Origin of the sequence: Cyclobacterium xiamenense (assembly GCF_900109255.1) — a bacterium.
Lineage (GTDB): Bacteria > Bacteroidota > Bacteroidia > Cytophagales > Cyclobacteriaceae > Cyclobacterium > Cyclobacterium xiamenense.
This window is the reverse complement of sequence record NZ_FNZH01000001.1, coordinates 1,152,445-1,267,787: the sequence shown is the minus strand read 5'-3', so window position 1 is coordinate 1,267,787 and position 115,343 is coordinate 1,152,445. Positions and strand designations below refer to the sequence as shown.

At 49.4% G+C, this 115,343-nt stretch carries 75 protein-coding genes (2 of these 75 only partly in view); 41 read left to right on the top strand and 34 right to left on the bottom strand.

Annotated elements, in window-relative coordinates; all coding sequences use genetic code 11:
• Positions 1-1,054, top strand: partial view of an IS4 family transposase gene (locus BMW71_RS04695; RefSeq protein ID WP_092170042.1) — the 3' portion only. It extends 233 nt beyond the left edge of the window; only the last 1,054 of its 1,287 coding nucleotides appear in the window; the start codon falls outside the window, past its left edge; it ends in the stop codon at positions 1,052-1,054.
• Between the two features lie 273 nt (positions 1,055-1,327).
• Here BMW71_RS04695 and BMW71_RS04690 read toward each other — a convergent pair whose 3' ends face one another.
• Together BMW71_RS04690 and BMW71_RS04685 are read right to left on the bottom strand one after the other, a co-directional pair.
• Positions 1,328-1,546, bottom strand: a complete 219-nt coding sequence (locus BMW71_RS04690; protein ID WP_092170039.1) for a hypothetical protein — start codon at positions 1,544-1,546, stop codon at positions 1,328-1,330.
• A 52-nt stretch (positions 1,547-1,598) separates the two neighbouring features.
• Positions 1,599-2,435 (bottom strand): sugar phosphate isomerase/epimerase family protein, encoded by an 837-nt coding sequence (locus BMW71_RS04685; protein ID WP_092170036.1) that lies wholly within the window; start codon positions 2,433-2,435, stop codon positions 1,599-1,601.
• A gap of 361 nt (positions 2,436-2,796) precedes the next feature.
• Here BMW71_RS04685 and BMW71_RS04680 point away from each other — a divergent pair, with 361 nt between their 5' ends.
• Positions 2,797-3,588, top strand: a complete 792-nt coding sequence (locus tag BMW71_RS04680; RefSeq protein WP_092170034.1) for a glycerophosphodiester phosphodiesterase — start codon at positions 2,797-2,799, stop codon at positions 3,586-3,588.
• Positions 3,589-3,863: 275 nt separating this feature from the next.
• Positions 3,864-6,146, top strand: coding sequence for an FAD-dependent oxidoreductase (locus BMW71_RS04675; RefSeq protein WP_092170031.1), 2,283 nt, complete (start codon positions 3,864-3,866; stop codon positions 6,144-6,146).
• A gap of 153 nt (positions 6,147-6,299) precedes the next feature.
• On the opposite strand, the gene BMW71_RS04670 is transcribed toward BMW71_RS04675, so the two are convergent.
• Positions 6,300-7,313 (bottom strand): LacI family DNA-binding transcriptional regulator, encoded by a 1,014-nt coding sequence (locus tag BMW71_RS04670; RefSeq protein ID WP_092170029.1) that lies wholly within the window; start codon positions 7,311-7,313, stop codon positions 6,300-6,302.
• A 285-nt stretch (positions 7,314-7,598) separates the two neighbouring features.
• Here BMW71_RS04670 and BMW71_RS04665 point away from each other — a divergent pair, with 285 nt between their 5' ends.
• The 9 genes from BMW71_RS04665 to BMW71_RS04625 all read left to right on the top strand — a co-directional run bounded on the left by BMW71_RS04665 (position 7,599) and on the right by BMW71_RS04625 (position 25,667).
• A complete protein-coding gene (locus tag BMW71_RS04665) occupies positions 7,599-10,649 on the top strand; it encodes a SusC/RagA family TonB-linked outer membrane protein (protein WP_092170026.1) in 3,051 nt (1,016 codons plus the stop codon).
• A gap of 13 nt (positions 10,650-10,662) precedes the next feature.
• Positions 10,663-12,351, top strand: coding sequence for a RagB/SusD family nutrient uptake outer membrane protein (locus tag BMW71_RS04660; protein WP_092170024.1), 1,689 nt, complete (start codon positions 10,663-10,665; stop codon positions 12,349-12,351).
• Positions 12,352-12,484: 133 nt separating this feature from the next.
• Positions 12,485-13,873: a sulfatase-like hydrolase/transferase gene (locus tag BMW71_RS04655; RefSeq protein ID WP_092170021.1), complete on the top strand. Its 1,389-nt coding sequence runs from the start codon at positions 12,485-12,487 to the stop codon at positions 13,871-13,873.
• A 41-nt stretch (positions 13,874-13,914) separates the two neighbouring features.
• Complete coding sequence (locus BMW71_RS04650; protein ID WP_177179571.1) at positions 13,915-16,392, top strand: hypothetical protein; 2,478 nt, start codon at positions 13,915-13,917, stop codon at positions 16,390-16,392.
• Between the two features lie 26 nt (positions 16,393-16,418).
• Positions 16,419-17,537 carry a hypothetical protein gene (locus BMW71_RS04645; RefSeq protein ID WP_092170016.1) on the top strand — a complete coding sequence of 373 codons (1,119 nt, stop codon included), beginning with the start codon at positions 16,419-16,421 and terminating at the stop codon, positions 17,535-17,537.
• 11 nt (positions 17,538-17,548) lie between these two features.
• On the top strand, positions 17,549-19,372 hold the full coding sequence (locus BMW71_RS04640) for an FAD-dependent oxidoreductase (protein WP_092170013.1): 1,824 nt from the start codon (positions 17,549-17,551) through the stop codon (positions 19,370-19,372).
• A 4-nt stretch (positions 19,373-19,376) separates the two neighbouring features.
• Positions 19,377-21,068 (top strand): sodium:solute symporter family protein, encoded by a 1,692-nt coding sequence (locus BMW71_RS04635; RefSeq protein ID WP_092170010.1) that lies wholly within the window; start codon positions 19,377-19,379, stop codon positions 21,066-21,068.
• A 4-nt stretch (positions 21,069-21,072) separates the two neighbouring features.
• Entirely contained in the window at positions 21,073-23,352 is a 2,280-nt protein-coding gene (locus BMW71_RS04630; RefSeq protein ID WP_092170008.1) for an FAD-dependent oxidoreductase, read from the top strand.
• Between the two features lie 11 nt (positions 23,353-23,363).
• On the top strand, positions 23,364-25,667 hold the full coding sequence (locus BMW71_RS04625) for a discoidin domain-containing protein (RefSeq protein ID WP_092170005.1): 2,304 nt from the start codon (positions 23,364-23,366) through the stop codon (positions 25,665-25,667).
• Between the two features lie 74 nt (positions 25,668-25,741).
• Here the strand turns inward: BMW71_RS04625 and BMW71_RS23660 are convergent, their stop codons facing one another.
• A complete protein-coding gene (locus BMW71_RS23660) occupies positions 25,742-25,915 on the bottom strand; it encodes a hypothetical protein (protein ID WP_177179570.1) in 174 nt (57 codons plus the stop codon).
• Between the two features lie 221 nt (positions 25,916-26,136).
• Here BMW71_RS23660 and BMW71_RS04620 point away from each other — a divergent pair, with 221 nt between their 5' ends.
• Entirely contained in the window at positions 26,137-27,369 is a 1,233-nt protein-coding gene (locus BMW71_RS04620) for an alginate lyase family protein (RefSeq protein WP_092170002.1), read from the top strand.
• A gap of 29 nt (positions 27,370-27,398) precedes the next feature.
• Here BMW71_RS04620 and BMW71_RS04615 read toward each other — a convergent pair whose 3' ends face one another.
• On the bottom strand, positions 27,399-30,101 hold the full coding sequence (locus BMW71_RS04615; protein ID WP_244891078.1) for a phosphoenolpyruvate carboxylase: 2,703 nt from the start codon (positions 30,099-30,101) through the stop codon (positions 27,399-27,401).
• A gap of 156 nt (positions 30,102-30,257) precedes the next feature.
• Between BMW71_RS04615 and BMW71_RS04610 the strand changes: the two genes are divergently transcribed.
• From BMW71_RS04610 to BMW71_RS04600, 3 genes are read left to right on the top strand one after another with little or no spacing between them, the layout of a single operon-like run.
• The gene (locus BMW71_RS04610; RefSeq protein WP_092170000.1) at positions 30,258-31,535 is read left to right on the top strand and encodes a Tm-1-like ATP-binding domain-containing protein; all 1,278 of its coding nucleotides are present in this window, start codon (positions 30,258-30,260) and stop codon (positions 31,533-31,535) included.
• A gap of 51 nt (positions 31,536-31,586) precedes the next feature.
• A complete protein-coding gene (locus tag BMW71_RS04605; protein ID WP_092169997.1) occupies positions 31,587-32,450 on the top strand; it encodes a phosphoenolpyruvate hydrolase family protein in 864 nt (287 codons plus the stop codon).
• 19 nt (positions 32,451-32,469) lie between these two features.
• Positions 32,470-33,225 (top strand): AAC(3) family N-acetyltransferase, encoded by a 756-nt coding sequence (locus tag BMW71_RS04600; protein WP_092169995.1) that lies wholly within the window; start codon positions 32,470-32,472, stop codon positions 33,223-33,225.
• Here BMW71_RS04600 and BMW71_RS04595 read toward each other — a convergent pair.
• Entirely contained in the window at positions 33,222-36,506 is a 3,285-nt protein-coding gene (locus BMW71_RS04595) for an amidohydrolase family protein (RefSeq protein ID WP_092169992.1), read from the bottom strand. The genes BMW71_RS04600 and BMW71_RS04595 overlap by 4 nt on opposite strands.
• Here BMW71_RS04595 and BMW71_RS23655 point away from each other — a divergent pair.
• From BMW71_RS23655 to BMW71_RS04570, 5 genes are all read left to right on the top strand, one after another.
• Positions 36,505-36,642 carry a hypothetical protein gene (locus BMW71_RS23655; protein WP_177179569.1) on the top strand — a complete coding sequence of 46 codons (138 nt, stop codon included), beginning with the start codon at positions 36,505-36,507 and terminating at the stop codon, positions 36,640-36,642. The genes BMW71_RS04595 and BMW71_RS23655 overlap by 2 nt on opposite strands.
• Before the next feature lie 13 nt (positions 36,643-36,655).
• Complete coding sequence (locus BMW71_RS04590; RefSeq protein WP_244891077.1) at positions 36,656-36,853, top strand: addiction module component; 198 nt, start codon at positions 36,656-36,658, stop codon at positions 36,851-36,853.
• A gap of 12 nt (positions 36,854-36,865) precedes the next feature.
• The gene (locus BMW71_RS23995; protein ID WP_092170312.1) at positions 36,866-36,967 is read left to right on the top strand and encodes an MIT C-terminal domain-containing protein; all 102 of its coding nucleotides are present in this window, start codon (positions 36,866-36,868) and stop codon (positions 36,965-36,967) included.
• A gap of 53 nt (positions 36,968-37,020) precedes the next feature.
• Positions 37,021-37,935 carry a TIR domain-containing protein gene (locus BMW71_RS23890; RefSeq protein ID WP_244891076.1) on the top strand — a complete coding sequence of 305 codons (915 nt, stop codon included), beginning with the start codon at positions 37,021-37,023 and terminating at the stop codon, positions 37,933-37,935.
• A gap of 514 nt (positions 37,936-38,449) precedes the next feature.
• A complete protein-coding gene (locus tag BMW71_RS04570) occupies positions 38,450-39,859 on the top strand; it encodes an NAD-dependent epimerase/dehydratase family protein (protein ID WP_092169987.1) in 1,410 nt (469 codons plus the stop codon).
• Between the two features lie 225 nt (positions 39,860-40,084).
• Here BMW71_RS04570 and BMW71_RS04565 read toward each other — a convergent pair whose 3' ends face one another.
• From BMW71_RS04565 to BMW71_RS04540, 6 genes are all read right to left on the bottom strand, one after another.
• Positions 40,085-41,443: a Gfo/Idh/MocA family protein gene (locus tag BMW71_RS04565; RefSeq protein ID WP_092169985.1), complete on the bottom strand. Its 1,359-nt coding sequence runs from the start codon at positions 41,441-41,443 to the stop codon at positions 40,085-40,087.
• 604 nt (positions 41,444-42,047) lie between these two features.
• Positions 42,048-42,881 (bottom strand): polysaccharide pyruvyl transferase family protein, encoded by an 834-nt coding sequence (locus BMW71_RS04560; protein WP_092169982.1) that lies wholly within the window; start codon positions 42,879-42,881, stop codon positions 42,048-42,050.
• Positions 42,882-42,961: 80 nt separating this feature from the next.
• Positions 42,962-43,789, bottom strand: coding sequence for a hypothetical protein (locus tag BMW71_RS04555; RefSeq protein WP_143057553.1), 828 nt, complete (start codon positions 43,787-43,789; stop codon positions 42,962-42,964).
• 318 nt (positions 43,790-44,107) lie between these two features.
• Entirely contained in the window at positions 44,108-45,274 is a 1,167-nt protein-coding gene (uxuA, locus tag BMW71_RS04550) for a mannonate dehydratase (RefSeq protein WP_092170307.1), read from the bottom strand.
• Positions 45,275-45,297: 23 nt separating this feature from the next.
• Entirely contained in the window at positions 45,298-46,113 is an 816-nt protein-coding gene (locus BMW71_RS04545; protein WP_092169977.1) for an SDR family oxidoreductase, read from the bottom strand.
• A gap of 27 nt (positions 46,114-46,140) precedes the next feature.
• Complete coding sequence (locus BMW71_RS04540; RefSeq protein ID WP_092169974.1) at positions 46,141-47,787, bottom strand: UxaA family hydrolase; 1,647 nt, start codon at positions 47,785-47,787, stop codon at positions 46,141-46,143.
• A gap of 133 nt (positions 47,788-47,920) precedes the next feature.
• Between BMW71_RS04540 and BMW71_RS04535 the strand changes: the two genes are divergently transcribed.
• The 4 genes from BMW71_RS04535 (at position 47,921) to BMW71_RS04520 (ending at position 51,775) form a co-directional block, all read left to right on the top strand.
• Positions 47,921-48,916: a sugar kinase gene (locus BMW71_RS04535; RefSeq protein WP_092169971.1), complete on the top strand. Its 996-nt coding sequence runs from the start codon at positions 47,921-47,923 to the stop codon at positions 48,914-48,916.
• 68 nt (positions 48,917-48,984) lie between these two features.
• On the top strand, positions 48,985-49,980 hold the full coding sequence (locus tag BMW71_RS04530; RefSeq protein WP_092170305.1) for a TRAP transporter substrate-binding protein: 996 nt from the start codon (positions 48,985-48,987) through the stop codon (positions 49,978-49,980).
• Positions 49,981-49,984: 4 nt separating this feature from the next.
• Complete coding sequence (locus BMW71_RS04525; protein WP_092169968.1) at positions 49,985-50,470, top strand: TRAP transporter small permease; 486 nt, start codon at positions 49,985-49,987, stop codon at positions 50,468-50,470.
• A 6-nt stretch (positions 50,471-50,476) separates the two neighbouring features.
• Complete coding sequence (locus BMW71_RS04520) at positions 50,477-51,775, top strand: TRAP transporter large permease (RefSeq protein WP_092169965.1); 1,299 nt, start codon at positions 50,477-50,479, stop codon at positions 51,773-51,775.
• Between the two features lie 299 nt (positions 51,776-52,074).
• On the opposite strand, the gene BMW71_RS04515 is transcribed toward BMW71_RS04520, so the two are convergent.
• From BMW71_RS04515 to BMW71_RS04505, 3 genes are read right to left on the bottom strand one after another with little or no spacing between them, the layout of a single operon-like run.
• A complete protein-coding gene (locus tag BMW71_RS04515) occupies positions 52,075-53,187 on the bottom strand; it encodes an NHL repeat-containing protein (protein WP_092169963.1) in 1,113 nt (370 codons plus the stop codon).
• 3 nt (positions 53,188-53,190) lie between these two features.
• The gene (locus BMW71_RS04510) at positions 53,191-54,672 is read right to left on the bottom strand and encodes a DUF1501 domain-containing protein (protein ID WP_092169961.1); all 1,482 of its coding nucleotides are present in this window, start codon (positions 54,670-54,672) and stop codon (positions 53,191-53,193) included.
• Positions 54,673-54,676: 4 nt separating this feature from the next.
• On the bottom strand, positions 54,677-57,946 hold the full coding sequence (locus tag BMW71_RS04505) for a DUF1553 domain-containing protein (RefSeq protein ID WP_143057552.1): 3,270 nt from the start codon (positions 57,944-57,946) through the stop codon (positions 54,677-54,679).
• A gap of 406 nt (positions 57,947-58,352) precedes the next feature.
• Between BMW71_RS04505 and BMW71_RS04500 the strand changes: the two genes are divergently transcribed.
• Positions 58,353-59,675: a hypothetical protein gene (locus BMW71_RS04500; protein WP_143057551.1), complete on the top strand. Its 1,323-nt coding sequence runs from the start codon at positions 58,353-58,355 to the stop codon at positions 59,673-59,675.
• 401 nt (positions 59,676-60,076) lie between these two features.
• Here BMW71_RS04500 and BMW71_RS04490 read toward each other — a convergent pair whose 3' ends face one another.
• Together BMW71_RS04490 and BMW71_RS04485 are read right to left on the bottom strand one after the other, a co-directional pair.
• The gene (locus BMW71_RS04490; protein ID WP_092169951.1) at positions 60,077-61,930 is read right to left on the bottom strand and encodes a RagB/SusD family nutrient uptake outer membrane protein; all 1,854 of its coding nucleotides are present in this window, start codon (positions 61,928-61,930) and stop codon (positions 60,077-60,079) included.
• A gap of 25 nt (positions 61,931-61,955) precedes the next feature.
• Positions 61,956-65,120, bottom strand: coding sequence for a SusC/RagA family TonB-linked outer membrane protein (locus tag BMW71_RS04485; RefSeq protein ID WP_092169948.1), 3,165 nt, complete (start codon positions 65,118-65,120; stop codon positions 61,956-61,958).
• A gap of 582 nt (positions 65,121-65,702) precedes the next feature.
• Here BMW71_RS04485 and BMW71_RS04480 point away from each other — a divergent pair.
• Together BMW71_RS04480 and BMW71_RS04475 are read left to right on the top strand one after the other, a co-directional pair.
• Positions 65,703-68,729 carry a PSD1 and planctomycete cytochrome C domain-containing protein gene (locus BMW71_RS04480; RefSeq protein ID WP_244891075.1) on the top strand — a complete coding sequence of 1,009 codons (3,027 nt, stop codon included), beginning with the start codon at positions 65,703-65,705 and terminating at the stop codon, positions 68,727-68,729.
• Positions 68,730-68,754: 25 nt separating this feature from the next.
• Positions 68,755-70,173: a DUF1501 domain-containing protein gene (locus BMW71_RS04475; protein ID WP_244891074.1), complete on the top strand. Its 1,419-nt coding sequence runs from the start codon at positions 68,755-68,757 to the stop codon at positions 70,171-70,173.
• A 12-nt stretch (positions 70,174-70,185) separates the two neighbouring features.
• Here BMW71_RS04475 and BMW71_RS04470 read toward each other — a convergent pair whose 3' ends face one another.
• From BMW71_RS04470 to BMW71_RS04455, 4 genes are all read right to left on the bottom strand, one after another.
• Positions 70,186-71,067, bottom strand: a complete 882-nt coding sequence (locus BMW71_RS04470) for a bile acid:sodium symporter family protein (RefSeq protein WP_092169940.1) — start codon at positions 71,065-71,067, stop codon at positions 70,186-70,188.
• A gap of 149 nt (positions 71,068-71,216) precedes the next feature.
• Positions 71,217-72,302, bottom strand: coding sequence for a fatty acid desaturase family protein (locus BMW71_RS04465; protein WP_092169938.1), 1,086 nt, complete (start codon positions 72,300-72,302; stop codon positions 71,217-71,219).
• Positions 72,303-72,680: 378 nt separating this feature from the next.
• Positions 72,681-73,961 (bottom strand): ADP-ribosylglycohydrolase family protein, encoded by a 1,281-nt coding sequence (locus tag BMW71_RS04460; protein WP_177179568.1) that lies wholly within the window; start codon positions 73,959-73,961, stop codon positions 72,681-72,683.
• Positions 73,948-74,919 (bottom strand): phosphotransferase, encoded by a 972-nt coding sequence (locus BMW71_RS04455; protein ID WP_092169933.1) that lies wholly within the window; start codon positions 74,917-74,919, stop codon positions 73,948-73,950. Before BMW71_RS04455 ends, BMW71_RS04460 begins: the two co-directional genes overlap by 14 nt.
• A 136-nt stretch (positions 74,920-75,055) precedes the next feature.
• On the opposite strand from BMW71_RS04455, the gene BMW71_RS04450 reads away from it, so the two are divergent.
• On the top strand, positions 75,056-78,004 hold the full coding sequence (locus BMW71_RS04450) for an FAD-binding and (Fe-S)-binding domain-containing protein (protein ID WP_092169931.1): 2,949 nt from the start codon (positions 75,056-75,058) through the stop codon (positions 78,002-78,004).
• 88 nt (positions 78,005-78,092) lie between these two features.
• Here BMW71_RS04450 and BMW71_RS04445 read toward each other — a convergent pair whose 3' ends face one another.
• Genes BMW71_RS04445 through BMW71_RS04435 form a run of 3 tightly spaced genes read right to left on the bottom strand, consistent with a single transcriptional unit; the run spans position 78,093 to position 83,630 of the window.
• On the bottom strand, positions 78,093-79,208 hold the full coding sequence (locus BMW71_RS04445; RefSeq protein WP_092169928.1) for a Gfo/Idh/MocA family protein: 1,116 nt from the start codon (positions 79,206-79,208) through the stop codon (positions 78,093-78,095).
• Positions 79,209-79,244: 36 nt separating this feature from the next.
• Positions 79,245-80,105 (bottom strand): sugar phosphate isomerase/epimerase family protein, encoded by an 861-nt coding sequence (locus BMW71_RS04440; RefSeq protein ID WP_092169925.1) that lies wholly within the window; start codon positions 80,103-80,105, stop codon positions 79,245-79,247.
• A 24-nt stretch (positions 80,106-80,129) separates the two neighbouring features.
• On the bottom strand, positions 80,130-83,630 hold the full coding sequence (locus BMW71_RS04435) for a PVC-type heme-binding CxxCH protein (protein WP_092169923.1): 3,501 nt from the start codon (positions 83,628-83,630) through the stop codon (positions 80,130-80,132).
• A 155-nt stretch (positions 83,631-83,785) separates the two neighbouring features.
• Between BMW71_RS04435 and BMW71_RS04430 the strand changes: the two genes are divergently transcribed.
• Together BMW71_RS04430 and BMW71_RS04425 are read left to right on the top strand one after the other, a co-directional pair.
• Positions 83,786-84,661, top strand: coding sequence for an AraC family transcriptional regulator (locus BMW71_RS04430; RefSeq protein ID WP_092169920.1), 876 nt, complete (start codon positions 83,786-83,788; stop codon positions 84,659-84,661).
• A gap of 29 nt (positions 84,662-84,690) precedes the next feature.
• A complete protein-coding gene (locus BMW71_RS04425; RefSeq protein WP_092169917.1) occupies positions 84,691-85,743 on the top strand; it encodes an alginate lyase family protein in 1,053 nt (350 codons plus the stop codon).
• Positions 85,744-85,751: 8 nt separating this feature from the next.
• Here the strand turns inward: BMW71_RS04425 and BMW71_RS04420 are convergent, their stop codons facing one another.
• The 4 genes from BMW71_RS04420 to BMW71_RS04400 form a co-directional block, all read right to left on the bottom strand.
• Positions 85,752-86,777 carry a DUF3667 domain-containing protein gene (locus BMW71_RS04420; protein ID WP_092169914.1) on the bottom strand — a complete coding sequence of 342 codons (1,026 nt, stop codon included), beginning with the start codon at positions 86,775-86,777 and terminating at the stop codon, positions 85,752-85,754.
• Positions 86,778-86,857: 80 nt separating this feature from the next.
• The gene (locus BMW71_RS04415; protein ID WP_092169912.1) at positions 86,858-88,087 is read right to left on the bottom strand and encodes an alginate lyase family protein; all 1,230 of its coding nucleotides are present in this window, start codon (positions 88,085-88,087) and stop codon (positions 86,858-86,860) included.
• A gap of 29 nt (positions 88,088-88,116) precedes the next feature.
• On the bottom strand, positions 88,117-89,220 hold the full coding sequence (locus tag BMW71_RS04410; protein WP_092169909.1) for an acyltransferase family protein: 1,104 nt from the start codon (positions 89,218-89,220) through the stop codon (positions 88,117-88,119).
• Positions 89,221-89,427: 207 nt separating this feature from the next.
• Positions 89,428-92,313, bottom strand: coding sequence for an FAD-binding and (Fe-S)-binding domain-containing protein (locus BMW71_RS04400; protein WP_092169903.1), 2,886 nt, complete (start codon positions 92,311-92,313; stop codon positions 89,428-89,430).
• A 188-nt stretch (positions 92,314-92,501) separates the two neighbouring features.
• Here BMW71_RS04400 and BMW71_RS04395 point away from each other — a divergent pair, with 188 nt between their 5' ends.
• From BMW71_RS04395 to BMW71_RS04365, 7 genes are all read left to right on the top strand, one after another.
• Positions 92,502-93,800: a Gfo/Idh/MocA family protein gene (locus BMW71_RS04395; RefSeq protein WP_092169901.1), complete on the top strand. Its 1,299-nt coding sequence runs from the start codon at positions 92,502-92,504 to the stop codon at positions 93,798-93,800.
• Between the two features lie 27 nt (positions 93,801-93,827).
• A complete protein-coding gene (locus BMW71_RS04390; RefSeq protein ID WP_092169898.1) occupies positions 93,828-94,589 on the top strand; it encodes a 3-keto-disaccharide hydrolase in 762 nt (253 codons plus the stop codon).
• A 14-nt stretch (positions 94,590-94,603) separates the two neighbouring features.
• Positions 94,604-95,497, top strand: coding sequence for a phytanoyl-CoA dioxygenase family protein (locus BMW71_RS04385; protein WP_092169896.1), 894 nt, complete (start codon positions 94,604-94,606; stop codon positions 95,495-95,497).
• A gap of 8 nt (positions 95,498-95,505) precedes the next feature.
• Positions 95,506-98,622: a DUF7133 domain-containing protein gene (locus tag BMW71_RS04380; RefSeq protein WP_092169893.1), complete on the top strand. Its 3,117-nt coding sequence runs from the start codon at positions 95,506-95,508 to the stop codon at positions 98,620-98,622.
• A gap of 8 nt (positions 98,623-98,630) precedes the next feature.
• Positions 98,631-99,455, top strand: a complete 825-nt coding sequence (locus BMW71_RS04375; RefSeq protein ID WP_092169890.1) for a 3-keto-disaccharide hydrolase — start codon at positions 98,631-98,633, stop codon at positions 99,453-99,455.
• 100 nt (positions 99,456-99,555) lie between these two features.
• On the top strand, positions 99,556-100,632 hold the full coding sequence (locus BMW71_RS04370) for a Gfo/Idh/MocA family protein (RefSeq protein WP_092169888.1): 1,077 nt from the start codon (positions 99,556-99,558) through the stop codon (positions 100,630-100,632).
• Between the two features lie 53 nt (positions 100,633-100,685).
• Entirely contained in the window at positions 100,686-101,708 is a 1,023-nt protein-coding gene (locus BMW71_RS04365) for a 3-hydroxyacyl-CoA dehydrogenase family protein (protein WP_092169885.1), read from the top strand.
• Positions 101,709-101,716: 8 nt separating this feature from the next.
• Here BMW71_RS04365 and miaE read toward each other — a convergent pair whose 3' ends face one another.
• On the bottom strand, positions 101,717-102,304 hold the full coding sequence (miaE, locus tag BMW71_RS04360) for a MiaE family protein (protein ID WP_092169882.1): 588 nt from the start codon (positions 102,302-102,304) through the stop codon (positions 101,717-101,719).
• Positions 102,305-102,434: 130 nt separating this feature from the next.
• Here miaE and BMW71_RS04355 point away from each other — a divergent pair, with 130 nt between their 5' ends.
• Positions 102,435-103,679, top strand: coding sequence for a glycosyltransferase family 2 protein (locus BMW71_RS04355; RefSeq protein ID WP_143057550.1), 1,245 nt, complete (start codon positions 102,435-102,437; stop codon positions 103,677-103,679).
• On the opposite strand, the gene BMW71_RS04350 is transcribed toward BMW71_RS04355, so the two are convergent.
• The 5 genes from BMW71_RS04350 to BMW71_RS04330 form a co-directional block, all read right to left on the bottom strand.
• Positions 103,676-105,358, bottom strand: a complete 1,683-nt coding sequence (locus tag BMW71_RS04350) for a hypothetical protein (RefSeq protein ID WP_244891073.1) — start codon at positions 105,356-105,358, stop codon at positions 103,676-103,678. The genes BMW71_RS04355 and BMW71_RS04350 overlap by 4 nt on opposite strands.
• A gap of 6 nt (positions 105,359-105,364) precedes the next feature.
• The gene (locus BMW71_RS04345; protein WP_143057549.1) at positions 105,365-107,344 is read right to left on the bottom strand and encodes a hypothetical protein; all 1,980 of its coding nucleotides are present in this window, start codon (positions 107,342-107,344) and stop codon (positions 105,365-105,367) included.
• A 329-nt stretch (positions 107,345-107,673) separates the two neighbouring features.
• Positions 107,674-109,881, bottom strand: a complete 2,208-nt coding sequence (locus tag BMW71_RS04340; protein WP_092169875.1) for a DUF4954 family protein — start codon at positions 109,879-109,881, stop codon at positions 107,674-107,676.
• Positions 109,882-109,896: 15 nt separating this feature from the next.
• Entirely contained in the window at positions 109,897-111,732 is a 1,836-nt protein-coding gene (gene glmS, locus BMW71_RS04335) for a glutamine--fructose-6-phosphate transaminase (isomerizing) (protein WP_092169873.1), read from the bottom strand.
• A gap of 296 nt (positions 111,733-112,028) precedes the next feature.
• Positions 112,029-113,408, bottom strand: coding sequence for a sulfatase-like hydrolase/transferase (locus tag BMW71_RS04330; RefSeq protein ID WP_092170300.1), 1,380 nt, complete (start codon positions 113,406-113,408; stop codon positions 112,029-112,031).
• Between the two features lie 333 nt (positions 113,409-113,741).
• Here BMW71_RS04330 and BMW71_RS04325 point away from each other — a divergent pair, with 333 nt between their 5' ends.
• Both BMW71_RS04325 and BMW71_RS04320 read left to right on the top strand, forming a co-directional pair.
• Positions 113,742-114,311, top strand: coding sequence for an O-fucosyltransferase family protein (locus tag BMW71_RS04325; protein WP_143057548.1), 570 nt, complete (start codon positions 113,742-113,744; stop codon positions 114,309-114,311).
• 73 nt (positions 114,312-114,384) lie between these two features.
• On the top strand, positions 114,385-115,343 hold the 5' portion of the coding sequence (locus tag BMW71_RS04320; RefSeq protein ID WP_092169868.1) for an SGNH/GDSL hydrolase family protein. It continues 148 nt past the right edge of the window; 959 of the gene's 1,107 nt are visible here — the first part of the coding sequence; its start codon is at positions 114,385-114,387; its stop codon lies beyond the right edge, outside the window.

The window sequence follows — 115,343 nt, the reverse complement described above, 5'->3', positions numbered from 1 at the left end:
AAGTGCTTTCTCACAGGCGCGCTATAAAATTGAATGGCAATTTTTCTCTGATCTCTGTGCTATCAGCTCAGAAGATTATGACAGGTTCACTACTGCCAGATGGAAGGGGTACAGGGTTTTTGGTGGTGATGGAAGTACCCTAAATCTACCAGCATCCAAACAGATAAGGGGATATTTTGGAGTTCAATCCAGTAGTTCAAAGACCTCACTAGCCAGGATACTTCTTGTCTATGACGTACTTACCGGCCTTACGCTACAAGCAAGACTCGGAAGAATGAGTACCGGCGAATCCGGCTTACTCGGTGACTGCCTGTTTGAAATTCCACCCAGGCCGGATGACCTTCTGGTGCTGGACAGGAATTTTGGAAACTTCCACATGGCACACAGAATGACCTGTGAAGGAAGACCCTTCTGCATCCGGATGTCTACCGGAATATCCAACTTTGCAAAAGCCGTAATGGCCGATAGCAGGATGGATTTTATCACCGAATGGGTCCCTAGCAGATCGGAGAGGGAAACAGCCAAAACATCGGAAACGATACGGGTAAGGTTAACCAAAGCCGTTCTTGACTCAGGTGAAACCGAACTTCTGGTAAGCAGTCTACAGGATATGGAATCATTTAAAACTGAAGATCTTGTAGAACTTTATGGCATGAGATGGGGAGTTGAGGAAGGGATAAAAAATTTGAAGCCTAAGATTAAAGTAGAGCAGTTCGGATGTAGAAAGCCGCAGGGAATCTATCAGGAATTTTATGCCCATATCCTTGCCATGAACATGGTAGCACTTGCCGGTATAGCTGCTACTGAGCAGATTGAAAAGAAAAGTAGGTCCAGGAAAAAGAAACGGAAATTGACGTACAAATACAACTGGAAAAATGCTTTTCTACAACTCAGAAAAAGGATTGTGGAGTTGTTCAGCCGGGAAAGTGTGGAAAAAATACTGGAAACCCTGGTCAACAAGATAGTCCAAAAGCTGGTAGCGGTAAAGAAGGGAAGGAAATTTTCTAGAAAGGGTCTGGGAAAATCGGCAAGGACTAACCAATACTATAAATAGCAAAAAGCGGAAGGAAAGAGAAGAAAATACAACATATCGCACCAAAAATTGACACCTGCTTCAGGAGTAAGGAAGCCTATGCCCGAAACCTGATAAAAAGCCCGAAACCGGCAGGGAAAAATCAAAATTATTCCATTTTGAAACCAAAATAACAAACCAAAAAGCTTAACTTAATAGCTGAACTTCGGTATACAAATTCCAGAAAGTGAGGGATTTACTAAAAACCAGAGATAATGCTAAATCGGCACCCTTTAATACGCCGTGATTAAGGCTTCATAGCTCATCGAGGAAATCCCGGGCGGAATGTAGTTTGACTTTACCTTCCTGGTGAAGCTTTACTTCTTTCATACCCTGCCGGATATTTTCCAGAACTTCCTGCTTGTTAGGTTCCTCAAAATCCTCCGGGTCTTGGATACGAATGAAATCCAGGCTTTTCACGAAATTGAGAAAAGCGGCGGCTTTGCTGTCTTTGATGTCTAAAGTTACTTTCATAGTTGACTATTATATTTATATCAAATAGCTTTTCACCTTTTCTCTTTCCACCCTAAAACTGTCCGGCTACCCGCTTGAAGTAATCCATGCTTTCCTTTACTTCCGGCAGGTTGTTTTCCCAGTTGTGTTCGTATTCGGCGGAAAAGACGCCTTCAAACCCTTGCCGATTTAATTCGTGCAGGACCCCGGCCACATCGCAAGTGCCCGTACCCCAGGGGATATCGTGCGCATCCCGGACACCGGCTTTGTTCAGGTCTTTCATATGAAGGCTGATGATTCTTCCTTCCAGCTTGCGCAGGCTTGCTACCGGATCCAGGCCAGAGCGTACCCAGTGGCCAATATCCGCACAGACCCCCATCAGTTCGGACCGGCCTTCCAGAAAACGCAAGGGTACTTCCGGATGCCAATATAGGGAAGGCAGGGGGTGGTTGTGCAGCGCAATTTTTATCTGGTGTTCTATGGCCAACTTTTCGATCAGGTCGAATTGATTGGGCCTGGGTTCCGTGGTCAGGATGCCAATGCCCATTTCTTTGGCGAAAGCGAACAAGTCCGGCCATTCCTCATCACTGGGACTGGCTACCCCGTAGGCTACGGCTTCCATATCGTACTGTTGCATTAAGGACTTGATTTTATCCTTATCTGCCTGGGAAGCGGAAAAATGCGTGGTGGCATCACCCGCTTTGGTGATTTTTTGCCCCGGGTACAGCTCCACATACTGTACACCGATACTGTTGAGTTTTTCCAGGGTTTCTTCCATGGAAAACAGGCGAAAGGTATAGGCCTGACTGCCCAGTTTCCATCCGGAGGGTATTTCCTGCTGCGCCTGGGCAGCAAGGGTAAGGAAGGCAGTCAATGCAAGGATAAGGGAGCGAAAGAAAAAGGTTTTCATAGAGATCGGGTTTTTTGGGAAATAACGTTTTGTTAAAACTACTTATTTTTACCGAGTTCTAAAATTGGCTTACTAGCATTTAGCTGACTACGGATGGCTAATTACCCAAATGCCCGTGTAGCATTGACAACCGGTTTGGCTTCTTTTACCGGAAAATAGCAGGGGTATTTCTTACCTATCAACAATTGTTTAATTTATGCTAATTTTACATATCTCCTAAAACCCGCAAACCGTCAGGTTTATCGTGATATTCAAACAACAACCAATTTTGAGGATGAAACCTGACAGGTTTTTATCCTCTATGGTCTGTTGATTGATGGGTTAGGTGCAGATTTAAGGTGTTTCCTACAAAACAAAACGTATGGACCGAATAACATGGCTACTCTTATTCCTCCTCCTTGGATTTTCCATTTCCCCTCTTTTGGCCCAGGAAACCGGTTTTGCTCCCTACCAACTTATTGCCCACCGGGGAGGGGTGGTCAACGATACCCTGCCTGAAAACAGCCTGGCCGCCCTGGAGGAAGCCATAAAAAGAGGCTACGATCGGGTGGAAGTGGATGTCAGGCTGACGAAAGACAGCGTGCTCATCAGCCATCACGACAAGGATTTTCAGCGCTATTATGGGGTGAATCGGGAGGTTTCTGATATGACCTGGGAGGAAATCCAATCCCTGACCGGAAAGCAGGGACAAGGGGTGTTGCGCTTGTCCACCCTATTGGCGCATTGTCAGGGCCGCATTCAGGTAATGATTGATAATAAAATCTCCGGGTTTAATGAGGACCTGTTTGATTCGCTGATAGCCCTGTTGGATCGGTACGATCTTCGGTCAGAAGCCTTGCTGATCGGTACGGAAGCATCCACGGAGTATTTCACCGGAAAAATCAAGCTTAGCTGCAGCATGGATCAACTGAAGGAAAACCGGAATCGTGCCGATTTCAACCCGGACCATTACTACCTGTTTTCCACGGCTATTTCCCCGCAGGAGTTCGAATGGGCCACTGAACAGGGTTTTCTGGTGGTAGCCGCCGTGAATGCCTGGGTGTTTGAAAGCGGCAGGATCCGGGAGCCGGCAGAAACGGTCGTCGAAAACCTAAAACGGGCCGGGGTTCGTACCTTTCAAATCGATTCCGTTTACGAGCCGTTTTTCAGGTAGGGTTGCCAATTCTGTTTTGTCCCATTCATCCAGCCGCTAGTTACTTTTTCCCTTTACTTCGGAACATTACGGTACTACAAATTATTGAAAAAGGGTAAAACCTGTTAGGTTTTATCTATGCAAAGATTGTATTGGGTTGAAGGTCTACAAAAACCTGACAGGTTTGCGGATTTTCGGAATCATACGAATCAAACTTTTTTCCCAAATAGGAAATTCGAATTGCATCGGGTTATGTACCTTGCGAGAAAGTATTATTATCCATAAAATCTTTCTCTATGCTTATTGAAGCTCCTTTTTCCGGGAATAGATCCCTAACCTCCCAAACCCTTTCTGCCGACCTGGTGGTCGTTGGTGGCGGAATGGCGGGCATTTGTGCCGCCATCACAGCTGCCCGGCAGGGTATGGAAGTGGTCCTGGTACAGGACCGCCCGGTGCTGGGGGGAAACGCCTCTTCCGAGATTCGGCTTTGGATTTTGGGTGCCACTTCCAGCATGGGCAATAACAACCGCTGGGCCAGGGAGGGGGGTGTCATCGATGAGATTCTTCTGGAAAACCAATACCGCAATCCCGAGGGAAATGCCCTGATTTTGGATACGGTGCTACTGGAAAAAGTAACCCAGGAGCCAAACATTACCCTATTGCTGAACACCGCCGTCCAGTCCTGTGAAAAAGCGGGCGGCAGCCGAATCGCCAAAGTGCTGGCTTTTTGCAGCCAAAATAGCACCCAGTACCGGCTGGAGGCCCCCTTGTTTGTGGACGCTTCGGGAGATGGCATCCTCGGATTTTTGTCCGGGGCCGCCTTTCGCATCGGAGCGGAATCCCGGGAAGAATTTGACGAAGCCTTTGCTCCGGAAAAGGCCTATGGGGAGCTGCTGGGCCATTCCCTGTATTTCCACAGCAAGGACACGGGTAAGCCGGTGCAGTTCATTCCTCCGGCATTTGCCAACACCGACCTGGCCAGCCTGCCCCGTTTCCATACCTTTAACCTGTACGACAGGGGTTGCCGCTTGTGGTGGGTGGAATACGGGGGCCGATTGGACACCATACACGCCACCGAAACTATCAAATGGGAGCTTTGGCGCATCATCTATGGAATCTGGCACCATATCAAAAATTCCGGAGACTACCCCGAGATGGAAACGCATACCCTGGAATGGGTGGGCATGATTCCTGGCAAACGGGAAAGCCGGCGTTTTGAGGGGGATTACATGCTTTCCCAGCGGGATGTGGTGGAGCAGCTTAGGCATACAGATATGGTTTCCTACGGAGGCTGGGCCCTGGACCTGCATCCGGCGGATGGCATCTACGGGGAGTTGCCCGGCTGTACCCAATGGCATGCCAAAGGAGTATACGGCATTCCCTACCGTTGTCTTTATAGCAGAAATATCGACAACCTGTTTTTGGCAGGCAGGATCATCAGTGCCAGCCATGTGGCCTTTGGTTCCTCAAGGGTGATGGCCACTTGCGCCCACAATGCCCAGGCCGTGGGAATGGCTGCCGCCCTTTGCAGAGAACAGCACCTTTTACCCCGGGAGCTGATGGAAGACGCGCTGATGGATAATTTGCAGCAGCGCCTGATGGGCATGGGCCAATACCTGCCGGGTATGCATTTGCGGGATACCGACAATCGGGTCAAAACGGCTTCTTTATCTGTTTCTTCTACTTTTAGTTTGCAGCAGTTACCTGCAGATGCCGGATGGAAAGACCTGGACAGCAGCACCGCGCAAATGCTTCCACTGGAAGCAGGCCGGATTCCGGTTTTAACCTTTGAGGTGAAGGCAAAAAAAGCTACCCATCTGGTCCTTCGCTTATGGGGCAGTAGTCTGCCGGGCAACTTTACCCCGGACAGGCAATTGGTGGAAAAGGAGTTTGCGGTTTCCAAAGGGGTACAAGAACTGACAGTGGATTTTGGTTTGCTACTGGATGCATCTGCGTACTACTTTGTAGCTTTTGCCGCAAATCCCTTTGTTCAGGTCGCCATCAGTGAGCTTAGGCTCACCGGCTTGCTGACGGTTTTTAACCGGGTCAATCTGGACGTAGCCAAAGGCAGCCGGCAGGAACCTCCGGAAGGTCTGGGTGTGGATGCCTTTGATTTTTGGTTGCCGGAACGGCGGCCGGGAGGGCATAACCTGGCTATTGGCTGCACGCCGGCAGTAAACCTGTACCGCTCGGAATTTCTGTTGAACGGGATGTTTCGGCCAACCGCCCAAACCAATGCCTGGGTAGCGGATCCAACGGATCCCGAACCGACCCTTACTTTTTCCTGGCCCGTGCAGCAGGAAATCAGGAAAATTTTGCTTTGGTTTGATACCGATTTTGACCATCCTTTGGAATCCACGCTAAGGGGCCATGACGAGCGGGTGATGCCTTTTTGTGTGCGGGAGTTTCGGCTGCTCGATGAGCGGGGCAACCTGCTTTATCAGGAAAAAAACAATCACCAAAGCCGGTATGAGATTGTATTTGAGTCGCCTGTAAAGACAAAAAAGCTGGTCCTTCGGCTCGAACATCCGGGAAGGGAGGTACCCGCCGGATTGTTTGGCGTAGGGATTTATTCCTGAAGGAAGTACAGTAGCCTGGGTTGATTTAAAATGTTACCGCAGTAAAATCCCTCTTTTTCCCTCCGCCGTGGCGGAGAGCATTGGAGATTTTAACGGTAACACCAACCAAAAATGAAATAAATACGCGACGGGTTTAATCAAGCAGTAAAAAAATCAAGTACTTTCCCGGACGATCAGCCTGGACTTGATGACCTCATGTCTTTTCTTATGAGCTTCCCCGGAGCAGGCGATCTCCTCCAGCAGTACCCGGGCGGCCATTTCCCCCATTTCGAAAGAGGGTTGGGCCATGGTGGTAATGGCCGGACTGATGAATCGACTGGTTTCATCGTTTCCAAATCCGGCAATGGACAATTGCTGCGGAACCTGAATGCCCAATTGGTGGGACGCATGCATGGCCCCAATAGCCAGAATATCCGCAAAACAAACGAGTCCATCCGGTTTGTCGGCATTGGCCCATAACTGTTGCAAGGCATCACCGGCAAGGTCAAAGGTAAAATCTTCCAGGGTAATGATCAGATGTTGTGTTACCTGTAATCCAGCTGCAATTAAAGCCTTTTGGTAGCCTTTCAGCCTGTCCTGGCAGACGCCCAGGGCAAGCGGGCCTCCGATATAGGCAATGTTTTTTCTTCCCCTTTCTATCAAATGGTTGGTTAGGGTAAAGGCTCCGTTTTCATCGTCGGTTTTGATTTTTGAGGTTCCCAGATTGGCACAGGCTCGTTCATAAAGCACCACCGGCACCTCTCTATCGATTACATGTTGCACATGATCAAAAGTCCAAGTTTCCTTTGAAAAAGAGATGATAATGCCATCTACCTTACTATTGGCCAGTGTTTCCACAATTTCCACTTCTTTTTTATAGGATTCGCCGGATTGGAAAATCATCACTTTATAGCCTTCCTGATAGGCCATGTTTTCGATACCTGAAATGGAATTGGACCAGAAATAGCGGTTGATGGTCGGAACGACCACGCCGATGATTTTGGTTTTCTTGCTGCTCAAGCTACTGGCCAGCAGGTTGGGGTGGTAATCCATGGATTTGGCCATGGCCAGTACGGCCTCTTTGGTTTCCTTTTTTATTTCCGAGGAATTCCGCAGTGCCCGGGATACCGTAGCAATCGAAATGTGAAGCTTTTCGGCAATGTCTTTGATGGTGGTGGGTTTTTTCATAAGGGTCAAAGATTACTGAAATCAGCACAAACATAAGGCCATGTTCCAAAGGTACTACTGAATAATGAGTATCAGACGCAAGAGAAATACAATTTGTTAACAAAAGACCCGATTTTTTATATTTTTAATAAATGTAAACGTTTTCGATAACGTTTACAATATAATAATTCTATTAATATTGATTTTTAACTTTTTTATAGCGTAAATTCCTATTATTATTGGAATAATATTCTGTTAAACTATTATTTTAATTAATAATATTATGAAACCTAAAATCAACCAAAAATGAAAACAAAATTACTATTATGTTTGGGGCTACTCTTTATGGGAGGAGTGGGCCTGGCATTTGGACAATCGGTCCAGGTAAGTGGTACTGTTTTGGATGAATCCGATCAGCCACTTCCGGGAGCCAGTATACTGGTCAAAGGTACCAGTACAGGAACGGTCACGGATATTGATGGTGAATATCAAATTAATGTGCCCAATCAGGATGCTACCCTGGTATTTTCATTTCTGGGGTATATTACTCAGGAGGTGTCATTAAATAACAGGCAGGTAATAGATGTGAGCCTGCAGTCGGATATGTCCGAATTGGGCGAAGTAGTGGTCGTAGGGTACGGTACCCAAAAGAAAAGTGACCTTACGGGAGCGGTGTCCACCATTGGAGGAAGAGATTTAGCAGATCGGCGTACCCCTAATGTTTCCCAGGCCTTGCAAGGTCAGGTATCAGGTGTCATGGTGACCCGAAACAACAATGCGCCTGGTTCCTCTGCCAATATCCGGATTAGGGGCGTTACCACCATCGGGGATAGCAATCCGTTGATTATCATGGATGGCGTGCCGGTTAATAGCATTGACCATATCAACCCAAATGACATCGAAAGTATTTCTGTGCTGAAGGACGCGGCATCAGCCTCCATATACGGTTCCCGGGCAGCAGCTGGAGTGATTCTGGTTACCACCAAACGGGCAAAAAAGGGAGAGTTGAGTCTGAATTATAACTTTGAATATGGAACGGAAGTACCCACCAGAATTCCGGAATATGTGGATGTGGTGAGGTATATGGAAATTGTCAATGAATTGCGATGGAATGACAATGGAAATGATGGCAACGAATACCCCCTGTATCCTCAGGATATGGTGGAAAACTACATGGAACTGAATGCTTCCAATCCTGATTTGTACCCCAATACCGATTGGGTGGGCTTGATTTTGAAAAGTAATGCCCCCAGGCAACGGCATGCGTTGGACATTTCAGGTGGGAGTGAAGCCATCCGGACCAAAGCTTCCATCGTTTATGATAAATTTGATGCTTTATACGAAGGAAGGACATTTGAAAGGGTTACGGCCAGAGTCAATACCGATGGAAATATTACCGATAGGTTAGGGTTTACTGCTGATATATTTTTAAGGAGGGAGATACTCAACCAGCCCAGCATCGACCCCATTTATTACATGAATATTTCTGCCCCTGTATATGCTGCCGAATGGCAGGACGGAAGAGTGGCTGAAGGCAAAACCGGAGCCAATATTTACGGGCAATTGAAGTATGGCGGATTCAGGCAAAACTGGGAAAACCAGGTCGGAGGTCGCCTGGGCCTCAATTATGAGGTAATGGAGGGATTGAAGATTTCCGCCATTGCTTCTCCCAATTTTGGCTTTAATAAAGGTAAGAATTTTCAAAAAAGGGTCACCTATACTGCCTGGGATGATCCAGCGGCAACCCTAGGTACCCTGCAATGGGCCAATTCAACTAACTTGAGTGAGTCACGAAACGATAATTATAATTTGACAACCCAGTTGTTGGTAAATTATGACAAGGCGTTTGGCAAACACAACTTGAGTTTGATGGGAGGAAACGAAAGTTTCCAGGCATTTTCTGAAAATCTGGGAGCATCCCGGGACCAGTTTCTATTGGACAACTACCCTTACCTGAATTTGGGGCCGTTGGAATTCCGCGGGAACAGCGGAAGTGCATTCGAAAATGCTTACAATTCTTGGTTTGGAAGAGTTAATTACAATTACGATGGAAAATACTTTATTCAAGGTAACCTGAGGTACGACGCGTCGTCCCGTTTTGGCAGGGACTATCGTTGGGGATCGTTTCCCTCCTTTTCTGCTGGATGGGTCCTTTCCGAGGAATCTTTTTTGCAGAATGTGGGAGGTCTTTCCTTCTTGAAAATCCGGGGCTCCTACGGTACGCTGGGCAATGAGCGGATTGGAAATTACCCCTATCAATCTACCATTGGCTTCAGTAATGTCCTCTTTCACCAGGGTACCAATGTGGTATCCTCCCAGTCAGCGGCCCAATGGCAATACGCGATTCCAGATATTTCCTGGGAAAAAACTTCTTCCTATAATATTGGAGTGGATGCCAATTTCCTGAATTACCGACTGAGTGTTTCCGGTGAGTATTTTAAAAAGACCACCCGTGATATGTTACTGCCCCTGGAAATTCCAGACTATATAGGCTTTGATAACCCGGAGCAGAATACCGGTGAAATGTATACCGAGGGCTGGGAACTCGATATGGGCTGGGCTGACGATATCAACGAGCTGAGTTATTCCGTAAATTTCAATCTGTCAGATTTCCGTTCCGTGATGGGTGATCTTGGAGGCATACAGTTCCTGGGAAATCAGGTTAGGATGGAAGGCTCCGAGTTTGACGAATGGTATGGATATGTCTCTGATGGACTGTACCAGAGTCAGGAAGAAGTGAATAATTCTGCCGTAATGAATGCAAATGTACGTCCCGGGGATGTGAAATATGTGGACATCAGCGGTCCCAATGGTGAACCGGATGGGAGGATCTCCCCGGAGTACGACCGGGTATTACTCGGCGGTAGCATGCCAAGATTCCTGTATGGTGGCAATATCCGCCTGGACTATAAAAACGTTGATTTTGGTGTGGTTATTCAAGGGGTAGGCAAACAAAATTCGCGACTTTCCGGACTGATGGTACAACCCATCATGGAAAATTGGGGCCATGTTCCGAAAATTCTGGACGGCGAATTCTGGAGTACTTACAACACGGATCAGGAAAACAGGGAAGTGAGTTATCCGAGACTTTCCAGGAACAGCGATGGCAATAATTTTGCCATGTCCGATTTCTGGTTGATCAACGGTGCCTACTTCAGACTTAAGAACATCTCCCTGGGATATACCCTGCCCAGACCTGTGGTAGAACGATTGGGTATGCAAAACATCAGGGTTTACACCAATGCTTCGGATGTTTGGACGGTCAACAGCTACCCTCCAGGTTGGGATCCGGAAGTTTCGGCAAGTGGATATCCGATTACCACTTCCTTTTTAATGGGTGTTTCTGTACAATTCTAAATTAAAGTCAGTCATGAAATTAAAATCAATCATATATACTGGATTATTATTGGGCGGGGTATCCTGTGCTGAATTGGATTTGAATCCGCTTTCAGAAGGATCGAGTGAGGCCTGGTATTCCAATGAGACAGAGGTAGAAATGTCTGTTAATGACCTGTTCAGAATGGTTTTTTGGCCCGGATACAGCGATTCCTGGACGGATGATTACACCAACAGGGAAGCGCTTACTCCGGTTACCAATGCCACTATCAATGGGGAATGGGGAACGGTAAACTCTATCTGGAGCAATACCTACAAGGTTATTGCCAGGTCCAATACCATTCTTTTAAACCTGGATAAGATTGAAGGCACTGTCCCGGAACAAACCCTTGATAAATTTGCGGGCAATGCCCATTTTGTGCGAGCAGCCAAATATGGAGAGTTGGTTTTCCTATACGGGGATGTGGTCCATTCCACTACTATCCTGGATCTGGATGAAGCCTTTACCATGTCCAGAACCGATAAAAACACGGTAATAGAAGCTGTGTACGAAGATTTCGACCGGGCTGCTGAATTATTGCCGGAAACCTATGGGTCTTCAGAAAATAAACTGGCCACCAAAGGGGCTGCTTATGCGCTCAAAGCCCGCTTTGCCCTGCAAATGGGAGATTACGGTATTGCCAGAGATGCCGCAAAGGCTTGTATGGACCTGGAGATATACGAACTCTATCCGGATTATTCGGAGTTATTCCTGACCAGTACAAGAAATCCCCAGGAAGTAATCTTTGCCATGCCCAGATCCCGGGCCTTGAATGTTACCTGGGGAGTAAGAAATTACCTTCCGAGAAACAGAGGCGGCTGGGGTGGTGCCGTAGCTCCCTCGTGGGACCTGTTCCATGCCTATTTGTGCACAGATGGTTTACCCATAGACGAATCACCCCTTTATGATCCTCAAAACCCATTTGCCAACAGGGATCCTCGCTGTGCAGCCACCATTGTTCCCTTTGGATCCCGACACCTTGGTTTTTCCTATCAGCCTCATCCGGATTCTACCATGGTGATGAACTTCAATACAGGGAGCATGCAGACGAATAATGATACCCGTTCGGTTGCTCAGTTTGCCTCATTCAATGGACTACTCATGAAAAAAGGAGTAGATGAAGAATGGCTCCCCAATTTCCAGGCGGAGAACGATGAGATTTTAATGCGCTATGCAGACGTGTTGCTGATGTATGCCGAGGCTAAAATAGAACTGGGCGAAATAGATCCCAGCGTACACGAGGCCATGAACGCGGTCCGCGCCCGCGCTTACGGTGTGGACCCTGCTCAAACCGATGCGTATCCTGCCATAACTACAACAGATCAGGTAGCTTTACGAACTCTTTTGAGAACCGAAAGAAGGATGGAGTTTGGTTTTGAAGGGATCCGTTACAGCGATATAATCCGATGGGAGATTGCAGAAAAAGTCTTAAATAGGGATATATATGGCATGCTGGATGTAGAAGAACTGAAGCAGAAAGTAGTGGACCAGGATCTTTGGTTTTTCCCCATGACTCCGGAAATTGATGAAGATGGGGTCGCAGACCTTTCCCCCATGTATGAAGCAGGATTGGTAAAAAGACTGGCTATCAGAAGGTTTGAAGCACCTAAGCAGTACCTCTGGCCTATTCCTTCCAAGGAGATATTGATCAACGCCAATCTGGACCAAAACCCGGGATACTAATTTTCGAGTCTTCCTGTTAACAATTCTCTCATTTGGGCCGCTTTTAGGTCCGGATGAGAGAATTTGTACCCTTTCCGGATATTGGTGTTTTCCCTTTACTTTCCAGGACGGTGATCCGTTTTTGCGATAGATTATGAAAAATGTATTTTCCTTACCCATATTATATCTTTGCTTCACCTCCTTGGCTTTGGGTTATCAGCATCGCGGTGCTGGCGGAGAGAAGCCTAATTTTATATTTATTTATTCGGACGATCAGCGCTACGATGCATTGGGTGCCAATGAAAATCCCGTTATAAACACCCCAGAGTTGGATCTGTTGGCCCGTCAGGGTATTCAATTTACGAATGCCAATGTTGTATTTGCATTATGCAGTCCCAGCCGGGCGGCATTTCTTACAGGTAGGTATGGAAGCTCCAATGGTGTATTGGAATTGGGAAGTGATTTAAAGCCGGGAGAAAAAACGATAGCACAATACCTGAAGGAGGAGGGCTACCTTACCGGAATGTCAGGAAAATGGCATATTGGCAAAAAGCCCTCGGAAACAGGATTTGATTTTTCGGTATTCTTTACAGGAAACGGTGATTACTTCAACAGGTTGATTTATGATGAAGGAAAAGCCATTACACCTGAAATTCACTGTGATCAGTACTGTGCAAGCCGCTCGGTGGACTTTTTAAAAGCTGCCGCAGCGAGCGATAAACCCTTTTTCCTATTCCATAACACCCAATTGCCTCACATGAATGGTGATTTGATTTGGGATGCCAAAGAAAAAACAAAGGCTCAATACAGGCTTGAAAATATGCCAGTGGCTAACAGTCGCCTGGATGATCTTGCCGATAAGCCTGAATACCTTCAAACGGTTAGAAATTTAACCCAGGCCAGAAGTTATGGTTATCCAAATGCGGACTCGATTAAGTGTCATACCAGGGATTACTATGCGGTGATTACGGAAATGGATCATTTTTTATCCGAACTTTTTGAGTCCATAGAAACGCTATGCCTTCGAGACAATACCTATATTTTTTTTATGAGTGATAACGGATGGATGCTGGGAGAACATGGTTTTACGAGTAAAGTTTTACCTTACCGGCCTTCCACCCACGTACCTTTTTTTGTGCTAGGGCCAGAACTAGCTCCAGGTGTTAACCAGGAATTGGTCCTCAATATTGACATGGCCCCAACGATTCTGGAGCTTGCTGGAATTGACATTCCTCCGTCCATTCATGGTCGCAGTCTGGTGCCCATTTTAAGAGGAGAGCGTAATGATTGGCGGGACGGATTTGTATACGAAGGATTGGGCACCTACGGAGGTGCAAAACCCAATTTAGCATTCATCACAAACCGATATAGATACATAGAAACTTATAATGATAGTTTGTTGAATACGATAAATCACATTGAGTTGTATGACCAGCAGAAAGATCCGGATGAAATTGATAATTTGGCGAAAAATCACAAGTTTAAGCCAGTGATTCAAAATGCCCAACAAAAAATACGGGCACATAAGTTATTAAATAATTAGTTAAATAAGAAATGATTCATTAACTTAATAAAGAGATGACAATGAAAAAATGGATGGTATTCATGGCTTTGGTAAGCCTACTTCTCTCTGGATGTAATAGGGCAGACGATACGCCTGAATCGGAGGTACCTCGTTCCATCAGCGGCATCTATCCCCACCTGGCCTATTACAACGAGGAAGGTGAATGTGGCACCGGTGCCGTAGTCCCCTGGGCGGATAAGCTTTGGGTGGTGACCTATGGTCCCCATTTCCCCTTCGGCTCATCGGATAAACTCTATGCGATCAATCCGGATCTGAGTTTTACCACCCGGGAAGAAAGCATTGGCGGAACCCCGGCGAATCGGATGATCCACAGGGAAAGCGAGCAATTGTTTATTGGTCCCTATGCCATTGATAAGTCAGGAGAGGTTCGGACCATTTCCTATGAAACCATGCCTGGAAGACATACCGGGAATGCCCGGCATCTGACAGATCCGGCCAATATGATTTATTACGGTACCATGGAGGAGGGTTTTTACGAAGTGGATGTGCACAGCCTGGAGACCAAGACCTTATACGTCGACGGGAATGTAACCCGCAAAGAAGGAGAGATGGCGCAGGAAGCGGAATTGCTGCTGGGAGCCCATGGGAAAGGTCTGTATTCCGGACAGGGGGTAATGGTCTACTCAAATAACGGAGAGACCGGTCAGGAAGCCCTTAAGGATTTTTCTATAGAAGCTGGAGCCCTGTACGAATGGGATGGCGCCGATTGGCACCTGATCAGACGAAATCAATTTGTGGAAGTGACGGGACCGGGGGGAATTTATGGTAACCCAAATCCGGATACCGACCCGATTTGGGCCACCGGATGGGATCACAAATCGGTAATCCTTGGGGTACGGGACGCAGATGAAGGTTGGGAGTTTTTTCGACTTCCCAAAGCCAGCCACAGTTACGACGGTGCCCATGGCTGGAATACCGAATGGCCCCGCATCCGGGATGTGGGTACGGAGGAAGCACCGGATTACCTGATGACCATGCATGGCATGTTTTGGAAATTTCCGGAGACCTTCCAGAAGGGCCAGACTGCCGGTATCCGGCCCCGATCGGCCTACTTGAAGGTCATCGGCGATTTTACACGCTGGCAGGACGGATTGGTTTTCGGCTGCGATGATTCCGCTCAGCGCGAGTTCCTCAACAAGCGCAGTGCAAAAGGAAACATCGAAGGCCCCGGTCAATCCAACTCCAACCTTTGGTTTACAGCTATGGATATGCCGGATAAGTTGGGTCCCACCACCGCCAATGGCGCCATTTGGCTCGATGAAGAAGTAGCGGCGAATGTCCCTTCCGAACCCATGTTGTTTTCGGGCTGGCAGGAGAAAAATGTATGGCTGCAAAACCAGGGTGACAAGGCAGTAACTTTCACCCTTGAAATTGATAGGTCAGGTAAGGGAGAATGGGAAGAACTGGAACAAGTTTCCTTGGACAGAGCTGAAAGTAGTTGGCTTTCCTTCGATCAGGATGCGAAAGGGGAATGGATCCGGGTCCAAAGCGATGTAGCAACCCGGGCCACCGTGCATGTTTCTTTTTCCAATCCGGAAAACCGATCGGCCTATCAAGAGAATATTTTTCAAGGGATTCGTTCCATTGAGGAAGATGAATTTATGGGCGGACTGTTGTACGGATTAGGCGATAACCGACGGAAACTGGGCATTGCTGCGAGGCGTTATCAGGGAGAAAGCACCGAAAATGCCGGTTATTATGAAATGGACGAGAAGCTTCAATTGGTCCGGGTAGACAATCCCGAAACCGAGGCCTTTATCAACAAGGGCTTTGCCATTCCCAAAAATGTATTCGAGGTGGATGCAGCATCCGTGCTGATAACCGACGACCGGGGCAGAAGGTGGCGGCTACCGAAAGGAGACGAAGCGTTTACGGAGCCCTCGCTGGAAGGCAAGCTGCGCATTGCCCGCGAAGTAGCTACCGAACGGGACCTGTTCAATTGCCACGGGACATTCTATGAGTTGCCGGCCGAAAATGCCGACGGATTTGCGAAGATCCGCCCCGTCGCTTCCCATACATTGCGCATCAACGATTACGCTTCCTATAGGGGCATGCTGCTGCTTACCGGTGCGAACCCGGAGGCAGCCGAAACCAACGAACACATCATTGTATCGGAGGACGGTGAACTTGCCGTTTGGGCCGGAGTGATCGATGACCTGTGGAAATTGGGCAAACCAGTAGGAAAAGGAGGCCCCTGGGCCCAAAGCCCCGTTAAATCGGGGGTTCCATCCGACCCGTATTTGTTTGCTTTCTATGACCGGCGAGAATTGGCGCTTAACCACAATGCCCCCGAACCGGTCACCTTTACCATACAATTTGAACCCATTGGCCACGGCCCCTGGATGGATTGGAAGCAGGTGCAGGTTTCGCCCGGAGAGACCTATCGGGAAACCTTCCCGGACGAACTGGAAGCCCGCTGGATCCGGCTGGTGGCGGACAAAAACTGCGAGGCGACTGCCCAGCTTAGCTACGAATAAATGACAGGAAACCGATAAACAAACCCATGATTGACCCCTATTCGAAAATAATACCCCTTGGTATCGTACTGCTGATTTGCCTGGGAGCGGTATTGCCTCTCCCTGCAGATTTGGGTGACGGCACGCGTCGCCTGATCGGGCAGGTAGAGACCGATTCGATCCGGTACGAGCTGTTTGTGATCGAAAACACCGATGGGTTGGCTCAGGAGTACATGGCCGAGCTTTTCACACCGGTATGCCATACCAATAAGTGTTATCCGGTGTACATCAATCTTTTTTGGGACCTGTTGGGGAATTTTGATCGTTTTGAGATGCCGGAGGGAGAAATACTGACCAAGCTGGACCATGTTCCCTTCGAAGAGAAGGATTATGAAAAATTGCAGGCAATTCTGGCCAACGAACGCTCCATTCTGGGGGATTATTCCATCACGGATTTGGTAGTGAGTACGGAGACGGTCGGCAGCAATAATGGGGTGGATGCCGTCACAGGGGCTACCTCCAAAACCATCCAGAGCGAAGTTATCTCAGGGGCGGTATATTCCTGTTACACGCTCTGGCACCTGGCGCATGGACCCCTGACCGAAGAAACAAAAGCGCATACGGTAGCCAACCACACCGATGAAACCCTGCTGCGGTTTTTACAGAGCGAGCATTATCCCTACCAATACTGGGCGTTGGAACGCATACAAGCGCAGGGGAAAGAAAACGAGCAGCCCTTCGCAGCAGCCCTGCTGGAACAGCTTCGGGGTAAAAATATTTTCCTCGCCCGGCACATGCTGGAGGTCCTGCCAGAAAGCCTGTTTGCCAGTGAGGCCAGGCAACAATGGCTCTGGGAGACCTACCAACAAAGCCCTTACCGCATGCAAATGGACATTCTGGATCGGCTTCGGACACTGTCCCTGCGTTCCGCGTTGGTGACGCAGTTGCTGCAGGAGCTGGAGGCAAGTAACCCCGCACAGCAGCGAGCGATTCTTTCCGTACTGGAAAAGCAAGCCGCATTAAGCAAGGAACAGCAGGATTTGGCCTTATCTTACCTGCAGCAAGGGAAATGGGAGGAGCCGCTGCTCCGCTTACTAGCTAGCCAATCCAATCCCGCTGCAGCGACAAAGAAAGCATTGAAGAAGTATACCGAAACAAACCAGTAAATAACCAAACCATGAAACGAATATATTTAACCCTCGCGCTGCTAGTCGGGCTGGCGCTTTTCACACAGGCACAAAACCGGGTACTGGTAGAGGCCGAATCATTTGACAACATCGGAGGCTGGGTGATCGACCAACAGTCCTTTGATGTGCTGTATTCCTCCTACCTGATGGCCCACGGAATGGGGAGGCCGGTGGAGAATGCCACCACCACGGTTGATTTCAGCAGTGCAGGCGAATACCATGTCTGGGTACGGACCAAGGATTGGGCACCGTTTCCTACGGGACCGGGAGCATTTACTCTCGCCATCAATGGAGCGCCTTTACAGACCACCTTTGGGGTGAGTGGCATGGCCGAATGGGACTGGTATTACGGGGGAACCGTTCAGATGGATGCCGGAGAAAACAGCCTGGAAGTGGAGGATCTTACCGGGTTCAACGGACGCTTTGATGCAATTTATTTTTCCACCGACAAAGACGACGCCCCGACCAACGACAACGAAGCCCTGCTTGCTTTTCGCAAGGAATTGCTGAACCTGACCGACGGTCCGGAAGACGTGGGGAAGTTTGACCTGGTGGTGGTAGGTGGGGGCATGGCCGGCACCTGCGCGGCCATATCCGGTGCCCGCATGGGGTTAAAAGTGGCACTAATTCAAAACCGTCCCGTATTGGGAGGGAACAACAGCTCGGAAATTCGTGTGCACCTAATGGGCCGCGTAGATCAAAATCACTATCCCAAGCTCGGAAGGATTGTTCGGGAACTGGACAACGGCGATCCGGGAAACGGAAATCCGGATGCTGCCCGGTATGGGGACGAGCGCAAGTTGCAGATCGTGCGATCCGAACCCAATATTTCCCTTCACCTGAATACACACGTGTACGAGGTGGAAATGGAGGACAATACGATCAAAGCAGTAATTGGCCGGGATATCGCCACCAATCAGGAATACCGGTTTGAAGGAGTCTACTTTTCGGACTGCACCGGAGATGGCACTTTGGGTTTTCTGGCGGGAGCCGAATACCGCATGGGCCGGGAAAGTCGTGAACAAACCGGCGAGTCCCTGGCCCCGGAAAATCCGGATGACTTCACTTTGGGTACCTCCAACCTCTGGGCTTCCCTGGAGCGGGAAGCGCCTTCTGACTTCCCCGAGACGCCCTGGGCCATCCAGTTTTCCGACGAGTACCACATAGACGACCACAAGGCCGATTGGCAGTGGGAGACCGGTTTTGGAAATTTCCATACCATCTACGAAGCCGAACAGATCCGTGATCATAATTTGCGGGCGATTTACGGCAACTGGTCCTACCTGAAAAACGAGAAAGCCGACAAATACAGCCATCATGAATTGGCTTGGGTGGCTTATATTGGAGGGAAGCGGGAGTCCCGGCGATTGATGGGCGACCATGTACTGACCCAAATGGATATTCAGGACGGTATCATGTATCCCGATGGCAGCGTGACCGCTACCTGGACGATCGACCTGCACTTTCCCGATGCTAAAAACTCCCAGTATTTCAAGGGGGAGGAATTCTTTGCTGCGACCAAACACATCAAAGTGCAGCCCTACACCATTCCCTACCGCTGCCTGTACTCACGAAACATCGACAACTTATACATGGCCGGCAGGAATATCAGCACCACCCATGTGGCTTTTGGTAGTACCCGGGTGATGCGTACCTGTGGGATGATGGGAGAGGCCGTGGGCTATGCGGCATTTGTGGCCAGGAAAAACAATGCCAGCCCCAGGGAAGTATACACCATGCACCTGAACGAATTTATGGACATCATCGAATCGCCAGTCACCATTTACAACCTACCAACCTTGCCCCAAAACTAATTGAATGGAACTACTTGATTTTTTGACAATAGGTGTATTTACGGGGATTATTTTGATTGCCGGTTTGTCCTTTGGAAATCAAGGCGCCGACATGAAATCGTTTTTTGCAGCAGGAGGGGCAGTGCCCTGGTCCATCAGTGGGCTGTCCCTCTTTATGAGCTTTTTCTCGGCGGGCACTTTTGTAGTTTGGGGCTCCATCGCCTACGAATGGGGCTGGGTGGCCATCACCATACAGATGGCCATGTGCATCAGCGGATTTTTGATCGGCATGTTTCTGGCAGCTCGTTGGAAACGTACCAATGCGCTAACGGTGGCAGCCTACCTGACCCAACGGTTTGGTAAAAATACGCAGCGCTACTACACCTTTCTATTTCTGGTGCTATCCCTGGGGTATACCGGGGCTTTTTTGTATCCGGTAGCAAAGATTCTGAACGTGGTCACCGGGTTCAATATCTACTATTCCATCTTGCTGCTTGGGGGCTTAATCATGGTATATACCGCGGTCGGGGGATTGTGGGCGGTGGTGGTCACTGACGTGTTGCAATTTGTTGTGTTGACGGCGGCGGTGCTAATCGTTTTGCCGCTGTCCCTGGAGACCGTAGGGGGCTGGGGCAGGTTCGTTCAGGAGGCACCGGAAAAATTCTTTCACCTGTTCAACGATACCTACACGCCCGGGTTTATTCTCGCATTTATCGGTTACAATACCATTTTTATCGGTGGAAACTGGGCCTATGTGCAGCGGTACACGGCAGTCAAAGACGAGGCTGCCGCCAGGAAGGTAGGGTTTCTTTTTGGAGGCCTTTACCTGATCAGTCCGCTGATTTGGATGCTGCCGCCCATGATTTACCGGGTCATCAATCCCGGACTGACGGGTTTGGAGACGGAAGGAGCCTACCTGATGATGTGCATGAACGTTTTGCCTGCAGGGATGTTGGGTTTGATGCTGGGCGGGATGATTTTTGCCACGGCCAGTTCGGTCAACACCTCGCTAAACCTGGCTGCTGCCGTCCTGACGAACGATGTATACCGGCCCTTGTTCCCGGCAGCCGGCAATCGTCGTTTGATGCAAGTAGCGCGGGTAGCTACCCTGCTGTTTGGCCTGGGTACGATTGGGGTGGCTTTTATGGTCCCCATGGCTGGAGGTATTGTGGAGGTGGTGCTGAGCATAGGCGCCATTACGGGCGGCGCCTTGTATGCCCCGGCGATATGGGGCCTGTTTTCCAAAAAATTAGCGGGCAGGCATATTTTGTTCGTTACCGGGATCAGCCTGCTGATCAATGTGTATTTCAAATTTATTTCCCCGGGGTTGTTTTCATTTTCCCTGGACCGCAGCAGTGAAATGTTAGTAGGTGTTTTTCTACCCCTTCTGTTGCTTGGCCTCGTGGAAACGTACGTACGGCAGCGTCGGAGCAGCTTGCTTCCGGTAGCAGAGGTGGTGCAAGAATCGATGCTTACAGCCGAACAAGCGGCCCTTTCGGCTGCCTCGGGTGAACGGCAGAATACCTATGGGATACAGGTATTGGGCTGGGCATTTATGAGTATGGGACTATTGTTTGTTTCCCTGGGAATGCTGGCCGGATCGGCTCGTTTCTACCTGTTTTTTCTGGGGGTTCTGATTGTCCTGTTAGGAGTTGGCCTGGTTCGGTTGTCCAAAAAAAGAAGAGAAGCAAAAAATCAATTAGTTGTCAAGAAGTGAGTCAATGAAAAAGGAAGCGTTTAGTAGTAGAAAGAGAAGTTTCAAACGGGAGGAATGCCAGGCCGACCTGGTGATCATCGGAGGCGGTATGGCCGGTACCTGCTGTGCCATTACGGCAGCCAGGCAGGGCTTGCAGGTCGTGTTGGTTCAGGACCGACCGGTTCTGGGCGGGAACGGATCGTCTGAGATCCGACTCTGGATCCTGGGTGCAACCTCTCATATGGGTAATAACAACCGTTGGGCCAGGGAAGGAGGCGTTATCGACGAGATTCTCCTGGAGAATTTATACCGCAATCCGGAAGGCAATCCGCTGATTTTGGATACCATTTTAATTGAAATGGTAAGCAACGAACCCGGCATCCGACTGCTATTGAATACGGCCATGTACGACCTGGTAAAAAGTAGTCCGGACACCATCGAATCGGCATTGGCTTTTTGCAGCCAGAACGCTACGGAATACCTGTTGAAAGCTCCCTTGTTTGTGGATGCATCCGGCGACGGCTCCATGGCTTTTTTGGCCGGAGCGGCCTTTCGGATTGGGGCCGAATCGGCGGATGAATTTGACGAGCCATTTGCACCGGATGATACCTACGGGGAACTGCTGGGACACAGCCTGTATTTTTACAGTAAGGATACCGGTAAGCCCGTACGCTTTGTTCCTCCTTCGTATGCCAATCGGGAAATCGCAAAACTACCCCGCTTTAAATCCTTTAACCTCAAGGACCATGGCTGCCGGCTATGGTGGGTGGAGTACGGAGGAAGGAAGGATACCGTTCATGAGTCCGAAACGATCAAATGGGAACTTTGGCGCGTAATCTACGGTATTTGGGATCACCTCAAAAATTCCGGGGAGTTTCCCGAGATGGCTACCCATACGCTCGAATGGGTGGGTACCATCCCGGGAAAACGGGAAAGCCGCCGCTTTGAGGGCGACTACATGTTGTCGCAAAAAGACCTGGTCCAGCAGCGCCAATTTGAGGATGCGGTTTCTTTTGGGGGCTGGGCCCTGGACTTACATCCGGCAGATGGCGTATACGGCGATCTTCCCGGCTGTACCCAATGGCATACCAAGGGAGTGTACCAGATTCCTTACCGGATCATGTACAGCCGAAACCTGAAGAACCTGTTCCTTGCAGGAAGAATCGTCAGCAGTAGCCACGTGGCTTTTGGTTCTACCCGTGTGATGGCTACCGGTGCACACAACGCACAGGCTGTTGCCATGGCTGCGGTTTTGTGCCAGGAAAGCAAGCTGCTTCCTGCCGATCTTCTTGTGCCTTCACGGATGAAAATTTTGCAAAACCGCCTGATTCGGTCAGGGCAATACATCCCTGGATTGCGCTTGTCGGATGAAGCGGAACTGGCCCGACAGGCGACGTTGCTGCCGTCTTCTACCTATCGGTTGCAGGGGCTTCCCATGGACGGGCCCTGGAAGTCGTTGGAGTTTGCCATGGCACAGTTGCTTCCCCTTACAGAGGGGGAGGTGCCGGGCATTCGTGTACGGCTGAAGAGCTCGAAAGCCACCCAACTCCGAGTTTCGTTAATGGGAAGCAAACGGAAGGGAAACTTTACGCCAGAGCTTATTTTAGCGGAAAAAGAATTCGAAATTGCTTCTGGTGAATCAACATTACTAATTGATTTTGAGTGTACTATAAAAAATTCAGAATATTATTTTGTTGCCTTTTCTGCGAATGATTTAGTACAGATCAAGACTTCAAATACGCGATTGACGGGTCTTTTGAGTGTTTTTCAGAAATTTAATAAAGCCGTGGCTACCAGCAGCCGGCAGGAGCCTCCGGAGGGTATTGGGATGGATTCCTTTGACTTTTGGCTGCCCGAACGTCGGCCCGATGGACACAATCTGGGATTTGAACTCGACCGTTCCGTACAGATGTTTAGCGCGGAAAATTTATGCAATGGTATTTTTCGACCAACTAGCCAGACCAATGCCTGGGCTGCCGCCCTCGATGATACTGAACCTTCTATTGAATTAAGATGGGATAGTGAACAGAAAATCAAAGAAATAAAGTTGTTCTTTGATTCGGATTACGACCATGCGCTGGAGTCTACCCTAATGGGCCATCCCGAACACGTGGTTCCTTTTTGTGTGCAGCGTTTTTCCATTTCGGACCACCAAGGGAATCGGCTGGCCCAGGTTCGCGACAACCATCAGTCCTGTTTTACTCTTCGCTTCGACGAAGCGGTTACCACCCAATCCCTAAAAATCACGCTGGAACATCCCTCTGCTACCACGCCGGCTGCGTTGTTTGGCATCGTGTGTTATTAACTACCTAAAAAATGAAAACATCCCATTTATTCCTTTTTGTCTTTGGGCCGCTACTTTGTTTGGCGGCATGTTTACATCCCGTACAGGCGCAGCGAAATCTATCCCTCAGCGGGCGGGTTTCCAGCAGTTCGGAAACACCAAACCACGCCGCTACGCTGGCACTGGACAACGATGTGCAGACGTATTGGGAAAGTGGCGCAGGTGAACGTCCCTGGATCGCGATTCGGCTGCCGGGCGCGACGGAGATCACGGGTTTTAAACTCAGCTTTTATCCAGATGGGCCGCCTGCCGAAGGCTTCGATTTTCAGTACTTGCTAAATGGAGAATGGCGGACCTTTCACCAAACCACCGGTAATGAGGCGGAAGAGGTCTCGATTGCTTTTGAGAAAGAATTGCTGACCGACCGGGTGCGCCTCATTGCGACGGAAAGCCGGTCTCTCCGCATTGCCGAACTGGCGCTGTGGGGGCAGCAATACGTGGACGAGGGTGCAGGAGAAGTTATGCCCCTGCTGGTAAATCAAAGTGGGTACAACCTTCACCGGCCAAAGCGCTTTACCGCTGCGGGTATGGCAGATGGTACCTCTTTTGTGATTTTGGAAAAAGGGACTGGCCGGGAAGTTTTTTCTGGCAGGATCGCCGGAGAAAAAGGTGATTTTTCCGACTTTAACCCGGAGTCAAATCAGGAATTTTTGGTCGCCTCTGGGGATAAGAGATCTTTCCCATTTCGGATCGGGCCCTACTGGCTGGAGCGGGTGAGTTACCGGGGCATGTTGGATTTCATGATGGGGGCGAGGCATTACGTGGGAAACGTATCCGAAAAAAGGATCCTGTCTTTTGCCTGGCGGGACGGAGATTTTTTCAACTGGTCCATGCAAAGCTTGGTCGCCTTGTACGCGGCCAATCCAGCCGCCTTTGAGCGCATGGAGGTAACCGGCACCTACCGGGCCAATGACTCGTTTCCGGAAGATTACCGGGGACTGTGGGGAGTATTGGAGCCCTTTTCGGAACGCACACCGGATATCGTGCAATTGATTCATTGGGATGCCGATGTGAAGGTATCCCAGCAGTTGGACCACGAGATGCAAAAAGCCGAACTTGCCCATTTCCTTTATGCCTGGCCATTTCTGTCGCGCTGGCTTCCCCGCCAAAACTTCGACCGGGTGTATGCCTATGCCCGTTCGGTATGGACGAAGGCAAGCGTATCTCCTCACGCCACTTCCCGATACGACCTAAGTCCCGAACACGATTTGCTCGCACGCAAAACCCAGTTGGGCAGTACCAAAGGGGAAATGCCTCCGGGCTTTTCCGTGATACCAAATTTGATGATGTACGAAGTTGGAAAGAGGGAGGGAGATCCTCAGGCAGAAACCTATTTTGATGCTGCTTACCGTCAATTGGAGTGGATGATCGCCCATTTGGATTGGGAGGACCCGATGACGACCAAGGGGCAGCGGATGTCTGAGCACCTCACCATGCGGGCCTTTGCCTTTTTTGCGCAGCAATACCCGGACCGGCATCCACCGGGTTTGAAAGCGAAGGTGGAAGAATGGGCAGCATGGATGGTGCAACGATCCGACAACCTATGGGATTTTCGGAAATATGCAGAAGACGAATGGACCCCGCCGGGGTGGAACGAAACGGGCAATATTCTGGGCTTCCCTGCGGCTATCTTTGCGGCCAATACCATTTTAGGAAAGGACCACAATCTGGCTCCCCGGCTCGAAGAAATTGCCTGGGCGCATGTTGAGAATGCCTTTGGCAGAAATCCTACAGGCAGGCATTTCTCCTTCAAGGGACCCGAGGAAGTAGAGGGCGTGGACCTGGGCTGGTACAGTCGGCACAAAGGAGGGATCGGGCTGTTGGACGAACTTCCCTTTGTCTTTGACGGTTCCCCGAAGAATTTCCATTACCCCAATCAGCCCGAAGCGGGTGACCTGGGCTGGACAGAAGGCTGGGTTCAGTTCAATACGGCTTTCAACACGAGTATGGCCTATCTGGCCAATTACTATACCCACCTAACCTATAGCGAAAACGAATCAGGTGATCTACTGATTCATTTGGAGGCCCCGCTCAATTTCTATCCCGATCAAAAGGAACCGGTTGCGGTACAGCTGGCCCTACCGTCTGGAGAGAGCATGGCGGTTACCTTGCAGGAAACCTCCCCCTTTTCCCTGGTACTGGAAGGGATCGTGGAAAAAAACCAATCCGAGCTTAGGTCTGGAGGGCAGGTGCTTCCCATAGGGGACCATTCGCAGGTAAAAGTTAGTTATGGGCACGGGTTTTTCGAAAAAAGTGTTTGGATCCCGGTAAAATAATCTAGTGGGAGGGGTACTCACGTGTTTTCCTTCAAAAAGGTTTTTCGAAAATCTAATCGATAAAAAGGTGCAGGTCAAAAACCGAATAAACGAGTCGTTTCCCGAGTACGGTCGCTACCGTTATGCCGGGTGGCAGCGATCGTATCTCCGGGCAGCATCAAAAAACTGCGGAAAAACACGTCTGCGGTCTGTGAGGAAAGTACCGTGGGGGAATAGGGGATCATGCCTCCGGATGCGTTGATGTTCATGATCGTTACTTCCGTACCGAAAAAATACGTACCCACCAGACTTTGCACGTTCGGGGATGTCGTCGCCTGGAAGCGTATTCGCGAAGGTAGCCTTGACCTGAAATAGGTGTTTACCGATTTAAATTCGCGTTTTGCTGGTTTCCGTTTTTGGTGACGTTCCGGTAAAATTGTATTTTTCTGACTAGAACCGGATCCATGATCCCAGGAAAACCCAAGGTCACATGAAAAAATTTATTTATAGCAGTATTTTCTTTTTGGGAAGTATTCCATTTTTGGTCTTTCCGCAGGTCGATAAAACAGCCGGTAGGGAGTTTATTCTATTAGATGGGGAACTCATGGAGAAGGCCAAAGCGCGCATTGCCTTCGGGGCTCAGCAACCCCTTCTTCCAGCCATGCAGGCACTACTAAGGGAGGCCGATGAGAAGCTTGAGGAAGGTCCTTTTTCAGTAACACACAAAAAGCAGTTGCCTCCCAGCGGGGACATCCACGATTATACCAGCATGGGTCCCTACTGGTGGCCGGACCCGGAAAAGGAGGATGGACTACCCTATATTCGCCGGGATGGGGAAATCAATCCCGAGTACTACGATTACCGGGACAAGGAAGAGTTGGGTATGTTAATGGCTGCCTTGCGGGTCCTCAGCCAGGCCCATTTTTTTTCGGAAAACGAACGGTACGCCGCCCATGCGATCGACCTGATCCGGGCCTGGTTCATACATCCGGAAACGAAAATGAATCCCAATCTCAACTACGCCCAGCGAATCCCGGGCAGGACAGAGGGAAGGGGTATCGGCATCATCGATACCCGCTCCTTTGCGGAATTGCCGGATATCTTGTACATTCTTTCCCGTTCCGAGCATTGGGATGCTGCGGTAGAACAAGGCATGCACGAATGGATCAGTCACTACCTGGATTGGCTGGTCAACAGCGCGCATGGAAAAGACGAGGCCATACATGGAAACAACCATACCACCTGGTATTTTGCACAGACCATCCCCCTGGCATTGTATGTTGATCAGCAGGAACGCGCCGACAGCCTGGCTCAGGTGGGGCTTCCTTTGATTCTGGATGAGATGATTGAGGCGGATGGGTCGCAACCGAAAGAACTGGACCGAACCCGGTCCTGGGATTACAGTGCCATGAATCTCTTGGGAATTATGAGCTATGTCCAAGCAGCTGCTCAGTCCGGCCGGGATCTTTGGACCTATGAAAATCCGAAGGGCGGAAGCATCCGGAAAGCGATCGACTTTATGCTTCCGTACCTGAGTGAAAAAAACACATGGCCTCACAATCAGATTCAGGAAAAACGGAACGAGCGCCTGGCAGAACCCCTGGCTATCGCTGCCCGCGTATACCAACACAAACCGTACAAGCATTTGTCCGAGCAAATTGGCGTAGCGGGTAATGGATTTCGCTACTGGGATCTGCTGGATTACCGGGACTTACGGGAGTAGTTTGGATCGTTGGATGCTTTCGCTGTACCTCAACCCGTATTCTTTAACCCGCTGGCAAGCGCCGTGGTGATCTTCAGCAGTCGCGTTACCAGTGGCGAATCCGGTTCTTTGGATGCGCGCCAAAGTTTCAGGTTTTTTAGCTGAAGCTGGTGCAGTCCATGAAGGGCATTTTTTCTTCGGTTGATGCTGTCGAGCAAACCCATTCTTCGGGTATCTCGTTCTTTTCCCAGCAGTTCGCCGATCTCTTCCAGGCTACGTCTGTGTTCGTCCATGATCCATTTTGTAAAGATGATGCCGGTATCCCGGTTGGAGACCAGTCCGGCGTACTGATTCATGATTTCCTGGTCGGCATTCAGCAGGTTGGTTTCTACCTGTATCAGGATATAGCGGAGGAGCGGCCAGGATTGAGCATGGTCCTGCAAGGCCCGGTAATGGTCGGGTTGGGTATCCCGAATCCTTTTGAAGGCCGTTCCGATGCCGTACCAGCCGGTCAGGTTGAACCGGGACTGGCTCCAGCTGAATACCCATGGGATCGCTCGAAGGTCTTCCAGGGATCGTTTCCCCGTTCTTCGTGCCGGTCTTGAGCCGATTTTGCTGAGTTCCAGCACGTCGATCGGGGTGGCCTCTCCATAAAACTCCAGAAAATCCGGGTGCCGGATCAATTCCTGGTAGTGATCCTGCGCAAATTCGGAAAGGTGCTGCAATGCCTCTGTAGGAAACCGGGGTTTCTCTCCGGGGAATAGGGATTGAGCCGTCTGAAGTGCGGTTCCAGAGAAAAGCATTTCCAGGTTGTATCCTGCCGTCAATAAGTTGGCAAACTGCTGGGAAATGGTTTCACCCTGTATGGTGATTTTAATGGATCCTTGCAGGCTGCCATTCGGCATGCTTTCCAGGAAGCGGTGGTACTTTCCGCCACCCCGGCTAATGGTTCCACCTATGCCATGAAAAAAGCGCAGGCGCTTGCCGAGGGGACTAGCCAGGTTGGTGAGTTTTTGCTCTGCCTGATAAATATTCCAGCGGCTAGCGGTGATTCCCCCGTCCTTATTGCTGTCGCTATAGCCCAGCATTACTTCCTGAAAGGAGAAACGATCCGGGTAGGCTTCGTGCGCTAGGAAAGCCTGAAGTATATGGTCGGCGCGCTGCAGGTCATCGATGGTTTCAAACAGTGGTACCACTTGGTAGCGGTTTCGATCCAATCCCGCTTCCCGCAAAAAGAGATATACCACCAGCAGGTCGCTTAGACTTCGTGTCATGCTGATAATAAAGGATCCAATGCCTTCGTCCCCATAACGGTCGATGTGCGTTTTGACGCATTGAAAACAGCCCAGTACTTTATCCGCTTCCGGGCCAAAGGATTTCCCGGAAAAGGCAAAGGGACGGTTGCTTCTAAGTTCTTCGGTAATAAAGCGTACACGTTCTTTTTCGGACCAGGAGGAGTAGGGGGTTGACTCGCGGAACGTTTCGGCCAGAATTTGGTCCATGGCCTTCTCGTGAAAAGCACTGTTTTGCCGGATGTCTAGCCGAGCCAGGTGAAAGCCAAAACAGGCGATATGCCTTTCAACAGGCAGCAAGAACTGCCGCACCATGCTCCAGGCATCGATTTCATGCAGACTTTGACGGATTACTTTCAAGTCCTCCATCAATTCAGCGGAGCGAGAGTAGACGGGTTGCTTGCGTTCCTCCAGGGTGTTGTCCACCTGTACCAGCATCAGGTTGATGAATTGCCGCCAGGGTTCCCGGGGATTTCGTTGCAAAGCGAGTTCGCTGTCTGCGCCGATATACTCGGCTTTTTCCCGGATTTTTTCCCGAAAACCAGTGGGAACAGGATTACGGATTTCGGAAAAACTCATCTGGGCCCCCAGGATTTGAAGCTTTTCTTTGATCAGTATCAGGGCCATGCGCCGGTGCTCCAGCAAGGTGTCTCGGGTAAAGTCGGCCGTTACATAGGGATGGCCGTCCCGGTCACCACCTACCCAGCTGCCCAATTGAAAATCGGGGAAGTCGCTCGTGTTGCTGAATTTATTGGCGTCAAAGCCCATGGCAATCCAACTTTCGATCAGTTGCTGGTCCGCATGCTGCAGGGCTTTGGGAAATACCCTGGAAAAATAGTGCAGCACGTTGTTGCGTTCCATTTCCAGCGTGGGCTTTTCCAGGTACACTTCGCCCGAGCGCCACCACCGTTCGAGCAGTCCAATTATTTCCCTTTCCAGAGCCTGCCTCTCCAAGTGAGAATACGCGTTGTTTTCCAGCTTGACCAGGTTTAGATAAATCTCCCGGTGTAGGTCTAGAATGGATTTTCGTTTGGCCTCCGTTGGGTGGGCCGTTAAAACGGGATAGACCTGGGTATGCTTGATGCAGTCCACCATCTCAGCCTCGGTCAATCCCTGGGCCTTCCATCGACTGAAGGTTTCGCCCCAGGAACCGCGAATGGCTGCCAATCCCTTTTCATTAAGCAGCTTTCTTCTTCCCTGTACCGCCGCATTTTCTTCCACCAGGTTCATTAGTTGCAGGTAGATACTCAGCACCTGAATGTGCTTTTCCTCCAATTCGCCCGCTTCCCAATCGATGTCCAGCGGATTGGATTTTTGGGCGAGGATTTTTTCCAGTTCGTGCTCTCCCAGCTGGTGCAGTACTTTTTGAAAACAACTCGTCAGAAACTCCAGGTCTTTTCTGGTTTTTTTAAAAAGAAGGTCGCTTGTGGTCATGCCTTTTTCAATTTGTAGGGTTTTCAATGATGGTTAAATATACGAGATAAGGCAATGGAATGAAAGTTTCCGGGAGGGGGGCTATCGTAAAAAAAGAAGGGCTGGATGCTTCCGGTTTCCCGAAATGTTTTTCAGAAGCTTGGTTTTATCCGTACATTCACGCCTGACACAAGCAATCAACCAATGGAACTACCGTCTCCTACCATCGCGATGTTAGGTTGTTTCGATACCAAGGCAGAAGTCTTTGCGCGATTACGCGAGCAGCTATTGGTCAGTGGAGCCCAGGTGATCGGCATCAATGCCGGAATTTTTGGCAGCACCGACCGATTCTCCGTAGACGTGGAAGCGGACTACCTGGCTTCCCTGGCTGGAACCTCCATCGAAGCGCTGCGAAAAAAAAATAATCGGGCTCACGCCCTGGAGCGGATGGCAGCGGGTGCTGCAAAATTGCTTCGGGTCCTCTATGAGGAAGGAAAAATCAGCGGAGTCATAGGTATGGGAGGGGGCGGAGGCACGTATCTCCTGCTAAAAGCCATGCAGGTGCTGCCGCTGGGGTTTCCCAAGGTCTGTCTATCTACCCTGGCTACCCGGGATGTCTCGCATCTAGTAGGCGTCAAGGACATCGTTTTGATTCCTTCGGTCGTGGATATGGCGGGACTCAATGCCATCATCCGGCCACTCATCGATCAGGCAGCCGCGGCTATTGTTGCCATGGCGAAGGTTCCGGAACAGAAATCCGACGGCGTAAAGGGGGTGGTGGCTATTAGCATGTTTGGCAACACCACTGATTGCGTAAACGCCTGCACCCGCTTGCTAGAGCAAAAGGGGTACGAAGTAATGGCCTTCCACGCCAATGGCGTTGGAGGGAAGGCCATGGAAGCATTGATACGCGAGGGCGTATTCGATGCCGTAATGGATTTGACGACCACCGAACTGGCGGATGAGCTATGCGGCGGAATCCTGAGCGCCGGCCCGGATCGATTGACGGCCGCGATCGAAGGAGGGATTCCCTGCTTGCTGGCTCCCGGTTGCCTGGATATGGTCAACTTCGGTATGCCGGACGCTGTACCGGAAGCCTACGTCAATCGGCTTTTCTACCAATGGGCGCCCGATGTGACCCTGATGCGTACCAATGAGCAGGAAAATTTTGAGCTGGGACGGCAGATCGCAGAAAAGCTGAACCAAAGCCAGGCAAAAGAAAGTATCCGGGTATTGTTACCCCTGCGGGGCTTTTCGCAGCTGGATGCGCCTGGGAATCATTTTTATGATCAAAAGTGCACCGCAGCACTGAAGCGTGCATGGGAGACCTATCTGGACCCTGGAATCGAACAAATGTCGCTGGAAGCGCATATCAACGATATGGGATTTGCAGGCGTCGCGGTGGACCTGCTGCTGGATCTGTTGGAAAAAAAGCAAAGCGGTGGGTCAGGCAGCGCCGGGCGGTTTTCTACGGAAAGTTGATTAGCTGCCGGTTTTAAAATATCTTGCAGGCTTAACACGAAATAATACGCTATGCCCAATCCGTGGACAGGAAAAGGAAACCCGTACACCCGGCAGGAAGTCAGGGAACGGTTAAAGAAAACAATCGCTGATAACAAGGCTATAATCGCTGCCGGTGCAGGGACAGGTATTAGTGCCAAATTCATAGAAAAAGGCGGGGCAGACCTGATTATCATTTACAACTCGGGGAGATTTCGCATGTCCGGTCATGGTTCCACAGCTGGCCTGATGGCCTATGGAGATGCCAATGCGGTAGCCATGGAAATCGGTGAGTTTGAGGTCTTGCCGGTAGTGGAAGAAGTGCCCGTGATTTGTGGCGTTCACGGATCGGATCCCCGGCGAAGGATCTGGCACCACTTGCTCAAAGTGAAGGACATGGGCTTTTCGGGAATCAATAATTTCCCCACCCACTGCATCGTAGATGGAAATTTCCGTCAGATATTGGAGGAGACCGGAATGAGTTTTGACAAAGAAGTCGAAATGGTGCGTATAGCAGACAAAATGGACCTGTTTTCCATCGTGTATGTTGCCAAGCCGGAAGAGGCAATCAAAATGGCGGAAGCCGGGGCAGATGCCATCATTGCGCATGTAGGGACCACCGTCGGGGGTTCCGTGGGGGTTACCGGTGCTTCCTGTACCATGGAGGAGGCGATTGACAAAACCCGTGAAATAATGGATGCCTGCCAATCCATTAATCCCGACCTTTTTTTCCTAGCCCATGGCGGCCCGATCAATACCCCGGAGGACGTGCGGCAGGTGCTGGAAGCCACCGATGTACACGGTTTTGTGGGTGCCTCTTCCCTGGAACGAATGGGAGTAGAGCAGTCCCTGCTGGACCTTACGCGTTCCTTCAAAAAGTTGACACTAAAAAAATAGGCTTTCTCAATTTTTTACGATGAGGGATTGGAAAAAGTTGATTCTGAAAGACCTGGACCAGCTCGGAATAAGAGCACGAGACCACTTACTGGTTCATGCCTCCCTAAATGCGCTTGGAAAATTTCCTGACAGGGCTAAAATTGTGGTATCTGCATTACTGGAACAGCTTGGACCAAAAGGTACCTTATTGATGCCCGCGCTATCTTTTAAGACCGTCACCCCGGAAAATCCCGTTTTCGATGTTTTGGAAACTCCCTCGTGTGTCGGTGCCTTGCCGGAATTTTTCCGCACCTTTCCAGGCGTGCAACGAAGCATGCATCCCACGCATTCGGTCTGTGCGATTGGAGAATTAAGCGATTATTTTCTCGCCGAACATTTGCGGGATGACACTCCCTGCGGCCCGCATTCTCCTTTTGCCAAGCTTCCTGAAGTGCATGGAAAGATTTTGTTCCTGGGTTGTGGGACCCGGCCCAATACCTCCATGCATGCCGTGGAAGAAGGGATCAAGCCACCTTATCTATTGGGTGCCAGGGTTAATTATACATTAGTAGATCAGGCAGGGAGGGAAATGTCGAAATCGTATTTTAGGCATGATTTTGCTGGATTTGAACAGCGGTACGAGCGGGTGGACGGGCTGTTGGGATCGGATTCCTGCCAAAAAGGAAAGGTGTTGCAGGCAGCATCGGTGCGGATGGATGCCCGGAGCCTTTGGGAAAAAGGGACCCTCCAATTAACGAAGGATCCCTATTTTTTTGTAGATCGAAAGGAGTCCTAGTGCCTGCCTACGCCGCAGCCGCAGCCGCTGTGCATGTACGTTTGGATGCTTTCGTGCCAGGGAAAGGCTTCCTGAAACAATCGGTTTTCCCAGTAAAAGGGCGGCCGCTCCCGGTTACGGTGGCCGATTTCGTTCATGTTTTCCGTTTCATACAAGCGTCCGTTGATCATGGTATGGGTAATGCTTTCCGAGTGGCGGATATCCGCTAGCGGATTTTTTTCCAGAACGATCAAATCGGCCAGTTTACCGGGCTTGAGTGATCCCAAATCCGCATCCATACCGATATACCGGGCGCCGTTGATGGTGGCCGCTTTCAACGTCTCGTGGTTGGACATGCCTCCCTGGGCCAGGCTCCACAATTCCCAGTGGGCACCCAGGCCTTGAAGTTGTCCGTGACCACCCAGATTTACGGTGACGCCTTTATTCGCCAGATCGGTGACCTGCCGGGAAGTGAGGATATGGCTGTTTTCGTAGGTTTCCTCCGGGACCATCGTGCGGTGACGAGACCGTGAATCGATCATTCCCCGGGGACTGAAGCGCAGTAATTTTTCGTTTTCCCAAACGTTTGTTTTCTGGTACCAGTAGTACTCTGCGTTGATGCCGCCGTAGTTGACAATCAGCGTGGGGGTGTAGCCCACCTCCGTTTGACCCCAGAGCTCCAACACGTCTTTGTACACCGGTGCAATGGGGATGTTGTGTTCGATGCCAGTGTGCCCGTCCTGAATCATGGAAAGGTTGTGGAAAAAGGTGGATCCACCCTCGGGCACCACATTTACCCCCAATTCCCGGGCAGCCTGCAATACCTGTTGCCGCTGATCCCGGCGGGGCTGGTTATAGGATTTTACGGCCGTGGCACCGAAAGCCTTTGTACGGCGTACCGAAAACCGGGCATCTTCCAGCTTGTTGATGACCGCTTTGAAATCGCCATCCGCGCCATAGAGAATAAAGCCCGTGCTGAAAATCCGGGGCCCTACAAGTGCTCCACTTTGCACCATTTCGGAAAGGGTAAAGACCGTTTCAGTATTGGCCGATGGGTCGTGGGCGGTGGTCACGCCATAGGCCAGGTTGGCGTACAATTGCCAGTTTTGCTGCACCGTGAGCCCATCCCGAAAAGCGCCGATATGGGCGTGGGCATCCACGATGCCCGGCATAATGGTTTTTCCGGCCATATCGTACACAACTGCTCCATCGGGGATGGAAACGGCAGTGGAGGCACCTACTGCTTTGATAGTGGAACCTTCGACGATGACCGTGCCGTTTTCGATTACTTCATCTCCTTCCATGGTGATCAGGGTGGCACCGGTAAAGGCAATGATCCCTTCCGGCCGATCGACCGCAGCCTCCAAACCGATTTTTATCGGTTCGTTTTCGGTTTTTTCCTCTTTCCTATCTGATTGGCCCAGAAAATCAAAGTTTTCGTCCAGTCGCGTGCTGTGATAGGCATCCCCCAGCGTCCAAAGAATGGTCTCACTGTCTGGAGACCAGTGCAGGTTCAGGCCCGCATCTTCGGATAGTTGGGCCACCGGCAGGGATTTGGTTTTATCATCCAGGTTGACCGTTTGTCCATTGAGTACAAGGGGTGCCAGGTAGGCTTTGTGCAAGTGGATAAAGGCTACCCATTGGTTGTCCGGGCTGGGAACAAGGCGGTTGGCGTATTTGGATTCAATGTGTGTGCGCTCGTCCTGTCCGTTAAGGTCTACGGATTTCAGGCTTTTGATCAGGTTTCCGAAGAACTTTCCGCCGGTCTGAAAAAATACTCGTTTGCCTTCTTTGGTAAATACCGGGAAATCGCCCTCTTCCACCAGCTTTTTGGTCTCCCGGGATTGCCGATCCATCAGGTAGATGCCGGGATTTTTGGTAAAAGTGCGGCCCTGATCCAGGTTGCCCGATTCTTTTCGGTAGAGGATCCGTGATCCATCCGGAGAATAGGAGGGGTTTCGGTAGATTCCTTTTTCCTGGCTAAGGATGGTTATCCGATTATTGCTCAAATTCACTTCTTTAATGGCTCCTTTGTTCAGGTCATTCCAGGTTACAAAAAGGAGCCTGTCCCCTCTCGGAGAAAAGGCAGGTTCCGCCTCAAAGTCCGTACCCTGTGTAATTCTTCTCGGTTTTCCATTTGGCAAGTCTTTGATCCAGAGATAGCCCAATGCCCGGAATACGAGTTGCCGACCATCCGGCGAAGTGACTGCATCCCGGATCATGCGGGAGGTGAAGGTCTCTCTTGCGATGGGATGGCTGAAATGAACCCGTTCGGCTACTGGAATAGTCGCGTCTACCGTAAAAGGAATGTTGCTTTGTTCCAGGTTTTCGGTATCGATTTTCTGGATTTTCCCTTTGGCCCAAATCAGAATCTGCCGGTTGTCCGGCATCCAGGCGAATCCGGGGTAAACCCCAAAAATAGCCCAGGCAGTCTGTTGATCTTTGTTTAGTTCATCATAGACCGGCCATTCTTCGCCCGTTTCCAGGTCGTGGATGTAGAGCACCGATTTGGTTCTGACTCGTTTTACAAAGGCCAGTTTTTTTCCATCCGGAGAAACCTGGGGCCGGGCTGCACCTCCGGGTCCTCCGGTGAGCGTTTCCGTTTCACCTGTTTCAAAATCGTAGCGTTTGATCACATAAATTTGCCCATTGGGATCCCGGTTGTATTCAAAGCTGCCACCTGGAGCCATGTCTTCGCTGAAATACAGGTACCTGCCATCGGGCGATACACTGGGTTCATTGACATCCTGCTGGTCGTTTTTCCGTTGGGTAAGTTGCAATCCTTCTCCGCCGGAAATATGGTACTGCCACATTTCTCCTGCACCCAGGGACCGGCCGGAGGTAAAGTGTTTTCGGGCCACCAGGTAGTTGCCATCCGGTATCCACACCGCATTATTGAGCAGGCGGAAGGACTCTTTGGTAACCTGACGAGCCTCGCTGCCATCGGGCTTCATCACCCAAATATTGTCACCCCCTCCGGCATCAGAGGTAAAGGAAATCCATTTCCCGTCCGGGCTGAAGCGAGGTTGTACCTCAAAAGGCAGGCCTGATCTCAGGACAGTTGCGGTTCCTCCTGAGATCGGCATGGAGTAGATATCTCCCAACAGATCGAAAACAATGGTATTCCCGTCAGGACTGACATCCAGGTTCATCCAGGTGCCTTCATCGGTAGTAAAGGTTACGTTTTTAAATTCCCAATCTCCTTCGGGAGCAGCTACCTGCCAGTCGGTTTCTTCCTGGGACAGGACAGGGGAGGCAATGAATAGGAGTATAAAAGTTGTTTTGATAAGAATACTACGCATGAAATTCCGGATTTGTGATTTGCAGGGTAAAGATAAGGAGAAAATGCTGGTCTGCGATTTTTTTGGTGAACTTGGAGGAACGGAAAAGGGCGGTGCAGCACCATTGCCCGCCGGGGTGAATCAAATCCATAAATAAATCGTTAACTTTAATGGGTAAAATGATGATAGGTATGGACGTAAAATCTATTAAAATCGATCTTATCCACTGGCTTACCGAGCTTCAGGACATATCTGTTCTTGAAAAACTTCAAGGATTAAAGGAAGCGCAGGAAAGTTCTTTTGAATTAAGTGCAGGACAAAATAAGGAGCTGGATAGCAGGCTTGGAAAGTATGAAGATGATTTATAACATGACAGAAATATAGAACTTGACAGCGGATGGAAAATCATCTTGGGAAGAGGACTGGATATTTGGAAAATGACATCAGGAAGATACAGCATCGCTGAGTACTATCAAGAGTAAAGGTTTTTAAGGAGATTAAAGTGATGGTTTTGGAGCAAAATTGACTAAAAAATATGAGAGAGATTTTACCAAGATATAAGATCGTCTACGATGACTTGAATGAATTGGGTATAGGTGAATTTCTTACATCTAGAGAATTTAGAATGTTACTGGCTAAGAGAGACCTACACGAACATTGGGACAATTTTGTTAAGCATGCAGCTGAAAAAAGGACATTTTATGCAGTTGGATTTGATCACGAATGGTCAGATTCTTTGACTGCATTAGCAGATCTTTTTAATCATATTCCATCCAATCAGGTTTGGGAACAAATAACATCTTTCATTATTGGCGAATTCATTAAATCACTAAAGCACAAAGAGAATCTTGACCATTTAAATGATAGTCTTTCGTTAATTGGTTTTTCGGAAGAATCCTTAAACCCAATTTTAAAGGTAATAGAATTTAATTCAGAAAAAGATGAAAAATATACTTTAAATGAAAAGGGAATTTCCAAAAAGGAAAGCGGTTCTTTAACCCAACTGTCAAAGTTGAAAATATTCATCGTTCATGGTCACGAAGAAGGACTGAAGCAATCGGTGGCAAGGTTTCTTGAAAAACAAGATCTCAAAACAATAATAATCAATGAACAGGCTTCAGGAAGTAACACTATTATTGAACAGATTGAAAAATATAGTGACGTTGACTTTGCTGTTGTTTTAATGACGGGAGATGATGAAGGAAGAAAAAGAGGAAATAGAAAATATAATAAAAGAGCCAGACAAAATGTAATACTTGAATTAGGATACTTTTTGGGAAAACTTGGTCGAAAGCATGTGGCGGTAATTTATGAAAATGATGTTGAAATTCCTTCTGATTTTTCCGGTATTCTTTATATTCCGTATGATTCATCTGAGGCCTGGAAGTTAAAATTAGCTAAGGAATTAAAAATGAATGGATTTAATATTGATATTAATAAATTTTTATAAATTTTTTTTGTCACAATTAAAGTATACAGAACGAGCGATTTCAGTTGACAATAAGTAAAGAAAAATATTGGTGTCTAAAATAATCCTATTCCCACTCATTTCTCATTTTTTTCTGAATATCTAAAGAATTTTATTGATTAACCTTTTTTATATGCGCGATCAAATGAAGTAAATCGGCAGGTATCCGGACGGACAGCCGTTTGGTGGAATGTTGGATGGTTTCTTCCTTAAGTTGAAAACCAGCTGCCCCGATCAAAAATGCCAGCGTACTTCCCCAGGAAAAGTAATGGGGATTTTTAGTATGGGTCTGAATTTGGTTTTGGGCAGGGAGGGAGCCGCATGTCAAACATAGTAGGGCAATCAAGTAGAACCGGCTCATTTTAGTAGGGAATCAGTTATAAGATAGATGAAATCGAATTTTTAAGATAAATAAATCCCGGTAGCAATTAAATACATTTATCGCATTACCTTATTTCTTCATCAACAATTTGGATGAACGGCAGTTAGGTAGGCAATGGAAAAAGGAAATAAAAAGGTGCTGGCCATCGCCGGTGCAACGGGGTATATTGGTCGCTGGTTTATGGATCGCTTTAAGGACAAGTACCATATTATTGGTTTGAGCAGGAGGGAGGTACAGGACAATCCCCATCCCGAAATCGAATGGCGGCAGGTGGAATTGTATTCGATCAGTTCTACCCAAAAAGCCCTGCAGGGAGTGGATTATGCGCTGTACCTGGTGCATTCCATGAATGCGTCCACCCGTTTGAATCAGGGGAGCTTTGAGGATACGGATCTTTTGCTGTCCGACAATTTTGCCCGGGCAGCCTCGGCCAATGGGGTCGAGCAAGTTGTTTATTTGGGAGGCATTCTGCCAAAAAAGGAATCGGAGAACACCTGGTCCCGGCACCTTAGGAGCCGCTTGGAAGTGGAAAAAACCCTGGCTTCCGGCACCGCTGCCCTCACGGCACTTCGGGCAAGTATCATTGTAGGTCCCGGCGGATCTTCCTTTCAAATGATCAAAAACCTCGTCGAAAAATTACCGGTAATGATCTGCCCGAAATGGACAGAATCCAAAACCCAACCCATCTCCCTACAGGATACACTGACCATCATTGACGGCTGCCTGGGAAATCCGAATGTCTTTGGAAAAGCCATCGAAATTGGCTCCCCGGAAATCATGTCCTACCAGGAGATGATGCTGAAAACCGCCGCAGTGATGGGCAAAAAGCGGTATATTTTTTCCGTGCCGTTTTTTTCCCCGGGCCTCTCCAAGCTCTGGGTAGGCTATTTTGGCGAGAGTCCGGCGCAGTTGGTGTCCCCACTGGTGGAAAGCCTCAAACATACCATGACCGTTTCGGATGAATTGGCCTTTCAGGAATTCCCAATCGACTATCAGACCTATGATGAGGCGGTTGAAATCGCATTGCGTTCCGGAAAGGAACCGCTTTTACCAACATTTATTCCCCTGGGTCGTCGGGAAAATACCGTAAGAAGCATACAGCGGCTTTCCAATACCTTTGGTAAAAGTGCCTATTGGGCTGCCAATCGGTACAAAGTTTGGCTACCAACGTTTTTCAAATCGATTATCAATGCCCGGGAAAATCGGGAAGGCGTGGTCAGTTTTTACCTGTTTTCTATCACCGTTCCCATGTTGCAACTAAGCTGGATCAAAGACCGAAGCGATAAGAAAAGACAATTGTTTTACATCAGTGGGGGCTGGCTGGTCGGTCGTCCGGATTACGGATGGTTGGAATTCCGGGAAGTGCTGGGAGGTAAGTACATCATTACGGCCATTCACGAATTTGTTCCCAAAATACCCTGGTACTTGTATGTCTCTACCCAGGCGCGCCTACATCTCTGGGTGATGAATCGCTACGGTCGGTACCTGCAAAAACTTGGATCGCGTGCTGCTCCTTTGCGTTGATAGGGTTGCTATTTCCTTGCTGGTAACTTCTGCTGATGCCTTTTTCGCGGGTACGCCTGGCTGATCTTGTGTGGCGTCCAATAAAAGGAGAGAGTCGTCGAATCATTCCCGGCGTTTTGAACGTCCGCTCGTCGCTCGTCCGTTGCGCCAAAATATGTAACTATAAAAAATCCCCGGCTGTACCGGGGATAATTGGTGGTTTGTGGGTGGTAAAGAAGGAGGGGCCTATACCTTGAGTTTAGGTTCCCATCCTTTTTCGTACTCTCGTTTCCACAGCTTGCTGGCTTGTTTGCTATTTTTGATGTGCCCATTGGAGGAATCGCATTCCAATACTTCGCCTGTTCGGGAGGCGATGTTTGCCAGGTGGCAAAGCAACACGGATTTTGCACCTTCGTCGATGGGACTGTTTTGCGTTTGTTTTCCCCGAATGGCCTCGAAGAAATTGACCACGTGTAGGGTGGACATGTCGCCACCACCGCCAAGGGCTGTGCCCGCTTCGCTACCACCGGACTCATTGGTTTTTACCACTTTTCCATTCCGGTCAAAGTGTTTGTACCCGCCGCGATCCACGTAAACCGAGCCATCGGTACCGTAGATGATGGTTCCCCGGCCCGGCCCGTAGGTATTGTGTCCGTTTCGGCTTTTTCCGTCCCACTGAATGGTGCGGTTGCCGGAAAATTTAAATACGGCATCCATGGTATCGTACATTTCCCAACCGTCGTTAGGCCAGTGGTATTTACCTGAATCGACCATTACCTTTTCCGGGAAGTCAACTTGCAGGGCCCATCGGGCTACATCCAGTTCGTGGGTGGCGTTGTTGCCGGTTTCGGCAGTACCATAATCCCAGCCATACCAGTGCCAGTTGTAGTTCCAGGTATCGTCGGTATACCCTCTTCTGGGGGCAGGTCCTTGAAACAGTTCCCAATCCAATCCTTGCGGAGGGGCTGCCTGTTTCTGATTCGGCACTTCCCCACGGGCGGAGTTATAAAAGGCGGTCGCCTTGTACACATCACCAATAGCACCCTCATGTATGGCCTTGATGATTTCGATGCTTTCGGGTGCAGAACGTTGCTGGTTGCCCATCTGTACCACTTTTCCGTATTGTTTTTGGTAGGCTACCAGTAGTTCTCCTTCATAGGGATTGTGGCTACAGGGTTTTTCTACGTACACGTGCTTACCCGCTTCAAGGGCCAGCCAGGTGCCCGGTGCATGCCAATGGTCCGGGGTGGCATTGATCAAGGCATCTACTTCCGAATCTTCCAGCACCTTCAAAATGCTGTTTTCGAGTTTGGGTTGGTAATCGATGTGTTTTTGAAAATTTCTGGCTGCTTTTTCCCGTTGGGATTGCATCACATCGCAAAGGTACATCAGGTTGACATTGCTGGACTTTAATCCGATAGGGTTGTAAAACGCACCCAATCTTCTGCCCAATCCGGCAATGGCGATGTTCAATCGATCGTTTGCTCCCAAGATTTTTCCATAACTCTTGGCAGAGAACCCTATCGCTCCCAATGTGGAAATACCCATGGTGGTCAGCGCGGATTTTTTTATAAATTCCCTTCTGCCTGCTTGTTCGTTACTCATAATTCTTTTTGGGTTAATACAATTTTACTTTTTTACATTTATTGTTTTGACTAACAGAGGTCTATAGCGTATTTCGGTTTTGTGTGGCAGTTATTTACTTACCAAAGCAACTGGTTTTCAGTCACTACTTTGTCAAACGTAACGAACAGAAAATTCAGGAGATCTTTTGGTTAGCGAATGGGTATTCCATCTTGGTTTAGACGCTTTTCGCACGTGAAGCACCAAACCCATCACTGTATGGGCATTCCTGTTCGAATTGCTAATTCAATCATACCAAGCGTGATTTTTCGTATCAGAGGTATTGTTTATCCATTGTATGTTGTCTAATTCACCGGTCACGTTTCCTTCAATCTGTGGCTATACATTATCGAGAGTAGAATCGGCTTGGTTCCTGAAAAAATTGGCTTGGCAAAAAAACAAGCAGATACGCGATATCCTCCCTCGATCAGTGTTTTCCCATGATTTTTCTCTAATGAATTTGTGTTGACTCCATGCTCATTATGCGCGTTCTTTCGGATAGGAAGGTACGATTATTCCATGATTTTAACAAAATAAACACACATTACGTACGGGGATGGAGTACCTTCAATCGCTCAATCTAGCGTTAAAAAGGAAAGGCGTCATGGACCTCTTTCTGTTTCTTTTCCATTATGTCCGGGATAACTTTATAATCATCGATAATTTGATTGATGGTCGGAGAATCTCCGTTACTAATGTCAATGGGTTCGTTGGTTACCCCATACGCAGAATAGTAATCGTGATACTTAAAACCGTCACCTTTCATCAAATTTGTTAGTTTTATCCATTTATTTGGAATTTTAAAACTGTCAGCAACGACCAATCCATGCAGGCTGGTTGAAATAATGTAGTCACATTGTGCGATCTGTTTAATCACCAACATGGGGTCTACTGTTAAATCGATAATAATGGCGTTAGGGTATTTTTGCTTTACCTCTTGAAATATCGGATTATCCAGCTCGTTCATGTGTGGCACAATACCCATGCTGTATTCTTTGGGAATAGTCTTTTCAAATAGAAGTGGGGCCAAAATACCGCCATCTCCGGTTGGGATGTCTAATTTTTGGCCGATAATTTTCTCAACACGCGCTTTGGTTAATTCTCCTCTAACCGAACTAAACTCCATTTGTCGTATGAATTTGGAATCTTCGGTTTCACTATACAGGAAACCAGTGCACCATACAATATTCGGATAATTAACAAATTTACTTTGCAATTGAAGAGCCGTTGAATACCATCTGGGATACATTCTATTTTTTTTCATAAAACTATCCATACCACTTCCAATGCAACTTAATTCACTGGTTGATGGCTTATGACGAACCAGATCCTGCCCAAAAACATTGCGGATCAATAGTTCATTCAGTAAGTCCCCCATGTTTTGCACATTTGCGTAATATGTTTTGATAATCTTTTTCATTGGTTTTGAATTTTTTTGATTGGTGGCCTGTATAATAGATGTGAAATATATTCCTAATCGTACGTTTGTATATTTTATTGTTATGAATACCAGATATCGACTTGATGTTGCCGGTTACTATGGCTGTCCTTTCGTCGCTTTAAGAAGCCTCCTTCAGCCAATTTTTTGTAGAACTTGACGAACAGTGCATTCTCTGGGTCCCAAGACGAGAGAATTGGTGTTTCGTATCGATTTAAAGGTATGGTTTTGAGCATGAAACACCTAGAAATCATGATTACCGCAAGTAGGTGATGTCTCCGGCGGAATCTAGGCGTCTGGAACGGATTTATTCCCGGGATTCGGTTTTGTTCTTCGGAATTGGCCCTTACTACGGACAGCTGCGCCTGCGTATCGGCCAGGATCTGTTCGGCATGCGGCCTCAAAAAGGGATTGGTTAAAGAGTAGTTGATTCTCTCCCGTTTCTTGCTTTTTCGTTCGGACACCTCTAGTTGCTCATTTTCCCTTGAATTCGTATTTGTATTCGAAATGGACAAGGTTCTTAAATGGAACAGCGCTTTCGATACGTTGTTAACTAAACACTTGAATACCATAGATTGCCAATTGGCAGGTGCCAACGAGCCAATACCGTTACCTACCCTGGTGTAAACCCTGCTTTCCTTTGGCCTCAGAGGCGAAGGGAGTTTGGCCGTTTTGCTCCCATTGGCTGAAAATGGGTAACCAGATCCAAGTCCATAATCGTCCTTTTTGGCCCATCCGTTTTCATTGACCAGCAATCCTTCGAGCGTTCGCCCTGGCAACAATTGGGAGAAACATGTTGCCACTCGGTCCATCACCGCATGGGCATTCCACTTGGAATCGCTGATAAAACAGTGCATCGAATGAGATTCCGTATCAAGGATCTCGCTCATCCGTTCTATGTTGTTTGATTCACTGATCACTTTTCCTTAGATGTATTGATACGCCGCATCGAAATTTGACTTGGCTTTCTTCTCGAAAAAATTATTCTGGGGTTAAAAATAGGCAGATAGGCGATTTTTTACTTCAATCAGCGTTATATCATGGCTTTGATTTTTCTGTATGCTACTTCAAAGGCGCTACTATCGTTTTTTTTTGCATCCAAGATACTATTATTCAATTGATTTTAACAAGATAAACGCACATTAAAATTAAAAATTCTTCATCCGTCAACGGTAGAAAGGGTGTACTACGTTATTTTTTCAGTTTTTCTATGTAGTAAAAATACTTCGTGCAATTCCGATTTCCAAACCCCGCAGTTCGGCCAGCCCCTTTAAACGGCCGATTGCAGAATAGCCGGGGTTGGTGACTTTCCCCAAATCGTCCAACATTTGGTGTCCGTGGTCGGGGCGCATGGGCAAGGATTTGCCACGTTGCTGCTGCACCCGTATCAGTGCCTCCACCACGTCGGCCATGGGGACGTCGCCTTCCAGGTGGTTGGCTTCGTAGAAATTCCCATCCGCGTCCCGTTGGGTACTTCGCAGGTGGATAAAATGAATGTGCTTCCCATAGGTAGCAGCCATGGCAGGCAAATCGTTGTCCGCTCGCACTCCCAGCGAACCGGTGCAAAAGGTAAATCCATTGAATGGGCTGCTGTTTCCCTGAAGAATGCGGTCGTAATCACTTGCTGTACTAACCACCCGCGGTAGACCAAAAATTGGAAAGGGTGGGTCGTCGGGATGGATACACAGGTACACCCTGTTTTCTTCGGCTACCGGCACGATAGCATCTAAAAATAAATTCAGGTTTTCGCCCAGCTTACCGGCATCGATGCCTTTATAGGTATCGAGGGCCTGCTGAAAATCTACGACGGTATACCCTTCTTCCGCGCCCGGTAGGCCGGCGATGATGGTATTCACCAATTGTTCCCTTCCCTCTTCAGAAAGGCTGCCCAGGTGGGCTTTGGCTTTCTGCAATAGTTCTTCCGGGTAGTCCTTTTCCGCTCCGGGCCGTTTCAGCAGGTACACGTCGAAGGCGGCGATGGCCTTCATTTCAAAGCGAAGCGCTTTGGCGCCATTAGGCAGGGTGTAGCCCAAATTGGTGCGGGTCCAATCCAGAATGGGCATGAAATTGTAGCAGACCGTGTGAATGTTTTCCGCCGCCAGGTTGCGAATACTTTCCTGGTAATTTCGGATATAGGCCTGAAAATCTCCCGAGCGAGTCTTGATGCTTTCGTGTACGGGGACACTTTCCACCACGGACCAGGTTAATCCAGCCTGCTCGATGATGTCTTTCCGTTCGCGGATTGCTTCCCGGGACCATACCTGCCCGTTGGGAACTTGATGCAGGGCCGTTACGATGCCGGTGGCCCCGGATTGCCGGATATCGGCAAGACTGACTGGGTCATTTGGACCATACCAACGCATGGTCTGTTCCATAAGAAAGGGTTTATTATTTGTACTCATACGCCTGAAAATGCACTGAAGCCTCCATCTACTTCAATAATGGTTCCTGTAACAAATTTTGATGCATCGCTGCAGAGCCATTGGACGGCCCCAAAAAGCTCTTCGGGTGTTCCAAACCTACCCATGGGCGTGTGGTCCACGATCAAGTTGCCTCTTTCCGTCAGGCTGCCGTCTGTGTTGGTGAGCAGGCGTTCGTTTTGGGCGGTCAGGAAAAAGCCCGGAGCGACCGCATTGACACGGATGCCCTCTCCGTATTTTCTGGCAAATTCCACCGAAAACCATTTGGTCATGTTGTCAATAGCCGCTTTGGCAGATGCGTAGCCCATGACCCGGGTCATGGGGCGGCTGGCGGCCATGGACGAGATATTGATGATGGACGCCTTCTTGTGTTTTGTCAGGAGCGGCAGAAAAACCTTTGTTGGCAAAAAGGTGCCCATGTAGTTTAAATCCATAATGGTTTTGACGGCTTCGGAGGACAGATCGGAGACCATTTGGTCCGGCATTACCGTCGCACCCGGCATATTGCCGCCCGCCGCATTGATCAGCCCGTCAATTTGCTCAAATGATTTTTCCAACTCCTCCTTTACGGCGATGATTTCCTCCTCCTTGGTTACATCTGCGACGGCGGGAAAGGCAAATCCTCCCTCGTCCTTGATCTCCTGTACCAGCTCGTCTACCTTTTGGGGATTCCGTCCGAGTATGATCATCTGAGCGCCTTCTTTCGCCAAATGTTTGGCCATGGCTTTCCCCAATACCCCCGTTCCTCCGCTAATGATGATAATCTTGTTTTTGACTGAAAATAATTGAGACATAAATAAAAACCGATTTAATGGTGTTGATTAAAGAGAGACTCCCCGTTTCCAGGGGATAAAATCGTCTTGATTGAGTAGGTCCGCCTTGGCCTTGATTTTTCCACTTGCCACCTGTAGAATGTATTCCAGCAATTCATCCCCCATTTCTTCGATGGTTTTTTCCCCGGATATGATGCCTCCGGTATCCACGTCAATGATATCAGGCATTCGTTCCGCCAGGCGGTGGTTGGAGGCCACCTTGATTACTGGCGTTACGGGATTGCCCGTAGGGGTACCCAGGCCGGTGGTAAATAAGATGATGTTGGCTCCGGACCCGGCCATGGCGGTGGTGCTTTCCACGTCGTTGCCGGGGGAACACAGTAGGCTCAAGCCGGGTTTGGTAGCGATTTCGGTATAGTCCAGGATGTCCACAATGGGAGAGGTGCCTCCTTTTTTGGCAGCGCCTGCAGATTTGATGGCATCGGTGATCAGCCCGTCCTTGATATTTCCGGGACTGGGGTTCATGTCAAACCCAGATCCTACCGCTTCTGCGGAGGCTGCGTAGGCCCGCATCAGCCGCACAAATTTATCGGCATTGGCGTCGGTGGTACAGCGGTTGATCAGTTCCTGCTCTACTCCGCATAGCTCTGGGAATTCGGAAAGTATGGTTTTGCCCCCCAACGCAGCAATGATATCGGACACCTGACCCAGGCTGGGGTTGGCAGAAATACCGGAAAATCCGTCCGAACCGCCACACTCCAGTCCGATGGTAAGTTTGCTAAGGGGAGCCGGCCTGCGCTGCAATTGGTCTGCTTCGGTCAGGGCCAGAAAGGTTTCCTGAATGGCTCGGGTTAGCAGCTGGTTTTCGGTACCTTCTACTTGTTGTTCGAGAATGATCACCTTCTTTTTGTAGTCCGGATCCAGGCGTGCCAGCTTTTCCCGCAAAATGGCCGGCTGCGCATTTTGGCAGCCCAGGCTCAGGATGGTGGCTCCGGCTACATTGGGGTTGTTGATGTACCCGGCAATAAGGGCACACAGGGCTTCGGAATCCTGTCGGGTGCCGCCGCAACCACCGTTGTGGGTAAGGAATTTTATTCCATCGATATTTTTGAATACTTTTTCTTCTGCGGATTGTTCCAGTACTTCTACACCTACCTGTTGCAGGGACTTGCTGTCTCCCTCCAGAAAGCGTATTTTCATCTCCCGGACCAGGGATTTATAGGGGTTCGGCCTGGCAAAGCCCAATTCTTCCACGAAGGCCTGTTTCATGATGTCTACGTTGCGGTTTTCACAAAAGACCAGCGGTACTACCAGCCAATAGTTGGCCGTTCCTACCTGCCCATCCGGTCGGTGATATCCGTCAAAGGTGCGCTCTTTCCAGCGATCCACTACAGGCGGGTTCCAGGTAAATGGCTTTCGTTTACCGGTATAGGGAGCGGTTTGGTGGACGATATTTTCCGTGGTGATCGCAGCACCTTTTTCCAGGTTGGTCAGGGTTTTCCCGACGATTATGCCGTACATGTAAATGGTGTCCCCCGCTTCCAGGGCTTCCATGGTGAATTTATGCTTGGCGGGGACTGCGTTGGCCAGGGTGATTTCCTCTCCGTCGAAATCCAACTTTTCACCGGCTTTCAGGTCGCTCAAGGCCACCAGGACATTATCAGCGGGATGAATTCGTAAAACTTTATGGAACATGTAAACTTTTTGATTATCTTGAGCAATCGATTGCACAATTTAGAAATAAATTGAAAGAAAAGAGCCCGCAGGCTTCTTTTTTTTTAAAACCCCCTTAATTTTGGCAAGTTACTTACGGAAATAGGAATTTTGCATGCACAAACGGATACTCACGTTAGGCGAGGTAATGATGCGCCTGTCCACCCCAGGGCACGAACGGTTTATACAAGCCGGAAACTACGATGCGGATTTCGGGGGATCGGAGGCAAACGTGGGGGTATCGCTGGCTTATTGGCAACAGGAAGTAGCCCTACTGACCGCCTTGCCAGCCAATGACCTGGGAAGGGCAGCCTTGAGATACCTGAAAACCGGTGGCATCGACACTTCTTTTACCGCCACTACCGAAGGAAGAATGGGGCTGTATTTTTTGGAAAACGGAGCCATGCAGCGGCCCTCAAAAATCATTTACGATCGATTCGATTCCGCATTTGCCGCCTACGAGGGTAGGGATCTGGATTGGTCAGCGGTGTTCCATCAGGTGGATTGGTTTCACTGGTCGGGCATCACCCCGGCAATTTCTGCCCCGGCAGCCTCACTCTGCCTTCGGGTATTGAAGGAGGCAAAAAAACACGGGGTACGGGTCAGCGGGGATATCAATTACCGGCGCAACTTGTGGCGCTACGGAAAGAATCCTCTGGATATTCTTCCCGAATTGATATCCTACAGCCAGGTAATCATCGCCGGCTTAACGGACTTTGCCAATTGCATGGACATCCACGAAACCGATTATGTGACGGCCTGCGAAAAGGCGAACTATCAGTGTCCTTCCATTCAGTTGGTAGCTACCACCGAGCGGGATTCCGTGTCGGCTTCCCATAACCGACTCGGTGGTATCTTGTGGAACGGCGAAGACTTGCTCCGCTCCCACATATACGATATGCCGGCAATCGTGGATCGCATTGGCGGAGGAGATGCGTTCATGGCAGGCTTGATCTATGGATTGTTGCACAAATCCGATCGGGAGGCCCTGGAATTCGCGGTAGCTGCTTCGGTGCTCAAGCATTCCGTCCCGGGAGATGCCAATTATGTATCGGTGGAAGAGGTAAATCAGTTGGTTTCCGGAGAAAATATTGGCAGATTGCTGCGTTAAAATCGGAGCTTTTTAATTCAATCATGAAAAAATCACTTATACTTAACCAAAATAATACCTACGAGCGTATGTGGAAAGCGAAATGGAATAAACCCTTACATTACCTGGGGCTGCTGTTTGTGGCGGCCTTCTTGATCAGCTGTTCGAAACCCGGCGGAGTACGTGTGCTGAAATTGGGACACGGGCTGGATACCAGCCATCCGGTCCACGAGGCCATGTTGTACCTGGCGGAGAAAGCCAAAGAAAAATCGGAAGGTAAAATGATCGTACAAGTGTATCCCAATCAGCAATTGGGTACAGAGCGGGAATTGGTGGAATTGCTGCAGATTGGAAGCTTGTCCATGACCAAGGTGTCCACGGCTGCCATGGAAGGATTTGCACCAGAAATCAAAATACTGGGCCAACCCTACCTGTTTCGGGACGATGCCCATCAGGCACGGGTTCTGGAAGGACCGATCGGCGAACAGCTGCTGGCGGCAGGCGAGAAGTACTGGCTGAAGGGGCTTTGTTTTTACGATGCCGGCAAACGGAGTTTTTATACCAAAAATACGCCGGTGGAGAAACCCGAAGACATTCAAGGTCTGAAAATACGGGTGATGGAAAGTCCTACCGCGGTCAATATGGTGCAGAGTTTTGGGGGGTCGCCTACACCGGTGTCCTTTGGTGAACTCTATACCGCCTTGCAGCAAGGAATTGTGGACGGGGCCGAGAACAATCCGCCCAGTTTGGTTACTTCCAGGCATTATGAGGTGTGCAAGTATTATTCCCTAAACGAGCATACGGCCATCCCAGACATGATGATCGTGAGTACCAAGGTATGGGACATTCTTTCTGAGCAGGAACGGGCCTGGCTGCAGGATGCCGCGGATGAGTCTGCGGTGTACCAATACAAACTCTGGGAGGAATCCGTGGCGGAATCCATGCGCATCCTGGACGAGGCAGGGGTGCAGGTAAGCTATCCTGACAAGGAACCGTTTCGGAAAGAAGCAGAAAAAGTATACGAATTAATGAAAACGGCGGATCCGGAAATGTATGCGCTCGTTCAGGAAATCAGAAACTATTAAGGCAATGCAGGCATTCAAACTTAAATTGGACAAAGCTATCGGCATCATGCTGATGCTCATCATGGCCATCATGGTACTAAACGTAAGCTGGCAGGTTTTCTCCCGCTACGTGGTTCAATCGCCCAGTTCGTTTACCGACGAACTCTCCCGCTACCTATTGGTTTGGTTGGGTATGTTGGGAGCGGCCTATGTAGCCGGGCAGGACAAGCACCTGGCCATTGACATTCTTCCCGCCAAGCTCCGGGGAGAAGCAAAACGCAAATTATTGATTGTCATCAGTATTGTCATTGTGTTGTTTGTCATACCGGTGATGATTATGGGTGGGATCAACCTGGTGTACATTACGTATACCCTGGAGCAAAAATCTGCCACCCTTCAACTTCCCCTCGCTTACGTGTACCTGATGATCCCCTTTAGTGGCTTGCTGGTACTTTTTTATCAATTTGTCAACCTACAATCATTGTTGACCAAACAAGACTCCCAAAATTAACTCGATATGGAAGAATACCTAAGCATACTTATACTGGTAAGCAGTTTTATCGTACTCATGGGCATCGGGGTTCCGGTGGCATGGGCATTGGGCTTTTCCAGTTTTTTGACACTAACGGTAACTATCGCCACCGTACCATCCGCCACCACCATTGCCCAACGCATGGGGGTGGGGCTGGATAGTTTTGCCCTTTTGGCCATACCGTTTTTTATACTGGCCGGTGAAATCATGAACAAGGGCGGCATTGCTAACCGGCTGATAAACCTGGCCAAAGCCATGACCGGGCGATTACCTGGCGGCTTGCTATACGTTAACGTAATTGCTGCCATGCTGTTTGGCGCCATTGCTGGATCAGCTGCTGCCGCAGCCTCGGCGATCGGAGGGATTCTGGGACCCCGCATGGAGAAAGAAGGATACCCAAGAGAACTGGGTGCAGCTGTAAACATTACCTCCTCTACCACGGGACTGATTATTCCCCCGTCAAACGTACTTATCGTATATTCTCTGGCAAGTGGTGGGGTATCCATCGCAGCGCTCTTCGTGGCTGGATACATTCCCGGTCTGCTCGTGGGCATGTTTTTGATGATTACCGCGGCAATATTTATAAAGAAGCACAACCTAAAAGGCGGGGAAGTGACCAGTTTGAAAGAACTGACCGGGAAGTTTCTTGCCGCATTCCCCAGCCTGATGTTGCTGGTAGTGGTTATCGGAGGAATCGTTATTGGCGTGTTTACCGCCACCGAGGCTTCTGCCATTGCGGTCATTTATACACTGGTCCTGTCTTTTATCTATGGAGAAATCAAAATCAAAGACTTACCAGGAGTACTGCTGAAATCCTCCGAAACCACAGCCATTGTTATGCTGTTGATCGCGACCTCTATGAGCATGTCCTGGGCCATGTCCAGCGAAAACATTCCCCAATCCATCAGTGCAGCCTTGCTTGCACTGAGTGACAACAAATTTGTTATCCTCATCATGATCAACCTGATCTTGTTGTTTGTGGGAACCTTTATGGACATGACGCCGGCGGTGTTGATTTTCACGCCGATATTCCTTCCTGCGGTTGTGACCCTGGGGATAGATCCGGTGCATTTTGGCATCATGATGGTTTTGAATTTGTGTATCGGTGTCTGTACGCCACCGGTGGGGTCGGTGCTCTTTATCGGAGTGGGCGTGGCCAAAACCTCCATTGCAAAAGTATTTTTGCCCTTGCTCCCCTTTTTCTTTGCCATGATTTTGGGGCTGCTAGTCATTACCTTATTTCCAGAGCTATCGCTCTGGCTGCCCCGTTTGTTTGGCTTATAACCTGACAAAACCCTACAAAACAACCGCTGGAAGAATTGATTTCAGCGGTTGTTTTTTGCCGTCAGGTATCGAACCGTTTAAAGATGCAAAAAAGAGATATCGGGTCCAACCGGAAGGGCTGGGAGCAAAAAGAAATACGGTATGATGCCATTATTGGCCCGGAGTTCGATGAAAGCTGACCACAATGGTACCAACGCTCCTGCTGGTGTCCGGCGAAAAGGCCAGCCGAAACCTGTAGTACCCGCGTGTCGGAATAGACGCATGGTTGCTTTGGCAGGATGACGCTTCGCTAGCCCGGTTTATATTCGTTCCAGTTTCATGGGATAGGTCCTTCCGCCGTTCCATTGACAGACGTAGATATTTTCGTCTTGGTCCACACAGACATCATGGCCATGTCGAAGGAAGGGTACTTCCTGAATCTGATGGCTTAGCTCGCCATTTTTGTACCGAGGTGCCTGTCCGCCAGGATTGGACACTACCCGATCGTTCTCATCCAGGATGGTGATGTATCCCGTACCCGCTTTTGCTTTGCCATCTATTTGCGACCAACATACACCCGCGTACAGGTTTTTTCCGTGAATTACTGCCCGATTTACCATAGCTCCGGGAATGGTGACCGTTTTTTTGTAGCGTCCTTCGAGCGTATAAAATTTAAACGAGCACTCCTCGCGGGAAGTGACAATCAATTGTAATTCGTCCGGATTTCTGGTATCCAGCGTAACGCCATGTGCGGTTTTCAATTGGTAGTTGGGATCAGAATTATTCCTCCCGCCAAAATGCCGGATGTATCGGCCATACTGATCGTACTGGATGATGTAGCAGGAGCCGTATCCGTCGGCGACGTAAATATCACCATTAGGCGCTATTGCGGTTTCTGAGGGCTTAAAGGGCATTCCCTTCTCATACACTCCAATCGTTTGGGGATGTCCCAAATTGAAAACCAACTCTCCTTTCATGGTGATCTTGGAAACAAAGCCATTGCCGCTGAAATACTTCCAATCATTGGGGTGCTTGTGGTCGTGAAACCAACCGCTGTCCGTAACGTAAAGGAACTCTTCTCCACCCTCGTCATTCAGGGTGAGTCCGTGTCCACCAGGAAACCGGTTACAAAACGCATCCAGCAAATTTCCCGACTGATCGTAAAAAATGAGGTTGTTCCGGGGTTCGTCGGTAAGTAGGATGATCCGCCCTTTGGAATCGATTACCATCTCGTGACAGTTATCGATCGGAACCTTTTGGGGATCAAGTTGACCCCAATGTGTATCTACCCGATACCTAAAATCTCCGTGACCCACGATTTCTCCGTTGACCTTCGAATCTGGCGGGTATAGAGGGGCGCTCCCGACCGCATGCAGGGCGGGAAAAGCCGCTCCCATCGCGGATACTTTGGCTATGAAATTTCTTCGTCTCATGGCTTAGGCTAAAATATCTTTCACCACATGGCCGTGCACGTCGGTAAGGCGATACCTTCGTCCCTGGTGCTTGAATGTGAGCCTTTCGTGGTCCACCCCTAGTAGGTGTAGAAGGGTCGCTTGAAAATCGTGCACATGCACCGGGTTTTCAACGATGTTATAGCCAAAAGGATCGGTTTTTCCGTAGACCAGACCGGGCTTGATCCCGCCCCCGGCCATCCAGGCGCTGAAGGTCCTGGGGTGGTGGTCCCTTCCGTAGTTGGATTTCGTTATTTTCCCCTGGGAAAAACTGGTTCTGCCAAATTCCCCTCCCCAAATGACAAGCGTATCTTCCAGTAGTCCCCGCTGTTTGAGGTCTTTTACCAAGGCCGCCGAGGCCCGGTCCGATGACATGGCCATTTTGGTAATATCGAGGGGAAGATTTCCATGTTGATCCCAACCCATGTGGTACAATTGAATGAAGTTCACGTCTCGCTCGGCCAGTCTCCGTGCCATCAGGCAATTAAACGCGTAGGTTCCGGGAATTCGGGCCTCCTCTCCGTAGAGATCGAAAATATAGTCAGGTTCATCCGAAAGATCGGCGATTTCTGGAACGCTGCTTTGCATGCGGTACGCCATTTCGTACTGGCTGATCTTGGAATCGATTTCGGGATCGCCCCATACCTTTTTTTGTTCCGCTTCCAGTTCCGTCAGGTAATCCAATTCCGAGCGACGGCGGTCCCTGTTGATGCCTTTGGGATTACTGAGGTAAAGGACCGGGTCATGCCCCGAACGAAAGCGAACGCCTTGATGATGGGAAGGCAAAAAGCCACTGTTCCAGGCTTGCATGTTTAAGTTTTGGGCCCCATTTTTTCCGCGGGATAGCATAACGATGAACGAGGGAAGGTTGTCATTCGAACTTCCCAGGCCGTAACTCATCCAGGAGCCGATGCTTGGCCTGCCGACCTGCTGGGAACCGGTTTGCATAAAAATTACCGCAGGTTCGTGGTTAATGGCGTCCGTATGCATGGAGTTAATCATGCAAATATCTTCTGCAATACCGGCTGTGTAAGGCATTAGTTTACTAAAGTACCCGCCGGTAGTTGGGTGTTGCGTGAAAGCAAATTGAGAGCCAACCAGCGGGAAGCTGGATTGTGCTGCCAGCATTCCGGAGACTCGTTGTCCGCCCCGTACAGAGTCTGGAATTTCTTCTCCCTGGCGTTTGTTCAATTCGGGTTTGTAATCGAACAGTTCGAACTGGCTGGGCCCGCCACTTTGAAAAAGATAGATAACCCGTTTTGCCTTGGGTGCATAATGGGGTCCTCCCAAAATACCACCGTTTTTGACCAGTTGACGATCCATTTCCTTTGAATCAGTGGCCTTTAAGGCGTCCGGAAACAGGAGACCACCCAAGGCCAATCCGCCCAGGCCTCTGGAGGTTTTTTTCAAAAACTCCCTGCGGGTTTTCAAGTATTCATTCGCCTGAATTTCTTTCAAATAGTTCATGTCCTTAATTTTTGTAGTAGGCCTCGGTTGAATTCAGGATGGTGTTTGCTACCCGAGCCAGTGCGGCGGTATGGGTGAAGGGAATATCCGGAGAGGGCGCCTGGTAACCTATACTCAAAAACTCCCTGGCCGCCAAGGGTTCCCTGGTAAAGTACGCTTCTTCTTCGCTGAATTGCCTTTCCAGAATAGCATGCTCCCGGCTCGTTGGTTTTCTGCCGGCCAAGGCCAGGAAAAGCGTTTCGATGGATTTGGAGATGTCCAAATCTGAATCAAGGAGCACATTTTCGGCAAGAACCCGGCAGGCTTCGAGTACCTGGGGGCTATTCAGCAATACCAAAGCCTGTAAGGGCGTATTGCTTCGCTGTCGCTGAACCTGGCATTCGGATCGGTTCGAGGCGTCAAAAACGAGCATTCCCGGAGCGGGAGCATTGCGCTTCCAAAAGGTATAGAGGCTCCGTCGGTATAGGCCGTTTTTATAGTCGATCTGATAATCCGGGAAAAAAGCATGGGTGATCGTTTCCCTCCATAATCCTTCCGGTTGATAGGGAAACGCTGACTCCCCTCCAACGGTTGGCTGCAATAGCCCGCTTACGGCAAGGACATTGTCACGAACCATCTCGGCCGAACGCCGGTACCTGGGACTTCTCGCTAGCAGCAGGTTGTCGGGATCGATTTCCCGAAGGTCTTCCCGAATGACAGAGGATTGTTTATAGGTAGACGAAGTTACCATCTTTTTGATCAAACGCTTCACATCCCAGCCGCTTTCCTGAAAGTCAACGGCCAGCCAATCCAGCAGCTCCGGATGGCTGGGCAATGCACCCTGGTTGCCAAAATCTTCGTTGGTCCGTACCAGTCCACGGCCAAACATCAAATACCACATTTGGTTTACCGCTACACGGGTCGTGAGCGGATTGTCTTCGTGGGTCAGCCATTTGCCCAGCCCGTATCGGTTTTTGGGGAGATGCTCAGGCCAGGGCAGAATAGCCGAGGGAACGCCCTTTTCTACCTGCTCTCCCGGGGAATCGTAGGCCCCTCGCTCCAAGAGATAGGTCGGCCTTTCGTTTTCGTAATCACCCATCACCATGATCTCCTGGACGGTATCGATGGCCATCACTTCTTTCAATTGGAGTTCCCGCAGTGCCTTCCGCTGCCGTTCCAAGTCCTGATCCACATGGAGGGCATAAAACTCCAATGCTTCCTTGGATTGGGAATCGACCGCTTCGCGAAACCGTTCATTCCCCATTTCTTCCTTAAAAAGGAACGTGGCCACCAGATCACCGGCTTCCTTGTCGAGTACCCGTACTTCATCAATCATCCCTCCGTCAAAATCCGCATCGTAATGACTGGCCCCCATCACAAAACCTTCGTATCCCAGGTACACAAAGCCTTTTGGTTCTTTGTAGGGAACGGCAGACCGGTAGATACGATCTCGTTGGATCGCAAGATCCGCCTTTTGCCCATTTTGCCAAACGGTCATGCCCCTGGCCGAACTGGACCCGTCATAGGTCCAAACGAAATGCTGCCATTCATTCAAGGGTAGTTTTTCTTTCATCCGAACGTCCAGGGATTGGAACGGATGGGCATGGTTTAATCGAAAGGAAAGCCGCGTGCTGTCCATCCAAACATCCCATCCTCTGTAACCCTGGATTCGGCCGTTTCCGTTGTAAAGGACTCGGGCTTCATCGAATTCCTTAGGTGTTTTGATCCAAAAACTCACCGTAAAAGGTTCCATACGCTCAAAGCTGACCCGACTGCCGTCAGCAATCACTTTGCCCTCATTGTATTCGATTGCTTTTCCTATTTTTCCTTCTACCTGATTGTGCCCGAAAATTCGGGCAGGTTTGGAACCCTTTGCGTGGTCTTTTACGGTTTCATCGGCCACGCTATCGAATCGTAAGTCTACCATGGTGGCCTCCTTCACCACATTTTTTAGGGTGGTATGGCTCGGCCTGGATGCGGCCCAAGCTAGTGCCTCCGCCTGATTCATTTGCCTTTGCAATTCGATTTCGGAAGCTTTGGCATCGATTTCCTCCAGCAAATAGGCTCGAATTTCAGCGACTTCCTCGGATGGAAGCGGCATGACCGGTCCCGCGTTCATCGAATACTTGTTTGGGATTCGGTTACCATTTTCTATAGAATTCCCGGAAAAGATCGCATCTCCTCGCTCAATGGTACTATTGAAGAATGCATACAATTGGTAGTAATCTTTTTGGGAAATGGGATCGTATTTGTGGTCATGGCAGCGGGCGCAGGATACCGTTAGGCCCATAAATGCTGTGCCGACCGTATTCGCCCGGTCTGCGACGTACTCGACCCGAAACTCCTCCGGGATGACGCCTCCTTCCGAATTCTGTTTATGCAATCGGTTAAAAGCCGTCGCCAACCGTTGCTTCTCCGTTGCGTTAGGCATTTGGTCACCGCCGACCTGGGCTACCACAAACTCATCGTAGGGCATGTTCTCATTGAAGGCATCGATAACCCAGTCCCGGTAGGGCCACATTTCATGGTGGAAATCATCCAGGTAACCTTCCGTATCGGCAAATCGCGCAACATCCAGCCAGTGTGCGGTCATACGCTCTCCATAGGCGGGCGAGGCCAGCAGGTCATCGACCAACTTTTCATAATAATTGCTGCTGCTATCCGCCATGATTGTTTCCAACTGGCCAACGGTAGGGGGCAGCCCGGTCAGGTCAAAAAACACCCTGCGCACCAGCGTTTCCTTTCGCGCTTCCGGGGAAGGCGTGATCGCAAATTTATCCAGCTTCGCTGCTATAAAATGGTCGATCTCATTGGCTGCCCAGTGTTCAGTTTTGATTTCTGGCAGTGCCGTTTTTTCGGGCTTGATAAACGACCAATGTTTTTTGTATTCAGCTCCTTGCTCCACCCATTTGATCAGTAGTGCCTTTTCCTCCGCAGAAAGCTGTAGGTTCGATTCAGCCGGTGGCATCATTGTCTCGGAATCCTCGGATAAAATTCGACGAATCAGTTCGCTTGTGCGTAGATTCCCCGGAACAATGGCCTTTTTGCCACTTTCCAGCGAAGCGAACGCCCCTTCGGCAGCGTGCAGAAATAAACCGGCTTCCCGATTGTTCTTATCCGGTCCGTGACAGGCAAAACACCGATCAGATAGTATGGGCTTGATATGTAGGTTGTAGTCGACGATTTCGGGTAGGGTAGGCGCTGCTTCTGCCACGTCCTGAGGTGTGTCGATGCCGCAACCTGCAAAAAGGTTCGCCAGACAAACAACGGCAATTACCGATCTGAAATGTATCATTTCCACATATTAACTTGAGTATGGATATACGGATGCGAAGATTCGTGCGCGTTTTTACCGTAGGCCATTCTAAGATACAAAAAAAATTTGTAAGTGCATACCTACGTACATCTAGGGAAATCGGTAGGGTTTTTTCGCGCCCGGTTTATCGACGATTACCTCTTTCAATCGGGTCCTTTAGCCATTCTTTCAACTACAATGCAGGCGCTGGCCAATAGTCCTCTTCCTTGGTTCGGTAATTTGAGGGGAAATGCGCTGCAGAAAAACAAATGTTGCAGATTGTCAGGGCGAAGTAGGCATTTCCCAGACCCCGGAGGCAATTCCCTTGCTGTTCTTTGTAAGGACGAATCCCTATTCAGACATATTTTCCAAAAAAAACCTATATTGGAAAGAAAACCAAAAAACCATGAGCAGTCCCATTCTACGTGCATTTTATCCGTACCGAATACGTATAGGCCTGTTTGCTAGCGGGGTTTTCCTTTTTCTTCTCCATGCTTGCGAGCCGAGGAAAGAGCCGGTAGCTCCGGCTTTTTCGTTGGAGCTGACACAACTCACCTCCGGTTTGAAACATCATTTTTTTGGCTATATCGGGCAATGCCTGACCTCGCCCTGGAACGCCTCGGAACGCTACATTCTCGGCATGGAAATCGATTCCATTCACCGCATGCCCCATGCAGACGAGGCAGCTACAATTTTTGTTCTGGACAGGCAGGCGAATGACCAATTGATTTACCTGGAAAAAACCCATGCCTGGAACCCCCAGCAAGGGACCATGTTTTATTGGAATCCAAAACAACCGGAACGTCAGTTTTATTTCAACGACAAAGATACCGCAACTGGAAAGGTCTTCACGGTACTTTATGACCTGGAGGAAAGGAAACGGATACGGGAATTTCGGTACGAAGATACGCCCATAGGAAATGGCGGCGTGGCTCCCGACGGCTCGTTTTGGCTGGGCCTCAATTACGGCAGAATGTCCCGCCTGCGGCGGGTAACCGGTTATTCCGGTGCATTGGACTGGTCAAAGGAGGACCCCGCACCGAAAAATGACGGAATCTTTATCGTAAATACGAAAACTGGCGAAAAACGGCTGTTGGTTTCGTTTTTTCAACTGGAACAAAAAATCAAGGAATCACAGCCCGACTTGCAGCACACCGGTTTGTTTATCAACCATACCCTTTGGAATCGGGATTCGAACAAAATATATTTTTTTGCACGGGCTGGCTGGAGCGGTAATCGGGGGGAGGGGACACGTGTCAACGTACCGTTTACGATCAACGCCGATGGCAGCGGGCTCACCCGCCACTCCATTTTTGTTGGGGGTCATCCAGAATGGGGGGCTGGAAACATCCTGATAGGCAGTGCCCCCGACGATACCGGAACCGAACGACAGGTTTTATACGATGTCGGTAAAATGGAAATAGTGGGGTACCTGGGGGATTCCGAATTGTTTCCCGACCCGGAGGGAGATATCTCCCTATCCGCCGACGGAAACTGGTTCGCAAATGGATATTCGACGGATACCTTGAACAGGTATTCGGTTCTTCGGCTCAGTGACGGAGCCTGGGCCAGGTCCGGGGGGATCAGCAAGGGGGGCTATAGCGGGGATATTCGCATCGATCCCGCACCTCGGTGGAACCGCAGCAGTGACGCACTATTGCTACCCGGCATGGCCGCAAATGGCACACGCCAGTTATTCTTACTCGAAGTGATTCCCAACGAACCCTAGCCGTTTGGGTTTTGGTTAAGCGCTTTTTTACCGGCGTCGATCTCCGTGGTGAGACAGGTGAAGCGATACCGTTTACCTACGTGATGGACTCTTTCCTAGCTTTTCATAGGCCGTTGAGCCCGAATGATGCTTGGGGAATCGTTATGAGAATTGAAACGGCACGAAATCGGGCTGCTTGGAGATTGAGGCATAGCATTGCGATGGGGAAATCGAAAACGGTGGCGTATCGACTGATTCAGAAGCAGTTTCAGTTCGTCCTACCTGTACGCTGTGGCGTAGAAAGGCCAATGCCTGGTTCGGGTTAAAATCAAAAGGGTATTCACCAATAGATAGGTATCCCACAAAAAAAGCCCGGAATTTTCTTCCGGGCTTTTTCTTATTTGCACGCTGGGGCTGAACGATTAGCCCTCGCTGTTGGGATGATTTCCATCCACCGTTGTTAACGGGGGAACATTGTTTTCGAACCCGGCATATCCTTTATTCTGATTGATTATACCTTGAGTATTGGTATTGATGGCATCGGCGGGAACGGGCCACAAGACGTGGTAAGGACTATAGGTGTAGGTATCCCCGTGGCGGGTAAAGACTCCTTTGTTGTAATAGTCAGTGAATTCCATGATGCGATCGTACAAGAAATTGTCATCCGAAAAACTACCCATGGAATAGGTTTTTCCATTGTAGGCCTGTTTGCCAGTCATGGCAAAAAGATATGCCATTCGGGTCAACTCTGTTTTTCTGGGTTCTTCGTAGTACAATTCCCGTGCCCGTTCGTCCAGAATCGTTCCGATATTCATTTCTTCCGGTGCATAAGGGGCGGCGCCTGCCCGCGTACGCACGGCGTTTAAATCCGCAGCGGCACTGGCCAGATCTCCTTTCCAGACATGGGCTTCCGCACGAAGCAGGTAGGTTTCGGCCAATCGGAAAATGTACCAGTCACTGTGTCCCCCGCTGGGTCGAATATTTTGAGGGTCGGGTATAAATACCTTGTAATGAGGCCAGGAAAACCAACTTCGGATGGTGTCCACCACCAATACGGTGCCTTGATCGTTGCGAAACTGCAAGGGCTGACCATAATACTCGTCGTTACCTTTGATTCCCGGGTTGTTGTAGACCAGATCGGTCATGTCCATCCAGTTTCCTGGCGCATGGCGCAGGTCGTTTTCGTCGTCCCAAATCATGCTTTGGTGGTACCAGGTGCCGCGAAGGCGTCCAATACCCCGGCCATATTTCGACACGTGGTCGATCTCAATGCCCGGTTGATCGATGGTACCCCGGTTTCCATTGGGGGTATTGATATTGGTGATCCAAAAGGGAACAGCCTGGCGCATGGAAGACATGCCTCCAGAATTTCCGTCGGTATCCAGTCGGTCCATCACCATCAGGATGGCTTCGGTATTGGCGTTGAGGGACTTGTTTTCCGGACGGTGCAGGTCCCAGATCACGTTACGTTCCGGGTCATTACCGGTAGAACCAAACCGATCGGTCATTAGCGCATGCGTACCTCCGTCTATCAGGCGGGAGGCCGATGCAATCGCATCGTCAAATTCCCCCAGTGCCAGGTTGACTTTGGTCAGCAGGTGCTGTATGGCTCCTTTTGGTACCTGACCCCGATCCATCACGGAAGGAACCCATGGCTCGGCCCATTCCAGGTCCTCCTTCATTTTTCGAAGGATTACCTCCCGGTCCGTGGAATAGAAGTCCAGGCGGGGCTCAAGCATTTCTTCCAGTATCAGGGGAACATCCCCGAATTGGTTGGTCAATCTGTAGTACCGCAGGGCACGGTGAAAATAAGCCGTACCCAAAATGTGGTTGCGTTCCTCCTCCGATTCGTAATCCGTGGGATCATCGATCCGGGAAATCACGGTATTGGCGTATTTGATGCCATTAAATCCTTCCATCCAGTACCAGCCGATTCGGTTAAAGTTGGCGCTGTTCAGGTTGGCATCCGGTGTGATCAACAGGTTCATGTCCTGAGCGGGACCGGATTTATCGGTGGTACCTTCTACGGCGACTTCCGTGAAGATATGCTCGGTCAGGATGGGCGGTCCATCCCCGGTGTATTCGTGCCGCATGTTTCGTTCGCAGGCCACCAGTGCGCTCCAAAGTCCACTGGCAGAATTGAACGTATTTTCAGGCGCATAAAACGAAAGCGGTTTGGGTTCCAGCCAGGCTTCGTCACAGCCCGTGGTGCTGAGCATCAGACCCGTCGCCATCAGGCCCAGGTATACCGATGATTTTTTTAGTATATTTTTCATGAGTAGTTCGTTTTTTTGTGATCCATTAAAGCGTCAAATCAAGTCCCAGGGTAAAGATTCGTGGGGTTGGTCCTCCGGATTCGGGATCCCAGAAGTTCATTTCCGGTGCGTAAAAGCCTACGTTTCGCACGTTCAGGTACAGTCGCAAATTCTGAATTTTTGCGCGTTCCAAAATGGTCTGGGGAACAGTGTAGGCCATGGCGATATTTTCCATCCGAACAAATGAACGGCTTTGGTACACGTTAAATCCTCCGGCTCCACCTTCACTGGAGTACAGTCGGGCCCATTCATTGCTCGGGTTTTCTTCCGTCCAATAGGGGAGAATGTAGGAGTTGGATCGATCCAGGAATCCCTGACGATTTTTACGCTGATTGAAGGTGCCCAAATGGCCCAGGTAGGCGTACATCATGAAAGACACATCAAAGTTTCGCCAAATTTTGAATTCGTTTCGCAAACTCCACCGGGACCGAGGCTCCCGGAAACCAAGGAATTGACGATCGGCATTGGTATACAGCCCATCGTTGTTGACGTCTTCGATTTTAAAATCGCCTGGTTTTACTCCATAATTGGCAGCTTCATCCGCCTCGGGCGTTTGCCAAATTCCATCGGTTCGGTAATCCCAGATTTCGTCGATGGCGTGGTCGATGAACCAACGGTTTCCGATATCATCCAGCTCTTCGCCGTTTTCGTCCAGGTCCCCGTAAAGGCTGACAATGCGGTTCCGGTTCATCTGGAAATTAAGATTCGCCCGCCAGGAAAGGTTGCTGCGGTTAACCAATTGGCTGTTAAGGCTCACTTCAACCCCTCGGTTTCGTACTTCACCCAAATTGGCGAATACAAAATCAAACCCGAGAATATCTGGAAGACTTCGCTCCACGAGGAGGTCGGTGGTCGACATGTCGTAAACCTCGATTGTACCGTCCAGGATGCTGTTAAATAGGGAGAAATCCAAACCCAGGTTGGTAGAGGTGGTCTTTTCCCAGCGCAGGTTGGAGTTTTGCATGGTATTTACATACAGCTGACTAACGAAATACAGTTCCCCACTGGGTCGCTGGTAGAAATATTTTCCGGTTTGCAGGTCGGATAACGCTGCGTAGCGCCCAATGTCCCGGTTTCCGTTCACACCCCAGGAGGCACGCAATTTACCGTAATCCAGCCAGGGAATGTTGACGAAGTCTTCGTCCGTAAATAACCAGGCGAATGCGGCGGAGGTAAAGGTCGCACGCGGGTTGCTTTGTCCAAAGGCGGAATAACCGTCCCGTCGGACCGATAGGGTAGTGATGTACTTATCGGATAGGGAGTAAATAACCCGACCCATCAGCGCGTCGGCCGTGTGGTATTGGTCGTTGCTGGACATGATGGGATTGATACCCGCGCCAATGTTGTGGTAGCCCAGTCTGTCATGGGGTTCAAATCCCACGTTCTGCATGGTATTGTCCCAGCTTTGAAATTTCTCTGCGTTTGCTAGCAGGGTCACGTCAAAGTTGTGGATATTGTTGAAATTTTTATTCCAGCTTAGGATGTTGTCTACCTGCCAGTAGTATACTTTCCGTTGCTGTCGGCTGGCCCTTCCTCCCATATTTTCGAAGTCCTGGTGGCCGGCACTTTCGTGGTTGTACCGTTCGTAAAACTCGTACCGAGGCGTAAAATTGGTTCGGAACTTGATGCCGAAGGGCAGCTCAATGGAAGCAAACAAGGTGGAGTTAATGGTGGTCTCCTTTTGCAGGCGATCGGTAAAACTTGGCGTGTAATACGGATGCCGGCCTCCGCTGACTTCCTCATTAGGCCGGAATCGCAAGCTTACGCCGTCTTCCAGAAAGGGCTCGCCCCAGGGAGACAGATTCACCATGTTTCCCCAGGAAACAGGAATCTGGCTCTCATCCCTGTCGGCAAACTGGGTATTCATCCCCACGGTCAGCCATTCGTTGACATTGCCTTCGATGTTAAAGCGGCTTCGGACGGTGGTGAATTTGTCTCCCACGACCAGCCCTTCGTTGTCCAGGTAGCCCATGGACCAGTAATACTGAAAGTCTTCGCTTCTACCCGAAAGGCTGACGGTGTGATCCTGCCGCAGGCCATTCTGGAACATCATGTTGTACCAGTTGACGCTCTCGCCCGCTTTGTAGTTGGCAATTTCCAGCGGTTGCATGTTCAGGCGCTGCAACCATACGGTTTCGGGATCTCCATCCGATCCGTCGTAGTTTAGCCAGGTTTCCAGTGGAATGTCCGGGGGAAGCGTGTTGGGGTTGGAAAAGCGATAGGGCTCGAATCCACCCGCGTTGATGCTTTCCATCACGTCTTCTCTCCAGGATAGAAACCCTTGAGGTCCATAGACAGGTTCGTTTTTGGCCATGGTGGCCACGCCCCAGTTGGTATTGATTTTTACCTGAGGTTTGCCGAGCGCTCCTTTTTTTGTATTGACCAGCACCACACCATTTGCTGCTTTTGCGCCGAAAACGGCCGCAGAACTCGCATCCTTCAAGACATCGATGCTTTCGATATCGTTGGGGTTGATGTCAGACAATTGGCCGTAATAAATGGCTCCGTCCAATACGATCAATGGGCTGGATCCGGCATTCAGGGAGGTTCTACCTCGTACTTCCAGACTACCGCCTCCTTTTGCGGAGGTATTCAGTCCCACATTCAGTCCGGCGATGTTGCCCCGAAGCACGTCTTGTACCGAATTTGGGTTTTCATTTTCCAATCTGGTAGCCGTAACGGAGGAAACCGCACCTGTTAGGTCCCGCTTTCTTGCCGTACCGTAACCAATAACTACTACCTCTTCCAGAGAAGCGGTGTCCATTAGTAAGGTGACATTGATTTCCGACTGATTTCCGACCGTGATGGTCTGGGAAACAAAACCAACATACGAATAGGTGAGTTCCGAGCCCTCGGGTACACTCAGCGAGTAAGCGCCGTCGATATCCGTGACCGTACCGGTACCGGTACCGGCAATGAAAACGGTTACACCGGGAATCCCTTCCCCGGACTCATCGGTTACCGTTCCAGACACCGTGATGTCGTCTTCGGCAGGAATTGCCAGATTTGGTTGGTCACTTGGGCTTAGCGAGGCCGGGTTTACTACCGTGGGCCTGGCAAAACCTGTCGAAACCAACCACAGACCGATCCAAAGCGTAAGGCCAATCCGCCTTGCACCTTGAATACCATAGGATTGTAAGATTTTTTCCATTTTTTTGGGTTTTAATTAAATGATGGACTCCGGCACTTTGCCGAAATTTGTCTGGTGCAGCAGTCTACCCGATGCACTAAAACGGCTCGAACATAACTAAATAAAATATAACATGCAATCGGTTTCATGCATAGAAAGATTCTTTCGAATGAAAAAATATATTTTTTAGGAGTATAACTATAAGAAAGGTCAAAATAATATTTTTTAAATAGGCCAAGAAAAAATTCGTTTTGAAATTGTCCTAGCCAATACAGGTTATGATTCAAAATATGGTATGGATTTTTGGCAACGTTACTTTATAAAATAAAATATTCCATGGACGTAACCGGATAAAATTCGCTGGCACATAAATTATCGAATAAAAAGCGATACACCACGATCATTTAAAATTCTTCTGCATATACCATGACACAAATAATCGGTGAAATTATCTCCCCTGTAGATTGCCTTTCCCGTCCTTCTTACTATTGGGTGGTTTGGATATGTCCATCCCGGACTTCCTCGAAAAACGGTTTGAGCCATTGAATTTCCTGAATTTTTAAGTAGATTTAAAAGAAAAATAACGGAATAGTAGTAAACGGTATGGTATCCTGTTGCGCCTTAAAAAAATGTCTATCGTTCTTCTCAAGCTGCATTGTAATCCTTTTTGCAGGGCAGGCGATGCTCTCTTGCCAATCGCAGGAACGAGAAAACCTACCCAAACAGGTAGATTTCAACTACCATATCAAGCCTATATTGGTGCAAAAATGCTACCTCTGCCATGGTCCGGATCCCAGTAGTAGGGAAGCGGGACTGCGCCTGGATTTGGCGGAAGGCGCAACAAAGCTATTGGAGAGTGGCCTGAGTGCCATTGTTCCGGGGTCGGCCGCTAAGAGTGCGCTAGTTCATCGCATTACTGAAAGTGATCCGGAGTTAAAAATGCCCCCACCTGCTTCCAAACTAGAACTAACGGCGGTAGAAATCGAGTTGCTAAAAAAATGGATCAATCAAGGGGCCGTTTACGAGCCCCATTGGTCGTTCATTCCTCCGGTAGTTTCTGCTGCCCTGCCTTCCGATGAGTCACTGTCCAGTCAAATTGACCTCCACCTGAATCAAAAAATGGACAGCAAGGGGCTGAAACCGGGTGCTCCTGCCTCGAAATACCAGTTGATTCGTCGGCTTTCTTATGTACTGACCGGCCTGCCACCCGAACCGGAGCGGGTACACGCATTCGTAGCGGATGAGCGAGACGAAGCGTTTGAGTTATTGGTGGACGAGTTCCTCAATAGCCCCGCCTTTGGTGAAAAATGGGCAAGCCATTGGATGGATGTGGTTCGCTATGCGGAAACCCGGGGACACGAATTTGACTTCGAGATTCAGGGTGCCTGGAGATTCCGGGATTACCTGATTCGGGCGATCAATTCGGACGTCTCCTATGCGCAGCTGGTACGGGAGCAATTGGCAGGCGATTTGATTCAGGAGCCGCGCTTGCATCCAGAAACGGGAGCGAACGAATCGGTTCTCGGAACCTTGTTTTTGACCATGACCGAGGGCACGCATAGTCCGGTAGACACGAAAAAGGACGAAGCCGACCGGATAGACAACATGGCCGATGTGATCGGAAAGAGTTTTCAGGGATTAACCGTCGGCTGTGCCAAATGCCACGATCATAAATTTGATCCGATTCCCGCCACAGATTATTACGGCCTGTACGGGGTATTGGGGAGCACCCGATTCAGCCCCATTCCGGTGGGAAACTACCAACAAAAAGCAGCAACGATGCAGGAAGTGCACCGGCTTAAAAAGGAGCTACGGGAGATGATCGCCAATTCCTGGGAGGAATCTACCAGGGATTCCGTGCCTGTACTTTTGGCCAGTCGACAAGGAGCAGTCGCTGCTTCGCGCGATGGAGGAGAAGCGTTAGGTAAGGTTATCGGCGATTTTAGGGGATCGGATTTTGATGGCTGGAAGGCCGATGGTTGGGCATTTGGAGAGGGAACCACCCTCGGAGACCCGCAGCTGGATCCCAAAACCGGTCGGCTTATCGCATTGAAAGAAGGGCTTGCTTCTTCCAGAAAGTTGGGTACGGGAATTTTTGGAGCACTTCGTTCTCCGAATTTCTCCATTGACCGCCGTTATTTAGCCGTACGGGCACGGGGGACGGGTGGCAGCATCCGGATTATCATGGATAATTTTCAGCTAATCAGCTACCCGATATATGGGGGACTGGACCAAAAGGTCAACGATGAAGAATGGCAAAATTATGTGTTTGACCTCGGCGATTGGCAGGGACACGATGCCTACATTGAGCTGTTGCCGGGATCCTTTATTCGACATACGTATCATCAGGACCCCGAAGCCTACATAGAGGTGGCCTACGCGACTGCTTCAGACGAGGAATGGTTTCAGCCAGAAAGCCCGCCTGGCTATTATTCTCCAGCAAACCTGATACCCGTCGCGGTAGACCTCTGGAAAGCCGGAAAAAGTACAGCCACGGACATTAACTTACTCAACGGACAGCTGGAGTCCGGAAAACTCAAACGTCGTTTTCCGGATGAAGTGAAAACCCAGCTGACAATGGATTTATTGCTGGCACAAGTCAGGGACAGTTTGTTTATACAGGGAGTTTCTGAGGGTTTCGCCAGAGAAAGTCCGGTTTTCATACGGGGTAACCACCTGGAACCCGACAGCAAGCCCGCTCCCAGGAGTTTCCTTTCAGCAATTTTGGATTGGCAACAACCGATCCGGGACGCCGGCAGTGGTAGAAAAGAAATGGTCGAAACCATCCTGCACCCGGACAATCCACTCACGGCCCGGGTCATGGTCAATCGCCTTTGGCACCATGTGTTTGGAAAAGGTCTGGTCGAAACGGTGGACAATTTTGGGCTTCAAGGAAAACTCCCCAGTCATCCCGAGCTTTTGGACCGGTTGGCCCTTGCCTTCCGGGAAGAGGATTGGTCGGTGAAAAGCATGATAAAATCCATGGTGCTAACGGAGGCCTTTCGGCGAGGTACTGCAGATGTCAACGAAGAGAGGGATCCGGAAAATACGTATTTAGCGCATTATCCGGTGCGGCGCTTGGAGGCCGAAGCCATTCGAGACGGCTTGTTGCAGGTTTCGGGCTCCCTGGACCGACGTATGTTTGGTCCTCCGGTACCCGTACATTTGACCGAATTCATGCAAGGCAGGGGTAGGCCGGCAAAATCCGGGCCGCTAGACGGTGATGGCAGGCGTTCTGTTTACCTGGAAGTCCGCCGGAATTTTCTGGATCGGATGATGACCACCTTTGATCGACCCACACCCTTTACTACCTTCGGCAACAGGGATGAGACCAATGTGCCGGCCCAGTCCCTTTTTCTGATGAACGATCCATTTGTGGCACAGCAGGCCGAATTGTTCGCGAAACGCCTACTCCAAGGAGCCCATCGATCCACCGACGAACGCATACAGGAGGCCTACTTCCGGGCTTTCTCCCGACCGCCCTCTGCCGCGGAGGTCGAGCAGGGAAAGGCTTTTCTCCAGGAGGCAAGCCGATCGGTAGGAATCGATCCGGCCGCCGGTGATCTTCCCGCTTGGAAGGAGTATTGCCATGCCTTGTTTAATACGAAAGCATTTATTTATTTATTGTAAGCACATGCATCACCATCGTCCAGTTTTGAATAAACAACTCAGTCGCCGGGAAATGTTGCGGATTTGCCGGGGCGGATTCGGATCGCTCGCCTTTATGGGCTTGTTGGGTTCTGTTAGCTCCGCCTGCAAGTCGGACGACCCGCGTTCCCGCAGTTTGCTCAGCCAATTGGCCACGACACCTCATTACCTACCCAAGGCAAAAAACGTGATTTTTTTGTACATGGACGGAGGCGTTTCTCAGGTGGACTCCTTTGATCCCAAACCCAGGTTGGCAAAAGAAAACGGCATGGACCCGACCTTCAAGATTGATGCGACGCAGTTCAATAACAACGGGAAACTCCTAAAGAGTCCCTGGGAATTTAAGCAGTATGGGGAGTCTGGCATGGCCGTGAGTGCGCTCTTCCCCCATATCGCCAGCTGTGTGGATGACTTGGCGCTGATTCGTTCCATGGTGTCCAACTTTCCAGAACATACCAATGCCAATTATTTTCTGCACACGGGCAGCGGGCTACAAGGCAGACCCAGCATGGGTGCCTGGATCAATTATGGACTGGGTTCCGAAAACAGCAATTTGCCGGGTTACGTGGTATTGGATGGTGGCCTGGTACCGCCGGGAGGGGTAGACAATTTCAAAAACGGCTTTCTTCCGGCAGATTACCAGGCCTCGATCATGAAAACAGGAGATACGCCAGTAGCAAACATTCAGCCCGACAGCAGCATGGCTGGTTTTCAGCGGGACAAACTCGACTTTATACAAGCCATGGATCGGGAAAGCGAGGACAAATCGCAGGAGGTAGAGGCAGCCATTAAGAATTACGAGTTGGCCTACCGCATGCAGTCGTCGGTGCCGGAGCTCAGCGAATTCGCCGCCGAAAGCAAGGCTACCCAACGGTTATATGGCCTGTTTGACAATGACCCCAATACGCGGAGCTACGGCGCCCAATGCCTAATGGCGAGAAGGCTGGTGGAACGTGGGGTACGATTTGTGGAGTTAACCTGTCCCTATCAAAAAGGAATCGATCGCTGGGACCAGCACAGTGGACTAAAAGACGGGCACGAGCGGAATGCACATGCCGTAGATCAGCCAATTGCAGGGCTACTCAAGGATCTGAAATCCAGGGGACTGTTAGAAGAGACACTGGTGGTTTGGACGGGTGAATTTGGCCGTACGCCCTTTGCCCAGGGGAAAGATGGCAGGGACCACAATCCATCTGCCTTTAGCATGTGGATGGCGGGTGCTGGCATCAAAGGGGGAACCATTTTTGGCCGCACGGACGATTACGGCTACCGGGTCGAAGAAAATCCGGTTAGCATACACGATCTACATGCCACCATTCTTCATTTGTTGGGCGTAGACCACAAGCAATTGACCTATCATTTTGGCGGAAGGGATTTCAGATTGACCGACGTTCACGGCCATGTGGTGAAGGATGTGCTGATCTAGATTGGTTTTTGCCTACCCCTTCGCCTGGACCAACCGATCCTTATTCATGCTCCCTGATAGAAATACGATCAGGATAGAAGCCATAAACATAATCAAGCTGTAAATTACCACCGGTATAGCCATTGCTGAATTTTGCAATAAGGTAGCTGCAATCATGATACCCAGCGTGCCATTCTGTATACCGGATTCGATGCTAATGGCTACTTGTTGTCGGGGGGGAAGTGCCAATAGCCTAGCCAAAAGCAGCGATAACCCAAATGTAAGTATATTCAAAAGCAAGGTTACCGGACCAGCCTGGGCGAAGAACTCCCGTATTTGGTCTTTTTCATTTAGGATTGCTCCTCCTACGACAAGAACGAAAAACACAATGGAAGCGACCCGAACCGGACGATCCGCCTTTTGGGTTAAACTAGGGAAGCGATTTTTAAGCCACATACCAATGGCTACCGGAACCAACGTTACCCCCGTAATTCGGAGCACGGAAGGTATAAATGGAAGAGATACGCTGCCAGCTTCGCCAAAATATGTAATGGAAAGATTGACTAATAAGGGAATGGTAAAGACGGTAATGATGGAACTCATAGCCGTCAGGCTAATGGACAAAGCGGTATCGCCTTTACTCAGATGAGTAATTAGATTCGAAGTAGGGCCGCCTGGGCAGCAAGCGATTATCATAATTCCTACGGCCATCGTTCCTTCCAATCCGAAACTCAAGACCAAAGAAAACCCCAGTACGGGCAATAGTACCAACTGGCAAAAAAGGCCCAGAACCATGGCTCTGGGATAGGTGAAAATGTTTTTAAAATCGCTAGTAGATAAGCTTAGTCCCATACCCAGCATAATAAAAGCTAAGGCAATAGGTAAAAAGACAGCGGTTATCAGGTTGCTTTCCATTTGGGTTTATCCGATGGTATACTTACTTCTTCCGAATATAAGTAGGCTACGGGAGACTGGCAAATAGTGTAGTGAAAATGATTGACCCCACCTTAGGGAAGCGGCATGCACTCCATTATGTATTACTGCTGTATATAACCCGAATCTATCTAAGCCAGCTGTTTTTTTCCCGCCTTTTTCAGAAAGTTGTAATGCGATTTGAGGGCTGATGCGAAGCTTGTATTTTCGTGGTAGGGCAATCCGAATTCCAAAGAAGTGTTTTTAACGATTTCCGAGATTTGCGGGTAATGGATATGACAGATTTTTGGGAAAAGGTGATGCTCCACTTGTAGGTTCAGACCACCACATAAAAAGGTGGTCAACCGACTATCTCTTGCAAAGTTAGCGGTAGTTTTCAGCTGATGCTCGGCCCAGGCTTCTTCTATATTTTCATTTTTTTCAGGATCTGGTAGAGAGGTTTGTTCCACTAGATGCGCTAGTTGAAATACCAGGCCGATAACCAACCCCATAGCCAGATTAAGCGCCAAAAAGCCGATTAGGAATTGCCACCAGGTAATGCTCATTACCAGCAAGGGTAGGATGATGAAAAGGCTATAGTACATCAGTTTGTACGAAAACAGCTTGACATATTCTATTCTCGGATGGTTGCTTTCATGTTGGCCAATTTTCTTCTGGAAGAACTTTTTGTAGTCTTTTTTAAAAAACCAGGACACCGAGGCTAGCGAATACAAGAAAAAAGCATAAATGTGTTGATAGCGATGGATCGGGTGATGTTTTTCCTTTTCTGAAACCCGTACAACCCCGGGCGCTATCTCCAGGTCGCCGTCGTGCCCTACAATATTGGTGTAGGTATGGTGGATTTTATTGTGAGTGATTTTCCAAATATACACGTTGGCACCGATGATATTAAAAATAAAACCAAGTGCATTATTGATCCATGGCTTGGATGAATAAGAACCGTGAAGTGCATCGTGACAAATATTAAAGCCAATAAAAGCCATGTTCATGCCAAGGGCGATAGCAAGCAAAAGGGATACCCAGGAAGGAAATACTTCCAGTAAAATGGCCAGGTATAGCAACACAAAAGAGACCAGGTAGATGATGGTTTTCAGCACCATGGCCCCATTTGCTTGTTTTGTCAGTCCATTGGACTGGAAATAATCGTTTACGCGTTCTTTTACGGTTGTAAAAAAGCCTGAATTGGTTTTATCGACGAATTTAAGAGGTAAGGGCATACTAATGATTTTTGTCCTTTTTAGAATGATTGGTGTTTCTTATATGATAATAACAAAATATATTACTAAATAATTTAAAAAATAAGAAAATTTTAAAAAGTAATGTGGAACAATTTCACGGCTATAGCCTCAAATTTTTTGCCGTACTTTTTGTTAGTTCATGCGATTCGCCAAGGCCAATGCCGGTTAGGATTCGTCCATAGTGCCACGTTACGCGTTCTTGATTTTCCGTGGTAATGAGCGTTAGCAAAAGCAGTCTGCTTCTCCCTGAACGCCCGCCAGGTTCTCAGCCAGGAACGGCTTTCTTTCTGAGATGCCAGTCCGGCGTATGGCGCTTGTAGTCCCGGGGGTACGATTCGGAAAATTCTATACGAAAGCCTATTTTGGTGCGGCATATTGGGAAAGGATATGGTTGGTTTGGGTTTCGGCCAAGGCATGCAGGTCGATATCGAGTAGGTTTTTGTTCACGTCAACCACCTGCGTTTTCATCGCATCCGGAAGGTTTTCGTACCCATGAAAAGCTCCCAAAATTCCTCCCAGAATCGCCGCCGTGGTATCGTTGTCCCGCCCATAATTGACCAGGAAGGTGAGGCTGTCCCGAAAGTCAAAATCGGCAACCAACATCGCGGTTAGTACCTGCAAGTGAATTTCTCCGGCATGGAAGGGCATGTCTTGCAGGTGCTTGTCCAATAAGACAAAAGCCTGCTTCATGGCGCTTTTTTTAGCGGATGCGGTACCTGGGAGGTTTTTTTCCGGAATCGAGGCTCCCTGTACGGTTTCGGCTATTTCCCGCGCAATCTCAAGGGCCCGGTAGCTACTGCGACCTACCAGTCGGCTTTTGAAAAAGGATTCCGGATCCACCGATCGCAGCACGTCCAATAATTTTGTTTTGTCGCCATTGGCAGTCATGGCCGCTGCCGTCATGGCCGCCGATAAGGCACTGATATCCTTGGCATAGCCAATATCGTACAAACTCAACCGATAGGCCTGTTCATAGGCCATCTCGGGCTGACCTGGATAGCGAAGGCCGATCGCCGGCGCGTACAACAGACCGGCACAGACCATTTCTCCCCCATAAAATTTGCCCAGTGCTTGCTGGTAGCCCATCAGGTCTTCGTTCAGGATCGGTTTAGATACCTTGTACCACTCCTGCAGCCACAAAACCCGCAGGTTAGCGTATTCCAGGGCTTCGGTTTGTTCCGGCCTAAGTGTTTGAAAATCCGAAAAATAGGCTTCGTACTCCCGGACGATGTGTCGTGAAAATGCCGTGGGGTCCAGTTCCCGTGTAGGTTGCGTCTCCAGGTATTCGAATACGAGCTTTTTCCAACGGGTATCGTCGGTGGTCCCTCCGGCGGGTAGATTGACTTTCCAGGTTCCTTCCGGGGAGACTTCCCGTACCATGGAATCCAGATCGTCTACCCAGCCATAGGTCCGATCGATGGACTCCCGGTCCCACATCTCTGTGGGGGCGCCCATGGCGTCACCAATGGCGCTACCCACCAGCATTCCTTTTACTTTATTTGCCAGTTCATCTTTACTGAGGGGTAAGGGCAAGGGGGAGCCTTCAGATTGATCCGTTTGATGTTCTGTGGGATCCGAAGAGCAGGCCTGCATTGATAAGATCAAGAGAAAGAATAGTAACCGATTAAAATGCGTCATGAAGGATCAGTTGGATGGCATGATGGGCGTATATTTCTTTTTCTTCCAGGGATAAGTCCAGCGGTAACTGTGCCAGTCCAAAGAGTCTGCGGAGAATTTCTATTCCGGTAAAAGCGGCCAGCAGGGCTTCATCCAAGGGATACGACTCCAGAAGACTCTTGAGACGGTTTTCCGGTACTCGGGCAAGGTGCAAATGAGCCAGCATTACCGCCAGGTCAAACTCGGGATCTCCCAAAAAGGCAAATTCGGTATCAATGATTTTCAATCCCCCAGGGCTGGAAAGCCAGCTACCCGGATAAAAGTCGCCGTGTATCAATTGTCTTCCTGGGGAAAGGTACCGCTCGCCCAATTGCATTACTTTTGCGATCAACGCCGGGTCTGTTTTTATCATCCGGGATAATGGCTGCAGGCCGGGTTGAATGCCATCCAAATCGAAACCATTTTCCTCCTGAAAGGGAAGCACAAAAATGTGTTGGTGATTTAATGCGCGCATGGCCTGGTTTTCCGGAAAAGCCTTTACTTCGAGTTGGTGTAGTGCTTTAAGGTAATTCAGCAAATCTTCGGCCAGGGCTTCGGTGAATTGATCGGGCTGTTGGTAGATTTTCAGGTAATCTGCTCCTTGCTCCACAAACTCCATGGCGAGAAGCCAGGAATCCGGATCAAATGCGATGATTCGTGGAGAATAGCCGGCTAAATCTGTCTGGCTTGCCAGACATTGGTAATACTGATATTCGATGCCCGTTCGCTCCGGAGGGGCCGGCACCTGCGGATATTTGGCCACAAACGGTCGGGATTGCTTTAGAATAATGGTTCGCTTGTCGGTCGCAACCGCCAGGGTGACGTTCATGTTTCCTTCCCCAGCTTTTCCGCTGGAGCGCACCGATTCATCCGGATGCAGAAATCCTCTTTTTCGCAGGTAGTCGATATGATCTTGGGTCAATGGTGCCCGTAGCAGCATCTGAAATGGGGTGTAATTCGTCGTTGGCTTCGTTTCTCAAAAATAACCACCATAATTGGTTCTGGCCTCATCACTCGTGAAATAAAAATCCCGGGTAGCTGTTCATTCCTATTGTTAACTGTCCTATTTTTGGGCCATGAGTAAAACGACAACGGAATTTGCCCCGCTTCTGCGCCAATTGGGCAAGGAGCTGGATGGGGAACTGCATTTTGACAGCTTGATGAAAACCTTGTATGCCACGGATGCCTCGGTCTACCGATCCTTGCCGCTGGCAGTAGCTTTGCCAAAAACATGCAGTGATCTGAAAAAACTGATCCGTTTTGCGACAGAAAACGGTACCTCCCTGATTCCGCGTACCGCCGGTACCTCTCTGGCTGGTCAATGCGTGGGTGAGGGCATTGTGGTGGACGTCTCCAAATACATGAATAAAACCATCGAGTTTAACAAGCAGGAGGGATGGGTTCGCGTACAACCCGGAGTCGTCCGTAATGAATTGAACAACTACCTCAAAGAACACGGGTATTTTTTTAGTCCCATTACCAGTACGGCTACCCGGGCCATGATCGGTGGAATGGTGGGGAATAACAGCTGCGGAACCACCTCCATCGTCTACGGAAGTACCCGGGAACACGTGCTCGAACTTAAGGTCCTGTTGAGCGATGGGACGGAGGCGGTATTTAAATCCATGAGCCCTGCGGATTTCGAATTAAATTGCAAGCAAGATAACCTGGAAGGAGCACTCTACCGCCACATACGGGAAGAGCTTAGCAAGCCGGAAGTACAACAAAACATTCGGGAGCATTTCCCCAAGGCGGCCATACACCGCCGAAATACGGGATATGCCCTCGATTATTTGCTGGAATCCCAGCTGTTTTCGGAATCCCAAAATCCATTCGATTTTTGTAAATTGCTTTGCGGGTCGGAGGGTACCCTGGCCATCACCACGGAGATAAAAATCCACCTGGATCCACTACCTGATCCCTTTGATATCGTAGTGGCAGCGCATTTTGATAGCATCCACGACAGCATGAAGGCAGCGCAGGTGGCCATGAAGCATGCACCCACCGCAGTAGAGCTGATGGATAAAATCATCCTGGACTGTACCAAGGAAAATGTCGAACAAAGTCGAAACCGGGATTTTGTCGAGGGAGACCCCAAAGCCATTCTCATGGTGGAATTTCGGGGAAAAACCATCGAAGAGGCCAAAACACAAGGATTGGTTTTTGTGGACGCCTTAAAAAACGCCGGTTTAGGCTATTCTTTTCCAGTCATTGGCCCGGATCGGACCAACAGTGCCTGGCAGTTGCGCAGTGCGGGCTTGGGGCTGCTTGCCAACATTCCCGGTGACAAAAAAGCCGTAGCCTGCATCGAAGATACCGCTGTGGCGATAGAAGATCTGGCAGACTATATTGACGAGTTCGCCGAAATAATCAAGGAATTTGGGCAGGAACCGGTTTATTATGCCCACGCTGGCGCCGGCGAAATCCACTTGCGCCCCATCCTGGATCTGAAAAAGGCCAGGGATGTGGAGGAATTTTACCGGATTAGCGAAGCCAGTGCCAAGCTGGTAAAAAAATACAAGGGATCCCTGAGCGGGGAACACGGTGACGGCCGGGTGAGGGCTGCCTTTATTCCCATGATGGTCGGTCAGGAAAACTACGATCTATTTAAGCGATTGAAAGCTACCTGGGACCCCAACGGAATATTCAACCCTGGAAAGATTGTGGATGCACCGCCGATGAATACTTCCCTTCGCTACGAACCGGAAATGGTAACCCCGGAGTTTCCGACAAAATTTGACTTTAGCAATGTAGGAGGCATTTTGCGCATGGCCGAAAAATGCAATGGATCGGGGGATTGCCGCAAACTGCCAAATTCCGGTGGAGGTACCATGTGTCCCAGTTATCAGGCCACCCGCTACGAAAAAGATACCACCCGCGGACGGGCCAATACCTTGCGGGAATTTCTGACCAATAGCCGAAAGGAAAATCCTTTCGATCATCCGGAAATCAAAGAGGTGATGGATCTTTGCCTTTCCTGCAAAGGCTGTACCTCCGAATGCCCCTCCAACGTGGACATGTCCACGATGAAAGCAGAATTTCAGTACCAATACCACAAGACCAATGGGGTGCCGTTACGGTCCAGGGCATTTGCGTATATCAACAAACTAAATGGTCTGGGAAGTATGGTTCCGGATATATCGAATTTTTTTCTTACAAACGCTGCATTTGGAGGTGGATTGAAAAAGTTTTTGGGCGTAGCCCCGCAACGAACCTTACCGACAATCAGCAAGCAGTCCCTTAAAAGTTGGTACAAAAAGGAGTACCGAACGCTTTCAGGCAGACCCATCATCAAATCGCTGTATTTTTTCTTCGACGAATTTACCAATCACAACGACACCGAGATCGGCATCAAAGCCATCACGTTATTGCGCCACCTGGGCTACGAGGTGAAGATGGTAGATCATGCGGAAAGTGGGAGAGGGGCCATCTCCAAAGGCCTGTTGGATTATGCACAAAAAATGGCCGAAGCAAACGTTGCCTTGTTTGCTGACCTGGTAAATGCAGACAGCCCCTTGATTGGTTTGGAACCATCGGCCATTCTGAGCTTTAGGGACGAATACCCTCGTCTGGTGAACAAAAGCCTTCGGGAAAAAGCCAAATCGCTTAAATTTCATTGCGAAATGATCGATGAGTTTTTGGCGAAAGAAATTATTGCTGGAAATATCGGTCCCGATGCCTTTACCTCGGAAGCCAAAATCGTCCACCTGCACGGGCATTGCCATCAAAAAGCCCTTTCTTCGGTGAATTATACGAAGAAGCTGCTTGAATTACCTAAAAACTACCGGGTTCAGGTGATTCCTTCCGGTTGTTGTGGGATGGCAGGATCTTTTGGCTATGAAAAAGAGCATTACTCGCTGAGCATGCAGATTGGCGAGATGGTATTGTTTCCTGCTGTCCGCGCTGTGGAAGCAGACGCATTGATCGCTGCGCCCGGTACAAGTTGCCGGCATCAGATTTCCGATGGTACGGGCAAAAAAGCACGGCACCCTGTTGAGATTTTATACGCCGCGGCCGGCTTGTAGTGAGCCGCGCTTTTATGCACAAAAAAAACCCGGAATTCAAGTATTCCGGGTTGAGGGTTGGTTAGGAAAGGAAATAGCTTTTCTCCACCTAGCCGTTGAACGTAAATGGAGGGAGCGGGATGATGGCGCCGCCTTTCATGGCGGATTCGTGCGCCAAAATCCCCACGCACGTGATGTTTGCCGATTGGCGGGCATCGGGATAAGGTGCCCGTCCTTCCTGCAATGCGGTGACAAATTCGTGAACCAAATGCGGGTGCGAACCACCATGACCTGCACCTTGAATAAAGGATAGGTGTTGGTTATCGTCCGAGTCGTATACGCCCGCGGTCGTGAAGGAGGAAATTTCTTCCGGTAGTAAGTGGGCATAGTCCGGTACTTTCACTCGTTCTGGCTTTTCACCGGTATGAACGACGGGATCCTCGTGTTCAATCAGCGTCCATTCGAAGGATTTCTCCGAACCGTACGCGTCAAAGCTTTCCCGGTATTGCCGGGCTGTGTTGAACAGTGAGCGGGTAACCTCAGCGGACAGATCGGAATCTTTCAGTTTGATATGGCAGGTTTCGATGGCGAAGGGCGAACCGTATTTTTCGATTAGGTTTTCGTCAATTCTGCCCGAACCAAAGCAGGATACGTATTCTGCTTGCCCTTTAGCCAGCGCCAAAACGGGACCTACGCAGTGCGTGGCGTAATGCATGGGGGGTAAGCCTTCCCAATACCCAGGCCACCCGGCCATTTCCTGCTGATGACTGGCCCGAAGAAATTGCAACTTGCCCATTTCGCCTTTTTCGTACATTTCCTTGACAAAAAGAAATTCCCGGCTATAGATAACCGTCTCCATCATCATGTAGGTCAGGCCGGATTTCTCCGTTTCCTCTACAATTTGCCGGCATTCTTCGACCGTGGTAGCCATGGGCACGGTGCAGGCTACGTGCTTTCCGGCCCGCAATGCTTTGAGGGATTGCTCGGCGTGTGCCTGAATGGGCGTGTTGATATGGACGGCATCAATGTCCGGATCCTTTAGCAATTCATCGTAATCGGTATACCGTTTTTCGATGCCGAATGCATTGCCGATTTCGTTGAGTTTTGCTTCGTTTCGCTGACAGATGGCATACATATTGGCCCCGGGGTGTTTCTGGTAGATGGGGATAAATTCTGCGCCAAATCCAAGCCCGATGATGGCGATATTGAGTTTTTTATGGGTCATAATAGGTAAAATTTATGGTGATGCAATTGGAATATTTTAGGAGCTGGCCCATTCCCTCAGGAAACGGAATCCATCAGAGGCAAAGGCATCCTGGCTGCTTGCCAGCGGCTTCCAGATGCAAACCGCGCCAGCTAATTCTTTGATCTCCGGAGTAAAACTTTCGATCGTAATGGTCCCCCTGTAGTTTACTTTCTCCAGTCCTCGTTTGTAATCTTCCCAGCGGGTTTGACCGGTGCCGGGGGTTCCCCGGTAGTTCTCCGATACTTGCACGTGGAGCAGCTTATCGCCAGCCTGCAAAATGGCCTTTTCGATATTTGGCTCCTCGATGTTCATGTGAAAACCGTCCAGCAGCACCCGTGCAGCCGGGTGGTTGATGTCGCCAATCAGCCGCATGAGTTCTTCCGTGGTATTGATCAAATCGGTTTCAAACCGGTTAAGGGCCTCCAATGCTATTTTCTGACCGGCTTTTTCTGCCATCACGCACACCTTGTAGAGATTGGATACCGCCCTGTCCCATTCTACCTTTTTTTGTTCGGGAGAGACCAAGCGGGCCTTTCCAACGGAGGAATACATGGGTCCTGCAACAAATTCGGCACCTACTTCCACGCTCAAGTCCAGGCATTGTTGGATGTAATCCAGACTCGTTTGGTGGTAGGAAGGATCCTCGTGGGTCAAATCCCTGCTTGGGCCAAAGGCGCCGCATACAATGGGATGCAATCCGTTGTCTTCCAGTGCCTGCTTTACCGTTTTGCCATCGATTACCGAAGGGTCTTCCACGGGAATCTCCACCGCATCGTAGCCCATTTGTTTGATTTTTGGAAAAAGGGAGATCGTCTCTGTCTGGAACGGAGACGTCCACAGCCAGGTACTGACTCCCAGTTTAATATCTAACGCCATTGTGTCTCGATTAATGAAAAATCCTTATTCTACGATCATGATGCCATTCATGATTCGCCAGTGTCCAGGAACCGTACAGAGATACGGATATTCACCGGGTTCATTGGGAGCCGTGAATACCAGACTTTCGCTGGTTTCCGGGTTTACCAAAGGGGTGGAAGCGAGTACTTCCGGAATTTTGGGAACAAAATTCATCGTAACGCCATTGGGATCGCGCGCCAATTCATCGGCTGCTTTTCCGATGGTCTCCAGGCTGCCTGCCTTTCCGATCAGCAGGTTGTGTTGCATGAAGTCGTCGTTGGCGAAATCAATGGTCACCTGCTGTCCGGCCTTCACGGTAAAACTGGGCTTATCAAATTTCATTTCGTGCTGGATTACTCCCATTTTTATGGTCACCGCACCTGCGGTTCCCTGGGTTGAGCTTTCTGAAGAAGCCATCGACCCGCTTGTACCTGTATTTTCGGCAGGAATTTTTAGGTTTAGATGAGATGCCCGGCTGTTCATCCTTCCCCGGAAATAAAAGCGGTCCGGATAGGTACCTACCTGATCGGAGCCCATGTTATCATGACCGATACGAACACGATTTGGTTCCAGTTCCTGATCAAATAGTCCGGCTGCCTTTGCCGTGCCCACTTGACGGTCATCGATGCTCAGGACCATCGCTCCATCCTGCAGGAGGCTGGCGTTGAGCACAAATTGTTGAGCGGGGAGACCGGTCCCGCTACTTACCTGATAGCTTTTCCCATCTTGGCGGACCAGCCAATTTATGCGGTTGTTTTGAATATACAGGCTGTAACCATTGGTGCTGTTTCCCTGAGCCACGATAATTCCTTCCAGGGGTTCATCCGCTTTACTAAGCGTCGCTTGCAGGTGTAGCTCTTTTCCCACAACTTCCGGAGGGTAGGGGATGCCTGCCCGTCGGTCCAGGCTGTATTGTTCCGACACCAGGCTTTTGGACACCCGCTCGCGCAGGGAAAGCAGGGAATCCGGCTTGTTGGGGTCCAGCAAGCTTGCCGAAAGATTTTCAAAGGACTGCGGGTGCGAAAGCACCGAGGCGAAAATCGCCTGTGGCAGGTAAGGGTCCGCTCCATTGTCGGCCGCGTCAGCCGAGGTCAGCAGTAGGTTTGACGCCGTTTCTGAACTGGGCATATCGGCCAGTGCCAAAAATGCGGTTTTACGGGTGTTCAAATCCGGGTCCTTCAGTACATCGGTGGCGAGTACCGCTTCCAAACTAGCCGAATTGCGCGGTAATACCTGCAAGGCGTTTTTTCGGACGCCAGCTGCCGGGTGTTTCAAAGCCCTGGCTACTACCTCGTTTACCGATTGGTTGGAGCCATCCAGCGCACCAATCCCATGCAGTGCCCACAGGGCATGCACCGCCGGACTATTCAGACCGATTTCGTCAACGGAAGGATCGTCGACCAGTTTCAAAAGTTCTGGTATCAAATCCGTCTTCTGGTTTTCAACGATTAGGCGCTGTGCCGTCATGCGCCAAAACATGTTATCACTTTTCAGTCCGGCTATCAGGTCCGCATTCCGGTCGGAATCGATGTTCATCACCTCGTACGAATCCGAGCCCTTGTACACCATCCGGTAGATTCTCCCGTGTTTGGCGTCACGCAGCGGATTGATGTAGGCATTCCCTTCTCCATTTTCAAATCCCTTGGGTGTGGGATTGTGCTGAATGATAAAATTGTACCAATCGGCAATCCAAAGGGCGCCATCCGGCCCCACTTCTGCATGGACCGGTGAAAACCATTCGTCCGAACTAGCCAATATATTAAAGCCGTTTTTTTCCCGAAATCCGGAACCCTCTTTTTCAATGATGGCATTGTGGAGCACCCTTCCGGTAGGTTCCGCTACAAAGGCCACTCGGTTCCAATAGGATTTGGGGAAGTTTCGCGCGGTATACAAATGATGGCCTGCAGCGGCCGTGTACCCACCGTGCCAATCCACCTGTCGTAGAAAGGGCGTTAGGTGGGGCATGTCGTAATGACTGTCGATACCATGGACGGCGTTGACAGAACCCCCGTGAACCGGTCTGCGTACGTATTCGCGCGGCATGGCCAGGTAGGCACTGTGTTGCCCGTTTGCGGTGGAGATAAACACGTTGAATTCCTCACTGAAGCCCAACCCCCAGGTATTGTTGCTGGTATTTCCAAGAAACTCAAAATCGGTACCATCGGGGTCAAAACGGTACACACCCTGTCCAAAGGAAAAGGAAGTGCCATCAACTTCTCCGCGGAATCCGGAATAGCCCAATACACCCCATAATTTGTTATCAAATCCATACCGAAGATTGGATGGGCCCGCATGGGTGTCGCTTTTTCCCCAGCCAGTGATCAGGGTTTCTTTTACATCCGCTTTGCCGTCCCCGTCTGTATCTTTTAAAAAGACGAAATCGGGTGCCATGGAAATCAAAATACCACCATTTACCGCGACAAGGCTGGTCGGAATGTTTAACCCATCGGCAAAAATGGTAACCTTATCGGCTTTGCCGTCTCCGTCCGTATCTTCCAGCATTTTGATTTTGTCGTTGCCACCCTCTTTTCGAACCTCGTTGGGGTAGTCGGTGGTTTCAATCACATACAGCCGGCCCTTTTCATCCCAGCACATGGCCATCGGATTGATGATATCCGGCTCGGAAGCGAATAGTTGCAATTCAAAGCCCACCGGAACCTGTACCAACTTCATGGATTCCTCGGGGGATAGGGGTAGCTGGTAGCGGGGGGCAGGGTCTCTGTTTTCGTAGTTTGGAATTTCCGCATCTTCAAACACGGGTTGCGGAATGTCGTAGGCCGCAACCTGGGCCGCAACGTTATCGCCGATAGCCCATAGGACCCCATTTGCCACCAAATCCTGAAATTGCGGCTGGCTCCAGGTACGTTCGTCGTGGCCATAGGCAGTGTAGAATATCCGGCCCTTTCCCTGTTCACGTACCCAGGTGTACGGTTCCCGGTGCTCTCCATCCACACGCTCCATAAGCACGGTCATGTCTTCGTTCAGTTGGGCATGAACATACGTTTCGTCCCAGGTTTCAAATTCTTCGATTCCCTCCATTACCGGGTGCGTGGCATCGACAATCGTAGCGGTAAAGTCCCCGGTACCGTGGGACGAAAACTGTCCCCCAACGGTTTCGACAAACCAATCCGAATTCCGGAAACAAAAGGAAGCGCTGTGAATAGGAATGAGGGCCTTGCCGCCTTCCACATAGTTTTTTAACGCTTTTTCCTGATCGGCGGTGATTTCGTCGTGATTGGCGTAGATCATCAGCCCATCGTACAGGCGGAGATTTTCTGCGTTTAGGTCTTCGGGATCGGCCGTATAGGTCAGGTTGATGCCCTTTTGAAACAAATGCCTGGCGAGCATCGGCATTAACTTTTCGGAATTGTGATGGGTGCTTTCGTGCCCAAGGAAAAGGATCTCTGCCCGTCTCGGGCCATCGGAAAGGCTAATTTCCGTTGATTTGTTGCCGCAGCCCATCCAGAAAAGGATGGCAATGGCGATTAACCCACAATGTTTCATGGTAATTCGTGTTTGGGTGCTATTGTTTGGTATTTTCACAGTACGAATATGGGGAATTTACAAGTGTATTTCTTACTGTTTTTTACCTAATTCCTACTGTTTTTTGTCATTTTTATTGTAGTTTAGCCAAAATACGCGCATAAATTTATTACTCATTGAAAAAGCCGTTTCAAAAATCCCGCATTCCGGAACAAAACGCCTTTGTGGTCAGGGAGCTGGTAGCACCCAATTTTGACAAAAACTGGCACTTTCATCCGGAATACCAGCTATTTTGGGTTAGACAGGGGCGAGGTACACGCTTTGTCGGAGATGACATGCGGGTTTTTAAAGAAAACGATCTGGTGTTTACCGGTCCAAACCTGCCGCATCTCTGGCGGAATGACCAGGAATATTTTGAGAAAGGAAGCGACCTGCTGACCGAAGGAATCGTCGTTTACTTTCCGGAAAATTTTATTGGGAAGGAACTGATGCAGAAGGAAGAATTTGGAGAATTACGTGTACTCCTCGAAAAAGCGGGCATGGGCCTTGAAATTTTAGGAGCGACCAATGAGGAACTCAGACCTTTGCTTGCTTCTCTGGTACAAAAGGACGGATTGGACCGGATTATTGGGCTGTTGGAGATTTTGCTACGCATAGCCCGCTCTACTGAGGTGCAGCCTATCGTACGGGCAGGGTACATGAACACCAACAAAGAATCAGAAAAGGACCGAATGAGTACCGTATATGCTTTTGTCATGGATCATTTTCAACGCCCGGTAAAACTGGAAGAGGTAGCTGGGCTAATCAATATGAGTAGCAGTTCGTTTTCCAGGTATTTTAAATCCCGAATGAACAAGTCCTTTTCCGACTTTTTGTCGGAGGTTCGTATCGGGCATGCCTGCAAATTGCTGCAGCGGGAAAACATCAATATCAGTGAGATCAGCTACGAATGTGGCTTTCATACGCTGTCCAATTTCAACAAACAATTTAAGGAAAAGATGAAGATGACCCCGATGAGCTACAAGAAAGATTTTCTGCAACGCTATGGATAAATTGTTTCCGAAACCTGTATATTCATACCATGACCTTGATTTTGCTTCTTTTATTTACACCTGGCTGGTTTCCCCTTAGCGGTATTTCCACCGAATTTAGTACCCTTGTCCATCCGGCAGCCATCCGAGAATTGGCACAAGCCGGGGAGTTAGCAGGGCTTCAACATCAGTTGGAACAGGAATGGTCGGCAATCCGGCTGGACAATCCCAACCCAACTGCCGAGATTCGCTACGAGGGACTGCTGGACAATAACCCCGCCCGAGTGGAGACCTTAGGGCATTTGGAAGACATGGACAAAATGGCGCTTTTTTACTGGCATTATGCCCTGTTTGCGGACGAACATAGTTTCGAGAAAATGCGGGATTTCAGCCTTAGCTGGGCTAAAACCCTTACGGCCTCTGGCAACCCTATTAATGAAAACAAATTGCTCCCCGTTGTCTATTCCTATTTTTTTCTAAAACCTCACCTAAACCCACAAGAAAAAGTTGTTTTGGAGAAATGGCTGAAAGCGATCGCTGATGCCGAAATCGATAACGATCGGGTGCCGTTAAACAACTGGGAAACCAAGCGTATCAATCTGGTAGGTACCATTGGAATCCTGGTCGAAGACGAAACGCTGCTTGCCTGGGCGGAGGCCCGGACCCGTCATTACCTGGAAAAGGCCCTTTTTTCGGACGGGACAAGCGTAGATATTCGCCAGCGGGACGCACTTAGTTACCATGTAAGTGGCTTAAAGCCACTTTTACAATTTTTCATTTCCCTTGAAAAAGAAACCCCAGGGACAGGAAGAGCCTTTTTTCATTTTGAAACTCCATCGGGAGCTTCCGTTGCCCGTTCGCTGGACTATGTCATCCCCTATGCCAAAGGGAAGGAAGTTTACCGGCAGTGGAATAATACCAAGGTGAAATTAGATCGGGAGCGGGCGGCTGCCGGATTAGAAAAATACCAACCTGGCGTGGCATATGACCCGAAAAAATCCTACGAAACCATGGCAATGGCCGGATTCTTTGATCCCAAATACCGTATCGGTGCCTGCAACTACCCCCTTTGTGCGCTTTTATCCACATACAAGCAGAAATAATGGCTGCATCAGAGCAAAAGTAAGGAAAGATACAGCTCAAGCCCCATTCCGGCAAGCAGTACCAAGAAATAACCGATCCCCAATACCCAAAATTTGATTAGGGTTCGAAACCAGTGTTGTTTGAATAGACGTAGGATCGCGACGTAGGCATACGTCGTTACCAGGACAAAGGCGATTTCCGCAAGCCAATTGTTTTGAATACTGAAAGTATGATTAATAAGAATGACCAATCCGTATAACGCATAGGCAAAGGCATGCAGGTGAAATCCCAAAATTAGGTTTTCGATGTAAAAATGCTGCCGCTTGCTGTACAAAACATGTACAAAAAGTGCAAAGATTGGCAGAAGAACCAGCATCATCAATGGTAGGTTTTTTACCGACTGGGAAACAAACAGGTTGGAATTGGCGATGAAAGCCCGCCGTTTTTCGGCACTGAATCCCAAATCAAAGGCGTAGGCGCTTTTTTCCAGGGTGTCCGAAAAGGTTTCTACGCTTACCTCCGGGTCAATGGATAAAAACCGAAGTTCTTTCCATGAAAGCGTGTTGGCTACACTGTCGGAATGATCCGGGTTTGTGTTTGGAATTTCCTTTATTACGGCCTGTTGGAGCTTCGTCAATTCTTCCCGTTCCGATTCGGAAATTTTATCTTCAATTTCCTGCTGGATTTCTTCGGATGCCGAAATCTCCCGAGAGGTGAGAATACGATCCACCATGTCCTTTGGGATGATAAAACCGATAATGAAGAAGTAAAAAAGGGAAAAGATCAGGTACAGACGAATCGGGTGGGTGTATTTTTTTCGTTGGCCGGAGTTGAATGAACGGGTCAACGTACCCGGCTTGAAAAGAAAAACCCCAAGTGTGCGAATGAATTTTCCGTCAAAACTAAAGAGACTTGTAATCAGTTCTTCCAAAAACACCCCTACCGGTACCTTTTGGTCCTTGTTTTCCTGACCGCAGTCGGGGCAATAGTTTTCAAAGTCTGGCAGACTTCGGCCACAATTCAGGCAACGATCGATTTTCCGCTGGTTTTTCATGGGGATTTGGAGCTAAACGATACGAACCATTAGTAAAAGTACATTGGATTTATCTACTTTCTGCTATCCGGATCCAGGTTTTACTTGTGCACCACGGGCCGGGTGAGTTTTGCAAAGAGAGCCAGGCGCTGTCCGGAGATATTGCCGGGGCCACAGGTATCAAGCGCGTTTAACATGGCCGGGTGCCGGTAATAATCGTAGGCCAGATACAGGGCGTTTATTCGATTCGGGGTGAAACAGTGAGATCTTATCGGATTATCGATGACAAACAAGTAGGCCTGCAGGAGCGAACCGGAGCCATCTGCCGCTACGTGGTCGAATAAGCGATTGTCGCCCTGTCGATGAAGAAAGGCGGCATGTGCCGTAAGGTGTTCGATAAATGTCATGGTATAGTGGGTACCACTTCCATCAGTGGCCAGGTGGTCGCCATCGATCGGATCGTCCCCACGCCGGATTTCTTCTGGAATGGCTCCATTCGGCAGAATTCCCCACAGCGCTACTTTTCCATCCATTTTCCATTCGTCCGTGGTGAGCAATCGCCCGATTTGGTACCGATTGTGCGCGTCAAAGGCCTCGCCAGGACTTAACGTTCGCGGCTTGGGGCTTATTTCCTCCAGCTTCCAATGCGGATGCTCCATCAGGTACCAGGCGATAAGTGCAGCCGAAAACGAACCGGCTACCCCCCAGTTGTTTTTTCTCCAGCGACTTGCCCAAGCCACCTTGGGGTACATGACATCCCGTAACCAGCGCTGATAGCTTAGCTTGTCCTCTCTGCTCCATCCCGACCAGGGTTCCAGCAGGTCCGCTGCGTACATATAAGGTGTACCCCCCCGAGCCAAATTCAGAATACCCTGTGCGCCCCAGTGAAACCTGGGTTCGGCGTCATTTCGGTACCCATAGGTATCGGTAAGGTCCAAAATCAGGGAGCGGGATTTTTGGGCATATTTCTCTTCTCCCGTGAGGTGCCAGGCGAGTGCGGTACCGTACACCAGTTTCGCCCCGATCGAACTCAGCTGAATGGGACTGGACGAACTCCGCTCGTAAACGATCACTTCCCCTGAAAGGTCTTGCCATTCCGAAGAAGTCGCCATCAGGCTATCGATAAAAGAAAGGAATTCTTGCAGGTTTTGCCGATAGGGTTCCAGTCCCTGATCGGCTTTGGCTTTGATTTCGGCCAGTTCCACCGGAGAAACCAATACCCCGGTGGCCGTCGTTTCGGTCTGGGAAAAGACGGTTTCGGTGCGCAATAGCAGCCAAAATGGCCCAATAAGTACGATTGCAGTTCGGAGATATAGCAAAGGTAAACGCATGGGAAGTCATTTATTGAAAGCTGTACCGCTTATACTTTGACAAAGGTTTTGTTGACATACATGTACCAAAGCAAGGTATACAAAATCGCAAAACCGCCGATACTGGTCCACACCGGGTACCAGCTTTCGCCGTATTGCTCCAGACCGAATAATAGATCATCGGCGATGGCCGGAAAATCAATGACATGGGAAAGCACATAGGCAGTGATGGCATTCATGCCAATCACTTTTAGCGGGAAGGTCCAGCCTGTTTTGCCCTTGACGTCGATAATCCAATAGAAGCCTGCCAGGAGCAGGTAACAAACACCCGAGGAGGCAAGTACAAAGGAGCTGGTCCAGATCTTTTTTACGATGGGATGCCAGATGCCCCAAAGCAGTCCCAGACTCAGAGCGATCAATCCGGCTACGAACAGGTAGCGAGCTACTTTTTCTCGCGGCATTTCGGATTTAATCCATTCACCGGCAAACAAACCGGAAAGGGTCGTAGCAGCAAAGCCCAAACCGGACAACAACCAGGTGTATTGCAGTCCATCGTCAAAGCGTCCAAACACCAAGCGGTCCACATAAAGGGCAAAATTCTGATCGGGAAGCAGTGTGCTTCTGCCTAGGCCCGGTACCTGCGGAAGTGTGAGCAGCAGTGCATAGGCAACCAGGCAGCCAACAAATAACAGGTAGCGGCCATTTCGGCTTAGGTGAATAAAGGCCAGGCAAGAAATTACATAGCCCACAGCGATGGCCTGTAGCGTATTGCTAAAGACCTTAAACTGCCCCGCATCCAGGGCCAGCAGGTTGCCTTGCACGATCCAACCCAGGATAAAAAGAATAACGAAGCGCTTGAGCAATTTACGGTACAGCTGTCCTTTGCTGCTTTGCTCTTGCATGCGCTGGGACAGGGAGAAAGGTATGACCGCCCCGACTACAAACAGGAACAAGGGCATGATGATATCGTAAAAGGTGGAACCAAACCATTCCGGATGTTCAAATTGCCGGGCCAAAAATCCGGTAAATGCGGTATCTGCGCCCCGATGCAGGGAGGCAAAAAAGCGATCGGCGAATACGATGAGTAACATATCAAATCCCCTCAAGGCATCGATGGAGAGGATTCGGGGTGCGTGCTGGGGGATTGTATTCATGTATAGGTTGGATTATTTGGTGTATTTTTTAATGGGTAATTCTGGTAAAAATAAAATAAATCGTCTGGTTTCGGCCATTTCCTCGCGTAGATTTTTTATCGGGCAGGGTAGCGGTAGGCGGATGGAGTCCCGCCGAACCCACTTCCTGCCACCAATCGGGTATTGCTACGCCTGGGTGTAGGAAAGGGAATGTTCAGCGCCAAACGCCTATTCGGGAATCACTTCCACGCATTCGACCCAGTGTTTTGCCTGCTTTCCGGTAAAGTGATCAATCTGGTGCCTGCAGCTAAAGCCGGAAGCGACCAGTTCGCTTCCCTCCGGGGCGTTTTGGATGGCAGGAAACAAAACTTCGGCTCCGATTTTTTGAGACAGGGCGTAATGTTCTTTCTCGTAGCCAAAGGAGCCAGCCATGCCGCAGCATCCGGAAGGAATTTCGGTGCAGGATGCCGGTTCTCCCAGGGTTTTTTTCATTGCTTGGGTCCCATACAGCGCTTTTTGGTGGCAATGACCGTGAATCTGCAGCCCTTTTCCCTTGCTGCGAAAGCGAACATTCAGATTTCCCCGTTCCATTTCCCTGGCAAGGAAAACATCAATCATTAGTACGTTTTTGGTTAGTTTGTCAGCTACTTCTTTTTCATCGAATAAATCCGGAAAGTCATCGTTCAATGCGGAGGCACAACTCGGTTCGCACACCAGCACAGGAAGGCCCTGATCGATAAATGCGAGTAGCTTTTCCACGGTTGGTTTTCCTTCTGTTTTTGCGTCTCTCAAGAAACCATGGGATATCTTGGGTCGCTGGCAGCAGCCCACGTTGGCCAGCACGACTTCGTATCCGCAATCGTTGAGTAATTTTACCGCTGCCTTGCCAATGGAGGGTTCGTGGTAGTTCAGGTAAGTATCGGCAAAAAGGGCCACTTTCTTCCCCGTTTTTTTCTGCTTTCCGCCGTTTTTCGCAAACCAGTTGGAAAATGATTCCGAGGCATAGGCAGGGAGCGTTCGCCGGCTATCGAATCCGGCGATTTTTTCCAGGCTTTTCCGAAACAAGCGAGAAGATTGCAGGAAATTAATCGGTTTGGCCAGTTTGCCGGAAAAGCGCCTGGCCATGCCGGCTGCATCCCGGATCATTTTGTCCCGCAGGCTGGCGCCATTGGCGTCGTAATACCATTGCATCACATCGCTTTTCATTTTGGCCATGTCCACGTTGCTGGGACATTCGGATTTGCAGGCCTTGCAACTCAGACACAAACTCAGGGTCTCCTGCAGGCGTTCACTGCGCAGCCCTTTTTCGTCCAATTGGCCCGACATGGCCATTCGCAGGGCATTGGCCCGACCACGCGTGGTATGCTCTTCGTCCCGGGTAGCCTTGAAACTGGGGCACATGGTGCCACCGAGTAACTTGCGGCATTCGCCTACTCCGGTGCACATGTGGACCGATTCCTGAAAGCTCTGCTCGGATCGGTAATGAAAGACAGGCTCTACGGCCTGATCCTGGTACCGATTCCCATACCGAAGGTTTCGTGACATGGGCTCCGCTTCTACGATCTTCCCAGGGTTCATGCGGTTTTCCGGGTCAAAGAGGCGTTTGACCTGAATCATGGCCTGGTACAGTTCCGTGCCAAAAAAGCGCTCGTTAAACGGGCTTCGAACGAGGCCGTCTCCGTGCTCCCCACTCCAGGACCCTCCATATTCCATGACCAATTGGAAGGTGTCCTCCGCGATGGCTTCCAGGCGCTCGATATCCGCTTGGTCCCGCAGGTCCAGTATGGGTCGTACATGGATAACCCCCACGCTTACGTGGGCATACATGGCTACTTCCGTCTGGTGTTTTTTACAGATCTGTAGGGTACGATCAATGTATTCCCGCAGGTGCTGCGTAGGGATTCCGGCATCCTCTATAAAGGGTAGGGGCTTTTTCTTGCCTTTAATTCCCAGCATCAGGCCGAGTCCTTTTTTTCGCACCACCCATACGTCTTCGTATTCTGGCCCCTGAGGAAACAACGGGAAGGCATATCCCAGGCCCTTTTCCTGTAACTCCTTGATCATTTGGGTGGGTCGGTCCATTACGTCCGACAAGGTTTCTCCGTAAAATTCTACGATCAGGATGGCAGCTGGATCTCCCTGGATAAAATGGCAATGCCGCTTGGTGGTGAGGTTTTCGCGACTTAGGTCCACCACGATTTTATCCAAGATCTCTACAGCAGAGGGTTGGTACGGCAAAATGCTCGTTACCGCCCCAACGGCATCCAACAACTCTGCAAAATGGAGCACGCAAACCGATTTAAAAGAAGGCAGCGGTTCGAGGTTGAGTTTTAGTTCCAGGGTGGTGGCCAGCGTACCTTCGCTTCCCGTGATCAATTTTGCCAGGTTCCAATCCTCGGTATGTATGAATTCGTCCAGGTTGTAGCCTCCAACCCGCCGCATGACTTTTGGAAATTTTTGTTCGATCAAGGCGCTGTTCTTGTTGATGATTTCCTTAAATCGTCGGTAGATTTCCCCTTCCCGGCTGTCTTTTAGGGCTATTTGCCTATAGGTTTCCGCATCTGTATTTTTTAGATGCATACCGGTTCCGTCTGCCAGCAATACTTTTGCTTCCAGTACATGGTCCACAGTTTTTCCGTAGAGAATACTCTTGGTTCCCGAAGAATTATTACCGACCATTCCTCCAACATTTGCCCGGCTGGAGGTGGCTGGATCTACGGCAAAATGGAGCCCAAGAGGTGCCAACTCGTCGTTTAGAACATCCCGAACCTTTCCAGGCTGCACCCGTACCCATCGTTCCTCGGTGTTGATTTCCAGGGTCTGGTCCATGTATTTGGAAAAATCGAGCACGAGCGAATTGCCGACTGTCTGGCCGGCGAGGCTGGTGCCGCCGCCACGGGGCAAAATGGTGACCTGATTGCTATTGGCCCATTCCAGGGCTTTTTTCACATCGCTTTCGTCTTTGGGTAGAACAACCGCTAATGGAAAAATTTGGTAAATACTGGCATCTGTGGCATACATGCCCAGCGAAAAAGAGTCTGTCAATACCTCTCCTTTGAGCGCTTCGATCAGATCCGAAAGTGAAGTGGCGATAGCCGGCGAATTAGTTTGCATGAAGGCTTATTGTCAATTTGTTCAAAGATATTATTTTTTGTCGTTTGATAACAAGCGCAAATATTTTTATCTCTTTTCCCCGGGCTTTTGGTAGAAAAATTGTTTGAACTTGAAAAGACATATCGTATTTTACGCTTGATTTTGAAAATATATGGGCCAACAGGCCAACATAACAGAGGTAGTGAATTATGGAGAATAAAAACAATCACCGACGAACATTTCTTAAATCCACGGGCACGGCAGTCATTGGCAGCGCCGTGCTTCCCATGGGTTTTTCCATTCGGCAAGGGTATGCTGCCCGTAGGGAACCATTGAAAGTGGGACTTATCGGTTGTGGAGGAAGGGGCACCGGAGCTGCTGCCCAAGCGCTGAAGGCGGATAAAGACGCCGAACTTACCTGCATGGCAGATATTTTCTCCGACTACCTGGAAGAGTCCTACCAATCGCTGAAAAAGATAAATCCCGAACAAGTCAAAGTCGGGAATGCACAGAAGTTTGTAGGATTTGATGCCTACCAGAAAGTATTAGATGCAGGGGTGGATGTGGTAATCCTTACGACGCCACCTGCCTTCCGTCCGGCGCATTTCAAAGCAGCCGTAGACGCTGGTAAGCACGTATTTTGCGAAAAACCCGTAGCAGTCGATGCTCCAGGTGTACGCAGCGTTTTGGCTTCGGCCAGGAAAGCCAAAGAGAAAGGCCTGTCGGTGGTATCCGGATTTACCTTTCGGTATGATTTTCCCAAACGCGCCCTGTTCAATCGAATTTTGGATGGGGAAATCGGCGAAGTGACCTCGGTTTTCACCGCACGGAATGGCGGGGGTTTGTGGTACAAACCCCGGCAGGATAATTGGACGGAGATGGAGTACCAATTGCGGAACTGGTACTATTACGACTGGCTGTCGGGAGATTACATCGTGGAGATGATGGTTCACAGCCTGGACATGATGTCCTGGGCACTCGGCGACCGTTTGCCGATCCAAGCCACGGGTACGGGCGGCCGGCAATCCCGCACAGAATCACAGTGGGGCAATATCTACGACCACTTTGCCATCGAATACGAATACGAAAACAACATCAAAGGCGTTCATTTTAGTCGGCAACAGAAAGGCTGTTCCAATACCAATAAGGTAGACATAGCTGGTACAGAAGGGTTTGCTTCCGTGGATGTAGGTAAACGAATTCATGCCACGATGGGATCCGAGCGTTGGGATTACAAAGGCGAATCCAACAACCCCTACGAGACCCAACACGAAGAACTTTTTGCCTCCATCAGGGCCGGCCAACCCATGAATGAGGGAGAGTTGATGGCAAATAGTACCATGCTGGCCATTTTGGGAAGAATGGTCGGCTATAGCGGACAAACCATCACCTGGGAACAGGCAATGAATAGCGAGCATAAATTGGGCCCCGCCGCTGACGATTACCGATGGGACCTGGTGGTAGACGTTCCGCCCATCGCCGTACCGGGTATTACCAAAGTGGTGTAGCATTTGACGATTTTCTAACTCAATTTTATGAATACGAAACAACAAACCCCCTTACTTTTACTTGCCCTTTTATTTATTTCATACACGCTTCCGGCGCAGGATTTTCTATTTGAATTTGGAAAGGAGCAAGACCTCAATGCATTGATTCAGGGAAAGGCGACACAAGAAAAATCCATTCGTTGGAGGGATGTCAATACGGGCCCGGCTACCTGGCGCTTTGAGGGGGAGGAGTTGGTATGCGAAGGTTTACCGATCGGCGTGATTCGTTCCGAGCAGCAATACGAAAATTTCGTCATGTATGTGGAGTGGAAACACATGGAAGCCGGTGGAAATTCCGGCAGCTTTGTCTGGTCCGGTGCAGTACCTGGCGAAAACCGGTTGCCCGATGGAGTGGAAGTACAAATGCTGGAATTGGATTGGGTCAACCAAAATAAACGTCCGGATGGGGAGTTGCCGCCCATTGCCTACGTACACGGAGAGCTCTTTGGCGTGGGTGGTGTGGAGACCGTTCCCGACAATCCACGCGGCACCCGCAGTAAATCCATCGAAAACCGTTGCCTGGGAAAAGGCCAATGGAATACCTACGTGGTGGTATGCGTGGATGGCGTGATCAAGCTTTCCGTTAATGGAAAATTCGTGAACGGCATCCGTCAGTCAACCCAGAAGAAAGGATATATCTGCCTGGAGTCAGAAGGAGCACCGATTCATTTTCGCAACCTGACGGTGACCCCACTTCCTCCCGGCGTTACGTCCCCGGATCAAACAGCACCTTTATTACCCAATCCCTAATTTACGCGTTACCCATGTCGAACGATTTATCCCGGATTCACAAGTTGATCACCGATCTATTTAAATGGCCCCAAACAGAAAAAGATTGGGAAAAGTACCGCCTTTCGGAAGAGCAAGTGGCTTTCTTCAAGGAGAACGGCTACTTATCTCATGTCAAATTGTTGGATCCCTGGCAGGTGGATGTGTTAACCAAAGAATTGGAAGAATTAACCGATCCCAGCCATCCCGGTAACGAATTGTTTTACGAGTTCAAGTCCAACGAATCGGCGGATCCCAACACCGTCTTGTTTCATTCCCTGGGCCATTGGCGCATTACCAGTGGTTTTCACGATATTTTGTGGAATCCGGCCTTTGTGATGGCGGCAAGTCAGCTTTTGGGGGATCGGTCAGTGCGATTTTGGCACGACCAGTTGTTTTGCAAACCTGCCAAACACGGTGGCGTAGTGGCCTGGCATCAGGATTACGCGTACTGGACACGCTCCGTACCCATGCAACACCTCACCTGCTGGGTGGGGTTAGACGACGCGGATACCGAAAACGGATGCGTCTATTACGTGCCTGGAAGTCATCGATGGGGCTTGTTGGATAAGCCGGAATTGGCTGGTGACATGGAGGGATTGATGGATTACCTGACCGATGCACAGAAAAAGGAATTTCGTCCCGTCCCCATCGAAATGGAAAAAGGTTACGGTACGTTCCACCATCCCCTTATGGTGCACGGTTCTTACGAAAACAAATCCGAAAGGTCCCGAAGAGCATTTGTTTTGAACGTATTCGCCGACGGAACCCGTTCCAATACCGAACACGAATTGCTTGCCGGGGTACCTGTTTTTCAGCCAGGAGAAAAATTGACCGGTCAGTTTTTCCCGCTTTTGTTAGAGCGGGGCGCTAATGTTCAAAACTCCTGAAAGCGCTGATGCGGACTACCTGGAAAAAATGGATTCCCGCCTGGCCCTGGCTGGTTTTGGCCCTGGTTGTTTTTTTGGTTTGGGCCAGTTTTTTCGGTGGGGACCCCTCCAGTAGTGGGCAGCAGGACTGGGTGTTACCCGATGGCTATGTACTTGAAGAAGCCACCTTGCCCGGCTTGGTGGACTATCCCATGTTTGCTGTTTTCGACGATCAGGGCAGGCTTTTTGTCATGGAATCCAGCGGACAAACGGAAAGCACTTCTGGTATCGAAGAAAATCCGGACTTCCGCATCCTTCTTTTGTCGGACAACGACAAAGATGGGCTGTTTGAGCACAAAACCGTCTATGCTGATTCGCTCTCATTTCCCATGGGCGGCGTTTTTCTGGACGGTAGCTTGATCGTAACCAATGCTCCGAATTTGGTGAAGTTTACCGATACCGACGGGGATGGAGTGGCGGATGAAGAGGAGGTCCTGCTTTCCGGATGGACATTGAATCACAATGCGGCCATACTGAGTGGACCTTTCATGGGACCCGACGGCTGGTTATACCTGGCGGACGCCCGCCGTGGATTTGATATTTTAAGTAAGGAATTTGTACATTTTGAGGGGAAGGGTGCGCGTATATGGCGTTGCCTGCCAAATGGTACCCAGTTGCAGTCATTTGCTGGTGGTGGTTTCGACAATGCGATTGAATTGGCTTTTACGCCTTCCGGGGAAGTATTGGGAACCATGACCTATTTTACCGATCCGCAGGGGGGATACCGGGATGCGCTGATGCATTGGGTAGAAAATGGGGTATATCCCAAACCCCATCCTGTTATTTCAGAGGATCAACTGGTCCGCACGGGCGAATTGATGCCGGTCATGCACCGGATGGCCAGGGTTTCTCCCTCCGGATTGATGCGGCATAACGGATCGGGCTGGGCCGAGGATGTTGAAGGCAATTTGTTTCACGCCGAATTCAATACCGGTCGAATCATCCAAAGCAAACTGATACCCGAAGGCGCCTCTTTTCGGGTAGAAGCGCAGCCGTTTTTTCAGAGCCGACTGCCCGACTTTCATCCGACCGATGTGTTGCAGGAGCCCAATGGAAACTTGCTGTTGGTCAATACCGGTGGCTGGTTTATTTCGGGCTGCCCGTTAAGCCGCACCGCCAAACCGGATGTGCCGGGAGGGATCTTCCGTATTCGAAAAAAAGATCGCTCCGGAGAAGTTGCAGATCCCTGGGGAAACGACATTCCCTGGGCTCAATTGTCGGTGGCTCAGTTGGCAAAGCTGCTGGAAGATCCCCGACCCGCAGTGGCCGAGAAAGCAGGGAATTACCTGCTCCATCAACCGTTGCTCGCTATCCCCTTTTTACAAAGCCTGATGCAAGCGCATCCGGACGAAACGGTCCGTGCGAATGCCGTGTTTCTTTTGTTCCGTACCCAAAACCCGAGAGCCTGGAATACGATGCACGCAGGGCTGGACGACCCGAGTGACCTGGTAAGGACCGCTAGCGCCCGGGTGTTGGGAATGGCAGAAGTGAATACCGCAAGGGATAAACTGATTCGTGTACTTGCAGAGGCTAGCTCCCTTCCACTTGCCAGGCAGGTGGCCGTAGCACTGGGCCAAATCGCGGATCCCATGGCTACGCAACCGCTTCTACAGGCCTTAGAACGGTACCCGGAGGATCGGTACTTCGAACATGCTGTTATTTATGCACTAATTGAAATGAAAAACGAGTCCTTGCTGCTGGAGGAATTGGCCGCATCCGGCTTCAACAAAGCGGTAGTCATCGCGCTGGATCAAAAAAACAACGGCTTGCTGGTAGAAGAAACGATCGCTTCCTTTTTGGTCGCATCGGATACCACCGCGCAGCGAACTGGGGCCTGGGTTCTGAAAAACCATCCGGAATGGCACCAGGCCTTTATTTCGTTTATGGACTCACAAACTGCCCAACCCGTTCCGGACCTGGATGGGATACGGGATCTTTGGCCTGTATTTGTCGATCAGGAACCTGTGCAGGCGTACCTTTCTGAAAAGATGAGGGAGAACCAGGGCAATCCGCGGGGAGAATGGCTACTATCTCTACTTGCTTCCTTTCCACCCAAAAACCCTTCGGCTGCACTAGGCACTAGCCTCCGCCTGTATCTGAAGGAAGGGGATCGCTCCATCCAGGAGGCAACCCTGCGCGTGATCTCCCAAATCAACAGTACGAAGTTATCCGAAGAATTAAAAGCACTTTCCCAGAACGATGCAACCGCCGTTTCCCTTCGGCTGATGGCCTATCAGGCGCTGGTGGCACGGGGAGATAAAGTTAAAGACACCGAATTTCACTGGATTGCCCAGCAGCTTTTGCTAAAAGAAGTTCGGCAGCACCACGCCCTTGTTGGCCGGATTTTGAAAGACCTTGAACTTGACCAAAACCGCCTGGACTGGATCTTGCAGCATATTTTCCCGGAGGTGTCTTCGGAAAATGTGCCGGTGGTGCTGGAGCTATTCCATGGGGTGGAGCAGGTAGCGCTGTTGAATGCATTGGAGCAAAGCTTGTTGCAGCGTAAGGAAGAGTGGGACAGGCTCTCTCTTGATAGGGTAAAAACGATTTTTGCCGAAAACGAATCGGCGATTGTGGACAGTGTGCGGCGCACCCAGGAATATCGTCTGCTTGCCCTGGAATCACTGGAAAGCGACTTGCTGCCCGGAGATGTTTCCAGGGGAAGGGCGGTTTTTTATGGTAAAGGAACCTGCAGCAGCTGTCACGCGGTCGCCGGTGAGGGAGGTACTTTTGGTCCGGATTTGACGAACATTGGAGAAATTCGTTCCCGGCACGATATTCTGGAAGCCATCGTTTACCCCTCTGCCAGTTTTGCTCGGGAGTACGAAACGGTTTCCCTTCGCACCGGAAGTCAAAACCTGACGGGGATTATCCAAACCTTCGAAGCAGGTAGGTACGAAATAGCATTGGGCCCCAATGTATCGCGGTTTGTTCTCGTAGAAGACGTGGAAAATTTATCCCCTGTCTCCCAATCCTTAATGCCGGCCGGTTTGGAAAATGCCATGGATATTCAAGAATTAAGTGATTTGATGCTTTATTTGCAATCCTTACCAGACGGCATGTATACCCGTGCCAGAAAAAATTAGACCCAGCTATGAATAAACCAACGTATTTTTCATCCGTACTCGCAGTTATTTCCTTGTTTGCTGTCGTTGCCAGTTTTGGTCAACCCCTCCCCAGCCCAACCGATTGGGAGCGAGGGACGGGTATTCCCTTGTTTGCGGGAGAAAATCTGGACGCCTGGTACACCTTCATTCAAGGTAGGGGAAGGGATCAGGATCCATTGCAGGTATTTCGGGTGGATGATGGGTTGTTGCATATCAGCGGAGAGGAGTGGGGGTGCATCACGACGAAAAACCCGTACGATAATTTTATTTTGAAAGCTACTTTTCGCTGGTCAGGTCCTACCTACGGGGATCGAAAGGCGAAGGCACGGGATAGTGGGATCCTGATTCACTCGCAAGGCCAGGATGGCGGCTATAACGGGATTTGGATGCACGGAATAGAAGTACAGATTATCGAAGGGGGTACCGGCGATTTTATCGTGGTAGGAGACGGTTCCACTACTTTTGGACTCAGCGCGCCGGTGGTGCGCAAAGATCCGGGCAATGCCATGTATTTTGCTCCGGAGGGAAAATACGAACGCGTACATGGTGGTCGGATCAACTGGTTTGGCAGATCCCCCCAGTGGTTCGATACCCTTGGTTTTCGAGGTAAGGAGGATGTTGAAAGAAAGGTAGGCGCATGGAACGAACTAGAAATACAGGCCTGGGAAGGGCAAGTGGCCGTTTACCTAAATGGTACCCTCGTAAATTTTGCAAAGGAGGTGCTTCCGGAATTTGGGCGGATTCAGGTACAGTCTGAGGGGGCTTCCATTGCGTTCAAGGAAATTGCGGTATACCCTTTGTCAAAGAAATAGCACAAAGGTCCTTGCTTCAGGGAATATTTTTTTAACTTAGAATCGGTTATACAATCGAGATTATACAGGGAAACGAAACTAGTCATAAAACAAACAAATCATGACCCAAAAACCAATAAAGATTTTAGTAGTGGGTTGCGGCAATATGGGTGCTTCCCATGCGTTGGCTTACCACCAACTGAATGGATTTGAAATAGTAGGCCTGGTTTCCGGAGGGAAAACAAAGGAGGTGCTGAATGAGAAATTGGGTGGAGGCTATCCGCTTTTTGATGATTATTATGCGGCAATGGATGCCACCAAACCCGATGCAGTCAGTATCTCCACCTATCCGGATACCCACGAGACCTTTGCGGTCGAGGCTTTTGAACGAGGCTGTCATGTTTTTGTCGAAAAGCCACTGGCGGATACCGTGGAGGGTGCCCGGCGGGTGGTGAACGCCGCCAAAAAGAACCACAAGAAATTGGTCGTGGGCTATATCCTTCGGCACCACCCTTCCTGGATGAAATTTATTTCGGTGAGCCAGGAATTGGGTAAGCCGCTGGTGATGCGCATGAACCTGAATCAACAAAGTGAGGGAAAAATGTGGACCCTTCACCGAAACTTAATGAAAAGCTTGAGTCCCATTGTGGACTGCGGCGTGCATTACATCGATGTGATGTGTCAGATGACCCGGTCTAAGCCGGTGCAGGTGTATGCCATCGGTGCCCGGTTAACGGAAGAAATCCCGGAGGGAAACTACAATTACGGCAACCTGCAGATTCGCTTCGAAGATGGCTCGGTGGGCTGGTACGAGGCCGGTTGGGGACCCATGGTCAGCGAAACCGCTTTTTTTGTGAAAGACGTGTTTGGTCCAAACGGATCCGTTTCCATCGTGGCAAAAGAAGCCGGGGGATCCGGTAAATCCGATAGCATTGAAGCACATACCAAAACGGAATCCTTGCTGCACCATCGTTCCGAACTGGATGCCAACGAAGCCTTTGCCCATGAAGATGAATGGATTGATCTCCGGGACGAACCCGATCACAATGCACTATGCCAACGGGAGCAGGAGTACTTTCTGGAAGCCATTCACCAGGATACCGACCTGAACGATCACATGGAAGATGCCGTCAATAGCTTGCGCATTGCCTTTGCCTGTGACGAATCGGTGAGAACGGGAAAAGTGGTTCACTTGTAAATCTATAAAGAAGGCGGTATCACCTTCTTTTTTTCATCTTTCACTACGAACACATGTCAACAGATTTTGATCCGAAAGAATTTCCCGTTGGGATTATTGGTCTTGGACTTATGGGAAGCAGCATAGCCGCGTGTATGCTAATGGCCGGGCACCCGGTGACAGGTGTTGAATTGGTTCCCGGAGCGCTGGAGGATGGTGCCAAACGAGTAAAAGACCACTTCAAACTGGCCCTCAAAAAAGGACTGATTCAGGGAGAAGCATCGGATTATTTGAAGGACTTTTCTGCTTCTGTTGATCTATCCGACTTAAAACACTGCAGCCTGGTCATCGAATCCATCAAAGAAGACAAAATCCTGAAAGGAGAGGTTTTTCAAATCCTGGATGGAATCGTGTCGGAAGAAACGTTGATTACCACCAATACCTCGGCCATTCCCATTTCCGAATTGCAACAGTTTGTTAGTCATCCGGACCGGTTTTTTGGCTTGCATTGGATGGAGCCGGCCTATACCACCCGGTTCCTGGAAGTAATCTGCGGAGCAGAAAGCGATTTGGAAAAGGCCCAGTTTCTGTACGATCTGGGAGAATTGTGGCAAAAGGAAACAGTATTGGTTAAAAAAGACCTTCCGGGATTTATTGCCAATCGGCTCATGTATGCGATGTACCGGGAAGCCATGCATTTGGTGGAGGAGGACTATGCATCTGTGGAAGACGTGGATCGTGCCTGTAGAAATGTTGCCGGATATTTTCTTCCCATGATGGGGGTGTTCCGCTGGATGGATTTTACCGGAATTGCCTCTTACAGGAAGGTAATGAAGGACCTTTTTCCCACCCTAAACAATGATGCTGCTCCAGGAAAGGTTATCAATGACATCGTGGATGCGGGAGGAAAAGGCATTGCAAACGGACGTGGCTTTTATACCTATACCGAAGAGGAGGTAGCGATCTGGAAAGACCTTTACAGCGAGTTTTCTTACGAAATCAGAGAGCTAACGCAGAAATACCCTGCGGATATCGTCCAGCGAAAATTGGATGAAAAGAAAGAATCAATACCTCCGGAACGCAAAAACCAATCCTAAGACGCGTATTAGTGCAGGGCTGGAGCTATGGGCAGCGATTGTACGACCTTTCCTTCAAACTCCATCATCTCGTGCAGGCGGTCGTAAACCGTTTTTTCGTCAAAGTATTCTAAGGCGAGGGCTACAAAAATGTTCCCGTGTTTTGCCTCCGAGGTCCAGAGGGTTTTGTAAAATCTTTTCAGTTCCTCGTCGCTTTGCACCTCCGAGACCATACGAAATCGTTCGCATCCCCTGCATTCCACGATGGAGCCCAGTAGCATGCGGGAGAGAAACCTGCTTTCCTGGGTTCCCCCATGAGTGAGTGGTGTTAGTCGCTTGATGTAGGGATCTTCTTTCATTTCCTTATTCAACGGAATCCCCTTTCGCTGCATGAGAGCGAATACCTGATGAAAATGTTCCAATTCTTCGATTGCCGTTTCGATCATGTCTGGAATGATTTTTACGCGGTCGGGATATTTGGCAATCAGGGAAGTCGCCATGGCAGCGGCTTTTCGCTCGCAGTCGGCATGGTCTTGCAAAAAGGCATCAAAATCAGTCATGACCGCATCCAGCCAGGCTTGTGAAGAAGCTACTTTTAACTCAATAGAATATTTCATGGACGTATTTCAAGTGTTGCCATCAGTCAAAAATACAAGAACTTTTTCAATTTACTGACTCCACCGGAAATTCCCTCGGGACCTGTTGCTGCTTTTTCGTATTTTTCGGGTCGATTACGAACAACCAGCCATGCCCTCGCTACAATCCACCATCGCCACCTATACCGGCCGTTTTTCGGTAAATGCACCCTATTTTAACGACATGCCCTCGCCCGAACTGGGATTGGTACTGGTCATTCCAGCGTACAAGGAGCCGGCGATCCAACGCACGTTGGACTCACTGGGCAATTGCCAGGCACCTGGTGGAATGGTAGAAGTGGTTTGCGTCGTAAATGCTCCGGAAGGTGCAGCGAGCATCGACCTGGAAACCAACGAAGAATGCGTCCGGCAAATCGAGGAGTGGAAGCACAGACATCCCGGGCATTTTCTTTCCGTAAAAATCATTCGCGAGGAATCCCTGCACCAAAAAAAAGCAGGTGCCGGTCTTGCCAGGAAACTTGGAATGGACGAAGCACTTCACCGCTGGGGAAAGCTTGACAAAAACGGCCCCATCCTTTGCCTGGATGCCGACTGCGAAGTTTCTGAGGACTATTTTTTGGCTGCCGAAAAGGCTTTTGAAGAACCTGCGCTGGAGTTGGCGCACTTTCAATTCGAACATAGGTATGCGGACGAATCCAATCCCAAACTGGCTGCTGGCATCATGGAGTACGAGCTTCACCTTCGGTGCTACATTCAAGGATTGATCTGGGCGGGCTATCCCTTTGCCCGGCATACCGTCGGTTCCTGCATGGCGGTGCGCGCGGCTACTTATGCCCGCTCGGGCGGGATGAATACCCGGAAAGCAGGTGAAGACTTTTATTTCATGCACAAGCTATTACCGGTCGCTACGTTTGCCTACCTGGACGCCCGGGTGTATCCGTCCTGCCGCGCATCCGACCGGGTTCCCTTTGGTACCGGCAAAGCACAAATGGATTATTTGATGGCAGGCATAGCATCGAAAACAAGCTATCATCCCGATTGCTACGGCTGTTTGAAAGCATTTTTTAGGCAGATTCCCTTGCTTTATGAAGCAGATCCGGAGGAGTGGAATCTTCCCGAACCAGTTCGTGAAGCATTACGGACGGTGGGCTTTACCGATCGGGTGTTGGCAATAAAAAAGCAGTCCACTTCGAAAGCTTCTTTTTTAACGAAATTCTGGCAGTGGTTCGACGGGTTTCTGGTACTCAAGCTGACCCATTATCTACGTGATCGGGTATACCCAAACCTCCCTGTTGCCCAGGCTGCTGAACAATTGAGGGAGCGGATCCAGGGGAAGTTTGGAGGGGCGCGTATAGTGGATCTGCTGTTCTGGTATAGGGAAAGAGATGGTCTTTAGTGTTCTAAGGGCTGAATGATCAGAGATATTTGCTGGTTTTTTTCTAATTTTAATGCCAATCCTTCCAGTAGTTCTTCGCCGCGGTAGGTGCCGGAAGTATTTCCTGTGGGAAAAGTAACACGGTATTTTTTATCGGGGGCCACCACAAACCATTCTGGAAGTTGGTTGATGCGGGGATAATCTAAGGGCAATTGAAAAATATGCCGATGTCTGGCTCGGTCAAATGTAATTTTTCCTTCCCAGGCTTCCTCGCTAAGCAGGGAAACCAAAACTCCCGAGTCCCTGGCGACTGCTCCCAGGTAAAGCTCGGGCTGCCAGGGCTCGGCTGTTACCCCTTGCGTTTTCCACAAGCAATACATTAGGGTTGTTCGTGCAAAATTACCATCTCCGTGCCAACCCTCGATGATGCCATTTCCCCTGTACGCCTCGGTGTCCGGTCGGTATGCGGAATCCTGAAGTGACCACATGTGCTGTGTTTGACTATCGATCCATGCCTTGGTTTCCGGCAGTGGTTCGCGGTTGTACAAATTCAACGCACTTTCGATCGCATCTGCGTAGCCGTCCGAACTACCCCGTTCCCAGTCGTAGTAGGCATATTGGTCGAGGTTTTCCAAGGCCCGGATTACCGCCTCCCGGTAGGGCTCGTATTGATCAAGCAGGTATACACTGTAGTAGGCATTAAACGTATATCCCCAAGTGTCGGCGATCCCTTCGTCCAGGATCTCCCCCGTTTGGGGATTGATCTGATTGTAGAAAAGCCCGTGTTCGTTGGTACCTACTTCCAAAATCCGATCCAGCATTCGGTAAATTGCTGGTTGATAGGCGTTCTTTTTGCCTTCATCGGTATGGGCGGTAGTGAGGTAGAGTTCGCAGAGTCCGGATACAATTTCACAGCCATGGTCGCGAAGGCGAAGTATTTCGAAGTCATCTGTGGGATGGTGTTCGTCCAGCAGGTAATAATCTCCCAGCCGCAGGGCCCATTCCAGGTATTTTTTGTCCCCGCTCATCCAGTAAACCCTGGAAAGTACTTGCAGCAGTTCCCCGTTTACCTCCACATTCAGTGAGGGGATCCTACCGTAAGGTGTTTCGTAAGAGGCATTTTTCCAGATATCGTCCAGGATATCCCGCATGCGATCGGACCAGGGGGTTTGTCCGATGTATTCGGTCAAGGGAAGTAATCCATCTTTAACGTATTCCGAGGCGCCAAAAATGATGGCATCTTTGTTTACCTCCGCCCGGTCAAATCCTTTTTTTGAAAAGGAATAGGTGTCGGGAAGGCGATCCAGCCGGTTGGTGAGCCGTTTTTCGGTTTCCAGTATCGCTGCAAGGCGACCTTCGTACAACGATTTATCCAAAATGGATGCCGTCATAACCATAAAGGGGTAATTGTCTGCTGCCGCATCCTGGGCATTCCAGATATCTGCACTTTCGCGAAGGTTTCTAGGTATTAATCCCGTTTCGGGATCGGCATGGGCAAGCCAGTCGTTAACGAAGGAAAGGCTGCGCGTGTACCCCTCATGGGCCAGGTAGCCGTTTTGCATCGCTTGTGAAAGCTCGTTTTCGTCGGGCTCAATAACCGCTGGCTGACAGGCCGCATAAACGATAAGGCTCAAGGCAACTAAAAAGGAAGAAATGAGCGGGTTGTTAAAGCTGCTTTTTCTAAATGGGCTTCGGTACATGGTGGGTTATTCGGATTGAAGGGTTAATCCCTGATTGAAGGTGGCTTTGATAATTGTATGCGGAAAGGATTGGGTGACATAATAGGTGCCGGTGAAATCCTCCTCATAGCTCTCGGCAAAGAAAGGGTTGGAGAGACCGTTGAACTGCACATCCAATTTAAAGGCGGGCGTCCCCTGATAGGTCAATTCGTCCACCACCCGTATACGGGTATGAACGTAGGTTGGCGTTGCCAGGACTCGTTCAGAGCCAGGTACACCGAAATGGGATTTTTCGACCGGCATTAGGTCAAAAAAGCCAAGATTTGCCTGGTACTTACTGGCAAGTGGCAGTTGCGTCAGAATTCCAAAAAACTGATAAATGTCGAGCAGGGCCGCATTGGGTACGGTTAGCCGTTGTGTTCCCTGGCGTTCGTTGGTTAGGGTAAGCAGAATGCTGTCTGATTCGTAATCAATTTGCATGCGTGTCGTTTTGTAGGAAAAGGACCTGGATAGCGGCAAGCCGGTTTCCTGGTCGACCTGCAAGGCGACGGGCAATAAAGCGATCGCATTTGCGTCCAACGCAGGTACGGATTCTCCGGAATTGGTATACAGGGCGTATTTTTCTGCCTCCCGGAAGGCGCTAACAGTAGTTACCAGAAAATCCTCAAACGAGTCCGCTTCGGTAGCAGTTGTGGCAAGTTTGTTCTCGTCAAAAAGCGCTAAAATCGATGTTTTTAGCGACAGGGTATCCTTGGTTTCGTCAAAAGTTTCGAAAATCTCCATGAAGCCCTCGTTAATTCGCTCCACCTGCTGGTAACTTAGTCGCTGTCTGATTTCAGGTTCCTCGCGGTTTTCTTCTTCCGTGGGCCGTTGTAGGGTGATTTTTTTTATTCCTTCTTCCGGGTCTGTTTGTTCGTTCCATTGTAGGTTCCAAACCGGCAAATTTTCAACAAAGAGTGTAACGTCATTTTCCCAGGTTTCCGGTGACAGGAGGAGCGGTTCAGAGAAACTTTTGACTTGACGAATGTCTGGCGAAATCCCTTTAAAGGCTTGGTTTTGCAGCGGTAATTCAATGGCTACCGGTTTCGGGTCAATCAGGACTGCCGTGCTATGGTAGGTACCAAGTAGGGCCAATTCGTCAAAATCCAGCGCATCAACCTGAAAGGGAATCGGGTCAAAAAAGGAATCGGAGGCCAGCATTTCAGCTCCGGGGGCGTATTTCTTCACCGTAATTTCTTTGTCCGGTTCCCCTGCAATCCGATAGATGAAAAATGCATCTTGCCCTTCGGTTCCCTCGTTTACCACAAAAACCCCTGGTAACCCGGTGTAGCCGCTGACTTCAAATTCAAAACGTTGGTTCAGGCTTTTTCCTTCCGCAAAGCCAGCGCCTACCAGGCGAAACTCGTTGGGGAAATAGCTGATTTCTCCGGAAGTGATGGTGAGCGAGTCGTTTTTGACATAGAGTTCTCCGTCCAGATCGTTGATCAGCGGACTCGGTATCTCCTGTCCGGCCACATCCAAATGCAGCAGCAGTTGTCTACCGTCCATCTCGGCAAAAGAAACCGTACCTTTCACTGTGACCCGGTTGTTTTCGGTAACGTACAGAAAATTATCTTCCGAGCGTGCATCTCCAAAATTTCCAGCTTCCAAGCGGGGAAGGCAGCTGGTGTCGAAGAAGGCAGCCCTATCCAGGGATCCCTGCCAGTTTGCCGTTGAGTTCAGCGGTTTTTTTAATACCAGCTCGTTCCATTGGATGATCGGCGTGGCAAGGGAAGTAACAATATCCGGAAGCAATAAGTATATCCGTTCTTTTCCTCCCGGGAATACCCGTACTTCAGGTATGGGAATTCGTATATTCTCTGAATCGGAAGCCCGGATTTCCAGGTAGTTGGATGCCTCAGTCGGTTGCAACAAGACTTCAGGGCAGGGTTGTGCACGCAGTTGACTGAAAAACAGGACCGAACCGAGGAATAGAATCAATGTCGCTAATGGAGATTTTTTGGGCATGTGTTTTTATCTTAGTCGTTATCAACACCATGACAGGATAATTTAGCACAAATAATTCAAATAAAAAACCACCAGCCCTAAGAAATAGATCGTCCAAAACGCGCTGTTTTTCCAACCAGCATTTTCATGCGTCCTGTCCCGGTCTCCAAAGCTTTTGTTGTCACTAGAACGGTGCGAGCACCTGGTTTTAGCAAGCATGTTTCATTCAGGATTTTCTGAAATGCCTTGCTTCCGGCGAAACAAAGTAACGATCCGTGTGGAATTTCCGATAGCCAAAGCTGTTCCTGGCGAACGCCTTCCTTTCCTGCAAGCGGGTTAGTAGGTTTAATTTAAAGTACGGACAGCCAGGTATCTATTTTCCGGTGAAACTCCTCACATTCTTCCCGATCTTTTCGTATGAAGCCATTTTCTTCAAGGGATCCCAGCACCACGTCCCTTTCGGCAGGATTCTGATAAACCATGTTTCGAAAGGGGTTTTCGTAGTCTTTTTTTCGGGAAAGGTAAACCTGTTCTGATAGCCATGCACGGAAGACTTTTGCATTTTCCAGTAGTTGTTTTAGCAACGGACTGTCCAGAACAGTTGAAGCTGCTTTATGATCTTGCAAGGCAAGGAAAAAGGCATGCCGGGTCTTGGTTTTTTCGTAGCGTTTCCCCAGACTCTCGTACCTGTCGTGCACCTGCTTCCAGCCGGAAATTTCCCCGTTTTTTACCTGCTCGATGAGCTGGTTCAAGTCGGCTTCCAGGATCAATTGGCCTCCCATGTTGATCCAATTGAAGGTCTGGCTTGGTTTTGGAAGAAACGGTTGAACGCTTGAAAAACTTACGGGCGGGTTGGCCGTACTACTTTCCATCAGGCATTTAATGGGGTAGTAAGCGATTAATTGCCTGTACGTTTGGTAGGCTTTTCGGGTATTGACGAGGCGGACCGCACGTTTGCTGTTTTCCCACGCGTCTGCCCGCACATGTAGCTCTTCGAGTACAGAGTTTTCGTCCGATAGCAATTCCAGCCCTTTTTTTCGCAGCACTTCTTCTTCTGGATGCGCTTCCGGAATATACGCCTTATACCATGCCAAACCGGACAGTCGTTCAAGCAGGCCGATTGCCCGGAAAACCTCCGTCATGCTGTCTGGTCCGAGGTAGTCGTATTCCAGTATTTGTATCCGTTGGGTACGCTTGTCCCGGTCGTTGTATTTCCAGGCGTTTCTGGCAAGCGCATACAGGTTATAATGAAACCAGTAGGCTGGCCGGATGACCAGTTCGTTGCAGTGAACGTCATTGCTGATCAGGGAAAAGGGGAGGGGGATATCCATTTCCGCCGGGTAATCTCCTTTGGTTATCAGGTTAAAGGTAGCAAACCGGGAGTTGTGCTTCAAACTCACGCAGAGTCCGGGCCAAAAACCCCTGCCTGCGACGATTTCTCCGTCGGCACTCCTGGAATTGTGGTTGGATCCGACGGTGGCACCGGCCGCCATGTTGCTTTGCCCTTGTACCAGGGCTGCACATAAAAACGAATTGTTATGGTGTTGTTCGTGGGCAGGAAAAATGAGTGAATTCAATACCTCGCAGCAGGAAATGGTGGCATTGGACCCCAGGTAACTATTGATCAGTCGGGCACCATACTTTAACTGCGAATGGGAGGCCATAACAAACCGAACCGCTTTCACGCCATAAAAAACCGTACATCCTTCACTGATTATCCCATTCACCAACTCGCATCCTTCACCAATTTGGGTAACGGCCTCCGGGCTGGAATGAATGCTTACATTCTTCAACTTATTCGCGCCTTTGATGTAAGCGTCCGATCCGATCCAGACGTCTTTCAAAATCAAACAGTTTTTGATGATGCACCGATCCCCCACCTTTCCGTAATACCCGCGCCTGTGGTCAAAGGCTTTTTGGGTAAAAGCAAGCAATTGCTTTTGAAATGCTTCATCGGCCCGATGTCGCGACCAAAGCCAGGCATCCCCTGGCAACATCCCGCTAAAGGGAGCAATCTTCCGGCCTCCGTTTTCATTGCAAACCTCCAGCCAGATGCGTAGGGACTCGGGTTCTCCCTCCTTTACGATTCCGTTCCCAAATTTTGCATGGCTGGTTGTCGCCATTTCGTTGACATTTACCAACACCACCTCGTTGCCCAAAATGTAGTGCGAAAGGTAATGCACGTTGTCGATGACCACATTATCCCCGATGTCACAGCTAATGATATGGCTGTTATAAATCCCTACAGGCATCCGTAGGTTGTGGTATTCCAGAAAGTAGGGTTCTAATTTGCCAATGCGTACCAATCCGAAAAACTTGCAATTCTTTACGAGTTCCGGATTGAACGCATCCGAAACCAACAGATTATTCCAATTATCGGATTGGTTTTGGTTGCGCACCAGTAGTTCAATTTCGCGGGCGTTGAGTTTGCGGTAATTGGTTTTGGTTCGGTTTTGCTTGTTTCGAAGGTAATACTCGTCTTTTCCTTTCGGTAAATACCGATCTTCGATAAATTGATATCCCAATGTAGACAAGGGATGCCGGGTAATTCGATTCATAAGTGAGGGATTTTATTATTCTACGGTCACGGATTTGGCCAGATTGCGTGGTTTGTCTACGTCCAGGCCTTTTGCTAATCCCGTGTAGTAAGCCAATAACTGCAGCGGAACGACACTCAGAAGGGGAGCGAGGATCTCATCCGAAGCGGGTACAGCGATGGTATCGTCCGCTATCTCTTCAAAAAGGGTATCCCTCTCCGTAATAATCGCCAGTACGTTTCCTTTTCTTGCTTTTATCTCCTGCGCATTGCTGGCGAGTTTTTCGTGGTAGGCATCTTTGGTTGCGACGAATACTACTGGAAGCGACTCTTCTACCAGGGCTATGGGACCGTGTTTCATTTCGGCTGCCGGGTAGCCTTCTGCATGGATATAGCTGATTTCCTTGAGTTTCAAAGCTCCTTCCAGTGCGATTGGGAAATTATACCCTCTTCCTAGAAATAAAAAATCCCGTGCATTTTTGTATTTTCCGGCTAGACAGGCCACCTCCGGTGCGGTTTTCAGCACCTCAGTGATTTTGTCCGGGATTAAGGCCAATTCATTGATCAGGTGCAGGTACCGGTCTCTGGATAGGGTACCTTTAGCGTAGCCCAATTTGATAGCAATTAAGTAGAGAACGGTAAGTTGGGCGGTAAACGCTTTGGTAGAGGCCACTCCGATTTCCGGGCCTGCATGGGTATACGCACCGGCCTGAGAAAGACGCGCAATGCTGGAACCCACCACATTGACCACGCCAAAGATAAATGCTCCCTGGTTTTTAGCATTTTCTAGCGCTACGAGTGTGTCTGCGGTTTCGCCGCTTTGGGAAATGGCGATGATCACATCTCCCGGGTGAATGACCGGATTTCTATACCTAAATTCCGATGCATATTCCACTTCCACCGGCACCCGACAGAGTTCCTCGAAAACGTATTCTGCCAGAAGACCCGCGTGCCATGAAGTGCCACAGCCAACCAGGATGATTCTTTTGGCTTCCTTGAGCAAATCTAACTGCCTGTCAATACCGCCCATTCTAATGGTACCCGCTTTTGCATCCAGCCGGCCACGGAGGCAATCAAACACGGCAGTGGGCTGCTCGAAAATCTCCTTTAGCATGAAATGTTTGTAGCCCCCTTTTTCAATAGCAGCCAAATCCATGTCAAGTTTGGTGATGAATGGGGTGATGCGTTCATTGCCTGGATTTTTCAACACCAGTTCATCCGGCTTTACAATGGCCATTTCGTAATCATTGATGTATACCACTTCTTTTGTGTATTCAATGATGGGCGAAGCATCTGATGCCAGGAAGTGTTCGTTTGGACCAATGCCAATGACCAATGGGCTTCCCTTTCGCGCCGCAATCAGCGTATCGGGCTGCGACTCATCCAAGAGAATGATCACATAGGCGCCTATAATTCGCTTCAGTGCAATTCGAACCGCTGCTTCCAGGCTTTCTGCATCGTTGATGAAAATATCTTCAATAAAAACCAACAATACCTCCGTATCGGTATCGCTCTTGAATACGTATCCTTTCTTTTGCAGCTCTTTTTTGATGGGAGCGAAGTTTTCGATGATGCCATTATGAACCATGGCCAGTTTCCCCGATGGCGAACAATGTGGGTGTGCGTTCCTATCGGAAGGCTCTCCGTGGGTGGCCCAGCGCGTATGGCCAATCCCCGATTTGGCAGGTAAGTGCTGCCCGATAAGGGAAGATTCCAATTCGGAGACCTTTCCTTTTTTCTTGTAAATCTTGAGTTCTTTGTCGAGCAAGGCAACTCCCGCACTGTCGTAGCCCCGGTATTCCAACCGTTGGAGGCCTTTTAAAATAATTGGATACGCCTCCCTTGAACCAATATAGGCAACAATACCACACATAAGAAGATTTCAAAATAAACTAGACTAAACATAGTTTGATCGCTAATATTTCGAAATTTAATGAATAAAAAAACAAATGAAGCAACAATAAATTTTGGTACTTATGATAAAAATATGCAAAAAGTAAGGGTCGCATAAGTTTTTTTTTAGGTGCCAGATTAACTTTTCCCAAAACTTTTCAAAACTATCAATCGATCCATTTTAAATTGAACAATCCAATGCGGGCTTGTTAGTTCTTTGGAAAATATGTGTCAGAATCCACAAACAATTTTTTTTGTTTTTTTTCTAAACCAGGATTATTTTTTTGTTTTTATCGCTTCGATCCACGCTTTGTACAGGGAATGTAATTCGATTGTTTTTTCGGGATGCATGGAAGCCAGGTTTTTGACCTCGGTTGAATCGGTTTCAAGGTTTACTAAATAGAGTTTGTCGCTATCTCCGAAACGTAACTTTCCTGTGGGATCGGTGGGATTGCCCAACAATTTCCAGGGACCTTTGCGAACGGCCCAGGGGTGGTTTTCATTTTCGGGCCTGCCGGTGGCCCAATACATGGTTTCGTGCGGACTTGGAATTTGCCCGTCCATCAAGAGAGGAAGGAGGTTTTTTCCATCAATTGGATGATCTTCCGGAAGTCTGACTCCAGCGATTTCCGCAAGTGTGGGCATCCAGTCCACACTGTTTGCCCAGTGATGCCGAAGCTCGTTCTGGGGCAATATTTTTGGATAGCTGATGATGGCAGGAACCCGAATACCCCCTTCCAACATACTGAATTTTGCCCCACTAAAAGGACCGGGGTTTCCTCCGCCAAAGAAGGCACGCTCTTCTACGCTGTGTCCGTGATCGGATTGATAGACGATGATGGTATTTTCTAGCTCGCCAATGGCCTCCAGATGCGCATAAACTTCTCCTACCAGTTCGTCAATCGTAGAGACGAAGGCAGCGTATTCTTTTCTAGGACTTTCCAGGTCGGCATAATGCTCCAGCCACCGGGGGTCCCCTTGATAGGGGTAATGTGGCATGTTAATTGCCCAATACATAAAAAACGGTTGATCCGAGGCCTGATCCATAAAGGTTTTTGCCTCCTCAACCATCAAATCTCCAAAAAATTCACCCGGTCGGTGAATTTCCTCGGTATTTTGATACAAATCGTGTAGATTTGGACCACTCCAATAAAAGAAATGGGAGAAGTTATCGATGCATCCTCGCTGATGACCGAAAAAATAATCGAAGCCTTGGCCGTTGGGAAGTTTCTCTACCGTATGACCCAAATGCCATTTTCCAATGAGAGCAGTTCGGTACCCATTTGACCGAAATACTTCGGCCATAGTGATTTCGCTGCTCGGTAAACCCGATTTGCCTTCAGGGTCTTGGTGAGGGGGAGACACATTTCCGAAAAGACCTGCATTAAAATTGTACTTCCCGGTCAACATAGCCGCTCTGGAAGGGGAACAAACTGGTGCTCCCGAATAAAATTGAGTGAATCGAACGCCTTTTTCTGCCAAACGATCGATGTTTGGTGTGACCAGGTCTTTCGATCCGTAACTACCCAAATCCAGGTATCCCTGGTCATCGGTGAGAATAACCAAGACATTTGGCTTGGTCTGAGCCCATAAACCGCCGGCAAAAAGCCCGAAAGTTATCACGAAAATGGCAACTATTTTTATAACCCTATTCATATAATATACCATGTTTAGTATTGATTCTGTTAACTTACCAAATATAATCCGATGAAAAAAAAACGAATCGTATTACGGCCAACATCCGGGCTGGGAAATAGAATGCGAGCTATTTCATCGTTTATTTACTTTAAGTCACTCATTGATGCGGAGTTAGAAGTTGTTTGGATACCCGATTCCGGCCTGAATAGTAGCTACCATGAAATTTTTCAACCAAGTAAACATTTTACTTTGTTGCACCCAAATCTTGGTCCCAAATTAATTATTAAGGGCAAGACTTTGTTGAATAATAAGTTTAGTTTTATTCGGTGGTTGACCAACGTATACAATACCATGGTTTGCCGATTAATGGGAATGGATTGCTTGTTACTGGACAAGGATGTCAAGATGGGGACGGATCGGTTAAAAAAAGTCTGTAATGACAAGTTCAATATTTTGGTTGTTACCGGCAATCAATGTATCGACTATCCAGAAGGGTTTCGAGCGTTCACTCCCAGTCCTACCGTCCTTTCCAATATAAAGGTTGCAAGAAAGAAATTTAAGGAGAACATGATTGGTATACACATTCGAAGGTCTGACCACGATATTGCAATCGCAAAAAGTCCGGTATATCTCTTTGAAAACAAGATTGAGGAACACCTAAATGCCGAAGAAGCTGATTTTGGTGTGTTTCTGGCGACGGATGATCCAGCGCTATCAACGTATTTCCAAGAGAAATATCCCGATACCGTCGTCACGTATCCAAAAACCTTTGGAAGAAATTCCAGGGAGGGAATTATGGATGCCGTTTTGGAATTGTACCTGCTTGCCGGTACCAAAAAAATCTATGGCTCGTACTGGAGCTCTTTTTCCGGCGTAGCCAAACGAATTTACGGTACGGAGTTAGAGATTCTTCACATTTAAGTTTTCCCGGAGCCGTAGCCCAAAGTTATACAATAAATCCGCTGGAAGACTATACCAGAAAACACTCGGTTTTATGAAAAAATGGATCCTAATCGCGACGATTCTACTGGTGGGTAATTTCCAGGTTACCCTCTTCGGGCAAGAACAATGGACCTGGACCAATCCGATGGAATCGTTACCAACAAATAGTATCCATGGAAAGATTGGCGCAGATGCCAGTTTTACCCGTTTGCCGGCCAGCTTGAAGGAACAGGTGCGACCACCCGTTTGGAATTTATCCAAACATGCCGCTGGGTTAAAGCTTAGGTTTCGTACTGGAGCAAGCACCATTCAGGTTAGGTACACCGTATCCGGAAATGTAGCCATGCCGCACATGCCAGCAACGGGCGTAAGCGGATTGGATGTTTATACCAGAGACGAATCCGGCGCTTGGGTTTGGGTCAAGGGAGATTATTCCTTTGCTGATACCATTCGGTATAGCTTTCCGATTAGAACGGGTGACTCCATTCCCAGGGAATTTGATTTGTACCTACCCCTATACAATGAGGTTGTCTACCTGGAGGTAGGTGTTCCCTCCGATGCTTCCATTGAATTCCTTCCAAAATCGTTGGATGAGCTCCCCATTTTGGTATATGGTACGTCGATTGCCCAGGGGGCTTGTGCATCGAGACCAGGAATGGCCTGGACGGCCCTATTGGAACGACACCTTAACCTTCCGCTGATTAACCTGGGTTTTTCAGGAAACGGACAGCTGGAAACTCCATTGATTCAGCTAATGGCCACACAAGAAAGCAGCCTTTACGTCTTGGATTGCCTGCCGAATCTGGTTAGAGAAACTTTTTCCGAATCCGAAGTAAAGCATCGAATCCGGGATGCGGTCGTGTACTTGAAAGAAAAGCGTCCGGACACCCCGGTATTGTTAGTAGAACATGCCGGATACACGGATGAGCTGGTCAACGAAGAACGCAAGAACGCTTACGAAATAAGAAATAAATGGTCGCGGGAAGTTTACGAAGAGCTGATAAATTCAGG

Excerpts from the sequence above, each read along its gene's own strand:
- BMW71_RS04675 (WP_092170031.1), top strand. The coding sequence starts at position 3,864 with ATGCTTATTGAAGCTCCTTTTTCCGGGAATAGATCCCTAACCTCCCAA.
- BMW71_RS23655 (WP_177179569.1), top strand. The coding sequence starts at position 36,505 with ATGAAATTCCGGATTTGTGATTTGCAGGGTAAAGATAAGGAGAAAATG.
- BMW71_RS04620 (WP_092170002.1), top strand. The coding sequence starts at position 26,137 with ATGAAAAAATTTATTTATAGCAGTATTTTCTTTTTGGGAAGTATTCCA.
- BMW71_RS04400 (WP_092169903.1), bottom strand. The coding sequence starts at position 92,313 with ATGCAAACTAATTCGCCGGCTATCGCCACTTCACTTTCGGATCTGATC.
- BMW71_RS04355 (WP_143057550.1), top strand. The coding sequence starts at position 102,435 with ATGCCCTCGCTACAATCCACCATCGCCACCTATACCGGCCGTTTTTCG.
- BMW71_RS04650 (WP_177179571.1), top strand. The coding sequence starts at position 13,915 with ATGAAAAAATGGATGGTATTCATGGCTTTGGTAAGCCTACTTCTCTCT.
- BMW71_RS04560 (WP_092169982.1), bottom strand. The coding sequence starts at position 42,881 with ATGAAAAAGATTATCAAAACATATTACGCAAATGTGCAAAACATGGGG.
- BMW71_RS04605 (WP_092169997.1), top strand. The coding sequence starts at position 31,587 with ATGCCCAATCCGTGGACAGGAAAAGGAAACCCGTACACCCGGCAGGAA.
- BMW71_RS04365 (WP_092169885.1), top strand. The coding sequence starts at position 100,686 with ATGTCAACAGATTTTGATCCGAAAGAATTTCCCGTTGGGATTATTGGT.
- BMW71_RS04420 (WP_092169914.1), bottom strand. The coding sequence starts at position 86,777 with ATGAAAAACCAGCGGAAAATCGATCGTTGCCTGAATTGTGGCCGAAGT.
- BMW71_RS04680 (WP_092170034.1), top strand. The coding sequence starts at position 2,797 with ATGGACCGAATAACATGGCTACTCTTATTCCTCCTCCTTGGATTTTCC.
- BMW71_RS04665 (WP_092170026.1), top strand. The coding sequence starts at position 7,599 with ATGAAAACAAAATTACTATTATGTTTGGGGCTACTCTTTATGGGAGGA.
- BMW71_RS04380 (WP_092169893.1), top strand. The coding sequence starts at position 95,506 with ATGCGGACTACCTGGAAAAAATGGATTCCCGCCTGGCCCTGGCTGGTT.
- BMW71_RS04500 (WP_143057551.1), top strand. The coding sequence starts at position 58,353 with ATGAGCAGTCCCATTCTACGTGCATTTTATCCGTACCGAATACGTATA.
- BMW71_RS04490 (WP_092169951.1), bottom strand. The coding sequence starts at position 61,930 with ATGAAAAATATACTAAAAAAATCATCGGTATACCTGGGCCTGATGGCG.
- BMW71_RS04440 (WP_092169925.1), bottom strand. The coding sequence starts at position 80,105 with ATGGCGTTAGATATTAAACTGGGAGTCAGTACCTGGCTGTGGACGTCT.
- BMW71_RS04450 (WP_092169931.1), top strand. The coding sequence starts at position 75,056 with ATGAGTAAAACGACAACGGAATTTGCCCCGCTTCTGCGCCAATTGGGC.
- BMW71_RS04390 (WP_092169898.1), top strand. The coding sequence starts at position 93,828 with ATGAATACGAAACAACAAACCCCCTTACTTTTACTTGCCCTTTTATTT.
- BMW71_RS23660 (WP_177179570.1), bottom strand. The coding sequence starts at position 25,915 with ATGAACATCAACGCATCCGGAGGCATGATCCCCTATTCCCCCACGGTA.
- BMW71_RS04435 (WP_092169923.1), bottom strand. The coding sequence starts at position 83,630 with ATGAAACATTGTGGGTTAATCGCCATTGCCATCCTTTTCTGGATGGGC.
- BMW71_RS04415 (WP_092169912.1), bottom strand. The coding sequence starts at position 88,087 with ATGCGTTTACCTTTGCTATATCTCCGAACTGCAATCGTACTTATTGGG.
- BMW71_RS04510 (WP_092169961.1), bottom strand. The coding sequence starts at position 54,672 with ATGAACTATTTGAAAGAAATTCAGGCGAATGAATACTTGAAAACCCGC.
- miaE (WP_092169882.1), bottom strand. The coding sequence starts at position 102,304 with ATGAAATATTCTATTGAGTTAAAAGTAGCTTCTTCACAAGCCTGGCTG.
- BMW71_RS04535 (WP_092169971.1), top strand. The coding sequence starts at position 47,921 with ATGCACAAACGGATACTCACGTTAGGCGAGGTAATGATGCGCCTGTCC.
- BMW71_RS04370 (WP_092169888.1), top strand. The coding sequence starts at position 99,556 with ATGACCCAAAAACCAATAAAGATTTTAGTAGTGGGTTGCGGCAATATG.
- BMW71_RS04470 (WP_092169940.1), bottom strand. The coding sequence starts at position 71,067 with ATGGAAAGCAACCTGATAACCGCTGTCTTTTTACCTATTGCCTTAGCT.
- BMW71_RS04515 (WP_092169963.1), bottom strand. The coding sequence starts at position 53,187 with ATGAGACGAAGAAATTTCATAGCCAAAGTATCCGCGATGGGAGCGGCT.
- BMW71_RS04340 (WP_092169875.1), bottom strand. The coding sequence starts at position 109,881 with ATGAATCGAATTACCCGGCATCCCTTGTCTACATTGGGATATCAATTT.
- BMW71_RS04635 (WP_092170010.1), top strand. The coding sequence starts at position 19,377 with ATGGAACTACTTGATTTTTTGACAATAGGTGTATTTACGGGGATTATT.
- BMW71_RS04525 (WP_092169968.1), top strand. The coding sequence starts at position 49,985 with ATGCAGGCATTCAAACTTAAATTGGACAAAGCTATCGGCATCATGCTG.
- BMW71_RS04610 (WP_092170000.1), top strand. The coding sequence starts at position 30,258 with ATGGAACTACCGTCTCCTACCATCGCGATGTTAGGTTGTTTCGATACC.
- BMW71_RS04330 (WP_092170300.1), bottom strand. The coding sequence starts at position 113,408 with ATGAATAGGGTTATAAAAATAGTTGCCATTTTCGTGATAACTTTCGGG.
- BMW71_RS04655 (WP_092170021.1), top strand. The coding sequence starts at position 12,485 with ATGAAAAATGTATTTTCCTTACCCATATTATATCTTTGCTTCACCTCC.
- BMW71_RS04565 (WP_092169985.1), bottom strand. The coding sequence starts at position 41,443 with ATGAGTAACGAACAAGCAGGCAGAAGGGAATTTATAAAAAAATCCGCG.
- BMW71_RS04640 (WP_092170013.1), top strand. The coding sequence starts at position 17,549 with ATGAAACGAATATATTTAACCCTCGCGCTGCTAGTCGGGCTGGCGCTT.
- BMW71_RS04395 (WP_092169901.1), top strand. The coding sequence starts at position 92,502 with ATGGAGAATAAAAACAATCACCGACGAACATTTCTTAAATCCACGGGC.
- BMW71_RS04540 (WP_092169974.1), bottom strand. The coding sequence starts at position 47,787 with ATGTTCCATAAAGTTTTACGAATTCATCCCGCTGATAATGTCCTGGTG.
- BMW71_RS04530 (WP_092170305.1), top strand. The coding sequence starts at position 48,985 with ATGTGGAAAGCGAAATGGAATAAACCCTTACATTACCTGGGGCTGCTG.
- BMW71_RS04505 (WP_143057552.1), bottom strand. The coding sequence starts at position 57,946 with ATGATACATTTCAGATCGGTAATTGCCGTTGTTTGTCTGGCGAACCTT.
- BMW71_RS04465 (WP_092169938.1), bottom strand. The coding sequence starts at position 72,302 with ATGCCCTTACCTCTTAAATTCGTCGATAAAACCAATTCAGGCTTTTTT.
- BMW71_RS04410 (WP_092169909.1), bottom strand. The coding sequence starts at position 89,220 with ATGAATACAATCCCCCAGCACGCACCCCGAATCCTCTCCATCGATGCC.
- BMW71_RS04660 (WP_092170024.1), top strand. The coding sequence starts at position 10,663 with ATGAAATTAAAATCAATCATATATACTGGATTATTATTGGGCGGGGTA.
- BMW71_RS04545 (WP_092169977.1), bottom strand. The coding sequence starts at position 46,113 with ATGTCTCAATTATTTTCAGTCAAAAACAAGATTATCATCATTAGCGGA.
- BMW71_RS04385 (WP_092169896.1), top strand. The coding sequence starts at position 94,604 with ATGTCGAACGATTTATCCCGGATTCACAAGTTGATCACCGATCTATTT.
- BMW71_RS23890 (WP_244891076.1), top strand. The coding sequence starts at position 37,021 with ATGAGAGAGATTTTACCAAGATATAAGATCGTCTACGATGACTTGAAT.
- BMW71_RS04645 (WP_092170016.1), top strand. The coding sequence starts at position 16,419 with ATGATTGACCCCTATTCGAAAATAATACCCCTTGGTATCGTACTGCTG.
- BMW71_RS04595 (WP_092169992.1), bottom strand. The coding sequence starts at position 36,506 with ATGCGTAGTATTCTTATCAAAACAACTTTTATACTCCTATTCATTGCC.
- BMW71_RS04480 (WP_244891075.1), top strand. The coding sequence starts at position 65,703 with ATGGTATCCTGTTGCGCCTTAAAAAAATGTCTATCGTTCTTCTCAAGC.
- BMW71_RS04485 (WP_092169948.1), bottom strand. The coding sequence starts at position 65,120 with ATGGAAAAAATCTTACAATCCTATGGTATTCAAGGTGCAAGGCGGATT.
- BMW71_RS04625 (WP_092170005.1), top strand. The coding sequence starts at position 23,364 with ATGAAAACATCCCATTTATTCCTTTTTGTCTTTGGGCCGCTACTTTGT.
- BMW71_RS04325 (WP_143057548.1), top strand. The coding sequence starts at position 113,742 with ATGGTTTGCCGATTAATGGGAATGGATTGCTTGTTACTGGACAAGGAT.
- BMW71_RS04445 (WP_092169928.1), bottom strand. The coding sequence starts at position 79,208 with ATGACCCATAAAAAACTCAATATCGCCATCATCGGGCTTGGATTTGGC.
- glmS (WP_092169873.1), bottom strand. The coding sequence starts at position 111,732 with ATGTGTGGTATTGTTGCCTATATTGGTTCAAGGGAGGCGTATCCAATT.
- BMW71_RS04685 (WP_092170036.1), bottom strand. The coding sequence starts at position 2,435 with ATGAAAACCTTTTTCTTTCGCTCCCTTATCCTTGCATTGACTGCCTTC.
- BMW71_RS04345 (WP_143057549.1), bottom strand. The coding sequence starts at position 107,344 with ATGCCCAAAAAATCTCCATTAGCGACATTGATTCTATTCCTCGGTTCG.
- BMW71_RS04670 (WP_092170029.1), bottom strand. The coding sequence starts at position 7,313 with ATGAAAAAACCCACCACCATCAAAGACATTGCCGAAAAGCTTCACATT.
- BMW71_RS04555 (WP_143057553.1), bottom strand. The coding sequence starts at position 43,789 with ATGAGCGAGATCCTTGATACGGAATCTCATTCGATGCACTGTTTTATC.
- BMW71_RS04375 (WP_092169890.1), top strand. The coding sequence starts at position 98,631 with ATGAATAAACCAACGTATTTTTCATCCGTACTCGCAGTTATTTCCTTG.
- BMW71_RS04350 (WP_244891073.1), bottom strand. The coding sequence starts at position 105,358 with ATGTACCGAAGCCCATTTAGAAAAAGCAGCTTTAACAACCCGCTCATT.
- BMW71_RS04590 (WP_244891077.1), top strand. The coding sequence starts at position 36,656 with ATGGGTAAAATGATGATAGGTATGGACGTAAAATCTATTAAAATCGAT.
- BMW71_RS04520 (WP_092169965.1), top strand. The coding sequence starts at position 50,477 with ATGGAAGAATACCTAAGCATACTTATACTGGTAAGCAGTTTTATCGTA.
- uxuA (WP_092170307.1), bottom strand. The coding sequence starts at position 45,274 with ATGGAACAGACCATGCGTTGGTATGGTCCAAATGACCCAGTCAGTCTT.
- BMW71_RS04460 (WP_177179568.1), bottom strand. The coding sequence starts at position 73,961 with ATGACGCATTTTAATCGGTTACTATTCTTTCTCTTGATCTTATCAATG.
- BMW71_RS04630 (WP_092170008.1), top strand. The coding sequence starts at position 21,073 with ATGAAAAAGGAAGCGTTTAGTAGTAGAAAGAGAAGTTTCAAACGGGAG.
- BMW71_RS04425 (WP_092169917.1), top strand. The coding sequence starts at position 84,691 with ATGACCTTGATTTTGCTTCTTTTATTTACACCTGGCTGGTTTCCCCTT.
- BMW71_RS04455 (WP_092169933.1), bottom strand. The coding sequence starts at position 74,919 with ATGCTGCTACGGGCACCATTGACCCAAGATCATATCGACTACCTGCGA.
- BMW71_RS04570 (WP_092169987.1), top strand. The coding sequence starts at position 38,450 with ATGGAAAAAGGAAATAAAAAGGTGCTGGCCATCGCCGGTGCAACGGGG.
- BMW71_RS04600 (WP_092169995.1), top strand. The coding sequence starts at position 32,470 with ATGAGGGATTGGAAAAAGTTGATTCTGAAAGACCTGGACCAGCTCGGA.
- BMW71_RS04690 (WP_092170039.1), bottom strand. The coding sequence starts at position 1,546 with ATGAAAGTAACTTTAGACATCAAAGACAGCAAAGCCGCCGCTTTTCTC.